107 protein-coding genes and 4 pseudogenes (1 of these 111 running past the window's edge) are annotated in these 115343 nt (G+C 37.5%); 57 read left to right on the forward strand and 54 right to left on the reverse strand.

Annotation, left to right across the window (positions count from 1 at the left end):
- Nucleotides 1-169: 169 nt before the first annotated feature.
- Together MSG95_RS07955 and MSG95_RS07960 are read right to left on the reverse strand one after the other, a co-directional pair.
- Nucleotides 170-1327 (reverse strand): hypothetical protein, encoded by a 1158-nt coding sequence (locus MSG95_RS07955; protein ID WP_077162943.1) that lies wholly within the window; start codon nucleotides 1325-1327, stop codon nucleotides 170-172.
- 245 nt (nucleotides 1328-1572) lie between these two features.
- Nucleotides 1573-2490, reverse strand: coding sequence for a LysR family transcriptional regulator (locus MSG95_RS07960; RefSeq protein ID WP_077165289.1), 918 nt, complete (start codon nucleotides 2488-2490; stop codon nucleotides 1573-1575).
- A 97-nt stretch (nucleotides 2491-2587) separates the two neighbouring features.
- Between MSG95_RS07960 and MSG95_RS07965 the strand changes: the two genes are divergently transcribed.
- From MSG95_RS07965 to MSG95_RS07975, 3 genes are all read left to right on the forward strand, one after another.
- Complete coding sequence (locus tag MSG95_RS07965) at nucleotides 2588-3970, forward strand: aspartate aminotransferase family protein (RefSeq protein WP_151819638.1); 1383 nt, start codon at nucleotides 2588-2590, stop codon at nucleotides 3968-3970.
- A 109-nt stretch (nucleotides 3971-4079) separates the two neighbouring features.
- Nucleotides 4080-5648: a CoA-acylating methylmalonate-semialdehyde dehydrogenase gene (locus MSG95_RS07970; RefSeq protein ID WP_077165291.1), complete on the forward strand. Its 1569-nt coding sequence runs from the start codon at nucleotides 4080-4082 to the stop codon at nucleotides 5646-5648.
- A gap of 102 nt (nucleotides 5649-5750) precedes the next feature.
- Nucleotides 5751-7148 (forward strand): amino acid permease, encoded by a 1398-nt coding sequence (locus MSG95_RS07975; protein WP_077165292.1) that lies wholly within the window; start codon nucleotides 5751-5753, stop codon nucleotides 7146-7148.
- Between the two features lie 100 nt (nucleotides 7149-7248).
- On the opposite strand, the pseudogene MSG95_RS07980 reads toward MSG95_RS07975, so the two are convergent.
- Nucleotides 7249-7341 (reverse strand): annotated as a pseudogene (locus tag MSG95_RS07980) (DUF2171 domain-containing protein); the annotation flags it as partial.
- Here MSG95_RS07980 and MSG95_RS07985 point away from each other — a divergent pair.
- Nucleotides 7336-7470, forward strand: a pseudogene (locus tag MSG95_RS07985) (glycosyltransferase family 2 protein); the annotation flags it as partial. The pseudogenes MSG95_RS07980 and MSG95_RS07985 sit on opposite strands and share 6 nt — an antisense overlap.
- Before the next feature lie 390 nt (nucleotides 7471-7860).
- A complete protein-coding gene (locus MSG95_RS07990; RefSeq protein WP_004700647.1) occupies nucleotides 7861-8331 on the forward strand; it encodes an AnBLUF65 family BLUF photoreceptors in 471 nt (156 codons plus the stop codon).
- Here the strand turns inward: MSG95_RS07990 and MSG95_RS07995 are convergent.
- Nucleotides 8328-8654, reverse strand: coding sequence for a hypothetical protein (locus MSG95_RS07995; protein WP_134261860.1), 327 nt, complete (start codon nucleotides 8652-8654; stop codon nucleotides 8328-8330). The genes MSG95_RS07990 and MSG95_RS07995 overlap by 4 nt on opposite strands.
- A 716-nt stretch (nucleotides 8655-9370) precedes the next feature.
- Complete coding sequence (locus tag MSG95_RS08000; protein ID WP_077165293.1) at nucleotides 9371-10522, reverse strand: alpha/beta fold hydrolase; 1152 nt, start codon at nucleotides 10520-10522, stop codon at nucleotides 9371-9373.
- 360 nt (nucleotides 10523-10882) lie between these two features.
- Here MSG95_RS08000 and gltS point away from each other — a divergent pair, with 360 nt between their 5' ends.
- Nucleotides 10883-12118, forward strand: a complete 1236-nt coding sequence (gltS, locus tag MSG95_RS08005; RefSeq protein ID WP_077165294.1) for a sodium/glutamate symporter — start codon at nucleotides 10883-10885, stop codon at nucleotides 12116-12118.
- A gap of 114 nt (nucleotides 12119-12232) precedes the next feature.
- Complete coding sequence (locus MSG95_RS08010; protein ID WP_049065650.1) at nucleotides 12233-14068, forward strand: monovalent cation:proton antiporter-2 (CPA2) family protein; 1836 nt, start codon at nucleotides 12233-12235, stop codon at nucleotides 14066-14068.
- 144 nt (nucleotides 14069-14212) lie between these two features.
- Here the strand turns inward: MSG95_RS08010 and MSG95_RS08015 are convergent, their stop codons facing one another.
- From MSG95_RS08015 to MSG95_RS08025, 3 genes are all read right to left on the reverse strand, one after another.
- The gene (locus MSG95_RS08015; protein WP_324645017.1) at nucleotides 14213-15046 is read right to left on the reverse strand and encodes an SDR family oxidoreductase; all 834 of its coding nucleotides are present in this window, start codon (nucleotides 15044-15046) and stop codon (nucleotides 14213-14215) included.
- Between the two features lie 35 nt (nucleotides 15047-15081).
- Nucleotides 15082-15483, reverse strand: a complete 402-nt coding sequence (locus MSG95_RS08020) for a DoxX-like family protein (protein WP_077165295.1) — start codon at nucleotides 15481-15483, stop codon at nucleotides 15082-15084.
- 199 nt (nucleotides 15484-15682) lie between these two features.
- Nucleotides 15683-16321 carry a TetR/AcrR family transcriptional regulator gene (locus tag MSG95_RS08025; RefSeq protein ID WP_077165296.1) on the reverse strand — a complete coding sequence of 213 codons (639 nt, stop codon included), beginning with the start codon at nucleotides 16319-16321 and terminating at the stop codon, nucleotides 15683-15685.
- An 831-nt stretch (nucleotides 16322-17152) separates the two neighbouring features.
- On the opposite strand from MSG95_RS08025, the gene MSG95_RS08030 reads away from it, so the two are divergent.
- The gene (locus MSG95_RS08030) at nucleotides 17153-17656 is read left to right on the forward strand and encodes a hypothetical protein (protein ID WP_077165297.1); all 504 of its coding nucleotides are present in this window, start codon (nucleotides 17153-17155) and stop codon (nucleotides 17654-17656) included.
- Between the two features lie 21 nt (nucleotides 17657-17677).
- Here MSG95_RS08030 and MSG95_RS08035 read toward each other — a convergent pair whose 3' ends face one another.
- On the reverse strand, nucleotides 17678-17911 hold the full coding sequence (locus MSG95_RS08035) for a hypothetical protein (protein WP_025469101.1): 234 nt from the start codon (nucleotides 17909-17911) through the stop codon (nucleotides 17678-17680).
- 450 nt (nucleotides 17912-18361) lie between these two features.
- On the opposite strand from MSG95_RS08035, the gene MSG95_RS08040 reads away from it, so the two are divergent.
- A complete protein-coding gene (locus tag MSG95_RS08040) occupies nucleotides 18362-18817 on the forward strand; it encodes a hypothetical protein (RefSeq protein ID WP_151819662.1) in 456 nt (151 codons plus the stop codon).
- Between the two features lie 364 nt (nucleotides 18818-19181).
- On the opposite strand, the gene MSG95_RS08045 is transcribed toward MSG95_RS08040, so the two are convergent.
- A complete protein-coding gene (locus tag MSG95_RS08045) occupies nucleotides 19182-19940 on the reverse strand; it encodes an HD domain-containing protein (protein WP_077164939.1) in 759 nt (252 codons plus the stop codon).
- Nucleotides 19941-20044: 104 nt separating this feature from the next.
- Between MSG95_RS08045 and MSG95_RS08050 the strand changes: the two genes are divergently transcribed.
- Together MSG95_RS08050 and MSG95_RS08055 are read left to right on the forward strand one after the other, a co-directional pair.
- Nucleotides 20045-20287 (forward strand): CPCC family cysteine-rich protein, encoded by a 243-nt coding sequence (locus MSG95_RS08050; RefSeq protein ID WP_019458402.1) that lies wholly within the window; start codon nucleotides 20045-20047, stop codon nucleotides 20285-20287.
- A gap of 788 nt (nucleotides 20288-21075) precedes the next feature.
- Complete coding sequence (locus MSG95_RS08055; RefSeq protein WP_019458401.1) at nucleotides 21076-21630, forward strand: TetR/AcrR family transcriptional regulator; 555 nt, start codon at nucleotides 21076-21078, stop codon at nucleotides 21628-21630.
- A 36-nt stretch (nucleotides 21631-21666) separates the two neighbouring features.
- Here MSG95_RS08055 and MSG95_RS08060 read toward each other — a convergent pair whose 3' ends face one another.
- On the reverse strand, nucleotides 21667-22095 hold the full coding sequence (locus MSG95_RS08060; protein ID WP_039253662.1) for a hypothetical protein: 429 nt from the start codon (nucleotides 22093-22095) through the stop codon (nucleotides 21667-21669).
- 92 nt (nucleotides 22096-22187) lie between these two features.
- Nucleotides 22188-22769, reverse strand: coding sequence for a TetR/AcrR family transcriptional regulator (locus tag MSG95_RS08065; RefSeq protein WP_004700706.1), 582 nt, complete (start codon nucleotides 22767-22769; stop codon nucleotides 22188-22190).
- Between the two features lie 417 nt (nucleotides 22770-23186).
- On the opposite strand from MSG95_RS08065, the gene MSG95_RS08070 reads away from it, so the two are divergent.
- The 3 genes from MSG95_RS08070 to MSG95_RS08080 all read left to right on the forward strand — a co-directional run bounded on the left by MSG95_RS08070 (nucleotide 23187) and on the right by MSG95_RS08080 (nucleotide 26113).
- Complete coding sequence (locus MSG95_RS08070; protein WP_077164938.1) at nucleotides 23187-24080, forward strand: DMT family transporter; 894 nt, start codon at nucleotides 23187-23189, stop codon at nucleotides 24078-24080.
- Between the two features lie 78 nt (nucleotides 24081-24158).
- Nucleotides 24159-25226, forward strand: coding sequence for a bifunctional DNA-binding transcriptional regulator/O6-methylguanine-DNA methyltransferase Ada (gene ada, locus MSG95_RS08075; RefSeq protein ID WP_151819302.1), 1068 nt, complete (start codon nucleotides 24159-24161; stop codon nucleotides 25224-25226).
- A gap of 122 nt (nucleotides 25227-25348) precedes the next feature.
- Nucleotides 25349-26113: an SDR family oxidoreductase gene (locus MSG95_RS08080; protein ID WP_077164936.1), complete on the forward strand. Its 765-nt coding sequence runs from the start codon at nucleotides 25349-25351 to the stop codon at nucleotides 26111-26113.
- Nucleotides 26114-26177: 64 nt separating this feature from the next.
- On the opposite strand, the gene MSG95_RS08085 is transcribed toward MSG95_RS08080, so the two are convergent.
- From MSG95_RS08085 to MSG95_RS08100, 4 genes are all read right to left on the reverse strand, one after another.
- Nucleotides 26178-27776, reverse strand: coding sequence for a bifunctional aspartate transaminase/aspartate 4-decarboxylase (locus tag MSG95_RS08085; RefSeq protein ID WP_324624701.1), 1599 nt, complete (start codon nucleotides 27774-27776; stop codon nucleotides 26178-26180).
- 56 nt (nucleotides 27777-27832) lie between these two features.
- Nucleotides 27833-29518, reverse strand: coding sequence for an aspartate-alanine antiporter (gene aspT, locus MSG95_RS08090; protein WP_004700714.1), 1686 nt, complete (start codon nucleotides 29516-29518; stop codon nucleotides 27833-27835).
- Nucleotides 29519-30117: 599 nt separating this feature from the next.
- Complete coding sequence (locus MSG95_RS08095) at nucleotides 30118-30528, reverse strand: tautomerase family protein (RefSeq protein ID WP_077164935.1); 411 nt, start codon at nucleotides 30526-30528, stop codon at nucleotides 30118-30120.
- A complete protein-coding gene (locus MSG95_RS08100; protein WP_077164934.1) occupies nucleotides 30519-30836 on the reverse strand; it encodes a carboxymuconolactone decarboxylase family protein in 318 nt (105 codons plus the stop codon). The genes MSG95_RS08095 and MSG95_RS08100 overlap by 10 nt, the downstream gene beginning before the upstream one ends.
- Before the next feature lie 92 nt (nucleotides 30837-30928).
- On the opposite strand from MSG95_RS08100, the gene MSG95_RS08105 reads away from it, so the two are divergent.
- The 5 genes from MSG95_RS08105 (at nucleotide 30929) to MSG95_RS08125 (ending at nucleotide 35720) form a co-directional block, all read left to right on the forward strand.
- Entirely contained in the window at nucleotides 30929-31813 is an 885-nt protein-coding gene (locus MSG95_RS08105; RefSeq protein ID WP_077164946.1) for a LysR substrate-binding domain-containing protein, read from the forward strand.
- 120 nt (nucleotides 31814-31933) lie between these two features.
- The gene (locus MSG95_RS08110; RefSeq protein WP_039251555.1) at nucleotides 31934-32542 is read left to right on the forward strand and encodes a paraquat-inducible protein A; all 609 of its coding nucleotides are present in this window, start codon (nucleotides 31934-31936) and stop codon (nucleotides 32540-32542) included.
- On the forward strand, nucleotides 32539-33348 hold the full coding sequence (locus tag MSG95_RS08115) for a paraquat-inducible protein A (RefSeq protein ID WP_077164933.1): 810 nt from the start codon (nucleotides 32539-32541) through the stop codon (nucleotides 33346-33348). The genes MSG95_RS08110 and MSG95_RS08115 overlap by 4 nt, the downstream gene beginning before the upstream one ends.
- A 7-nt stretch (nucleotides 33349-33355) precedes the next feature.
- On the forward strand, nucleotides 33356-35023 hold the full coding sequence (locus MSG95_RS08120) for an intermembrane transport protein PqiB (protein WP_077163069.1): 1668 nt from the start codon (nucleotides 33356-33358) through the stop codon (nucleotides 35021-35023).
- Nucleotides 35013-35720, forward strand: coding sequence for a PqiC family protein (locus tag MSG95_RS08125; RefSeq protein WP_213033543.1), 708 nt, complete (start codon nucleotides 35013-35015; stop codon nucleotides 35718-35720). The genes MSG95_RS08120 and MSG95_RS08125 overlap by 11 nt, the downstream gene beginning before the upstream one ends.
- A 57-nt stretch (nucleotides 35721-35777) precedes the next feature.
- On the opposite strand, the gene uraH is transcribed toward MSG95_RS08125, so the two are convergent.
- Nucleotides 35778-36179: a hydroxyisourate hydrolase gene (uraH, locus tag MSG95_RS08130; protein ID WP_151819303.1), complete on the reverse strand. Its 402-nt coding sequence runs from the start codon at nucleotides 36177-36179 to the stop codon at nucleotides 35778-35780.
- Nucleotides 36180-36193: 14 nt separating this feature from the next.
- Nucleotides 36194-36661, reverse strand: a complete 468-nt coding sequence (locus MSG95_RS08135) for a GlcG/HbpS family heme-binding protein (protein ID WP_077164944.1) — start codon at nucleotides 36659-36661, stop codon at nucleotides 36194-36196.
- A gap of 125 nt (nucleotides 36662-36786) precedes the next feature.
- Here MSG95_RS08135 and MSG95_RS08140 point away from each other — a divergent pair, with 125 nt between their 5' ends.
- The 10 genes from MSG95_RS08140 to MSG95_RS08185 all read left to right on the forward strand — a co-directional run bounded on the left by MSG95_RS08140 (nucleotide 36787) and on the right by MSG95_RS08185 (nucleotide 47107).
- Nucleotides 36787-37458, forward strand: coding sequence for a heavy metal response regulator transcription factor (locus MSG95_RS08140; protein ID WP_077164931.1), 672 nt, complete (start codon nucleotides 36787-36789; stop codon nucleotides 37456-37458).
- Complete coding sequence (locus MSG95_RS08145; RefSeq protein ID WP_077164930.1) at nucleotides 37455-38858, forward strand: heavy metal sensor histidine kinase; 1404 nt, start codon at nucleotides 37455-37457, stop codon at nucleotides 38856-38858. Before MSG95_RS08140 ends, MSG95_RS08145 begins: the two co-directional genes overlap by 4 nt.
- Before the next feature lie 96 nt (nucleotides 38859-38954).
- The gene (locus tag MSG95_RS08150) at nucleotides 38955-39518 is read left to right on the forward strand and encodes a lipocalin family protein (protein WP_077164929.1); all 564 of its coding nucleotides are present in this window, start codon (nucleotides 38955-38957) and stop codon (nucleotides 39516-39518) included.
- A gap of 120 nt (nucleotides 39519-39638) precedes the next feature.
- Nucleotides 39639-40610 (forward strand): acyl-CoA desaturase, encoded by a 972-nt coding sequence (locus MSG95_RS08155; protein WP_077164928.1) that lies wholly within the window; start codon nucleotides 39639-39641, stop codon nucleotides 40608-40610.
- Complete coding sequence (locus MSG95_RS08160; RefSeq protein WP_077164927.1) at nucleotides 40607-41869, forward strand: NAD(P)/FAD-dependent oxidoreductase; 1263 nt, start codon at nucleotides 40607-40609, stop codon at nucleotides 41867-41869. The genes MSG95_RS08155 and MSG95_RS08160 overlap by 4 nt, the downstream gene beginning before the upstream one ends.
- 25 nt (nucleotides 41870-41894) lie before the next feature.
- The gene (locus tag MSG95_RS08165; protein ID WP_077164926.1) at nucleotides 41895-42686 is read left to right on the forward strand and encodes a DUF1365 domain-containing protein; all 792 of its coding nucleotides are present in this window, start codon (nucleotides 41895-41897) and stop codon (nucleotides 42684-42686) included.
- Complete coding sequence (locus MSG95_RS08170; protein ID WP_077162913.1) at nucleotides 42683-43882, forward strand: SAM-dependent methyltransferase; 1200 nt, start codon at nucleotides 42683-42685, stop codon at nucleotides 43880-43882. The genes MSG95_RS08165 and MSG95_RS08170 overlap by 4 nt, the downstream gene beginning before the upstream one ends.
- A gap of 29 nt (nucleotides 43883-43911) precedes the next feature.
- Entirely contained in the window at nucleotides 43912-44691 is a 780-nt protein-coding gene (locus MSG95_RS08175; RefSeq protein WP_077164925.1) for a DUF1295 domain-containing protein, read from the forward strand.
- Nucleotides 44692-44699: 8 nt separating this feature from the next.
- Nucleotides 44700-45749: an SAM-dependent methyltransferase gene (locus MSG95_RS08180; RefSeq protein ID WP_077164924.1), complete on the forward strand. Its 1050-nt coding sequence runs from the start codon at nucleotides 44700-44702 to the stop codon at nucleotides 45747-45749.
- A gap of 29 nt (nucleotides 45750-45778) precedes the next feature.
- Nucleotides 45779-47107 (forward strand): sensor histidine kinase, encoded by a 1329-nt coding sequence (locus MSG95_RS08185; RefSeq protein WP_004700750.1) that lies wholly within the window; start codon nucleotides 45779-45781, stop codon nucleotides 47105-47107.
- Here the strand turns inward: MSG95_RS08185 and MSG95_RS08190 are convergent.
- From MSG95_RS08190 to MSG95_RS08205, 4 genes are all read right to left on the reverse strand, one after another.
- On the reverse strand, nucleotides 47104-47799 hold the full coding sequence (locus MSG95_RS08190; protein ID WP_077162911.1) for a response regulator transcription factor: 696 nt from the start codon (nucleotides 47797-47799) through the stop codon (nucleotides 47104-47106). The genes MSG95_RS08185 and MSG95_RS08190 overlap by 4 nt on opposite strands.
- 17 nt (nucleotides 47800-47816) lie before the next feature.
- Complete coding sequence (locus tag MSG95_RS08195; RefSeq protein ID WP_077164923.1) at nucleotides 47817-48311, reverse strand: chalcone isomerase family protein; 495 nt, start codon at nucleotides 48309-48311, stop codon at nucleotides 47817-47819.
- Entirely contained in the window at nucleotides 48278-48850 is a 573-nt protein-coding gene (locus tag MSG95_RS08200; protein ID WP_004700757.1) for a nuclear transport factor 2 family protein, read from the reverse strand. The genes MSG95_RS08195 and MSG95_RS08200 overlap by 34 nt, the downstream gene beginning before the upstream one ends.
- Nucleotides 48851-48985: 135 nt before the next feature.
- Nucleotides 48986-49501: a GNAT family N-acetyltransferase gene (locus MSG95_RS08205; protein WP_077164942.1), complete on the reverse strand. Its 516-nt coding sequence runs from the start codon at nucleotides 49499-49501 to the stop codon at nucleotides 48986-48988.
- Nucleotides 49502-49637: 136 nt separating this feature from the next.
- Between MSG95_RS08205 and MSG95_RS08210 the strand changes: the two genes are divergently transcribed.
- Nucleotides 49638-50372: an aspartate/glutamate racemase family protein gene (locus MSG95_RS08210; RefSeq protein WP_077164922.1), complete on the forward strand. Its 735-nt coding sequence runs from the start codon at nucleotides 49638-49640 to the stop codon at nucleotides 50370-50372.
- Between the two features lie 9 nt (nucleotides 50373-50381).
- On the opposite strand, the gene yddG is transcribed toward MSG95_RS08210, so the two are convergent.
- Entirely contained in the window at nucleotides 50382-51293 is a 912-nt protein-coding gene (gene yddG / locus MSG95_RS08215) for an aromatic amino acid DMT transporter YddG (protein ID WP_039251533.1), read from the reverse strand.
- Nucleotides 51294-51649: 356 nt separating this feature from the next.
- Between yddG and MSG95_RS08220 the strand changes: the two genes are divergently transcribed.
- Both MSG95_RS08220 and MSG95_RS08225 read left to right on the forward strand, forming a co-directional pair.
- The gene (locus MSG95_RS08220; protein ID WP_077164921.1) at nucleotides 51650-52999 is read left to right on the forward strand and encodes a PQQ-dependent sugar dehydrogenase; all 1350 of its coding nucleotides are present in this window, start codon (nucleotides 51650-51652) and stop codon (nucleotides 52997-52999) included.
- Nucleotides 53000-53194: 195 nt separating this feature from the next.
- On the forward strand, nucleotides 53195-54346 hold the full coding sequence (locus MSG95_RS08225) for a sterol desaturase family protein (RefSeq protein WP_077164920.1): 1152 nt from the start codon (nucleotides 53195-53197) through the stop codon (nucleotides 54344-54346).
- Between the two features lie 40 nt (nucleotides 54347-54386).
- Here MSG95_RS08225 and MSG95_RS08230 read toward each other — a convergent pair whose 3' ends face one another.
- A complete protein-coding gene (locus tag MSG95_RS08230; RefSeq protein ID WP_213033542.1) occupies nucleotides 54387-55589 on the reverse strand; it encodes an MFS transporter in 1203 nt (400 codons plus the stop codon).
- Nucleotides 55590-55724: 135 nt separating this feature from the next.
- Here MSG95_RS08230 and MSG95_RS08235 point away from each other — a divergent pair, with 135 nt between their 5' ends.
- Together MSG95_RS08235 and MSG95_RS08240 are read left to right on the forward strand one after the other, a co-directional pair.
- Nucleotides 55725-56282 carry a TetR/AcrR family transcriptional regulator gene (locus MSG95_RS08235; RefSeq protein ID WP_077164919.1) on the forward strand — a complete coding sequence of 186 codons (558 nt, stop codon included), beginning with the start codon at nucleotides 55725-55727 and terminating at the stop codon, nucleotides 56280-56282.
- Between the two features lie 479 nt (nucleotides 56283-56761).
- Nucleotides 56762-58060 carry a dicarboxylate/amino acid:cation symporter gene (locus MSG95_RS08240; protein ID WP_077164918.1) on the forward strand — a complete coding sequence of 433 codons (1299 nt, stop codon included), beginning with the start codon at nucleotides 56762-56764 and terminating at the stop codon, nucleotides 58058-58060.
- A 231-nt stretch (nucleotides 58061-58291) separates the two neighbouring features.
- Here the strand turns inward: MSG95_RS08240 and MSG95_RS08245 are convergent, their stop codons facing one another.
- From MSG95_RS08245 to MSG95_RS08295, 11 genes are all read right to left on the reverse strand, one after another.
- Nucleotides 58292-58495, reverse strand: a complete 204-nt coding sequence (locus MSG95_RS08245) for a hypothetical protein (RefSeq protein ID WP_000758190.1) — start codon at nucleotides 58493-58495, stop codon at nucleotides 58292-58294.
- 357 nt (nucleotides 58496-58852) lie between these two features.
- Entirely contained in the window at nucleotides 58853-59584 is a 732-nt protein-coding gene (gloB, locus tag MSG95_RS08250; protein ID WP_077164917.1) for a hydroxyacylglutathione hydrolase, read from the reverse strand.
- Nucleotides 59585-59730: 146 nt separating this feature from the next.
- Nucleotides 59731-60426, reverse strand: coding sequence for a methionine ABC transporter permease (locus MSG95_RS08255; protein ID WP_004708028.1), 696 nt, complete (start codon nucleotides 60424-60426; stop codon nucleotides 59731-59733).
- Complete coding sequence (locus MSG95_RS08260) at nucleotides 60423-61448, reverse strand: methionine ABC transporter ATP-binding protein (RefSeq protein WP_004708029.1); 1026 nt, start codon at nucleotides 61446-61448, stop codon at nucleotides 60423-60425. Before MSG95_RS08260 ends, MSG95_RS08255 begins: the two co-directional genes overlap by 4 nt.
- 75 nt (nucleotides 61449-61523) lie before the next feature.
- Nucleotides 61524-62396, reverse strand: coding sequence for a MetQ/NlpA family ABC transporter substrate-binding protein (locus MSG95_RS08265; RefSeq protein ID WP_077164916.1), 873 nt, complete (start codon nucleotides 62394-62396; stop codon nucleotides 61524-61526).
- Between the two features lie 473 nt (nucleotides 62397-62869).
- Entirely contained in the window at nucleotides 62870-64156 is a 1287-nt protein-coding gene (gene purD / locus MSG95_RS08270; protein ID WP_004700803.1) for a phosphoribosylamine--glycine ligase, read from the reverse strand.
- 125 nt (nucleotides 64157-64281) lie between these two features.
- Nucleotides 64282-65856 (reverse strand): bifunctional phosphoribosylaminoimidazolecarboxamide formyltransferase/IMP cyclohydrolase, encoded by a 1575-nt coding sequence (purH, locus tag MSG95_RS08275; RefSeq protein WP_077164915.1) that lies wholly within the window; start codon nucleotides 65854-65856, stop codon nucleotides 64282-64284.
- Between the two features lie 88 nt (nucleotides 65857-65944).
- Complete coding sequence (fis, locus tag MSG95_RS08280) at nucleotides 65945-66214, reverse strand: DNA-binding transcriptional regulator Fis (protein ID WP_001086304.1); 270 nt, start codon at nucleotides 66212-66214, stop codon at nucleotides 65945-65947.
- A 375-nt stretch (nucleotides 66215-66589) separates the two neighbouring features.
- Complete coding sequence (locus tag MSG95_RS08285) at nucleotides 66590-67432, reverse strand: zinc-ribbon and DUF3426 domain-containing protein (RefSeq protein WP_077164914.1); 843 nt, start codon at nucleotides 67430-67432, stop codon at nucleotides 66590-66592.
- A 13-nt stretch (nucleotides 67433-67445) separates the two neighbouring features.
- Complete coding sequence (gene prmA, locus MSG95_RS08290) at nucleotides 67446-68351, reverse strand: 50S ribosomal protein L11 methyltransferase (protein ID WP_077164913.1); 906 nt, start codon at nucleotides 68349-68351, stop codon at nucleotides 67446-67448.
- A 154-nt stretch (nucleotides 68352-68505) separates the two neighbouring features.
- Nucleotides 68506-68799, reverse strand: coding sequence for a hypothetical protein (locus tag MSG95_RS08295; protein ID WP_004700812.1), 294 nt, complete (start codon nucleotides 68797-68799; stop codon nucleotides 68506-68508).
- Between the two features lie 232 nt (nucleotides 68800-69031).
- On the opposite strand from MSG95_RS08295, the gene mnmG reads away from it, so the two are divergent.
- The gene (gene mnmG, locus MSG95_RS08300) at nucleotides 69032-70912 is read left to right on the forward strand and encodes a tRNA uridine-5-carboxymethylaminomethyl(34) synthesis enzyme MnmG (RefSeq protein WP_077164912.1); all 1881 of its coding nucleotides are present in this window, start codon (nucleotides 69032-69034) and stop codon (nucleotides 70910-70912) included.
- Between the two features lie 375 nt (nucleotides 70913-71287).
- On the opposite strand, the gene MSG95_RS08305 is transcribed toward mnmG, so the two are convergent.
- The gene (locus tag MSG95_RS08305) at nucleotides 71288-72295 is read right to left on the reverse strand and encodes a helix-turn-helix transcriptional regulator (RefSeq protein ID WP_004700816.1); all 1008 of its coding nucleotides are present in this window, start codon (nucleotides 72293-72295) and stop codon (nucleotides 71288-71290) included.
- A 225-nt stretch (nucleotides 72296-72520) separates the two neighbouring features.
- Between MSG95_RS08305 and MSG95_RS08310 the strand changes: the two genes are divergently transcribed.
- From MSG95_RS08310 to MSG95_RS08325, 4 genes are read left to right on the forward strand one after another with little or no spacing between them, the layout of a single operon-like run.
- Nucleotides 72521-74077, forward strand: coding sequence for a circularly permuted type 2 ATP-grasp protein (locus tag MSG95_RS08310; RefSeq protein WP_049066017.1), 1557 nt, complete (start codon nucleotides 72521-72523; stop codon nucleotides 74075-74077).
- Nucleotides 74078-74099: 22 nt separating this feature from the next.
- Complete coding sequence (locus MSG95_RS08315) at nucleotides 74100-74696, forward strand: alpha-E domain-containing protein (RefSeq protein WP_077164911.1); 597 nt, start codon at nucleotides 74100-74102, stop codon at nucleotides 74694-74696.
- Nucleotides 74697-74698: 2 nt separating this feature from the next.
- On the forward strand, nucleotides 74699-75478 hold the full coding sequence (locus MSG95_RS08320; RefSeq protein WP_077164910.1) for a transglutaminase family protein: 780 nt from the start codon (nucleotides 74699-74701) through the stop codon (nucleotides 75476-75478).
- A gap of 16 nt (nucleotides 75479-75494) precedes the next feature.
- On the forward strand, nucleotides 75495-76229 hold the full coding sequence (locus tag MSG95_RS08325) for a proteasome-type protease (protein WP_039251509.1): 735 nt from the start codon (nucleotides 75495-75497) through the stop codon (nucleotides 76227-76229).
- A gap of 56 nt (nucleotides 76230-76285) precedes the next feature.
- On the opposite strand, the pseudogene alr reads toward MSG95_RS08325, so the two are convergent.
- The 12 genes and pseudogenes from alr to ppsA all read right to left on the reverse strand — a co-directional run bounded on the left by alr (nucleotide 76286) and on the right by ppsA (nucleotide 88715).
- Nucleotides 76286-77356, reverse strand: a pseudogene (gene alr, locus MSG95_RS08330) (alanine racemase).
- Between the two features lie 32 nt (nucleotides 77357-77388).
- The gene (gene dnaB, locus MSG95_RS08335) at nucleotides 77389-78834 is read right to left on the reverse strand and encodes a replicative DNA helicase (protein WP_004700827.1); all 1446 of its coding nucleotides are present in this window, start codon (nucleotides 78832-78834) and stop codon (nucleotides 77389-77391) included.
- Between the two features lie 201 nt (nucleotides 78835-79035).
- Complete coding sequence (gene rplI, locus MSG95_RS08340) at nucleotides 79036-79482, reverse strand: 50S ribosomal protein L9 (RefSeq protein WP_004700828.1); 447 nt, start codon at nucleotides 79480-79482, stop codon at nucleotides 79036-79038.
- 8 nt (nucleotides 79483-79490) lie between these two features.
- A complete protein-coding gene (gene rpsR / locus MSG95_RS08345) occupies nucleotides 79491-79718 on the reverse strand; it encodes a 30S ribosomal protein S18 (RefSeq protein WP_000090661.1) in 228 nt (75 codons plus the stop codon).
- A gap of 11 nt (nucleotides 79719-79729) precedes the next feature.
- Nucleotides 79730-80113, reverse strand: coding sequence for a 30S ribosomal protein S6 (rpsF, locus tag MSG95_RS08350; RefSeq protein ID WP_004700831.1), 384 nt, complete (start codon nucleotides 80111-80113; stop codon nucleotides 79730-79732).
- 186 nt (nucleotides 80114-80299) lie between these two features.
- Nucleotides 80300-81178 (reverse strand): heme o synthase, encoded by an 879-nt coding sequence (gene cyoE / locus MSG95_RS08355; RefSeq protein ID WP_039251506.1) that lies wholly within the window; start codon nucleotides 81176-81178, stop codon nucleotides 80300-80302.
- A 10-nt stretch (nucleotides 81179-81188) separates the two neighbouring features.
- Complete coding sequence (locus MSG95_RS08360) at nucleotides 81189-81518, reverse strand: cytochrome o ubiquinol oxidase subunit IV (protein ID WP_000094534.1); 330 nt, start codon at nucleotides 81516-81518, stop codon at nucleotides 81189-81191.
- Nucleotides 81518-82138: a cytochrome o ubiquinol oxidase subunit III gene (gene cyoC, locus MSG95_RS08365; protein ID WP_077164908.1), complete on the reverse strand. Its 621-nt coding sequence runs from the start codon at nucleotides 82136-82138 to the stop codon at nucleotides 81518-81520. The genes MSG95_RS08360 and cyoC overlap by 1 nt, the downstream gene beginning before the upstream one ends.
- Nucleotides 82139-82142: 4 nt before the next feature.
- Nucleotides 82143-84134 carry a cytochrome o ubiquinol oxidase subunit I gene (gene cyoB, locus MSG95_RS08370; RefSeq protein WP_077164907.1) on the reverse strand — a complete coding sequence of 664 codons (1992 nt, stop codon included), beginning with the start codon at nucleotides 84132-84134 and terminating at the stop codon, nucleotides 82143-82145.
- Between the two features lie 3 nt (nucleotides 84135-84137).
- Nucleotides 84138-85190 carry a ubiquinol oxidase subunit II gene (cyoA, locus tag MSG95_RS08375; RefSeq protein WP_049066333.1) on the reverse strand — a complete coding sequence of 351 codons (1053 nt, stop codon included), beginning with the start codon at nucleotides 85188-85190 and terminating at the stop codon, nucleotides 84138-84140.
- A gap of 317 nt (nucleotides 85191-85507) precedes the next feature.
- Entirely contained in the window at nucleotides 85508-86263 is a 756-nt protein-coding gene (locus MSG95_RS08380) for an RDD family protein (RefSeq protein WP_077164906.1), read from the reverse strand.
- Nucleotides 86264-86327: 64 nt separating this feature from the next.
- Entirely contained in the window at nucleotides 86328-88715 is a 2388-nt protein-coding gene (ppsA, locus tag MSG95_RS08385; protein ID WP_171262120.1) for a phosphoenolpyruvate synthase, read from the reverse strand.
- Between the two features lie 147 nt (nucleotides 88716-88862).
- On the opposite strand from ppsA, the gene ppsR reads away from it, so the two are divergent.
- From ppsR to pgaD, 5 genes and pseudogenes are all read left to right on the forward strand, one after another.
- Entirely contained in the window at nucleotides 88863-89699 is an 837-nt protein-coding gene (ppsR, locus tag MSG95_RS08390) for a posphoenolpyruvate synthetase regulatory kinase/phosphorylase PpsR (protein ID WP_004700844.1), read from the forward strand.
- Nucleotides 89700-90086: 387 nt separating this feature from the next.
- Complete coding sequence (gene pgaA, locus MSG95_RS08395; RefSeq protein ID WP_077164905.1) at nucleotides 90087-92525, forward strand: poly-beta-1,6 N-acetyl-D-glucosamine export porin PgaA; 2439 nt, start codon at nucleotides 90087-90089, stop codon at nucleotides 92523-92525.
- A pseudogene (gene pgaB, locus MSG95_RS08400) lies at nucleotides 92525-94354 on the forward strand (poly-beta-1,6-N-acetyl-D-glucosamine N-deacetylase PgaB). Before pgaA ends, pgaB begins: the two are co-directional and overlap by 1 nt.
- Nucleotides 94354-95601, forward strand: a complete 1248-nt coding sequence (pgaC, locus tag MSG95_RS08405) for a poly-beta-1,6-N-acetyl-D-glucosamine synthase (RefSeq protein WP_077164903.1) — start codon at nucleotides 94354-94356, stop codon at nucleotides 95599-95601. The pseudogene pgaB and the gene pgaC overlap by 1 nt, the downstream one beginning before the upstream one ends.
- Nucleotides 95598-96062 (forward strand): poly-beta-1,6-N-acetyl-D-glucosamine biosynthesis protein PgaD, encoded by a 465-nt coding sequence (gene pgaD / locus MSG95_RS08410; RefSeq protein WP_077164902.1) that lies wholly within the window; start codon nucleotides 95598-95600, stop codon nucleotides 96060-96062. Before pgaC ends, pgaD begins: the two co-directional genes overlap by 4 nt.
- Nucleotides 96063-96102: 40 nt before the next feature.
- On the opposite strand, the gene MSG95_RS08415 is transcribed toward pgaD, so the two are convergent.
- The 4 genes from MSG95_RS08415 to MSG95_RS08430 form a co-directional block, all read right to left on the reverse strand.
- A complete protein-coding gene (locus MSG95_RS08415) occupies nucleotides 96103-96666 on the reverse strand; it encodes a hypothetical protein (protein ID WP_004700855.1) in 564 nt (187 codons plus the stop codon).
- A gap of 147 nt (nucleotides 96667-96813) precedes the next feature.
- Nucleotides 96814-97818, reverse strand: coding sequence for an LLM class flavin-dependent oxidoreductase (locus MSG95_RS08420; protein ID WP_049065304.1), 1005 nt, complete (start codon nucleotides 97816-97818; stop codon nucleotides 96814-96816).
- Nucleotides 97819-97953: 135 nt separating this feature from the next.
- Entirely contained in the window at nucleotides 97954-98472 is a 519-nt protein-coding gene (locus tag MSG95_RS08425; RefSeq protein ID WP_004700859.1) for a hypothetical protein, read from the reverse strand.
- Nucleotides 98473-98708: 236 nt separating this feature from the next.
- Nucleotides 98709-99128, reverse strand: coding sequence for a glycine zipper domain-containing protein (locus tag MSG95_RS08430; protein ID WP_004700861.1), 420 nt, complete (start codon nucleotides 99126-99128; stop codon nucleotides 98709-98711).
- Nucleotides 99129-99526: 398 nt separating this feature from the next.
- Between MSG95_RS08430 and prfA the strand changes: the two genes are divergently transcribed.
- A complete protein-coding gene (gene prfA, locus MSG95_RS08435) occupies nucleotides 99527-100615 on the forward strand; it encodes a peptide chain release factor 1 (protein ID WP_004700863.1) in 1089 nt (362 codons plus the stop codon).
- Nucleotides 100615-101427, forward strand: coding sequence for a peptide chain release factor N(5)-glutamine methyltransferase (gene prmC, locus MSG95_RS08440; protein WP_077164901.1), 813 nt, complete (start codon nucleotides 100615-100617; stop codon nucleotides 101425-101427). Before prfA ends, prmC begins: the two co-directional genes overlap by 1 nt.
- A 16-nt stretch (nucleotides 101428-101443) precedes the next feature.
- Here prmC and MSG95_RS08445 read toward each other — a convergent pair whose 3' ends face one another.
- Nucleotides 101444-102469 carry an AraC family transcriptional regulator gene (locus MSG95_RS08445; protein WP_077164900.1) on the reverse strand — a complete coding sequence of 342 codons (1026 nt, stop codon included), beginning with the start codon at nucleotides 102467-102469 and terminating at the stop codon, nucleotides 101444-101446.
- Nucleotides 102470-102634: 165 nt separating this feature from the next.
- On the opposite strand from MSG95_RS08445, the gene MSG95_RS08450 reads away from it, so the two are divergent.
- From MSG95_RS08450 to MSG95_RS08460, 3 genes are all read left to right on the forward strand, one after another.
- On the forward strand, nucleotides 102635-103405 hold the full coding sequence (locus MSG95_RS08450) for a 3-hydroxyacyl-CoA dehydrogenase (RefSeq protein WP_077164899.1): 771 nt from the start codon (nucleotides 102635-102637) through the stop codon (nucleotides 103403-103405).
- Nucleotides 103406-103423: 18 nt separating this feature from the next.
- Complete coding sequence (locus tag MSG95_RS08455) at nucleotides 103424-104560, forward strand: acyl-CoA dehydrogenase family protein (protein ID WP_077164898.1); 1137 nt, start codon at nucleotides 103424-103426, stop codon at nucleotides 104558-104560.
- A 220-nt stretch (nucleotides 104561-104780) separates the two neighbouring features.
- Complete coding sequence (locus tag MSG95_RS08460; protein WP_324624703.1) at nucleotides 104781-106415, forward strand: AMP-binding protein; 1635 nt, start codon at nucleotides 104781-104783, stop codon at nucleotides 106413-106415.
- A gap of 53 nt (nucleotides 106416-106468) precedes the next feature.
- On the opposite strand, the gene MSG95_RS08465 is transcribed toward MSG95_RS08460, so the two are convergent.
- On the reverse strand, nucleotides 106469-107047 hold the full coding sequence (locus tag MSG95_RS08465; protein WP_077164896.1) for a flavin reductase family protein: 579 nt from the start codon (nucleotides 107045-107047) through the stop codon (nucleotides 106469-106471).
- 173 nt (nucleotides 107048-107220) lie between these two features.
- Here MSG95_RS08465 and MSG95_RS08470 point away from each other — a divergent pair, with 173 nt between their 5' ends.
- The 8 genes from MSG95_RS08470 to MSG95_RS08505 all read left to right on the forward strand — a co-directional run.
- Nucleotides 107221-107997, forward strand: coding sequence for a HesA/MoeB/ThiF family protein (locus MSG95_RS08470; protein ID WP_151819306.1), 777 nt, complete (start codon nucleotides 107221-107223; stop codon nucleotides 107995-107997).
- A 58-nt stretch (nucleotides 107998-108055) separates the two neighbouring features.
- Nucleotides 108056-109354 carry an ABC1 kinase family protein gene (locus tag MSG95_RS08475; protein WP_077164894.1) on the forward strand — a complete coding sequence of 433 codons (1299 nt, stop codon included), beginning with the start codon at nucleotides 108056-108058 and terminating at the stop codon, nucleotides 109352-109354.
- 15 nt (nucleotides 109355-109369) lie between these two features.
- Entirely contained in the window at nucleotides 109370-109750 is a 381-nt protein-coding gene (gene folB / locus MSG95_RS08480; RefSeq protein WP_004700874.1) for a dihydroneopterin aldolase, read from the forward strand.
- Nucleotides 109707-110144: a 2-amino-4-hydroxy-6-hydroxymethyldihydropteridine diphosphokinase gene (locus MSG95_RS08485; protein ID WP_077164893.1), complete on the forward strand. Its 438-nt coding sequence runs from the start codon at nucleotides 109707-109709 to the stop codon at nucleotides 110142-110144. Before folB ends, MSG95_RS08485 begins: the two co-directional genes overlap by 44 nt.
- Nucleotides 110145-110402: 258 nt before the next feature.
- A complete protein-coding gene (gene kdpA / locus MSG95_RS08490; RefSeq protein WP_077164892.1) occupies nucleotides 110403-112112 on the forward strand; it encodes a potassium-transporting ATPase subunit KdpA in 1710 nt (569 codons plus the stop codon).
- Nucleotides 112113-112120: 8 nt separating this feature from the next.
- Nucleotides 112121-114160 carry a potassium-transporting ATPase subunit KdpB gene (gene kdpB / locus MSG95_RS08495; RefSeq protein ID WP_081410219.1) on the forward strand — a complete coding sequence of 680 codons (2040 nt, stop codon included), beginning with the start codon at nucleotides 112121-112123 and terminating at the stop codon, nucleotides 114158-114160.
- A 13-nt stretch (nucleotides 114161-114173) separates the two neighbouring features.
- Nucleotides 114174-114779 (forward strand): potassium-transporting ATPase subunit KdpC, encoded by a 606-nt coding sequence (gene kdpC / locus MSG95_RS08500; protein WP_077164890.1) that lies wholly within the window; start codon nucleotides 114174-114176, stop codon nucleotides 114777-114779.
- 38 nt (nucleotides 114780-114817) lie between these two features.
- Nucleotides 114818-115343 carry the start of a sensor histidine kinase gene (locus MSG95_RS08505; RefSeq protein ID WP_077164889.1) on the forward strand. Its footprint extends 2129 nt past the window's final position, so 526 of the gene's 2655 nt are visible here — the first part of the coding sequence; its start codon is at nucleotides 114818-114820; its stop codon lies beyond the right edge, outside the window.

A 115343-nucleotide genomic window follows, 5' to 3' on the forward strand; every position in this document is an offset into this window, starting at 1 on the left:
CGAAGAAATGGACGATGCCAATTCAAAATTGGCGTTTAGCAATGAATTGGTTTACGATTCAGTTCGATGATCGATTAAAAGATCATTTATAAAAAATGGAACTTACACAAAATAATTTACAGGCTCAAGTACATGGGCAAGGTACTTTGGGATATACAGGTTTTAAATTTTACTTATAGTAAGTTTGGATTTGGGCAACAAGAAAGTCATAACTCGCTTTATTGTATAAAGCAAATTTTCCTTTTGTTTCATAGTTAGTGGTCGACATAATTGCTGGTTCACCGTATGTTTCAGAAACAACATTACCTTTAACTTGCCATTCACCATCGTAAATTTTGCCATTCATTTCAATAGCAGGGTCTTTACCACCCGAATAAATTTCGTTTCCTGCACTGTCTACAGAGTAAGTCACATTGTAGCCAGCAACAGTATCAAATTTATAGTTGGCCTTTGGATAAAGAGCTTGTTGCCATTCAGCTACGGTTTTGAAACTAGTGAGTGAGCTATCAAAGAAATAAAATTCGGTATTGTTATAAATAACAGACTTCGGTACATAAACAAAAGAACCACTTGGGAAAGTCGCATTACTATTCAATAAGCTCGTAAAAGCTGTTTGATTATTTTTAAGTGTTCCAGCAAAGCGATTACTCATATATAAGTAGTCTATATTTTCTGGTCGACTTGTTAAAATATTTGATGGGAAAATGTCAGATATTTTTTTACCTGAAACATCAATTTTTTCGTAGTCGTAACTCACATTATCTGAATTTAAACTACAACTATCATTAAATTGAGCAGTCGTAATTTGTGAGCCTTGGGATGCAACGACATAACCTAAAGGCCAACCATTATTTTGCTTTTGGTATGTCTTTTTAGTGAAAAGACCGAAAGAGTTAAGGTCATAACTTTGGACGATATCTTCAGCCAAACTACTTTCAATTTCATCAGCAGTTATATTGTAAAGTGCTTTTGGATAAGCATATAACATTTGATCATTTCTTTTAATTTCATATGCATAAAGTTGTGGAATTGAAGTTGGAGGATTTCCTGAAGAAATTTCCTTAAATCTATAATTTAAAGAATATAGCGTTTCATCAAAAATTGTATTGGTTGAAAGCGTAGAATTTAAGAGAATACCTCTATCACACTTTAGACTATTTACATTTTGAGTAGATTGCCCTTGAGCTTGCGATGATACATTTTGAGTAGATTGTTCCTGAGCTTGTGATGATACATTTTCAGTATTATTAGAGCTTGAACTACCTCCACCGCACCCCGTTAACATAATAAATGAAATAGAAACTGCTAAAGTTGAAATTTTTTTCATGAATAAACCTTAAGTATTTATGTTTACTTTGCGGGCGTGATTATATATTTTTTATTTATTAAAAACAGACTGTTAAGTTGTATTTGTTAAATATTAAATATATTTAAATATACTGCATAGTCATTTTTACCTAAAAAGCCCCTATGGAGCTTTAATTTTGTAAATTTTTATTGTGAAGTTTTTATAAATAAAAAGGCTTGTTATTTATAAATAATCTATATTCTTACATCTATATATAAATATTTTTAACTACTGCTGATTCTTTTCTCAAGCATATTTACAAATGTTTTTAAAATATTATTGTGGTTCTTACCCTTATGAGTAATCAAGCATATAGGGGTAGTGTAGTGCATCTTATCTTTTAAAACAGGTTGCATCACACCGTCTTCAACCCATTTTTTTGCATAATGGTCGGGTAAAAAACCTAAAAATTTGCCAGTTAAAATCAGAAAGGCAATACCTTCACGGTCACTTGCTGTCGCTTTACAATCTAAAAGTTGATGTAGCTTTACCGCTTCCGATGTAATCGCATAATTAGGAAGAATGGCTTGCCATCTTTTTAATTCATTTAAATTGATGCTACTACATTGGTTAAATAAAGGATGGTTTTTGCCGCAATATAAAAATGAACTTTCACTATATAAATCGAAATAGTCTAAACCAGACAAAGGCATCACAAGGGGAATAACGCCTGCATGCAAACGGTTATCGAGCACACGGCACTCAATATCTGACAAAGTACTCATACTAATATTAATAATAACTTCGGCATGCTCTTCGGCAAGTTGAGTCAAGGTGTTAGTGATATAGCCTTTAGGCATAGTCACAAGGTTGTTAATAATCCCGATATTAAACTCACCCTTGAGGCGGTTATGCATTTGGTTGACTTTAGAGCGGAAGTCTTCAATCGCTGCTGTGAGTACTTCAATATATTCTAAAATTTCCCGTCCTTCATCGGTGAGGGCAAACCCAGCACGCCCTCGCTGACATAGTCGAATGCCCAAACGATTTTCTAAATCACTCATATGCAAACTAATTGCAGAGCGGCTAATACCTAAAATACTTTCGGCAGATGTAAAGCTGTGACAGTCGCAAACTGTTTTAAATATTTTGAGAAGTTTTATATCAAAATCAGTGACTTGATTTAATTTTTTGGGTTTCATTTAGTTTTGTTTTTTTAAATCTAAACTCAAGATAATTTGAATTTATCAAACTTATCTCGCTATGTACACTCAAACCATAATTTGAAAATAAACAGGAATGGTTATGTTTGATACGGATAAATTTAGCGACTCAGAGCATACTTTGGATGCTGTTCAACCTAATAATAATATGCACATAAATTATCAGGGACACTGGATGCCTTTCTCTGCAAATCGAAACTTTGCTAAAGACCCGCGCATGATTGTCGGTGCAAAAGGGTCATACTTGATTGATGATTCAGGCCGTGAAATTTATGACTCACTTTCGGGCTTATGGACGTGTGGTGCTGGTCATACTTTGCCTGAAATTCAACAAGCGGTAAGTGCTCAGTTAGGTCAGCTAGACTATTCACCAGCTTTTCAGTTCGGTCATCCGTTGTCTTTTAAGCTGGCAGATAAAATTGTTCAGCATATGCCTGAAAAACTACAACACGTTTTCTTTACCAACTCAGGTTCGGAGTCGGCAGATACGTCTATCAAAATGGCGCGTGCTTATTGGCGCATTAAAGGTAAACCAAGCAAGACTAAATTGATTGGTCGTGCCCGTGGCTATCATGGTGTAAACGTTGCTGGAACAAGTTTAGGTGGGATTGGCGGCAACCGTAAAATGTTTGGGCAGCTTATGGATGTAGACCATTTACCGCATACCTTACAACCCAATTTAACTTTTACCAAAGGCTGTGCAGAAACAGGCGGGGTAGAACTTGCCAATGAAATGCTTAAGTTAATTGAGCTACACGATGCTTCAAATATTGCAGCCGTCATTGTGGAGCCTATTTCTGGTTCGGCAGGTTGTATTGTGCCGCCAACGGGTTATTTACAGCGTTTAAGAGAGATCTGTGATCAGCATGACATCTTGTTAATTTTTGATGAGGTGATTACAGGTTTTGGCCGTTTAGGAACATGGACGGGGGCAGAATATTTTGGGGTAACACCAGATATTTTGAACTTTGCGAAACAAGTCACCAACGGTGCCATTCCTTTAGGTGGTGTGGTGGCAAGCCATGAAATTTACTCTGCGTTTATGCAGCAAGACTTACCAGAACATGCCATTGAATTTACTCACGGCTATACCTATTCGGCACATCCGGTTGCTTGTGCGGCCGCTTTAGCTGCGCTTGAAGTTTTAGAAAAGAAAAACTTGTTAGCTCAATCGGCAGCGTTGGCACCAAGTTTTGAAAAAATGCTGCATGGTTTAAAAGGCGCACCGCACATTTTAGATATACGTAACTGTGGCTTAATTGGTGCTTTGCAGTTAGCTCCGCGTGATGGCGATGCTACCATTCGAGGCTTTGAACTCGGTATGAAACTCTGGAAAGAAGGTTTCTATGTTCGCTTTGGAGGCGACACGCTTCAGTTCGGTCCAATGTTTAACAGCACTGAGGCAGATATTGACCGCTTAATGAATGCCGTGGGCGATGCGCTTTATCAAGTGAAGTAAGGCTTAGAGACATTTTATGGGCATCTATAACGGTAATAGATGCTCTTTAAAAAACCAAATGAAAAATACAGTTTGATCTGAAAACTAATTGTAGTAAGGAGTAACAACAATGACAAATGGCCTAGAAGATTTTAGCTATGAAGAAGTTTCAACTGAAAATAGTACGCATAGTGAACAAGCCAAAAAAGTGCTAGGGCATTTCATTCAAGGAAGAATTGTATCTAAAACGGCAAGAAAACAGCCAGTTTACAATCCTGCGACGGGTGAAATTAGTAAAGAAGTCGAAATTGCAGATGCCCAAACGGTAAATGAAGCAGTTCAAGTAGCCGAACAAGCATTTCCTGCATGGCGTGATACACCAGTTATTAAACGTGCGCGTGTCATGTTCAAGTTCAAACAATTATTAGAACAAAATGCCGAAAAGATTTGCGCTTTGATTGGACAAGAGCACGGTAAGATTTCTCATGATGCTCAAGGTGAATTGCAACGTGGTATAGAAAACGTTGAATATGCTTGCGGCGCACCAGAGCTTTTAAAAGGGGAGTTTTCAAAAAATGTCGGCCCAGATATCGACTCATGGAGCGAGTTCCAACCGTTAGGTGTTGTAGCTGGTATTACACCGTTTAACTTCCCAGCTATGGTGGCGTTGTGGATGTTCCCAATGGCACTAGTCTGCGGAAACTGCTTTATTTTAAAGCCGTCTGAAAAAGCGCCTTCTGTGGTTTTATACCTTGCAGAACTATTAAAACAAGCGGGTTTACCTGACGGCGTGTTTAATGTGGTGAATGGTGACAAAGAGGCGGTAGATGCCTTATTGCACCATCCACGTATTCAGGCAGTCAGCTTTGTAGGTTCGACTCCAATTGCTGAATATATTTACCGTACAGCGACTTCAACAGGTAAACGTTGCCAAGCATTAGGCGGTGCAAAAAACCACGCGATTATCATGCCTGACGCCGATATTGATAACGTGGTGACTTCATTACTAGGCGCAGCTTTTGGCTCTTCGGGCGAACGTTGTATGGCACTGTCGGTTGCGGTTGCTATTGGCGATGAAGTTGCCGATGTCGTAATTGATAAGCTGACTCAAGAAATGAAAAAATTGAAGTTCGGTAACTATGCAGATGCAAGCAATGACTTTGGGCCACTGATTACCCAAGCACATAAAGACAAAGTGCAGGCTTATATACAAAGTGCAGAGCAGCAAGGCGCAAAAATTGTGGTAGATGGCCGTGATGCAAAACCGGCAGGCTATGAAAAAGGTTTCTTTGTTGGGCCGACTTTAATTGATCAAGTCACTCCAAACATGACCAGTTACCAGCAAGAGATTTTTGGTCCTGTACTGCAAGTTATGCGTGTGAATAGTATGCAAGAAGCCATGCAGCTCATTAATGACCACGAATATGGCAACGGTACTTGTATCTATACCCGTGATGGGGAAGCCGCGCGCTATTTTAGCAGTCACATTCAAGTGGGTATGGTCGGTATTAATGTGCCTTTACCTGTACCTGTGGCTTACCATAGCTTTGGTGGTTGGAAACGTTCGTTGTTTGGTGACTTACATGCATATGGTCCAGACGGTGTCCGTTTTTACACACGCCGTAAAACCATTACACAGCGCTGGCCATCGGCTCAAGTCCGTGAAGCAAAGCAGTTCTCAATGCCAACTTTAAATTAATTTTTACTATCAGGGAAAACAGCAGTTTTCCCTTTTTTCATGAAAGTAGGGTTTTGACATGTAATAGATTGTTTTGATGGATATATTTTTAAGGAATGAAATATGAATAATGATACAACAAAAAAATTAGGCGAAGGACTTTCAAATCGCCATATCACAATGATTAGTATTGGCGGTGTTATTGGCGCAGGTTTATTTGTCGGTTCATCTTCGGCAATTGCCAAAGCAGGCCCTGCAGTCATTCTTGCATACCTGATTACCAGCATCATGGTATTTCTGGTGATGCGCATGTTAGGTGAAATGGCCGTTTTAGAGCCAGACACTGGTTCATTTTCTACCTATGCCCGTAAAGCAATTGGCCCGTGGGCAGGGTTTACGATTGGTTGGTTATATTGGTGGTTTTGGGTGCTTGCGATTCCGGTAGAAGCCATCGCAGGGGCTGAAATTTTACATTCGTGGTTTCCGGGTGTTTCAGTTTCTATTTATGCATTTTGCTTTATTGTGTTCTTAAGCTTAGCCAACTTTTTTAGTACCAAAAGTTTTGGTGAGTTTGAATTCTGGTTTTCCTTAGTCAAAGTCGTTGCCATTATTGGCTTCATTATTATTGGTATTTTGGCAATTTCAGGTGTTTGGCCTTTAGCTAAAAATGTTAGCGGCGTTGCCAATTTATACAACAACGCTGGTTTTATGCCGCACGGTATGGGAGGCATTTTATCTGCTATCTTAATTACGGCGTTTTCATTTTTTGGGGTAGAAATTGTCTCGATTGCCGCAGCCGAGTCATCCAACCCTAAACAGAAAATTAGACGTGCCACCAATTTGGTGCTGTACCGTATTATTCTTTTCTTTGTGGTCTCAATGTTTATTGCCGTTTCACTTGTCGATTGGCGTTCACCGGACTTACAGAAGTACGGGACATTCCAATACGTTTTAATGAGCTTAAACGTACCGGGTACTAAACTTATTATTGATACGGTTGTGTTTATCGCCGTAGCAAGCTGTATGAATGCTGCAATTTATACATCTTCTCGTATGTTATTCCGCTTAGGAACACGCAATGAAGCACCGCAGGCAGTCACTAAAGTGAATTATGCGGGTGTACCAGCAATTGCGGTGTTTTCCTCAACATTTATTGGTTTAGTGTGCTGTGTTATTAACTATGTATTTCCAGGAAAAGTATTTAGCTTATTGCTCTCAAGTACAGGGTCAATTGCGTTGCTGGTGTACTTAGTTATTGCGTTCTCACAGTTACGTTTAAGACATAAGCTAGAGGCAGTTGGAGCGGAAGTTCCATTTAAAATGTGGTTATTTCCATGGCTGACTTGGTTTGTGATTATCATTATTTTAAGTGTGCTCGCTTATATGTTCTTATCACCTGCATATAGTTATGAAACAACTTTATCTTTAGGTGTGACTTTGGCTGTGGTGGTTTGCGGATTGGTTGTGACCCGAAAGCGTAAAGTAACTAGCTCGGTTGCCATAAATCAGAGTAATTCATAAAAATATTAAATAAAATTTTAATGCTATAAATAAAAAGCTCCTTAATGAAAAAGGAGCTTTTTACCTTACCAATCCAAGAAGTAGAAATAAGATGATGTTAATCATTTTCATCACGAGTAAGTTTTAACTGGTTTTTACTTTCTAGATGATCGACAGTTCCTACTTTGGTGTCACATATGTGATCACAGATAATCTATTTATCGAAAAACTGACCAGACATTGCTGCAATATTACTTGGAGTAATTTAGTGCGTGTAACAATCAGCAGTCGCTTGGAAGGCAGAGCACCTCAAGGTTTATCAAATTTTTTAGAAAATATTTAATTATTGTAATTTTATTAAGTTTATTTTAATAATTGCTTTTTATTCTTAATATATATCCTCTGTTACACCGATTGTTTTAGTGTTCATTGCGTTACATCTTTTGCCACATCACCCGATGTGGTTTTTTTTATTAAAAAATAACTAAACTGCGACCTGTAATGTTCAAACAACTCAACAACCGTACTCTATATTTAGCACGAAAAACAAAAAATCTAGTACTAGGGATTTAATACATTTTTTAGTCTTGGGAGTTTGAACGAAATTTGGGCTTTTTATAAAAATACCTAAAGTTATGATTTTTATAAGAAAGAAATATAAAGTAATTCTAAGAAAGGTGTGTTAATTTGAAAATTCAATTACTAATGAAATTTTATATTTCACGGAAGTCTTATGAACGTTCGACTGTGTTATGCCAGCCAACGAAACGAAAAAAATGAAGATTTGCTACAAGATTTGCGTGATATCCTGACTGAAGCTCGTGATTTCAATGATTTAAACGAGATTTGTGGGGTACTTTATTATGCCGATAATGCATTTTTTCAATGTTTAGAAGGCGAACAAGAGGTGGTAGAGCAATTATTTGAAAAGATCCAAAAAGATGAAAGACACTACAATGTTAAATGGTTATGCACATATTCCATCGACCAAAACGCTTTTCAACGTTGGTCAATGAAATATGTACAACGTAATACAAATATTGAGGCTTTCTTTCTTAAGATGGGAGAAAATACCTTTAACCCAATTTCGCTAGATCAACAAAATCTTAAAAACTTTTTAAATGAATTGTTAGTTGCAGAGCAAACTAAGGTTAATACAGATAAGAAAGTTGGAATGGTCAATCGGGGAGTAAACCCATTTTAACTATTAGATGCGACACCGATATGAATGTTCTTGAGCTTAGGTACTAGTTTCGTCATTACGAGATAAACAATAACCGAAGTCGCGAGCATCCATATCACTTCTAAACTTTGACTAATCACAAACATTGCCCAATAGAAAAAACTAAATAGAGCAATACATAGACCGCTACCTTTGTAATACCACGTAATAAATATTCCAAACAGAGCCGAAGAAATGAGTAGGTTTAAGGTTTCATTCATTCCTAGATAGTTAAAAAGAATAATCATTAAGCATAAAGCCAACATTGATAGTAAATATACAAATATATTTTTTGCGATAAACATTTTCTATATCCTATCTAAAGAATTAAAAGGTATCTTTCCTCTGTTTCCAGAGGAAAGATAGTACATATTAATTTTTGAGATTCTTTTTCTATTGTTGAGAGTTTTTATATTAATAAAGATGACTTTATCATTTTCTCCAGATCTCTTTATTAATATTCAGCTTTCTATTTAATAGTAAAGAGTGCTTATATGTACTGAAATTAATTATAGGAAAAACAATCGGTTGTGTTGTAAGCTTTAGCTTACATGTTTGTGAGACATTGCCTACATTTGTTTAAATAATGATCAAATTTTACAAAGCTTAATTTTTTAAAATACTTTTTTTTCAAATATTTATTTCAAAATTTTATTGATGTAAGCTTTACAAAAATAACAAAAAGTAACATCCCCTTTAAGAAGGTAATCATTCTGAAAGAAAAGCATTAACTTGCTGTGTGGTTTTTTGATTAATTATTTTTTAACGTTTGATAAAATATTTTATTTTTAAAATAAACTTTTTATAAATAAATTTTATGATTTTTGTGTTTGTGATAATTCTTTGACACTAAGTAATATTATCTTGTTGTAGATTTATATATTTAAAATATAAAGGTGGTTTAAAATTTTGGAATAAAATATATTGAAATATAAATGTGATTAAAAAGAATAATTTTGCAAAATTTGATATTCACCAGTGTAGGTTTGATTGGCTACACTGGTGTTGATGTACGGGTAAATTAACTTGAACGTGTAGCTAACCAGCTATTTATTTCTGGCCAAACAGAAGTAGGTGCTTGGCTGCCGGAAACTATACCCATATGACCACCTGAGACAACTTTAAAAGTTTTATCTTGGCTGCTAATTAAATCCATAAGTGGCTTCACAGCATCACTGGTCACAATAATATCGGTACTACCACCCACAGCTAACACAGAGCATTCAATATCTTTAAGATTGGCAGTGAGTTCACCAAATTTAACTACGCCCGTTGAGAGTTCATTATCTATCCAGAAACGAAGAATAATGTCTCGCATAACGCCGCCTGGATAAGCCAGCATGTTATCTATAAATGAACTAGAGGTGGCGTGGTCTACTATAAATTCTCGGTTATCTAAATTTTTAAAAAGTTGCCAATAGGTTTTTAAGTTGCCAATCGGGTCAGTTAATTTAAAACCTAGAGTGTTTTGCCAGCCATGTATATGGAACACTTTACTTGGTACATGTTGGCGAATACGAAAAGGTGTGTGTTTGCGAACCCATTCGGCAGGTTTGGTTAGGCTTCCATAGAGTTTGCCCATATAGCCTGCTTTGTGAGTGTCGATCGGTGAAGCAAGAATAATCAGATTTTTAATATCTTTATCTTTAAATAACGCGGTATAGCAGAGTGAAAGTGCACCGCCCAAACTCCAGCCATGTAATGAAAGCTGCTGTTGTCCACTATGTGCACGGACTTGCTTTAACAGTTCAGGCATAAAAACTTTTACATAAGTACCGAAATTATATTTTGCCTGATGTAGTGTTGGTACGCCCCAGTCTATTAAATAAACATCAAATCCTTGAGCTAAAAAGTAACGTATAAGGCTGCGTGTAGGGAATAAATCGTAAATGAGCATGTTGACTGCCAATGGCGGAACAATCACTAAGGGTACGCGGTGTTTATGCGTAGGAACTTCAGCCTCATTTCTATAGTGACGTAAGCTCATAATTTCATGCTTATAAATCACATCAAAAGGCGTTTTTCCTGACAAGGCAATTTGCTGACCTCTAAAGAACAGATCTGATGCATTGGCTAGCATGTGCGGTAGTTTCTGACCAGCATGTTTTTTAAGAGATGTTTTAAGCGATTGCACCTGCGGCACATTTTGACTAACTTTAAGCAATAAATTCATTGAATATAAAACCTGTAAAGATGTTGCCCAGAGCAATAACGAGCTGGTTTTGAGGCATATTAACGATAAAAATAGGGGAGTTCAGTGACTTAAAAGACAGTATTTTTTGCTTAAGATATCAAGTCACAAATACTATAAAAATATGAATTTTTTAATATAAGTTTTTGATATTAATAAATTAATAATAATTTTTAGATAAATTTTTATAAATTATTAAAAATTTTAAGCTATTTTTAAGAATAGTGAAAAACACATTGCTAGGGTAATTTTGTAAAGTTTATTTGTGTTTTTTTTACATATGAAAAAATAAAATATAATTATTTTACAATCGATTAGAAATGTAATTAGAAAGTAGTATATATGGAATTTGTTTTTAATGGTTTTTATACACTAATTTCGGCGGTCATCGTTCTACTGTTGGGCCGCTTTCTTGTCAATCGGATTGATTTTTTAAAACGTTACAATATCCCCGAACCTGTAGCTGGTGGTTTGGTTGCTGCTGTAGTGTCTTTACTTGTCCACACATTGTGGGGATATAGCGTTGTTTTTAGCAGTGAGTTGCAAACCAGCTTTATGCTCGTGTTCTTTGCTTCAATTGGTTTAAGTGCCAATTTTATGAAGCTTAAAGAGGGCGGTACTGCTTTAGTTATCTTCTTAATATGTGTCGCTTCATTTATTGTTGTGCAAGATGCGGTTGGTATGAGCCTCGCCACCTTGTTGGGTTTAGACCCACTTATTGGTTTGATTGCCGGCTCAATTACTTTAACGGGTGGTCATGGTACAGCAGGTGCATGGGGTGAAATTTTAGAAACTCAGCATGGTATACAGGGTGCATTAGCGCTAGGTATGGCGAGCGCTACTTTTGGTTTGATCATTGGTGGTGTGATTGGTGGTCCATTAGCTAAATTGCTGATTAATCGTTATGGCTTAGCTCAAGCAAAAACCAATGCGGAAATTCAAAATCGTGATACGCATGTTGAACAAAATTCGGATGATCTCGCTCCGTTTGAAAATCCGCATCAAGTTCGTTTAATTACAGCCGATAATGCAATTACTACATTGGGTATGTTTGCAGCCTGTTTAGCGTTTGCTGAATTTATGACAGGCTTTAGTAAGGGAACATGGTTTGAGTTGCCAACCTTCGTTTGGGCGCTCGGTGGCGGTGTAATTTTAAGAAACATTTTAGAAAGCGTGTTGAAAATTGATATTTTCGACCGTGCGATTGATGTTTTTGGTAATGCTTCTTTATCTCTTTATTTAGCAATGGCTTTGCTTTCATTAAAGCTTTGGCAACTTGCCGACTTAGCTGGTCCGCTTGTGGTTATTTTAGGTGCGCAAACACTGACCATGGCTTTATATGCAGCTTTCGTGACTTTCCGAGTAATGGGTAAAAACTATGATGCGGCAGTTTTGGCAGCAGGTCATTGTGGTTTTGGTATGGGTGCAACGCCAACTGCTGTTGCCAACATGCAAGCTATTACTAACATGTATGGTCCTTCGCATAAAGCATTTTTGATTGTTCCACTATGTGGTGCTTTCTTTGTCGACTTAATTAATGCAACAGTGATTCAGCTTATGTTGAAATTTATTGCTTAATTAGAAAAAGCCCGTAAGGGCTTTTTTTATGGGTACGTTTTCTCATCACGAAGCATCGCCCCTCAACCTCTTTTTCACATAGAATGAATTGCAAATAAATAAAATGAGAAATGTATGAGCGAAGAAGCACATTCAATGAGTCTGGTTGCCCCAGTGGTTTTATTGGCAGCGGCTGTAATCGCAGTTCCTATTTTCAAACGTATTGGTTTGGGTTCGGTACTAGGCTATTTAATTGCAGGCCTGATTATTGGTCCATTTGGTTTTGCTTTTTTTCAAGATTCCACTGCAATTTTGCATATTGCCGAATTGGGAATTGTGATGTACCTCTTTGTGATTGGCTTGGAAATGCAGCCATCACATTTATGGAGCTTAAGGCGTGAAATTTTTGGTCTTGGTACGCTACAGATCATCATTTGTGCACTGGCTTTGACTGGGGTAGGACTATTATTTGGTTTTACGTGGCAAGTGGCATTTATTGGTGCAGCAGGGTTTGTATTAACGTCGACTGCCATAGTCATGCAGTTACTCGGCGATCGAGGTGACTTGACGCAACCACGCGGTCAAAAAATTGTAGCCATATTATTATTTGAAGATTTATTGATTGTGCCATTGCTGGCTATTGTTGCTTTTATGGCACCAAATCATGTTGTCGAAAGTACATCGGCACGTTTAGAAAACATTGGAATTGGTTTGTTAGCAATTGCGGGACTTATTGCGGCAGGCTATTGGTTACTTAATCCATTATTTAGACTATTGGCTGCTGCAAAAGCCCGAGAAGTCATGACAGCCGCTGCATTATTGGTTGTGTTGGGTGCCGCATTGCTCATGCAAGTCAGTGGTTTGACAATGGCGATGGGCGCTTTCTTAGCGGGTGTGCTTCTATCTGAATCTACATTTAGACATCAAATTGAAGCCGATATTGAACCATTCCGAGGAATTTTACTGGGTCTGTTTTTCCTTGGGGTTGGTATGTCACTGGACTTATCCGTAGTTGCTCAAAACTGGCAGCTCATTGTGAGTGGTGTAATTGCCCTGATGTTTGCTAAAGCACTCATGATTTATATAGTCGCTCGATTAACGAAAAGCCCTCATACTGAAGCCTTAGATCGCGCTTTACTTATGGCACAAGGTGGCGAGTTTGCTTTTGTACTTTTCTCTGCTGCATTAAGTGCTCAGGTTATTGATAGTACCGTTAAATCTAATCTTACTGCTATTGTTGTACTTTCAATGGTATTGACTCCAATAGTGGGTATTATTTTTAAACGGTTTACTCAAGCTAAAGAAAAAGTTTCATTGGAAAACATTAATATTGCGGATGGACTAAGCGGTAGTGTTTTAATGATTGGTTTCGGGCGCTTTGGGCAGGTAACTAGTCAATTACTTTTGGCAAGAGGCGTAGATGTCACCATTATTGATAATAATACTGACATGATTCGAAACGCCGAAAAGTTTGGTTTTAAAATTTATTATGGCGATGGTTGCCGCCTCGATATTTTACATGCTTCTGGCGCTGCAACTGCACAAGCGATAGTGGTTTGTGTAGATAGTAAGGACACGACCAATAGAATCGTAGAACTCGTGACCCACGAATTTCCTTTGGCGAAATTATTAGTACGCTCATATGACCGTGAGCATTCATTGCATTTAGTCAAACAAAAAGTGGACTTTATGATCCGTGAAACGTTCGAGTCTGCAATTAAGTTTGGTGGCGTTATTTTGCAAGAGCTTGGTGTAGATGAAGATGAAGTAGAAAGAATTACCGAAGAAATTCGAGATTTGGATAATGAGCGTTTTGAAACTGAAATTGCAGCAGATGATGTAAATGCGGGAGTGGGCATGCAATACACCCATACTCATCACCCTAGACCAACTGCACCATTGATTCGACCAAAACGAGAAGGACAGATTTTAAATAAAGATAATGTCTCAGAGAATGAGAGTATTGATTAATGATAAGCCTCAGTAATAAGTCTTCTTAGAAGTACTTTTACTGAGGCTTTTCTAGAGGAAAGAGTAGCTAACTGCTAAATTTTCTGGGTTTACCAATCAAACCGTCATTTAATGAAGTGAGTTGGTTAATCATATTAAACCCACCTATAGATGTTCTAACGCCGTGCCTTTAACCGGGTTTCTGCGCCAGTAATACGGCTGTAAAAATCTAAGGAAAAGCTTCCAAGGCGTCAACCATGCGATGCGTCGGTTGGTTTTTTTGTTTTGAAGAATTTGTTTTGCTAAATACGCACAAACCACCTCAGGTGGGTCAATCACAAAGAAAAATAAGCGTTTCATCTTTTTCCAGTTTTGTACGTTGCCATTTGTCCAAGACGAAACTAACAAGTCGGTTGCCACCATGCCTGGGCTGAGGGTACCAGTTAAAATAGAGGTCGACTTAGTCTCTTTATAAAGTGCTTTACTAAAATAACTTACCGCTCTTTTAGTTGTAGCGTAGACAGTCATACCAGCACTCCATTCGCCGTTGCTTCCCCAACCTTCCATATTGAAGATTTGACCATGACCTTGTTTGAGCATGCCTTTTAAAGCGACTTGAGAACCAAGCATTGTGCCTAAAATATTGGTAGAAATGGCTGCGTTTAATTCATCGGATTGAAGGTCAACAAAGTCCTTGGTAGGGTGGCAGCTTCCTGCATTATTAATCCATACATTTACTTGAGCAAAATGCTGTATGGCAACATCCCATAGGTTTTGTAGGTCTGATATTTGAGTGACATCACAGCATAGGCCAGTGAACTTTTCTTTATTGAAATGAGTTTCTAAATAACTAAGTGCATGGTTAAGAGACTCTAAGTTGCGGCCAGCGATCACAACCGAACATCCAAGCTCTAAAAACGCGTTGGCGAGTGCTAAACCAATACCCTTAGTGCCTCCGGTAATCACCACACATCCTACTTCACGGTTTGATAAACTCATTGAAATCTCTATATAATTTTAAAAAATTTAGGCCGTTATTGAGCAGTTTTATGCAAATAAGTCGTTTGCTCTTTTAATAAAAGCAGATAGATGACTGATAAACTTATCATCGAAATATTCATGACGATAGGGTTGTAAGGTGAGATAAGCGTTGAAGGTATGAGAAAACCAATTAAAAGCAATAGACCCAACAACCCCAAAATACTTAAATAGTGAATATATTTTTGGTTTATAAATACAAACAATAAACCAAAAATAATTTCGCCTAAACCACTTGCACGGCCTGCAAGTTTTGCATATTCAAAAGAAAGACCTATTGATTGCCACACAAAAATTTCATCAACATTAATAAAAATTATTTTAGGGACAAGTCCCTGATATATCCACAGGAAGGCTAACACAAAGTTTATAAATTTTAATGCTTTAGCATTATTCATTAAAGTTCTCTAAAATTTTAAAAAGTTAAATTTTCATTACTGAAGTTATTATCTTTCTATTTAATTTATTGTTCAACTAAAATAATTATAGTCTGTTTTTTAATCATTTTTATTTTTAAAGTAATGCAAGAAGTGATCGAAATGTTATATTCTGATTTTATATTAAAACATAGGAGAAATGACTCCTATGTTTTTAATCTTATGGTTCACTCACTAATCTTGATATATTTTTTAAAACTATATTTCTTAGAAATTCTTTATAACATTCATCTGTATTCTTGTTCGAATGCTGAACTAAATATCCATTGAGCTGTGTAATTATAATAATGGCTCTTTCTTTATATTCTTCTGATGATATTTCATTATGAATAGGTAAAATAATCTTATATATAAGTTCAAGATTATAATTTTGTATAGTTGACAATGATTCATATACATAAGGTAAATGATCTGAAATTGAAAAAAATTCCTTAAATGTATTGGTAATAATCGGTTGTTCTATTTCATATATTATATTGGTAATAATATTCATGAACCGATGTAAAGGTGGTTCATTCGCATTTAAGTTGATTAAAATTTCAATTCTTTGTATGTAGTCACAAGTGAGTTTATTAAGTAAAGCCTGTAATAAAATATCTTTATTGGGAAAATAATGTTGCAAGGTACTTAAACTAATATTTGATTGTGCAGCAACTCCTCTCATACTAAAGCCAGAATAACCTTTGGTTAGAAAAACTATTTCAGCATTTTTTAAGATTTGCTTTATTCTTTCTTGTCCTTTTAGTGTGGTAAAGGACTTCTTAATTTGTATAGTATCAAAGGTATCAATTTTGATCATTATCCAGCCTGTAAGTACTATTTAAAAAAAGTCATTCTAAACCATGAAATTAGAAAAATATAAATAAAATATTTAAACTCTATTAAACTAAAATTAGGTCAAATGACTTAATCAAAAACAATAAAATAGGTCAAGTGACTTATTTATTTTATTTATTTCTGGTTTAAATAGGTCAACTGACCTATTTGTATGAAAGAGGACAATTATGATGGTTGGATAAATTATAAATAATTGTATTTGAATGCATATTGATTAATTTTTATATGATTGTTAATGTTAATTTTCTTTATATTTTTCTTGTTTTTATAAAATGGTTTTTGGAATTTAATCGGATGTTTTGTAGACAATAAGATGTGGTTTAAATAAATTAACATAGTCTTTTTGTAATATGTGCATACAAGTTAAATACCTTTTATTAAATTATGAAAATAATATTACAACAGTAAATAGTAGTTTGTTTTATATATAAAACAAATTGTTCGCATTTTATTTATCGATTTCGATTCACTTTGTTCTACAAATATAATCATAATATATGTAGGTTATGAATATAAAGAACACTCACAAATCACTTCTTACAGCATTAATAGTTGCTGCTTATGTAGTAAATGCTTAAGCGGCTGTTACCAGTACAAGTCGACTTTTAAAAGCTGTTTTGTATAAAAGATAAAAGCTCAGTCCATGGGCTTTTCGTCTTTAAATAATTGAAAAAATTAAATTTTTTATAAATTATAAATAACGTTTTATAAAAATACTGATATGTTGTTAAACTAAAATAACTGAGCAAGAGCAAGTATTGCTGCAATTGGATCTTTTGAATAGAGAATTAAAGTGAATGACTTTGAAACAAATATTGAACGTTGTTATTTGGGGATAATTCCCATAAAAATTTTAAAAGGACGATTAAACTTTAAAGATATTAGTGACTATCTATTTGCAAAAGAATTATTAAAGATCGCCGAAAGTTTGAAGAATAGTGATGCAGTACATTTGGCATTTCTTATATTTGATGATTATGTATTACAAGAAGAAGATTTCGGCTTATTAAATATCTTTTTTTCGGATTGGCATGATGCACATGAAGATATCGTTTTTACAGTGAGTAAAATCAGAAATTGTAATTTGGTGGAGTTTTTTAAAAAAGCTATCAATTTCATCCCAAGTTATATGGCGGAAGATGACTTGCGTACAATTGCTCGCAAAGCATTTTTTGGCTTGGGTACAAATATAAATTGTTCTAAGTCTTTAGAATATTTAAATAACTATGCTAACTCATCCGATATAGTCTTGAAAAAGTTTGCCATAGAACAGCTCGAATTTTTGTCTAGAAAATAAAGCAATTTAGATATCTTAGGCTTACTCAAGCTCTAATTGGTCATCATCTTTGGTAATTTTAATCTTTATCTTTTTATATTTACGTTTATTTGGATCTAGTGCCGAGTTCATTACTTCATCTGCAAAGGGCGGGCACTGCATGAGTTTTGCATATGCTCTATAGCCGATGCGTATTCGCGTAGGGGGGCAATCGGTTCTTTTTGAATAGTATTCAATGAGAGAATTCAGTTCTTGTAATAAAGTTTGCTGTTCCATCATACATATTTAACAATTCGTTAATTCAAGCATAATAGACTTACAGGCTTAGTGGAATATGTACTCAAAATACTAATTTGTTTGAAGTGTGACATAGTTTTCACTTTGAATAAAATATATGAATTTTGACATTTTTTAGATAGAATGTTTGAGTTTCAGTTTTGCTTTAATAAGACCAAAAAACTATTAAAAGTTAGATTTTTTTGAATCATTTAGATTTACATTTAAATGATTAAATTAAAAAAATAAAATCTAAATAATTGATTTTATTGATATTGAATAATTTTAATAAATATAATGTCAGAAATTATAATTTATTTGAAATATATATTAACTTAAAATACACAGTACTTACATGATGTTTCATATAGTTACATGTTATTACATAACTTAAATCATACTTACTTTAGAGGTGGTGCAAATACCACCCAACAAATTAAGGATACTTTGATGCCTCAATATCTAATGATTGCAGAAAGTGTCTATAGAAAAGTTAAAGACAGTGAGCTCTTCACAGAAGATACCATTGAAAATTTTAATCATCTAATGACATTTATTCGTAAAGAAATCGTTGGAACTGTATTTAAACTTAAGTACAACTATATTGATTTTAATGAATTATTTAGCAAACCACTTAACGAGTGTAAAGTAAAAATTGATATAAGTTTAGTACCCCATTACGATCACGAAAATGAGTATGTTTTATGGTTAGCGGGATTTATTGAAAAAATTACTGAAGGCGGACCTAAAACTCCACCTCCAATTAAAAAGTTTATTCCTGAGTTTATTAGTTTAAGACTAGAGTTTGATTCAGTGGCTTTGCCAGTTGAAAAAACTGAAAATCAGGGTGAAGAAATAACCGAGTACTTTAACTCTCAAGCTTTTACAAAAAAATTGGAAAAGTAAAAGTGTTATAAAAGGTACGATTTTTCAGTAATCGCCTTCGGGCGATTTTTTTTTAATCATCTTGTCATAATGAACAGCTAATTTAAGCTTATAAAAAGAAAAGATGAAGATTGTTGCGAACAATAAAATCAAAAAGCAATTTTCAAGTAAAGCTGGTCTGTTGTAATTAAGCTAATTCGAAAGAATTGGCTTTTTTGTTTTAAGCAAGTTTTGCTTTTAAAAGTATAGTGATTTGAATTGTTTAAGTCATGTTTTGATAGCCATTTTTAACATGTAGTTATGGAATGGCATAAATTTAAAATCTATTCGCACTAGAAAGATAAGACAGCCATTAATTGAAGTTTCTCATGACTTAAATTTTTAATTATTCTTTATATAAATTTGACTTAATCATGATTGGTAAGCCCAGTCTAGACAATAAACTAGTCCTTGAATTAGGGATATGTTTTCTTTCTAGATTAATAAGTTCAATAAATTCTTTATTAAATTGCTTTCTAGGGTATTTTTCTAAGATTTCATTTCTAAATGATAAGGGCAGTCTATATTGATTGTCACTGATCACATCACAAGATGCTCCTTGCTGTAATAGAATAACCTCCGCTGGATCAGATTCATCTATATATCCATTCATGTGTAGACATATAGCATCTTTAATCACTACGCTTTTCTTCTCATCAAAGTTATATTCTTTTGCCTTTTTCTCAAATTGTTTAGCACTTTCATACGTAAAACATTGGCAACCTTTATCATGAATATGTTGTTCAGTTAGACCAATATCATGAAAAAGTGAAGCTATTAGGAGTGATTCATGATCAAAGTATCTTTTTTGTAAATTGCCTAGTGCGGCTCCCCAAAAGTATGTTCGCCATGAATGATTGTAGATAGATATACTTGCTTTTGATTCTAGTTCTTCAAGTGCGATTTTAATCATTTGAGTATCTGGTATTACAATTTTTCCGATATCAAAATCATTGCTAGTTTGAAATCTATGATAATTTATTTTTATGGAATTCAGGATGCTAGGCATCATAATTTTTTGAATTAATTTAATTTTTTCTTTGAAATTGAGTTGACCATTTGTAGCTTGCATCCATTGATATGAACCAATTTTTATACTTTTCATTATTAAATCTCATTTTAGAGTAATTGCTCTAAAATATTACCTTAGCTGCTTTTTTGCAAGTTCATCTTTGAATAAGTCTATATAGATAAAGATAGGAGAAAATAGTGTCTTACGCATGCCCTTGCTGTGGTTATCTTACATTTGATGAGTTGCCGTATGGTTCGTTCGATATCTGTGCAGTTTGTTTTTGGGAAGATGACAATGTTCAGAACGAAGATCCTGATTATATGGGAGGAGCAAATGGTATTAGTTTAAATATGGCTAAGCAAAATTTTCAATTATTTGGAGCAATCAAAAAAGAATTTATACCATATACCCGTAAACCACTTGAAAAAGAAATGCCCTGATAAACTTACCTATTTACCTCACCAGTGATGAGCTTTTATTAATTTATTATTTATGAAATTAATACCTATGTAGTTAATTGAATTTATGATTTTTATAAAATTTAAATCAATTTACTTGAAATCTTTAAAGAAGAAATAATAGCTACTTAGCCTTATGTCAGTGTTTTATAAACCCCAATTTAACAATAAATTTTAATTATTTATCTTTACTTTTTAATGATCTATTTTAAAACAAATATCATTTTGTATGCTTGACTGTAATAGGGTAGAGCACTATCCTTTGCCTGCTGGCCTACATTGCCAGCCGGCTTTGACAGGCTGATTTAGACCACATCAGAATTATTCCTTCTGAGGAATAGTCTTGTGTGTAAGCTCCTCGTCTCCTCCCGTAGCGGTAGGACGGGAGAGGGACACCCTAGGGTGTGCTGGCGTCTAACCAGTCTGTCAACCTTCTCTCGTTCTGCCACCATAATCGTTTGACAGTGATTCGGTAGAACTTCTTTAGACATGAGGAGTCCTCCATGCGTACTAATTCTTCTTTATTGGCCTTTGCCAAATTTTCTCTGCCCATACCGCTTAAAAAGTCTATAAAACGGTTTAATCGACTCTAGGTTTTCTACGCCTTAAGAATCGTTACGACCAAAAATCATAGCCACAATAAAACTGAGATAGGCAAGCACACCATTATTGTGCGGCTTTCTTATACCTGTATTTAGCACTCATTTTAAGAGTGAGGGTATTTATATCTCTTTTATATACAACAAAAAATTATTTTAAGCGGTAAAACTATGCGAAATTTAGAAACATCTTCCAAAAAACTACATGTAATTCAAACTACCATTCAACTTATGACGATACATGGGTTCCATAATGTAGGCGTAGACCTGATTGCTAAAGAAACCAAAATTGCAAAAGGTACGCTTTACAACTATTTTCACTCAAAAGCAGGCCTTATTGAAATATGCCTGTTACTGCAAAAAGAAACACTCATGGAAAAAGTAAGAGAGGTACTAGAAACAACCCAATATTCCACTTTGACTAATAAACTCAGACAAATTTATCTTTTACATGCCGACTTAAATAGCGCTTATTACCTACTGTTTAAAGCGGTTTTTGAAACTAAATTACTTTATCCTCATGCTTACCAAAGTGCTGTGCGTTATAGACGTTGGCTAAAAAATGAGATTTTCTGCCTTATAGCAGAAACTAAAAAAATGGCTTCATATACAGAAGCTGAGTTGTTGGTATTTATGATAGACGGAGCAATTTTGAGGCTTTTAATTTCAGATAAAATTGAAGAACAAACTAAGTTGTTAGATTACTATTTGATGAGGGTAATCTAACAACTCATTGCCGCCCAAGCTATTGAGCTTGGGTCGCTAAATACCTATTACGGTAATGCCGTCATATTTTTTTTCGACTCTCTCAAGAAATTTGGTAATTTCTATGATCATGTTGAGAGCTTGTGGTTTAAAAAAATTGAAGTGATTTGCAAACCATTTTGTTTCTTTTTCGAAAATGAGCTTTAACGTCTTATCGTATTTATCTAACTGATTTATAAATGAATGAAGCTTATACAAATCTTTTATAATTTCTTTGATATTTTCAGAGTCTATAAAAGTATTTCCCCAATGAAAAAACTTTTCTTTATCTCGGTTAAATAAATTTTCAACGAGTGAAAAAGCAATTTCATCAACAACTATAGAGTCGATACAATTTTCATTTCTATCGAGGTCCATAGGTATCACTTGAATATTTAATGAACCTACTAAACCAGAAACAAATTTAACGTCAAAATTAATTTTCATATTAAATAGCTGAATAAATTAAATTTTATATTTCTGAGATTAAATTTTCATTTAAATTCAATTCGTTAGAAAATACAGGGTTGGATTTCCGGTTAGGTTGTCTCTAGCTCAATTAATGTATTGATATAGTTCCACGTTTTCTCTGGTTCAATTGGATTTTCTTCGCAAACAGACGCATTAATCAAGCCATCGAGGAGAGAGAGGAATAAATGAGTGAGCGTTATAGGATCCTTTATTTCTAATTCTTTAAAAATAGAACTGGTAGTGTCAAATAACCAATTTCGATATTCATCCAGCACGACATGAATAGTTGGATATAAGCTTCCTACATCCATTCGTGCTTTATGAAATGGGCATCCTCTGGCACCATTTTGATTTACCCAATTGATATACCACATATAGAGTTGTTCTAATTTTTCTAAAGGAACTGATCGTGCAGATATTTGCTCTTCTACCGCAATTTGGATATCAAGTTTTAGTTCCTGTAGGCAAGCGGCCACCAGTTCTTCTTTAGATGGAAAATGTTTATAAAAGGTCGCTTTGGCAATATCAGATTCAGCAATAATTCGGTCTATACCGACAGCAATATAACTTTCCTGAATAAAGAGCTGAGTTGCTGTTCTTAGAATAATTTCTCGTTTTGATGGTTTTTTTAATTTTATTTGTGCATTCATAAGGGCTTATTGCATTTTGTTGAAGAATTAAGCTTGGTATTTTAGTTGATAGAAGGACTGTTAGACTAGTCGATATGGTTGAAATTTAGACAAAAGAAAGACAGAACTGTATGTATTTAATCGCATATCTTGGATTATCATCTAATCTATAAAAATCTAATGTTTAATTTAATGAGATTTATCAAATTTTAGAGATGTTTGCTTCACTTGGCACATCGTTCGGTATGTCTCTATTTTCCAGATAAATTCTTAAATAGTTATTTTTTCTTAAAGTTTAAATGAGCAAGATATATTATTTTTTTATATTAAATAACTAAATAATTTAAGTTTTATATATTTGAAACTAAAAAAATCTACTCAATTAGATAAACATAAATGAGCCGAATAATTAACGATATAAAACTATTGGAGAAAGCTGTGGATGAACACAAGTTAAAAACAAAAGTCGGCACACTTGAAATGGTCGTAGCCATGCTACTTTCAGGGAGTATTGGCCTATTTGTGATTAAATCAGGTCAATCACCAATAAACATCGTATTTTTCCGCTGCCTTATATCAGCCTTATGCTTAATACCCATCTGTTTGTTTTATAGTCATTTTAAAAAAGTATATTTTCGCAAAAAAGAACTATTTCTAATGGTGACTTCGGGCTTACTTATTATTTTTAACTGGGTTCTGCTGTTTGCTGCTTTTCCTAAAACCTCTATCTCTTTAGCCACGATTGTTTATCACGTAAACCCGTTTGTGATTTTATTTTTAGGGGCTTTGGTCTTTCATGAAAAGCTAAATAAAAATGATGTGCTATGGACCCTAGTTGCTTTTGCTGGGCTAATTGTAATTATTGGTTTAGGTAGTGCCTCGGTCAACTCCAGTGAGTTAGCAGGTTTAGGCTTGGTTCTTATAGCTACTACACTGTATTCAATATCGGTTCTAATGACTAAAAAACTAACTAACACGCCGCCTTTATTAATTGTGCTTATACAAACCTTAAGTGGAGCCATTGTTATGATTCCGTTTATTTCGGTTTTTGCAAATCCACCGATAGGCCAACAATGGCTGTTTGTACTTGGGTTAGGGGTTTTACACACAGCATTTCTTTATTATTTGATGTACTCGGCAATTAAGAAAATACCTTTAAATAACATTGCGATCTTATCTTTTATCTATCCTATATCGACCATAGTAATTGATTATTTCTTCTTTGATCATCTGCTGACCCATACTCAAATTTTAGGTGCAGCTTTAATTTTATTGGGTGTGCTTGGAGTAAAGTTGCATTGGAATGTTTTTGCGTTGAAAAGATTAAAATAGCAATACCAAGAGTTTTGCTTATCAACAAAGTTGCGAAAATAAGTCATTAAATATTAAATTGCAATTGAGGTGAGCAAAATGAAAAATCAGTGGATAACAGACGAAGATAGATGGCAAGCAATTGTTGATCGTAATGCAGAAGCTGATGCATATTTTGTTTATGGCGTGAAAACCTCAGGTATGTATTGTCTGCCATCAAGTACAAAAAGACTGCCTAAAAAAGAAAATGTAGTTTTCTTCGAGAGTGCCGTGCAAGCCGAGAAAAATGGTTATCGCGCAAGCCAAAAAATACAAAACAGACTCTCAAATGCACACGATCCAAAGCTTGTAGAGAAAATCGAGAAAGCGTGTAGATACATCGAACTACATGAAGAAAACTTGTCTTTATCAGATGTGGCAGATCATGTAGGAATGAGCGCATATCATTTTCACCGAGTTTTTAAGCAAATTACAGGCCTAACACCTAAAGGCTATGCCGACGCCCATAAAAGTAAAAAGCTAAGAGACAACCTAGACGAAAATATTAGTGTGACTGATGCAATATTTAATGCAGGTTTTAATTCAAATAGTCAGTTCTATGAAAATTCAAATTCGCTATTAGGTATGACAGCGAAAGAATGGAAATCTGGCGGTAAGGGGGTGCGTATTTTTTTCGCCATAGGAGCGTGCTCTTTAGGAGACATTTTAGTTGCCCAAAGCCAGAAAGGAATTTGTGCAATTTTGCTAGGTGATGACCCTGAAAAGCTTTTAAATGATTTACAAGATAAATTTCCGGAAGCCGATTTAATTGGCTGTGATGATGAGTTTGAGCAACTGATTGCGCATATTGTCGGGTTTATTGAAGCGCCACAAATCGGATTAGATTTACCTCTAGATATTCAAGGGACTGCATTTCAACAAAGAGTATGGCAAGCCTTGAAAGAAATTCCTGCGGGGCAGACAGCTAGTTATTCTGATATAGCCCAAAAAATAGGTTCACCTAAAGCGGTTCGGGCTGTTGCAGGGGCATGTGCTGCAAATATGTTAGCTGTTGCTATTCCATGTCATCGTGTTGTTCGAAATGATGGTTTTATTTCGGGGTATCGTTGGGGCGTGGAGCGTAAACGTGCATTATTAGAGAAAGAAGCAGGACTGGCACGAAACTAAAATTGTTTTAGTAGGCTGTTTTTATAGAGTTAATTTTTTCAAAACAGCAAGAATCAGAGAGTCTATTTTCTTCGGGTTACTCAAAATATATCCATCAATTTAATAAAGATGGAATTGTGAGTATGAGCAGATTAAAAGACAAAGTGGCTATTATTACGGGTGCAAGTTCGGGTATAGGTTTAAGTGCCGCGTCGTTATTTGTAGCCGAAGGAGCGAAAGTTATTTTGGTTGCACGCCGTGAGCGTGTTTTAAAGGAGCTTTGCGATAGTTTGAATCAAGACGGAGTCGTTGCGCAATTTATTGCAGGGGATCTTAATGACCCGACAACCATGCAAAAAGCAATTGATATGGCTACGCAATATTATGGCAGGTTAGATATTGCATTTAATAACGCAGGCCTGTTGGGAGAATATCAACTGACTCACGACACAACCGATAACAATTGGAATTATGTTCTTCAGAATAATTTAACCAGTGCGTTTCAGTCTGCCAGAGAGCAGCTTAAAGTCATGTTAAAGCAAGGCTATGGTTCAATACTGTTTACATCATCTTTTGTTGGTCATCATATCGGGTTTCCTCAAATGGCGGCTTATGCTGCAAGCAAAGCAGGACTCATTGGTCTAACCAAAGTGATGGCAGCAGAATATGCAACGTCAGGCATTCGAGTAAATGCACTTTTACCCGGAGGAACAAATACTTCAATGGGTCAAGAAGCCGCTTCTTCGCCAGAAGTTTTAGAGTTTGTAAAAAGCATACATGCCATGAAACGTTTAGCAGAACCCGATGAAATTGCAAAAGTGGCGCTCTTTTTAGTAAGTGATGATGCAAGCTTTATTACAGGCAGTGCTGTACTCGCCGATGGTGGAGTGACTATTTGTAAAACCTAGATAAACAATGAATAAATAGGTTGTAAAAAAGTGAGGCTGCTAGAGCCTCACTTTTTATATGTACTTATTTTCCTTTTTTGGTTTTTAAATATTCGGCATAAGCTTCATCTGCGAAGCGTCTTAAAGAGTCACCAATAGCAGCATATTGGTATTCATTAAGGTTAGCCAATGACGCACGGGCAGAAGGATGCTGCACACCGAAGCCAGAACCCGGCAATAAAACCACACCTGTTTCATCTGCTACTCTAAATAATAGCTCGGTCGGATTTTTATTTTTCATCACCCAGTCGGCAAACTCATCTCCATAGAGAGTGCGTGAGGTGTTTTCAAGGTTAACAAGGGTGTAGTAGTCCACAGCATTTGGATCTGTTGGAACCTCGACGCCAAGTTGTCGATAGAGTGCTGCATCGCGTTCACGAACAACAGATTTAACTGCTTTTTTATAGCTTTGGCGTGAGTCCATCATATTAAATAGTGCAAATAAAACCATCTGCACTTGTTGTGGGGTAGACAAGCCTGCAGTATGGTTTAAAGCAACATTACGGCTGTCTGCAACTAAACGGTCAATAAACTTAATACTTGATGGGTCTGTAGTTAAAGATGAATAGCGCTCTTCAAGCTCTTTCTTTTCTTTTTTCGATAAATTCGCAATTTGTTTATCAAGCACATTGTTATTTGAAAGTGCAATGACCCCAAGTCGCCAACCAGTTGCACCAAAGTATTTAGAGAATGAGTAAACCAAAATGGTGTTATCAGGACAGATCGCAAAAAGTGATTTGAAGTTATCGGCAAAAGTACCATAAACATCATCTGTCAAAATGATCAGATCGGGGCGTTTTTTGACAATATCCGCCAAAATCGCAAGACCTTCATCACTCATTTTTACCGATGGCGGGTTACTTGGGTTGACTAGGAAGAATGCTTTAATAGACGGATCTTCTAACTTTCTAAGCTCTGACTCTGGATATTGCCAACCGAGTTTAGGGGCTGCCTCAATGAGCACTTCTTCAAGTTGGTAGTCATTAAGTTTCGGAATTTCCAGATATGGTGTAAAAATAGGACTACCAATGGCAATGCGGTCGCCGTTTTTAATAATTTTATTTTCTTTTAATGAGTTAAAAATATAGGCCATTGCGGCTGTTCCGCCTTCAACAGCAAACAAATCTAAGTCTCTTTTTTGCATACCTTGTACGCCCATTTCTCGTAAGACGTACTCTTTAATAATCGTTTCACTTACTCGAAGCATACGGTCTGGTACGGGATAGTTACAGCCTAAAATCCCTTCAACCATTTCAAGTAAAAAAAGATCTGGGTCTAAGCCTAATTGGTCGCGTACATAAGATACGGCTTTACCTAAAAAGACAACGCCCGGTTTATCGCGGTTTTCCAAAATGAAGCTGTCAAAACGTGACTGGAGTCCAACAGGACGAGGGAAGCCACCTAGACCTTCTGGCATATAAGAAAACGAAAACTCGGATTCGGTTGCCGAAAACAGACCTAGTTGAAAGAATGCTCGGCGTGGGATAGTCGCAAGAAAGTTCGGATTGCCTCGGCCAGCATTTAACATCATGCGGTCAGTTCGGCTTTGAGCTAATTCTATTAAATTATCTTTCAGTTCAAATGGACTGAGTTTTGCGTATTTAGAATAATCGACTTTCCCCATGGGACGTCTCCTTAATTATAGTGAGATGAATAAAATTTCTAATTCAATGTATAAAATCAGGCTAAGCCTACGATTAGTGGTCCGAGTAAGGTCAAGAACACATTTGCGAGGGCATAGGTGATTGCGAAAGGAACAGTCGGAATTGAGTTGCCTGCTTTGTCTAAGATGGCACCAAAAGCAGGGTTTGCACTGCGTGAACCAGATAGCGCTCCAGCCATTACCGCAACGTTGCTATAACGCAGAACATAACGAGCAAACAGCATGGAAAGCAGCAACGGAACCAGTGTTACAACTACTCCAATCATAAAGAGTGAAAGACCACTTTCTTTAATGGTTTGAATGGCCTGTAAACCTGATTGTAAGCCAACCGCTGCAACAAAGCCTGCCAAACCTAAGTCTTTAAGAAGCTGTGAAGCCGCTAACGGCATATTGCCATGTACCTGATTTCGACTTCGAATCCAACCAAATAGAAGACCCGATAGTAAAGCACCACCGCCAGCGCCAAGCGTTAATGGCACATCGCCTAAACGAATCACAAAAAGACCGATCACTAAACCAACGACAAGACCTGCACCATGAAAAATCCAGTCTGTTTTTAGGCTTTCAGGTAAGGCTTTACCAGCTTCTTTCACTAAACGATCGAGGTCACTTTTTGTACCATAGACAGTAACGACATCACCTTGCTTTAGAACGGTGTCGTCACTTAAAGGTTGAGTTTCATCGTTACGTTTAATCGCAAGTACATAAATACCGTGCTTCAAATAGGCTGGAGTATTGGCCTTAATATCACCTAAGGTACGGTTAATGTATTTGGAATTTCTTAAGATGACATCGCTGGTATCCATAATCATTTCCATACCCTGCGATGATTGCAATTCGGGTCCGATTTGCTCGGCTACGGAAACTACACTGGCACGGCGACCGACCAGCAATACCACATCGTCTGTTTGTAAAGTGAGTTCAGGAGCAACATCAATAAACTGATCTTTACGTTTTAACCGTTCAATCGTAATGCTTGCTTCTTTTGCTTCAAGTTCCGCAATAGTGTGTCCATTGGCTTGTTTAACTTTATAAATACGCCCAACAATTTCCGGCATTGCCAGTTCCTGACCCGGTGCGAGTTCAAAAGCACCTTTAAGTCGTTCACTTTGAGCTTTTAAAGCATCGTCGTGAATTTCTTTACCCATAAATTTAGGCAAGATATTTACACATACAATGATTGCGCCCAATGAACCGAAAATGTAAGTCACCGCATAGCCAATCGCGACATTTGCTTGAAGTCTTTGAATCTCAGCCAGAGGCAGATCGAGTCTAGAAATGGCATCTCCGGCAGTACCAATAATTGCAGATTGAGTCATACCACCAGCCGCGAGTCCAGCCGCCAAGCCTTTATCGAGATGGAAAATTTTAGCCATGACTAAAACGGTGACTAAACCACACACTGCCATAAATACGGCTAAAAGAATTTCTTTTATAGACTGTGGACCGAGTGATTTAAAAAACTGGGGTCCACTTTCAAAGCCTACGGCGTAAATGAAGAGCGCAAATAAAATTGCTTTAACGCCGTTATCAACAGGTACACCGATAAGACTTAGAACGACTGCTACAAGTAGGGAGCCTGCGACTCCACCAAACTGAAATTTTCCAAACTGGAACTGTCCAATCCAGAAGCCAATTGCGAGTGATAAGAACAATAATATTTCGGGGCTATGTTTTAAAACACCTTGTAACCATTCAATCATTTTGATCTCACTTTTATTATTAGATCTATCTTTAATATATAAATTTATTTATTTTTCATTTTTAAAATACTATATGAAAATTACTTAAGCAAACCTTCAAGTCTAATGATTTTCTTAAGTTTAGTTATAGAAAATAAGTCGTTTAAAGTGCTTGTGATGTATGTATGTCACTAATTCTGAGTGATTAAATCAGCTTTGGTTTTGAATGTGAGGTAAAATTTTTTTACAATAATATAAAGAATATTTTATGAAATAAAATTGTCTTTGAATTAATTTTTTTGCATATTTTTTATGTAATTTATTGATATATAGTAATTTAATATTTTTACTGTCGTTTAAGTAATGGTTTTTATTCAAATTAAAAAATAATCTACTTAAAAAATGAGTTTCTGTTAACTAGATAGCATAATTTAAAGTTTAATATATTTGGAATACATTTAAATAAATCTTCATAATAAGACTTATCTTAAAGGAATAATATAAACTCAACTTAAGGGATTTTCATTTTTAAATAAAAAGCTTCGTGTTATGGAAGCTTGATATTTAAAAATGTTTATTACCTTAAAAATAGTGGTTTATAGCGATTTAAAACTTTGAAATTACTGTTTCGAAGCTAACATTTTTAAGTAACTATCTGCTCGTTGCGCATGACCAAAGCACCAATCTTCTGGGCTATTTTGCACAATCACAAACATAATATCTTGCTCTGGAATCTTAAATTTTTGATGGAGCTGTGCTGTTACATGCTGCATTAAATCTAATTTTTGCTGAGCTGTTCTGGCTTTACCAGAAGTGATGTATAGCAGCATAAATTTTTCAGTGCGTGAAGATTTTACCCAGTAATCAGGATCAACATATATATTGCCTTGAGCCAAGTGCTCAAAGAAATGAAAGCAATCATTTGGGGGAGTATCAAAATAACTTTCCATACAAGTCTGCACAATTTTCGATATCTGAGCTTTTTCATGATCTGTATATGCATAACTGGTTGTAAAGCGAATCATGGGCATGACCATATCTCCTCTGGCATATGTTCAAGTGCTGAAATGGCCGTAGGTAAGCCTGCATAAAAAGCAAGATGGGTAATAGCTTCAATAATTTGTTCTTTCGTGATGCCTTTAGTTAAGGCATTTTTTATATGCCATTCGAGCTGTGAATAACGCCCTTGTAAAACAAGCGCAGTGATCGTAATAAAACAACGTGTTTGAGTATCAAGCATCTGTCTTTGCCAGATATCCCCAAATAAATAGTCTTTGCCGAACTCATAAAGTTTGGGCGAAATCATTTCTAAATTATGAATATCAATTTTTCTGAACATTTTAGAACTCAACATTGATGCTGTTGTTGCTAATATGGCAGTTTGGTATAGTTAAAAAAATCAAAACTTTTCTAACTAATAATTCGGTTTTTATGAATGATTATGCTAAACCCCCAACCAATCTTGATTTAGATGCCTTACGTGCATTCGTTAAAGGAATCGAGCTTGGGAGTTATCAGCTAGCAGCACAACACTTATGTCGTTCACCGGCCGCAATTAGTGCGCAATTAAAAAAGCTAGAGCAACAAACAGGTTGCCAGCTTCTTAGAAAACAGGGGCGGCTATTAGAATTAACCCCAAGTGGTGAATTATTGTTGAGCCATGCAAAAAACATGTTGGCTTTGAATGATACAGTGCTTTTAAAGCTGCATCAGACTCAAGCAAGTGGAGTCATTCGTTTTGGTTTACAAGAAGATTTTGCTGAAGGAACCTTACAGCAACTTATCGCTCAGTTTATGTTGCAGCATCCAAACGTACAGTTTCAAATTCGGGTTGACCGCAACCTTAACTTGATTGATAAAGTACAAAAGCAAGAGCTTGATTTAGCACTTATATGGCAGCAAAAACCAGTAATTAAAAACTTTCATGAGCTTAAAAGTGTAGAGACAAAATGGTTATTCTGTCCTCATCCCCATATCTTGCAAATCATTGAAAATAGAGCCTCCATACCACTTGTGGTATTACAACAACCTTGTATTTTAAGACAAATGGCGATTGAGGTACTTGAGCAAAAGGGTATTGCTTGGCATATTGCTTATGAGTGTAACTCAGTCCAAGGGTTATGGCCTGCTATACGGGCGGGGATTGGCATTAGTCTAAGATCATGTTTTCAAATTCCACTAGATATTCAGACCATAGAAACTGATGTACTGCCTGAACTGGAGACTTTAAACTTTGGTCTTTATTTCAATTCCACCACACAATCAGTACATATTATTCAGCAGTTTCAACAATATATTGAACAGCATCTGCGGTAATTTTTTATTCTCAAATTTGTATTGCCCAGTATAGTTTTTAGATTGATTTATATTTTAATTTAACTTAGTAATAAAAGAGTTTGTGTAAAACAGTTAAAGAATAGCCCTTAGAGTATGCCTATGAAGCTTAAAGAATTAGCAGGTTGCGAGGAGTGCGATACCGTCTATCGTAGAGTTCCGCTTGCTTATGGAAAAAGAGCTTATTGTGTTTGCTGTGGTGCAGAGCTTTATCGGCATACTAAACCATTTACGACTTTATTGGCCCTCATTTTAACGGCCTTAATCGTATTTGTTATTGCCAACAGCTTTCCGATTGTAAAGATTGAACTGCAAGGGAATATATCTGAAACCACTTTATTGGGTGCCGTATGGGTCATGTTTCATTATGATCGAGCTTTTGTCGGTATCTTAATTTTAATTACCACGTTTATTGTGCCACTTTCATATTTGTTATTAATGACCTATGTACTGGGTACGGTCAGTATATTTAAAAGACGACCAAAGTTTTTAGTAGTTGCCTTACGAACGCTTTATTTTATGAGAGTATGGGGAATGGTTGAGGTATTCCTGATTGGAATTTTGGTCACCCTTGTAAAGTTAATGGGTATGGTGCTTGTTATTCCAGAAATTGCCTTGTGGGCATTTGCGGTCTTGAGCCTATTGATGGTTTATATTACGTCCATAAAGGTGAGTGATATATGGAACGAAATTGACAGGTCACAATTATGAAAACGATAAAAAAAGTGACTGCACTCAAGGCCGAAAATACCGATATGGTTCTAAAGCAATATCCACGAGCCAAAGATCTATCGCTGATATTGTGTCACTGCTGTGGGTTATTAAACTCATCAAAAGTAGATAAAGTAGTAATTGCTAAAAAGAATAAAGTTTTACGCTGCGTTAGATGTCGTAGTGTACTGCATGAGCGCAAACAGGGAAGTTTAAACCGTACCTTTGCTCTAGTTGTTGCTGCAACTATTTTGTATATACCGGCTAACGTACTGCCGATGACAATAACCGATTCACTTTTAGGCAGCCAGAAAGACACCATCATGAGTGGTGTGATTTATTTTTGGCAAAATGGAGACTATTTAGTGTCGGTGGTCATTTTCATGGCCAGTATTTTTATTCCGATGCTTAAGCTATTTATTTTGTATTTCCTATTATTGGTTGTATATATACAGTCATCGGCAGCTTGGAAATTTTCACCAGAGCAATGTATCAAACTTTACCGAATTGTAGAGTTTGTCGGACGTTGGTCTATGATTGACGTCTTTGTGGTCGCTTTATTAACTGCACTTATTCAGATTCAATCGCTTGCGACTATTTTGGCAGGGCCAGGTTCAATTGCTTTTGGTGCAGTTGTAGTCTTAACCATGTTTGCATCTTTAAGTTTTGACCCACGTATTATTTGGGATAATTTTTACGCATCCCAAAATACCAATAAACCCAATGATTTTTCTTCGGAAAAAACCACAGTTATTCAGGCAGAGCATTCGTCCTTGAATAATGATTCCATTAATCCCAGTCAATAAAAGAAAAATGAGTATGTCTGAAAACAAAACAAACGGCGGTACATCAGATCATCATGAGACTGATGTTGAACTGGAAAACATGAATGATTTACCAGAACCGCAAGAAAAGAAAAATCGGTGGAAACCTCTATTAATTTGGATAGTTCCATTGGTTGCACTTTTAATTGCACTTTCACTTGCAGTGAAAGCGTTGCTCTCTAATGGGCCAACAATTGAAGTATCTTTTCGTACAGCAGAAGGCTTAGTTGCAGGTAAAACAACTGTGCGCTATAAGCAGGTTGATATTGGTGTTGTACGGCAAATTGATCTAGCCGATGACCGCTCGCATATTATTGCGCGAATTGATTTACGTAAAAATGCCAGCAACTTTGCCGCGCAAGATTCACGTTTTTGGGTAGTACGACCACGTATTGGGACAGGTGGCGTTTCAGGCATAGACACCTTATTATCAGGTTCATATATTGAAGTAGATGGCGGTAAGTCACCCGAGAAAAAACTTGAATTTACGGGTTTAGAAATACCACCAGTGATTACTTCCGATGTGCCGGGTAAAGAATTCTTTTTGAAAGCCGATGACTTGGGATCTTTAGATATCGGATCGCCGATTTATTACCGGCGAATTAACGTCGGACAAATTACTGCTTATAAGCTAGCTGATGACGGTAAAAGTGTGCAGCTTCAGACTTTTATTCGTGCACCATACGATAAGTTTGTGACTACAGACACACGCTTTTGGCAGGCAAGTGGTATAGATGTGAGTTTGAATGCTTCAGGCTTTAATTTAGATACTCAGTCGCTTGCAAGTATTGTTGCTGGCGGTATTGCTTTTGGTTTCCCTGAAAACTCAAATGCGACTGTAGCGGCCAATAAGAGCAGCTTTAATCTTTGGGACTCAAAATCCGATGCGCTCAAAGAACCAGATGGTCAGCCGCGTGGCGTGATTATGTACTTCGATCATTCACTTCGCGGTTTAGCTGCTGGTGCGCCAATTGATTTCATGGGTATTGAAATTGGTAATGTTAAATCGATTAATGCGGAGTTCTATAATAACTATAAGCAAATTCGTATGCGCGTTGAGGCGGTCATTTATCCATCACGTGTTGAAAATGGACAGGCACTCAATCCAAATAGCAACATTTTCAAAGATTTTGTTGAGCATGGATGGCGTGCGCAAATGAGAACGGGCAACCTCTTAACAGGCCAAAACTATATTGCCTTAGATAAGTTCCCTAAAGCGAAACCAGCTAGCTTACAAATTTTGAGTGATAACCGTGTGGTGATTCCAACCACTCCAACAGAGTTGAGTGGCTTACAGGCACAGGTTTCTCAAATTGCCGATAAATTAACTAAATTCCCATTAGTTGAAATTGGGCAAGATGTTCGTAAAACGCTTAAGAATATGAATACAGCTATTGAGTCTACCGACAAGCTGGTTAAACAGTTAGATGGTAAAGTTGCACCTGGTTTACAAGCAACTTTGGACGATGTTCGTAAAACTGTAAGATCGTCTGAGTCTATTTTGTCGAGCGATGCGCCGTTACAACAAGACGTACGTAAAGCATTGCAACAAATGACACGTGCAGCAGCTTCATTACAGCTCATGGCAGATTATATTGAGCAACATCCTGAATCAATTATTCGTGGTAAGACACCAGAGGCCGATGATGAAAAATAAAAACACTCTATCTTTTCAACATCCTAAAGCAGCCAAATGGCTGCTTGGGAGCGGTCTGTTTTTTACGGTAGTTGCTATGACGGCCTGTTCGAGTTCACCAACGCCGAACTACTATACGATTAGTCCTAAAATAACTCCGGCAGTGAGCTCAAGTATTCGAGTTATTGAAGTTCTACCAGTTGGTCTTCCAGACCGTTTAGACCGTGCGCCTTTGGTGCTACAAGACAGTAGTGGCAAGTCTACGGTGTTAAACAATGAGCGCTGGACGTCGACTATGAGTACACAATTACGCGATACTCTATCGGCAGGTTTACAGCAAAAATTAGGCGCAATTGACAGTTATAGCAGTGGGCTTGCTGGAAACAATCAGCCTTTATATCGAGTTTCTACAGACTTTTCTCATTTTGATATTGTTGATAAAAGTTATATTAATATTGCGGTGTCTTGGGTCGTGAAGCGTCAAATACCCCCAACTCAATTAGAGTCATCTAATCCAAAAGTCATTACCAATGCAGGATCTCAGCTCAATTGTCGAATTGCGTTTAAACAGCCAATTGATCAGAAAGCTAAGAAAATGGATGCAATTGTAAGTGCTTCAAGTGAGGCGATGGGCCAGATTATTAATTCGGTTTCTTCTTCAATTGTGGCATTAGATTCAAACAAAAAAGTAGTGATCACGAATGGTGTTTGTTCGTAGTAAAATTTTCTAACACAAGCCTTTATCTGTCTAAAAACAGATAAAGGCTTTTTTATTTTAGTTGCCTCTGTAGGTTGAGTAACCGTAAGGGCTGAGCAGTAATGGAATATGGTAGTGGTTTACGCTGCCGTCCACTTTAAAAATCACAGGTACTTCACTAAAGAACGTTTGCTGTTTGTTCTTTTTAAACCAGTCTTCAGTTTTAAAGGTAACTTTATAAACGCCTTGCTCTAGTTTTTTATTTTCTGAATAGAGTGCAGTAATACGACCATTTGAATCGGTCACTTGCTGGTTGAGTTTTACCCACTGATTATTGGTGTTTTTTTCTAAAACGACTTCAACCTGAGAAGAGGGTAAACCCGTTTCTAAATTTAACACATGCACACTCAGCGGATTAGTTTGTGCAAATGTAGCCGAAGCTATAAATAACGAAGATAAAGCAATAAATGATTTTGTCATGTTGAACTAACTCCTTATGAATTAAAAACGGTTTCAATGGCTTTGCTTGCACATTGATTGTCATTTTGTGCACCGCCAGCACCCGCAACGCCAATTGCTCCGATCACTTGGTTCTCAAAACGGACAGGTACACCGCCACCTAACAAAAGTAAATTCGCTACGGTGGTTAAATTTTTTGCATCGGGGTTTTGGTTACTGTTTTGGCTTAAAACTAAGGTCGATGTTTTGGTAGATAACGCGGTATAGGCTTTTTTCTCGGCAGCCATTAAATTATGCGGACCCACTAGCTCATGCCGTTCGGCAGTTAAAAGATTACCGCCGCGATCTACAACAACAACCGCAATGTTTTGATTTAATTTTTTGCATGCCTCTTTAGCACTGTCAGCTAAAAGGTGGGCAGTTTTTAGATCTAACGAATAAACTTGATTCAAAGCAGGGGGCTGTGCAAAAGTACTATTACCGAATAGCACGGCTGTTAACATCAGCCAGTTCAATTTTTTCATGTTGATTGCCTCTATGTCGCTTTGAAAATCTTAAACAAATTGCTTAATTTCAAGCATGACAATCACATTACAAAGTTGTCATCTTTCAAATGAGTCTCTACAAAATGCGTATCCTAATTATTGAAGACGAGATCAAGATCGCCACTTATTTGGTCAAAGGATTAAAAGAATCCGGCTATCAAGCAGAGTGTGTTCACTTAGGGCTTCAAGGTTTGGAAATGCTAAAAAGGGATCAATATGATTTGCTTATTCTTGATGTGATGTTGCCGGACATAGACGGCTGGAGCGTATTACAAGTACTCCGCCAGTTTTCAAAAATTCCGGTGATTTTCTTAACGGCAAAAGATCAGGTGATGGATAGGGTGAAAGGGTTAGAGTTGGGTGCAGATGATTACTTGGCTAAGCCTTTTTCCTATATTGAACTGTTGGCACGCATTAAAAGTTTGTTAAGACGACAGCAATATCTGCAAGAAAATGAGCTGTCTGTTAGCGATTTAAAAATGGATTTGGTTGGTCATAAAGTATGGCGTAGTGGCAACTTAATTGAGCTGAGTAAGACCGAATTTAATTTGTTGCGTTATTTGTTGCTCAACAAAGAGCAAATCGTGACGCGCAGACAAATTGGTTCCGAAGTTTGGAATATTAACTTTGACACCGATACCAACTTTATTGACGTCGCGGTACGCCGTTTACGAAGCAAAATTGATGAAGGCTATGAGTTAAAACTCATTCATACCATACGTGGCTTGGGCTATAAAATTTCGGTTAGCTTATGAACTTTAAATTTCTGCGTTCGCTTGAAGTCCGTATTACATTACTGGTCACGCTTTGTTCTGCCTTAATTTTATGTTCCGTCGGCTTTATGATCTATTTGGGCATTAACCAGATTTTATTGAAGCAGCAAGATAAAGCTTTAGCAGAGCGAATTAACCGTTTGGAAATTTTGCTACAAGACAGCGAAAATGTAGAGCAAATTATTGCGCGGCCTAAGCTGTATCAAAACATGCTTGGCAACCAAGACAACTTGTTTCTGCTCATCCATAAAGATAAAGCTTTAATTAATATCAATCCACTCGATATTCAGTTACCTGAGTTTGCAGAAAAAAACACTCTTCAATTTCAAGATTTAGCAAATAATCCATATCCAACCCGAATTGCTTGGAAAACCATAACGATTAATCAAGAGCCTTATTTGCTCATTGCAGGTAAACAGTGGTCGGAACGCATCAATATCCTTTTACCTTTTCAAGAAAGTCTCTTGATGTATGTGGTCGGGGGCGTGTTTGCGATCTTTGTGCTTTGCATTTTAGCGTGCCATTTAGGTTTACGGTCGCTACAACAGCTTCGCAAGCAAACTCATTCTATTAACGTAAACCAGCTACAGAAACGGTTAAATCTCTCAAATTCTTCTTTAGAAGTTGAGCTGCTTTCAAAAGATATAAACCACATGCTTGAACGTATCGAAAAAGGCTATACGCAGCTCAACCGTTTTTCTGAAGATATCGCTCATGAGTTCCGTACGCCTTTAAATAATTTGATTGGGCAAACCGAGATTGCTTTAACTGGCGAACGTTCGATTGAGCAATATGAAGATTTGCTGGTGTCTCATTTAGACGACTACCACAGATTAAAACGCATGATTGATAGCATGCTTTTCTTAGCAAGAGCCGATCAGAGAATGGTTCTTGTAAACAAACAAGATATAAATGTCCAAGACGTTATAGATAACCTATGCCAAATTTTTGAATATCAAGCCGAGGAACAACACTGCTATTTTAGTTTAAATTTAGAAGCCCAAAAGTTATTTGCAGATCCTGAGCTATTTCAAAGAGCAGTTTATAACTTGATTTTAAATGCACTGGTTCATGGTGGGAATAAGCGAACTATTTTTATTAAAAGTGAATATAAGACACTTGATCACGAGAAAGTGGTGAGTCTAAGTGTGATAACCAGTGGTATTTCAATTGCTGAACATCAACTTGAGCATCTTTTTGAAAGATTCTACCAATGCCACTCAAGTCGAAGTGATGAGAACCAGACAGGTGGATTAGGTTTATCAATTGTCGCTTCAATTATGGATTTACATGAGGGTCTTTACCGTGTTTATAACACGGTTGAAGGTGTGTGCTTTGAGCTTGATTTTCCAGTTCTAGACACTTCAAAAATATTAAATTAAATACTTAATAGCGCTCATTAATTTTTAAAATTCACACTTTTTTCACAGCACTCTGGAGTATGGTTAAGCATATTAAATAAATATAGGAGGATCATTGTGAAATTATCATTTAAATCACTTGTTGTGAGTACTGGTCTTGCTATGGTTAGTGTAGCGCTTCCTTTTAGTACGTATGCAGACAACAACACCAAACCTGTCGCGGTTGAGTCTATTGATATTAATAAATACGCAGGTAAGTGGTATGAAATTGCACATTTACCTATGTTTTTTCAGCGTAATTGTGTAGCCAATACAACAGCAAACTATTCTATTAACGCGGACAAAACCGTAGGTGTATTAAATAGCTGTACCAATAAAAAAGGTGAAATGATTTCATCTGAAGGTGTGGCTTATCCGCAAAATGAAGGTAACAGTAAATTAAAGGTGAGCTTTTTACCTTCTGGCCTCAGATGGATTCCTTTTACCAAGGGTGATTATTGGGTTTTAAGAGTAGATCAGGACTATAAGGTTGCTTTAGTGGGTGGCCCTAGCAATAAATATTTATGGATTCTTTCTCGTAGCCCTCAACTTGATGAAGCGACATACCAGTCTTATCTGCAAACTGCGAAACAGTATGGTTATGATGTTTCTAAACTTGTTAAAACTACACAGTCTAAATAGAAAATAACTGATGAAGAAGATCTTAAATTTTATTCGTAATTTTAAGATCTTCACACAAAATTCATTGCGCATTTTCTAAATTAAAAACAGAAAAGAAATGCTTTAGATCAGGAAGAATCAATGTCTAAATTTTTTCTACGCTGGATCGATAGCTGGTCAGATTCAGAAAATGCGCAAATGGATACGTCTAGCGAATATGTCATTGAGAAGAAAATTCAATGGTTAAGAATTATTCCTTTTATTTTATTACATATCGCTTGCTTGGCTGCATTTTGGGTCGGCGTGTCTTGGTTCGCTGTGATCTTTATGCTCGGTTTTTATTTTATACGTATGTTTGCCATTACCGCTTTTTTTCACCGTTATCTTTCGCATAAAACTTTTCAAACCTCACGTATAGTTCAATTTATATTTGTACTCATTGGAACCATGAGCGCGCAGCGCGGACCATTATGGTGGGCAGCGCATCACCGTTATCACCATCACTTTACCGACACCGATCAGGACCCACATTCAGCGAAAGCAGGCTTTTGGTATTCACATGTTGGTTGGTTTTTAAATGAGCAAAATTTTGCCACTCGAAAAAAAGTCATTAAAGACTGGTTGAAGTATCCAGAACTAATTTTGCTTGATCGATTTTGTCTGCCTATTGTGATTCTGACGGCTTTGGCAATTTATGGTTTAGGTTCATGGTTAGCTGGACATCATCCCGAACTAGGGACAAATGGCTTACAACTTTTAGTGTGGGGATTTGTGATTTCTACTGTTCTTCTAATTCATGCAACTTTATGTATTAACTCGCTTGCTCATCGCTATGGTTCACGTGAGTTTAATACCCCAGATGATAGCCGTAATAACTTTCTACTTTCTCTAATTACGCTAGGCGAAGGCTGGCACAATAACCATCACTTTTACGCGGGCAGTGTACGACAAGGTTTTCATTGGTGGCAGATTGATATCACCTTTTACATTCTCAAAATCATGTCTTTATTTGGTTTGGTATGGGGTTTAAAACCCGTACCGAATAAAGTTTACCAATATAAAAAAATTAAAGATCTACCAATAGAAAAAATTGAAAATGGGGAAGTGTTATGAAGATTGCCATTATTGGTTCAGGTATATCGGGGCTTTATGCCGCTTGGAAATTGTCAAAACAACATCAGGTTACGGTATATGAAAAAAATAACTATTTTGGTGGTCATACTGACACGCATGAGCTGGATATAGATGGTGCTAAAGTCGCGGTAGATAGTGGTTTTATTGTGTTTAATGATTATAACTACCCGTTATTTACCGATATGCTAAAAAAATTAGGTGTAGAAACTCAAAGTAGCGATATGAGTTTTTCGGTAAATAATCTGGTGAGTGGGCTTCAATATAACCCTTCAAAAAAATGGTCGCTCTTTGCCCGTCCGCAGAACTTTTTAAACCGAAAATTTCTGCAAATGTTGTCAGATTTGCTGCGTTTTTATGATGATAATAAAGATATAGATGTGGCAGATATTGAGCCTACTTTAACCATAGAAGAATATTTAGACCAACACAAATATAGTCATGAGTTCCGTTATGAGCATCTTTATCCGATGTGCGGTGCCTTATGGTCGGCTCCGGTTGAGCAAGTAGGTCAAATTCCATATCGATTTGTGGTGAGCTTTTTTCAGCATCATCGCATGTTACAGCTAAAAGAACGGCCGCAATGGCAAACGGTTAAACACGGTTCAGCAAGCTATATTCGCGCGATTCAAAAGAACTGCCCATCTCTTGAATGGAAGTTTGCTGAAGTAAAAGCTGTGAGCCGTTCGCAAGAAAAGGTGTTGATTGAAACCGTTGAAGGACAATCACAATATGATTGGGTCATTTTTGCAAGCCACGCTGACGATAGCCTAAGTTTATTAAAAGATGCGTCATCTCTGGAACAAGAAATATTAAGCCAATTTGGTTATCAAGATAATCGAATGGTAGTTCACCGTGATCTTTCAATTATGCCTAAAAGCCGTTTGCAGTGGGCAAGTTGGCATGTACATGTAACGCCAACATCACAAGTTGAAAATGATACGTCCGCTATACATTACGGGTTTACATATTGGATGAATAATTTGCAGAACTTATCCTGCAAAACTCAAATTTTCTCTACCTTAAATCCAAATATGAAAATTAAACCCGAGGATATTTTGGTGGAACGTCAGTATCGTCATCCGGTATTTGATGCAAAAGCAATTCAAGCCCAGTCACGCTGGCACGAAATTAATGGACAAAATCGTACTTCATTTTGTGGAGCGTATTGGGGATGGGGTTTTCATGAAGATGGGGCCCGTAGTGCAGCTCGTGTTGTAGAGCAAATCTTAGCGTTATAAATATTAAAAGCAGGAGGCTTCTCAAATGTTATTAAATAAACTTGCTATAGCTCCTGCACTTATTCGTCATAGACGTTATAGCCCTAAAGAGCACCAATTCACTTCGACTTTAAATTATTTGTGGTTCAATCCAGATCAATTAAATGAAATTTCAAAAGATTGCTCACTTTGGTCTACCGATCATTGGAATGTACTAAAACTATCTGAAAATGATTTTTTAAATATGCATCGTGGTTCTATAAGGGATAGAGTAGAGAAAGCAATACTTCAAAATAACAACTCACATTTCCGACCAGACTGGCAAATCAGAGTATTGGCTTTACCTCGATGTTTAGGTTTTCGTTTTAACTCGGTCGTATTTTATTTTGTTCTAACTAAAACCGGAAAACCTGTATTTATTGTTAGTGAAATTACCAACACCCCTTGGAATGAACGAAAAGTTTATGTTCATGATTGTACGAACCAATATAGTCACATAAAGGATTATGAAAGTTTCGATTTTAAATTTGAAAAATCATTTCATGTTTCGCCGTTTATGCCTATGCAATTGATTTACCGTTGGCGGTTTAGCTTTTCAGATCAACAAAATGTCATTCATATGCAGCTCTTTGAAAAACAAAATCAAGTCTTTGACGCCACTATGCGCTTTGAACTTATACCCATCACATTTCCTTCACAACAATATCGATATGCTGTTAATAACAGCTTGGCGCCTTTTAAAATGCTGTTTTCAATATATTTAGAGGCATTTAAGTTGTGGCGAAAAAAAGTGCCATTTTATCGTCACCCTAAAAAGATCAAGGTAGATAAGACATGATAAAAACATTTCTGTATGGTGAAGATGACTCACTACCATTACTACTCAAAAGCCTTCTCAAATTACGTCATGGGCAGATTACTTTTCAGGGTGCATGGAATGGTACGGTGGGTGAAGTGTCAGATTTGCATGCTGTGGTTGAAGTACATAATCCTTTGTTGATGGATCTCATTTTAAAAAATGGCGTTTTAGGTGCAGCAGAAGGTTATATCCGTGGAGATTGGAGCAGCCAGCAACTTGTAGAGTTGATTCAGATCTTGGCGCGTAATCGAGATGTATTAGACCAGCTTAATCAAAATATGTTTGCCCAAGCGAGCCAGTTTTTTCTTAAAGCTTGGTATAAAAATAGAAAGAACTCTATAAGTGGTAGCCGTAAAAACATTGCCGAGCACTACGACTTAAGCAATGATTTTTTTAAATTATTTTTAGATCCATCTTTAATGTATTCGAGCGCCGTTTTTGAAAATGAAAATATGACACTCGAAGAAGCATCAGATTTAAAAAAAGAAATTATCTGTAAAAAGTTGGATTTAAAACCATTAGATCACTTGGTGGAAATTGGAAGTGGTTGGGGTGGTTTTGCAATTTATGCGGCTCAGCATTATGGCTGCCGAGTGACTACTATTACTATTTCGCAAGCCCAATACGATGAAGCGATTACCCGCGTAAATGAAGCAGGTTTAGCACATCGTATTGATGTGCAATTAAAAGACTACCGTTTGCTCGAAGGTAAGTTCGATAAGCTGGTTTCAATTGAAATGGTTGAAGCAGTTGGTGCACAGTATCTATCGACATATTTTGATCAATGTAGAGCACTTTTAAAACCTAAAGGTTTGGCTCTTATTCAAGCCATCACCATTGAAGATTTTCGCTATAAAAAAGCACTCAATACTGTTGACTACATTAAACGCTATATTTTTCCCGGTAGTTTCATTCCGAGTGTGAGTGTATTAACTCAAACCGCGTCTGAGAGTGGTTTAAGGCTAAAGTATTTAAATGACATTGGTCTAAGTTATGCGCAAACACTTCATCATTGGCGAGAGCGTTTTTTAGCTGCAAGGGAAGAGGTATTGGCTCTAGGTTTCGATGAAAACTTCATTCGCATGTGGGATTTCTATTTATGTTATTGCGAGGGCGGTTTTAAAGAAGGCGTGATAAGCAATGTTCACTTGTTGTTTGAAAGTACCAGTTACTAGTTCAAACACCTTTAGCAAGGAGACAGCACATGTTATGGAATTTGCTCATTCTAGACTTACTTATCATGTTGATAAGCTGGTTACTTGCAACTCTAAATGGTCGTGCTGGAATAGTAGATGCTGCTTGGAGTTTCTGTCTGGCAATTAATATTATTGTGTCTTCTTTACTCATTTCAGTTCCTCCAGTTGAAGTAAGGCTGTTTATCGGCGTGTTTAGCGGTCTATGGTTTTTAAGACTATTTTGGCACCTGTTAAGACGTTATCAGTCTGAACAAAAAGAAGATGGTCGATATGCAAATATGCGTCAGGCCATGGGTAAGTTCCAGCATTTTGGCTTTTTATTATTCTTTATATTTCAAACATTCTTAGTGTTTCTGTTCTTTTTACCGATGTGGACATTGCTGAACGTAGAAGCAGGCCTATGGAGTAGTGAATATAAAATCGCTTTAGTGATTGCAGCTGTAGTTATGGCGATTGCTTTCATAGGTGAGCAGCTTGCCGATCAGCAATTATACAGATTTAAGTTAAATCCGCAAAACCATGGCAAAACCATGGATCAAGGATTATGGCGTTATTCACGACACCCAAATTACTTTTTTGAATGGTTACATTGGTTTGCCTATCCCATTATTGGTTTAGCTGCAGACGAATATTTATTGTGGATTTATCCTGTGTTGATGTGGCTATTTTTATACTACGTCACGGGTATTCCATTTAGTGAAAAACAAGCAATCAAAAGCCGCGGTCAAAATTATCTTGATTATCAACAAAGAACTTCAATGTTTATTCCGCGAAGACCAAAAAAATAGGTGCTCATATGGATTTTATTGTTCATCAGTCTCTAAAAATTGTTGAAAGTGGTGTGATTCCAGATCATGCAATTAGAGCCGCAATTCGTGCTTTAAGTAAAAAGCGCTTAATTCAAGAAGGCCGTTATGACCCTGAGCAAGGGGCACAGCGCTATATGGACGTTCTTAATTTACTTAAAAAGAGTGAAATTGCTGTAGAAACAGATAAAGCAAATGAACAGCACTATGAGTTACCGACCGAGTTTTTTCAGGCAGTACTTGGGAAAAGGCTTAAATACAGTGCATGTTACTTTCCAACTAAAACAACAACTTTAGATCAGGCAGAAGAGTTGGCACTTCAGCTTTACTGTGAAAGAGCACAACTCAAAAACGGACAACACATTTTAGAGTTAGGTTGCGGCTGGGGTTCTTTAACCTTATGGATGGCGGAAAATTATCCACGCTCACAAATTACGGCTGTTTCAAACTCCGCGACTCAGAAAAAACATATTCTCGGGCAAGCAAAGTTGAGAGGGCTTACCAATGTTGAAGTACTCACTTGTGATGTAAATGTACTCGAATTAGACAAGGGCCAATTTGATCGTGTTGTATCGGTCGAAATGTTTGAACATGTGCGGAACTATCAACGTCTATTTGAAAAAATTCAGGGATGGTTAAAGCCAGATGGGTTACTCTGGTGTCATATTTTTTGTCATCGCTTTTTGCATTATCCTTTTGAAGTAAAATCAGACTATGATTGGATGTCCAAGTATTTCTTTACTGGCGGTTTAATGCCTTCAACTTCCACATTTCTACATTTTCAAGAGCATTTAGAACTGGCTCAACACTGGCAGTGGTCAGGTGAGCATTATATGAGAACAGCGAATGCTTGGCTTGATAATATGGACAATCAAGAGGAAGAACTTAAACCGCTATTTAAAAAAATCTATGGAAAAGATGCCAATATTTGGTGGCAACGCTGGCGTATTTTTTTCATGGCTTGTGCTGAACTTTTTGGGTTTGAGCAAGGACAAGAATGGGTCATTGGTCACTTTTTATTTAAAAAGAGACCTTTGTAATTTCTACAGCCTATCCCGGCGATAACGATATGATAAGAACTCGACGCGATGGTAAATCTAGCCATCCATTAGCCAAAATGTTCAATCGATATTATTGGTTGCAGATTGCTCTAATCGCATTATCGATTGTGGTCGGGTTGGCTTGTAGTGCTTGGGTAATTAAGGGTTCTTTGCTTAAAACCGCTTTAGAACAGGAAATGGAACATTACTGGTTACGTATAGATCGTAACCCGAATGCAGATTTGCCAGATACTAAAAACTTATATGGATATCGGTGGAATACCCAGATAGCACCTCAACCTTTTAAAGATATGCATTTAGAGAGTGGGGTGCATCGAATCTTTATTGATGGTAAAGAACGTATGACCGTATACGGTGAGCGTAATGGACAGCATGTACTTTTGGTATTTGGTGAGAGTAACGTCAATAAGCTGATTTGGTTATTTGGACTTGCTCCACTGATGTTCAGTTTATCTGTTTTATATAGTTTTTTATGGTGGTCAAACCGAAGAGCAAGACGCTATTTTTCCCCAATTACCCGTTTGGCAAATGCATTAGAAAATATTGATTGGGCACATCAAGATACACAAGCTTCACCTTTTAAAGATATAAATACCAATGGCAATATGGAAGCAGAGTATCTGAAACAAGCCTTGGAAAAATATCATCAGGTCTTAAGTGAGTTTATTCGACGCGAGCGAGAGTTCACTGGAGATGTAAGTCACGAACTTCGTACTCCACTTACGATTTTAAAGGGTAATGTTCAGCTTTGTCAGGCTAGATACGGTGATGATAAAGCCTTAGTTCGACTTCATAATACGATTGAAGATATGCAATTATTAGTCGACACTTTACTCGCAATTGCACGTAATACAGTAAAAAGCCTACCATCGGAAAAAAATTTCCTATCACAAATTGTGCGAGACTTAGTCGAAAGCTTGCAAGTCATGAGTGAGAGTAAGGGGATACATATTCATATTCACCCAGACTCAGCAGAACAACCGCGCTGGTTATATCCTTCTATGACCAAAATGGTTTTAGGTAATATTTTGCGCAATGCCCTTAATTACTCTCAAGGCTCACAAATTGATATTATTCAGCAAAAAAACAGTTTGATTATTGCTGATAATGGTATAGGAATTTCTTTACCTAATGATGTGAAGGTGCAAGAGCTTAGCGATTCACAGCTTTCTTTAAAAGTTAAAGGTCATGGCATTGGGTTGCAACTGGTACAGAAGCTTTGCAAACAATTAGGATGGCGAGTCGAACTGTTTGATCGGCAATACTATTTAGCTACACATCCTGAATTAGACTTAGAACAAGCAACAGGTTTAATTGTTGTGGTATATCTAAGTTAATCGGCCGAATTTTCCAAAGCAATCTTTAAACCGACACCTGCTACTGTGTGTAATAGTTTAGGGTCAAATGGTTTATCTACCATTTTTCTTAAGTTATAAATATGACTGCGTAAAGCATCACTTTCAGGTTCTTCGTCTCCCCACAGCTCCATCATAAGCTCTTGCTTGGTAACCACTTTCGGAGACTGGCGCATCAAAATTTTTAATAGTTTAAATTGAATAGGTGGTAATTCAATATTATTTCCAGCGCGAATTACAGTTTGTGTTGCGCTATCAAGAATTAAATCATGAATCTGAATTTTATGATTCGCGACTTCACCCGCAGCTCTCTTAATTAAGGCACGAATACGCATCACTAATTCATTAAAATCAAATGGCTTAACTAAATAATCATCTGTGCCAGCAGTAAATCCTTTAAGTTTGTCGTCTAACGTATCTCTGGCTGTCAGCATCAGCACTGGAATATCAACCCCTTGTTCGGTACGTAGCCAATTACAGAGATCATAACCAGAACCATCGGGTAAATTTATATCAAGAAGTAAAAGATGATAGTGCTGTGATTTTAGAAAAGAACGGGCTGCATCTAAATTACGTGCATGATCGATGACATAACCATGCACTTCAAGAAATTCACAGACTGTTGCCGCCAGTTCAAAATGGTCCTCAACCATGAGGATAAAGTGATTACCCATAAGATTTTATTAAGCCATTAATTTAATAGTTGTTGTTTTAATTTAGCATTAAATGGTTCGCTACCGAACCAGATTTTAAAATATTGATTTGCATTTGGATTATTTATAGAACCTAGTAGTTTTTGATTTAATTTTAACTCCAGTTTTTGATTTTCATGTTGGTAATAAAGACTATATAAATCTCCGCTCTTAATTGGTCTATAAAGCTCATTAATATGATTAAGTGGAGATTTTGCATCAAATCCACTAATATTTTTCTTCAAATAGTGTGCTGCCGCCCGCTTAAATGCCCATTCGGGAATATCTCGGTTATAGCTAAAATCCATTTTTATGCTTTGGTTTTGCCAGCTTTTTAAGCAATCCTCAGCAAAGTAACTGACATTTCCTACTTTTTGACTCGTTACCGTTAAAGGTGCTGAACTACATTTCTTTAGTTCAGCCGCATTTGCGTGAGATACAATTAAAATACCCAGAAGTATTAAGATTCGGCTTTTTTGAACGGCAATATCCATTTATAAACTCCTCCAAATACAGGTAAAGAACGATAAAGACCGTTTGCTGGATCCCAGAAATCTTGTTGGAAAATGATTTTCTGTTGATCATTAATTTTGATTTGGCTAATTCCGTAAGAAGCCATGGTTTTCGAGCGTCCTAGCATTTTAAAGTCATAGGTCATGTACCAATGGATATAAGCGCTATCTTGATGATGAGTTGCACTTATGAGTTTGACTGTGACATTACTGACGCGTGTGTTCATACCCTCAAAGTGTTTAATCAAATCTTTTTTCTGAGAGAACTGTGAGAGTGTATCGTTGATATAGAGCTGATCTGCATAAAGATTACTTGCATTACTTACAAAGGATGGTGTGCCCAAAGTGTTAAACGCAGCAACAAAGTGATTACCAATCTCTAGTGCTTGTTCGTCATTTAATGTAACACCAGTAATTTGTTGTTCGGCTTTGCCATAATCACCTGAATAACTAGGCACACTTTTGCATGCTGTTAGACCTACTAAGGTAATCAGCCCTAAGGCAGTAGTTATAATTTTCATGAATGAATCCTAGCCAACTTTATAAGGTTAAATTAAAGAGGCTGTCGTGAAATTTGCGTGAATTCTTATATTTTTTGATGTGCGTTTAATGGTGGCTTCTTTAAAGCAAATAGATCTTCATTAACTTAAAGTTTTCTATAGGAATAATACTTGTGAAGAAAATAATAGATCTTTTTTGAAGAAGATAACATCCATATAACTAGATGAGTTGGTTTTTTCAAAACCAAGCTTATTTAATAGGTTGTGAGCAGGTAAATTATCTTTTTCTGAAAAAGCGATCACATGCTTAAAATTTCGATTTTTCATGTCATCTAGTAACTTAAGTGAAGCTTCAACAATATAGCCTTTATTTCGTTGAGTTTTAATAAGTCTAAAACCTAGTTCAGCTTCTGTTTTGCCATCAACTTCACAAGTTTCAAACCCACAATAACCAATAATTTGATGAGTATCTTTTAAGACCACAGCCATTTTGCCAAAATTATACTTTTTATAATGCTCTAATATTTCAAAAAAACGAGTCGTTGCAGCTTCAGGTGCTAAGTGACCATAAGGTGAAAAAGCCATAAAATCTTTGTCTTGTAACATCTCAATGACGACATATAAATCTTCTTGAACAAATGGTTTTAAGATTAAGCGGTCTGTTTCTAACATAAAGTTTTTATTAATTAGTTTTAAAAAATATATTTTATAAAACAATTTATAGATTTAATAGAGAGAGCAATTTCCTTCTAGTCATGTTTAGCTTTTATGGCTATAAAGAATAGATCAAATAAAAGGATTGAAACGAATGAAAACGATTGGCTTAATAGGTGGAATGAGCTGGGAGTCTACATCGCTTTATTATCAACAAATTAATAGAACAGTTCAGAACAAATTAGGCAGGTTACATTCAGCTAAAGTCATTTTAAATAGTATCGATTTTGAAGAAATAGCCGCTTTACAATCGAAAGGTTTATGGCAAGAGGCAGGCGAATACTTAGCTCAGCAAGCAATGAATTTAGAGAAAGCTGGGGTAGATTGTATAGTGTTATGTACCAATACTATGCATAAAGTAGCTTCTCAAATTGAAGAGGCGATTGCGGTTCCCTTTATACATATTGCTGATGCCACAGCGAAAGAAATTTTAAGTCAAAATATCCGAAAAGTTGCACTATTGGGAACAGCTTTCACTATGGAACAAGACTTTTATAAAGCCAGATTACAAAACCATGGCATTGATGTGATTATTCCAAATGAAACCAGTCGTAAAACAGTGCATCGCATTATTTATGACGAATTATGCTTGGGCATAATTAAGCCAGAGTCACAACAAAAGTATATGACCGTGGTAGAGGAGCTGATTGCGGAAGGTGCCGAAGGTATTATTTTAGGCTGTACTGAAATTTGTATGTTGATTGGTGATGTTAAATTTTCTGTACCGTTATTTGACACCACCACCATTCATGCAAATGAAGCTGTCAATTTTGCTTTAGAGCAAAAAACTAATGCTAATTCTGTTGCTGATAAATCTGTATCAGTATGATCTAAACTTTTAATCCTTTTTAAAATAAGAACGAATAACTGTCCAATTCGTTGAAAGCCAGCAGATGAGTGAACCTGCTGTAACCATAGCTGTTCCTTGCCAAAAGCTGATTGATAACTCGGTTTGTAAAACCAACATGGCAAGCAGAGAAGAGATGATGGGCGTAAAGTAAGATGCAACTACTAGCATGGTGGTGTTGCCATGAATAATGCCAATATTCCATGCTGCATAACCTAGCCCAATTGCTGTGGACGCAAAGACTAGAGATAAAGTCGTATTTAAATCGAGTGATGGCAAAACAGCTTGGCCACTAAACAATAACTTTAGCCATAAAGTCGCAGCAACGCCAATAAAGAAAATAGAAATAGGATTTTGCCCTTTACCTATTTTCTTAGTCAACACACAGTAAAAAGCCCAAATAATGGCACCTATAAATGCCAAAATATAACTTAGAGGATTGCTATAAAAGTTATCGATAACTCGACTTAGACTAAAATCTCCATTTCCGGTCTGAATAAAAATAATGCCAAAAATTGAAATAATTAAGCCTAAAATAATAAAAACATTGAATTTTAGCTCTTTAAAAATGACAAAAGCTAAAACCGTCAAGCTTGGCCAAAGGTAGTTCACAATGCTTACTTCAATCGCTTGTTGAGCGGTTTTTGAATAGGCAAGTGCAAACGAAAAGCAGAGTTCATAAGCAATGAATAAAATTGCACCTAAAATTAAATATTTTTTAGAAATTAACTTAAAGTTTGGCACTCTAAAAATAATAAGCAGTAGCAACGCACTTAGGGAGTAAATCAGTGTAATGCCAATATCTGGGCCGATGACGGTCGTGATATGTTTTACAAAACCCACCATAGAGGCCCACATCAGGATGGCACTTAAACCAATCAGTGTTGCTAAATTTTTTGACATAAAAATAAATGAACTTAATTAAACGCCTGAGCTAACGTAAAAGTTAAAAATAGTTAAAGTAGGTCAGGGTAAAGGAATTTTTAATTAAAAAATAGGCGAGATCGACAAAATTAGCTAATAAGTTATTATCAGCCAACATAAATACTTTACGTAAAAATCCTAATGCCAAGTTTTAGTCTGAAGCTTTTGAAGTTAATAGTTAAATTGATCTGCGTGTCTAGAAAACACTAGTTATGTATTAAAAGTTTAAAAATATGGACGATATTCCTTAGTATAGTTAAATAAATAAACTATAAGTCTCTCTTCTAAAGCATTACCCTATGCTTATTGCGAAAAATAAGAAATGGAGATAAAGGATGCTTATACGTTTTTTAATGCCACTTTTAGGTACAACAGTTGTCGTTCTTGTTGCAGGATGTGCTTCATCCTCTCAATATCCAATTATAGAGAGTTATGGAACAGATCCAAAATTACCTGAACCAAAAACAAGTTTAATTCCAACCGTAAATATAGCACCTGCACAGGGTTGGCCGAGTGGTGTTATGCCAACACCAGCAGAAGGCTTAAAGGTAAAAGCATTTGCTAAAGGACTTGAACATCCACGTTGGCTCTATGTATTACCGAATGGTGATGTATTGGTCGCTGAAACGGATGCTCCGCCTAAACCAGAAGACAGCAAAGGCATTAAAGGTAAAATCATGACGTTTGTGATGAGACGGGCAGGCTCATCTCATCCAAGTGCTAACCGTATTACTTTACTTCGTGACACCAATGGAGATGGAGTTGCTGATAAAAAAACGGTATTTCTTCAAAACTTAAACTCACCATTTGGTATGGCTTTAGTAGGTAATAACTTATATATAGCCAATACAGATGCACTCATACGTTTCCCTTATCAAGAAGGAGAAACACAGATTACTGCGAGCGGAACTAAAGTATTAGACTTACCGGGCGGTCCTTTAAACCATCATTGGACCAAAAATGCCATTGCTAACCGTGAAGGTACCAAGCTCTTCATTACCGTCGGTTCCAATAGTAATGTTGGCGAAAATGGTTTAGATCAAGAAAAGGGCCGCGCGCAAATTACGGAGTTTGACATCGCAAGTGGTCAGTCACGCCCATTTGCAACAGGACTGCGTAATCCAAATGGTATGGCTTGGCAACCTCAAAGCGGTAAATTATGGACGGTTGTAAATGAGCGCGATGAAATCGGTAGTGACTTAGTACCCGATTATATGACGTCGGTACAAGATGGCGCTTTTTATGGCTGGCCTTATAGTTACTATGGTCAACACGTAGATGTGCGAGTCAAACCACAAAATCCAGCAATGGTCGCTCGTGCAATTAAACCTGACTATGCACTAGGCAACCATACGGCTTCTTTAGGTCTTACATTTTATGCAGCCGAATTGATGCCACAATTTAGAGGTGGGGCGATCATTGGTCAGCATGGTTCTTGGAACCGCAAGCCTCACAGTGGGTATAAAGTCATTTTTGTACCATTTAGAAGTGGTCAACCTTCTGGTCCACCGCAAGATATTTTGACCGGATTTCTCAGTGATAAAGGGAAGGCTTATGGACGTCCAGTGGGGGTGGCAATAGATTTTTCGGGTGCCGTGTTAGTTGCAGATGATGTAGGCAATACAATTTGGCGTGTTTCACCAGTTGCTGAAACAACCTATGAGACCCCATATAAAAATAAATAGCTTTTACTCGGTTGATGACTTCATTATTTTGATATTTTAAAATAACTAACTAATTTATCCTTATTTTAGATTGATTAGTTAGTTTTATTTATCTACCTATCTTTTAGTTTGAGTTAAATAGGGTTCTTTTTACAATTAATAATTAAATTTTGTTAGCATGCGCCGTATAGATAAAAAGAATTGTTGATATGAATTATGACCGATCAATTAAGAGCAAGATTTGAAAATTTAGAGCTTAATGCGGGTTTAGGAAAAATTAGTGCCTTTATATCCATGGCATTAAGCTTACTTTGCTTATTTGGAGCTTTATGTTTTTTGTTTCCCAGTGTGCTGACAACCCCAGAGTTACGTCCACTTTATGCAAAGCACTATAATCTTTTTTATTATGGACTAATCACAGGCATTATTATTAGCGCTGGTTTTGGAGCATTTAGTGCAATCATCCGACAAAATCGATATGGCTTTTATGGTTTATGCTTTGCACTCATAGCAGCAGTATTAGGCTGTGGTGTTATTCATGCTCCAGTCATTCCAAGCGTACCATTTTATGCAGGCATTGATTATTTTGTACTTACCCTAGTCATCTTGGCTTTCATTTTTATACCACTTGAAGGTTTTTTTGCGAAAAATCCTGAACAAAAGATCTTAAGAGTAGGATGGGTGACCGATATGAAATATTTCATGGTCAGCCATATTGGTATTCAACTATTTAGCTTCTTAACGGTTATGCCAATTCAATATTGGATTACGCATTTACCTGATAATCCAATTGTGCCATACGTTCAAGCTCAGCCAATTTGGTTACAGTTTATTGAATTGCTTATTGTGGTCGATTTTACGGTGTATTGGTTACATCGTGCTATGCATGAAGTTAACTTTTTATGGCGTTTTCATGCGATTCATCATTCGACCGAGTATATGGATTGGTTAGCATCTTCCCGTTTACACGTTGTTGAAGTTTTAATGACTCGTTTTATTGCCACCTTACCGATTTTTCTTTTAGGTTTTCATACTTCTGCTGTTTTTGCCTATTTAATCTTTATTTCATTTCACGCTATTTTTATTCATTCCAATGTACGTTTTCGCTTTCCATATCTACGTTGGTTTATCGCAACACCAGAATTTCATCATTGGCATCATTCTTCAGAAAAACCTGCGATTGATAAAAATTACGCTGCTTTTATTCCACTCTATGATGTCTTATTTAAAACTGTATATATGCCGAATCACTTGGCGAGCGTGTATGGTACTGTTGGCTATAAAATTCCAAATAGCTTTGTAAAACAGTTTATGTGGCCATTTAAAAAGTATGTAAAGCGCTTTTTAAAGCGTTGGCGTGATCAGTAAATGTTAAAAAAAAGCCTCAGTTCGAGGCTTTTTTATATAGTTATTTATTTTTAAAATTTTTAAAAATCATGAAAAGGGCAACAAGCGAAAGTAAGACAATAAAACAAATATAACTATTTGCTGTATGCATCAGCCCAACTTTCCCTACAAAATATCCAGCTAAAATTGCAGGAATACTAAAAGCCAAATAACTTTCCACAAAAAATGCAGCCATAAGGCCTGCACGTTCTTCTGGAAGAGCCAGCGGCATTACACTACGAATGGCTCCCATAAACGCCGTACCAAAACCAATTCCAGTAATAATTGAACCTAGAAATAACACAACTGCATTTGTAAGATTAATTGCTAAGAATAAAATGATTGAACCAATAGCAATTGAGAGAGTACCGGTTAATAAAATACGAAAATTTGTCGACTTTCTAAGCGTTAATATACCTACTGCACCAGAAAGGGCGAGCGCCATAAACATAATACCGTTTAGCCATGCCGATGAAGTATGGAAAATTTTTGCCAGTAAAGATGGCATAAGTGACAAGAAGAAACCACTGACCATCCAAAGTGCAATATTAATTGGGCTAATACTTAATAAAGCACTTTTCGTTTGTGGAGGAATAGCCATCGCTGGTTTCAAAGAAGCAAGTGCACCAGTTCTTTTTTGGACTGTCTCTGGAGTAAGAAAACTTAAAATAAGTTCACAAACAAGAAGAAAGCATAGAAACTCAAAAACAAGCTGTAACGGGTGAGTGGAGAGCTGCAAGATAGAACAGGTCAGAAAAATCCCGGCAGCCATACCAACCATTGGTGCAATACTATTAATCAGTGAACCATGAAGCTTACCAAAATCTAAAATTGCTGCACCTATAGCTGAAACAGCAAGCCCAGTTGCGATGCCTTGTAAGCCTCGTGCAATAAATAACATCGAAACATCTGAAGCGAACAAGAAGAAGCTCATTGAAATAATTTGCAGAGAAATGGCTGCAATAATGATTGGTCGACGTCCAATATAGTCAGATAAAGACCCAATAATCAGTAATGATCCCAGCAGGGTAAAAGCATAAGTTGCAAAAATTAGAGTCAATATGACAGGTGAAAATTGCCAGAGTTGCTGATATAGGCGATAGAGCGGTGTTGGTGCACTAGATGCAGCCATAAATGTCATGAGCGTAATAGTATTGAGTGCTAATGCACTTGCAGTATCTAATTTAAAAACAGCTCTTGACCATTTTGAACTTGAATTGTTCATATAAGATGAATAACATAAAAGCGAATATTTAGCTTTTATACATTATTTTGACACTAAAGCAAATCTTTAGCTTTAGTGTATTTTGTATATAGATATAAATATTTATAAATTTTTATCCCTTTACAGAGTTTATAAATGGCAAAAGTTGTTAGTGGATTACGCCCTGGTGGTCGCAGTGAAAGAATACAAACTGCGGTACATAATGCTGTAAAAGAATTACAAAAAGATTTCGAGCAAAGCCAAATTACAATTCCAATGATTGCAGCACAAGCAGGGGTAACGCCTTCAACCATTTACCGTCGCTGGGGTGATATCAACCAACTGTTTTCAGATGTAGCTTTAGATGAACTCAAACCAGACATGGAACCTAAAGATTTAGGTTCATTTGAACGAGATATCACAGCTTGGGTTGAACAATATTTTGAAGAGTATTCTTCCGAAGTCGGTCAAGATTTATTGCGAGATGTGCTGTATACATCAAATTCTGATTCTAATGCCCGTATGTGTGAAAGTTTAATTATTCAACAACTTGATATTATTCAAAATCGTGCAAAGTTAAGAAATGAGTTCACTATACCAAACCAAGAGATTATTGAAACTGTAATTGCACCCATGTTATTTCGGATTCTATTTACCAATCAGGAACTAAATTTGGATTACGTACATAGTCTTTTAAAACGCCTATTTGTTTAAGCATATAAGTCTCTTCATTTTTTTTAGATGAAAATGGCTAATTTAAATAGCGGGATATATAGGTTTTTGTTTTTTATTAAATAATTATATATCAATTTTTCTTATTATTTAAAAATTAAATTCTCATAATTTAAAATAAACATGAAGTTGCTTTAATCATTTATTATTAAAATATGTATTCGGTTAGTTCTAAAATTAGATTTAAAAGTCTTTAGGTAAATCGCTAACAGAATAAATTTAATAATAAACATATTCTTATGAGATTTAATAATAATTTTTATCAAATTTAATTGTTAAATAATGCAGTAAAATATGAACTTTATATACAATAAATTACATGATTTTTGGTTTTAACATTTTTTAAATTTATGACACAGGGTGTTTTTTATTCTTTACAATGGCTTCACTTCCTTTAAAGCAGCTTGTGGTGCCCGCTTTATATTTTATTTTTTTATCCCCATCGAACAGGTATTTAGATAATGGATTTCAATACCCTTGACCAAGAAACGGTACAGAAAAAACAGAAATTTCACCAAATTTTGTATGTACAGGTCATTTTTGCAATTATTTTAGGCGTTTTAATCGGTCATTTTTACCCCGAACTTGGACAAAGCTTAAAACCGCTTGGTGATGCATTCATCAAAATCGTTAAAATGATTATTGCTCCCGTAATCTTTTTGACTGTGGTCACTGGTATTGCCAGCATGACGAACATGAGTCGTGTCGGGCGTGTGACTGGTAAAGCAATGCTGTATTTCATTACTTTCTCAAGTCTTGCACTTGTGGTTGGTATGATTGTGGCAAACATTATTCAACCAGGTAAAGGTCTAAACATTGACCCAGCAACTTTAGTCAGTGATAAGGTAAATACTTACGTTGAGAAGGCTCATGCCACCAATATTACTGACTTCTTCATGAATATTATCCCGCAAACACTGGTAAGTCCGCTTGCTGGTGGTGAAATTTTGCAGGTTCTATTTGTGGCAGTACTGTTTGGTATCTCTTTAGCTGCTTTAGGCGATCGTGCACGTCCAATCACTGATTTCCTAAATAACTTAACGGCACCGGTTTTCTACTTGGTTGGCATGTTAATGAAACTTGCGCCAATTGGTGCTTTTGGAGCTATGGCATTTACTATTGGCGCTTATGGAATCGAATCAATCGGTAATTTATTACTATTGATTATGACTTTCTATATCACGGCTGTACTGTTCGTACTAATCATTTTAGGTGCAGTGGCACGTTACAATGGCTTTTCAATTATTGCTTTAATTCGCTATATCAAAGATGAACTCTGGTTGGTTTTAGGTACAAGTTCATCTGAAGCAGCTTTACCGTCTTTAATGGATAAAATGCAAAAAGCGGGATGTGAAAAATCTGTAGTGGGCTTGGTTATTCCTACAGGTTATTCATTTAACCTTGATGGTACTAACATTTATATGACCATGGCTGCTTTATTTATTGCACAGGCTTGTAATGTAGATTTATCTATTAGTGAACAGCTCGCATTGTTGTTAGTTGCGATGGTGAGTTCTAAAGGTGCAGCAGGGGTAACAGGTGCAGGCTTTATTACACTTGCAGCTACTCTATCTGTTGTCCCATCTGTACCAGTGGCAGGTATGGCACTTATTTTAGGTATTGACCGTTTTATGTCTGAGTGTCGTGCTTTAACGAATTTAGTTGGTAATGCATGTGCAACAATCGTTGTTGCTCGTTGGGACAAAGCGCTGGACAAGGATGTTCTAGATAAAGCATTGAGTAAATCTAAAGCGAATTAATTTTTTAATTCTAAAAAAAACCTGTAGCACTGGCAATTTGGGAGAAGGGCCAAGCTACAGGTTTTTTTATTATTTGCAATTTAAATAAATCTTATAAAAACTCAGGCATAAGTTGTTAATTATGGGAGCGCTACATAAAAATTTCACAAAACTACATCGATCTGTTTTCTGAAAAGCAGAACCTTTAATTCACCAATACTATAAAAAAGTATGAGTAATAGTTACTCATGCTTATGCTTTTAAGTGATCCTCAAATTCTTCACCTAATTGCATTGCTAAAGCATTGCCTGCCAAGTCACAAGTAACCAAGCCATACTCTTTTTTAAAACTGAAAGTAAAACCTTTTCCATCGGCAAGATTTTTAACCGAATACCCTAATTTTTCTAACCAAATACGAAACGCAATTAAATTTTTAGCTTTAACAACCTTTTTCACGTGAGAACTCCTTCTATCCGTGCATTACATCTTTATTTATTAATAGGGATTTACTTGGATTTTTTAAAGGGGGAAAACTTTGTTTTATTTTGCAACTTGTAAAAAAAGTAAAATAGATAATGTAATCTTCTTCATTTTATAAATTTATTCGGTTTTTATGTAATCAGTTTTTGAATCAATAAAACATAAGTATTTAATTTTTATTATTATTTTTAAATAAAAAGATTAGAGTGAAATTTAATCAAATTAAGTTAATTTAAAATCAATAAATGTAAAAAATAATTTCATGAAACATGCCTTATTCAAAAAGATACAGTTCTTAAAATGAAACTGTATCTTTCTATAAATCCCATTAACTTAGAAATTATCTTTTAAACTACGTAAATGAGCGAACTCTTCCACACTTTCAGCACGTAAAAATGGATTAGTTGCCAATTCTAGTTCAATACTACTTGGCAAAGTAATTTTACCTTCTTTGCGAAGTATGCGGACTTGTTCTACACGTTCTTGTAATGCGTGGTTTTCAGGTTCAACACTTAAGGCAAATTCAGCGTTGGAGAGTGTATATTCATGTGTACAATAGACTTTGGTTGTGGTTGGAAGAGCTGCGAGTCGATTTAAAGAGTGATACATCTGTTCTGCTGTACCTTCAAATAATCGGCCACATCCCATTGCAAACAAAGTATCTCCACAAAAGAGCGCATTCAGCTCTTCAATAAAATACACAATATGTCCTAGGGTATGACCTGGTGTGGCAATAATCTCTACTTTTAAATCATTAAATTTTAGATGGTCGTCATGTTGAAGGGGATGAGTAATACCGGGAATTTTACTTAATTCATCTCTTGGACCATATACAGCCAAATTATAGTTAGCCGTTAAATCTGCAACGCCACCGATATGATCTTTATGCCAATGCGTAATCCAAATTTGCTTTAAGGTTAAATGATGGTCATTGCAAAATTGAGTGACTAATCCACCTTCTGTTGGATCCACAGCAACAGCTTCATGAGTTTCAGTATCTTCTAAAATCCAGATATAGTTTTGTAGGGCATTTTGCACATCAATAAAATGAATTCTATAACGCATTGTTTTATCCTGAAACAAAATCCAAAGAGTAACCACCAATTTTGATAATAACAGAAAATGGCATTAAGCCATGCACTCAACTTTTTAATGACAAAAGCTTATAAAAACAAAAAGCCCCCGTTTAGGGAGCTTTCTATATAAATGACTTAACGAATCTTAGAGAGCCAGTTGCCCAAAGTCTGTACAATTTGGACTAAAAGCAAGAGGATAATGACTGTTAAAATCACAACGCTTGTATCAAAACGTTGATAGCCATAAGAAATGGCTAAGTCACCAATACCACCAGCACCAACTGCACCAGCCATAGCGGTCGCACCAATAAGGCTAATCGTGGCAGTTGTTAAGTTCAAAATAAGAGAACTACGAGCTTCAGGTAAAATAAAGCGTGAAATAATCTGCCAAGGAGTTGCGCCCATTGCTTGAGCAGATTCGATAATCCCTTCATTTACTTCAAGTAGGGAAGTTTCAATAAGTCGGCCCATATATGGTCCAACATAAATCGTTAAAGGAACGATCGCCGCCCATGTACCAATCGAAGTACCTACCAAGAACTTGGTGAGAGGAATAACAGCAATAAGTAAAATAATAAATGGCAGAGAACGCAATGCATTTACAATTGGGTTAAGCAAATGATAAATGAATTTGTTTGGTAAGATCCCTTCTGGGCGAGTTACAAGCAGAATAATGCCTTGGATGAAGCCCCAAATACCACCAAAAATAAGCGCAAAGAACACCATATTAAAGGTTTCTTGTAATGCAGTTACAAACTGGTCCATAGAAAGGGAACTTTGCCAGAAAGGCTGAGTAAGTTCAGTTAACCATTGTACGATTAAATCTCTCATACTTGATCTCCTGATTGAACTACGCTCACTTCATTTTTTTCTAAAAACTCAATCGCTTGACTGATCAACTGCGGGTCACCTAAAAGCTGTACAAACATTTGACCAATCACTGTGCCATTAATTTCAGTCATATTGGCAAATAAGATATTTAAACTAATATCATATTGTTTAATAAGTGACTGAATTACAGGTTCTTGAGCCGAACGCCCTAAGAATTGTAGGCAATAGATGCTGTGGTGATGTTGATTTTCTAATTGATTTAGAATGTTAACTGGTAACTGCTGATGTAAGACAGTTTGTATAAAGTTTTTAGTTGTTGGATGCTGAGGATTACTAAAAATATCAATAGTTGAGCCTTGCTCAATCACTTTACCAGCTTCCATAACTGCAACATGGTCACAAATAGATTCAATGACATCCATTTCATGAGTAACCATAACAATTGTGATTTTCTGTTCTTGATTGATTTTCTTTAAAAGCTCTAGAACTGATTGAGTGGTTTGCGGATCTAGTGCAGATGTGGCTTCATCACATAATAAAATTTTAGGATGATTTGCTAATGCACGAGCAATACCAACACGTTGCTTTTGACCACCAGACAGTTCATCTGGATAGGCATCTTTTTTATGCTTAAGATCAATAAACTCTAATAATTCATTTAAACGCTTTTCACGTTCTGCTTTTTTGTAATTTAGCAGGCGCATTGGCATTTCGATATTTTCAGCAACTGTTTTGGTTTGAAGCAAATTGAAATGCTGAAAAATCATACCAATATTTGCACGCTCCTGACGTAATGAACGTGCATCTAAAGCAGTGAAGTCCTTTTGATTAATAATAATCTGACCTTCATTTGGTCGTTCGAGTAAATTAATCAGGCGAATTAAAGTACTTTTACCTGCACCACTATAGCCAATAATGCCGAAAATACTGCCCTCTGGAATCTCTAAATTGATTTGATCGAGTGCGCGTATGGTTTGGCTTTTGAGCTGATAGTGCTTTGAAATGTTTTTAAATTGAATCATATCGTCAGAAACTATGCTTGAAAGAAAAAACAGGCAAAGATAATTTGCCTGTTTCACGTTTGGGCTATTATATTACTATTTAGCTTCTGAGAGATAGCTGATTGGTTTGTCTACGTCAACTTTTGTTCCACCAAAGTGTTCTTCAATGTATTTTTTAACAGCTGCAGTGTGGTAAAGCTTACCAACTTTTTGCAAGACAGGATCATTTTTACGTGATTCAGCAGTTGCTAGAACGTTTACACTAATTTTTGAGATTTGATCAATAGGTTCATAGAACATAGAATCTTTGAGTACGTTTAAACCTCCCTCGAGTGCTATGGTATTATTTAATACAACTGCATCAAATTCATTTTTAAGACGTAATGCAGTTTCCATTTTGATTGGTTTGATGTTGATCTTTTTGGGATTTTCGATAACATCAATTGGACTGCCCTGAACAGGATTATAGTCAGCTTTAAGCTTGATTAAGCCAGCAGTTTGTAACAAGAGTAGCGCACGAGATTCGCTGGCAGCATCATCCGGGATTGAAATAATTGCACCTTCAGGAAGTTCTTCAATTTTTTTGTATTTACTTGAATAAATCCCCATTGGCTCAATATAAGTGGTAGAAACCGCTGCAATCTTATCCGGGTTTGAATTATTAAATACAGTAAGATAAGAATAAGCTTGGAATGCGTTCAAATCTACTTCTTTATTTGCAACTGCTGTATTCATTGAAACGGAGTCTGAGAAGTTTTTTATTTCTAACTTCAGTCCAGCAGCTTGGGTTTCAGGTAAAGATGCGATATAACGCCAAATGTCAGCATCCGAACCTGTAGAGGCAATTACTACCTTTTGTACTTTGGAACTATCATTGTTTTGTTCGGCTTGTTGAGCATTTTCTTGTTTGCTACATGCTGTCAATAATACTACTGACATGCTTAAAAAAAGGCTGATCAGCTTTTTCATTTAAAAAAGTCCTGATTAAGATATAGAACAATAACGATTGATCTATATCAATATGAAAAGAGAGGAGTTGGAATTACAACTAGTCTAAACTCTGTGATCTTTTTCTGGGGTTCCATAATTTGCTTGCATATTTTGGCTATAACAGAGGGTAATTGTTTAATAAACAAAAACTGTTTCCCCAAACAGTTCATCCCCAACAGTAGCCAAACGAGCATTCATAAATTTAGAATATTAAAAAACTCTCTACAGGCATAATTTGTAGAGCAAGTCTTTATGGAAATTATTAAAACAGCAGTGTCTGATGACAGTTACAACTAGGTACTAATGATAGCAATAAAAATGTAGTTGATATAGAGGGCTTTTTTCTATTTGTTGATATCTTAATAAATCTTCTAAAAAATTTATATCATTTTCTTCTATTGGTGCACAAAATAAAAAAAGCTCCCTAAATAGGAAGCTTTTTTTGCTAACTTTTATTCAGCTTTTTCACGAGCAATCGCGCGGTAACCGATGTCACTACGGTATTGCATACCTGTGAAAGTTACTTGCCCGCATACTTCTAAAGCATTAATTTGTGCTTCAAGAACGCTGTCACCTAAAGCAGTTACGCAAAGCACACGTCCACCAGAAGTCACAATGTGACCATCTTCACGAGTTGCAGTACCTGCGTGGAAGATTTTAGTATCTTCAGGTGATTGGCCGATACCAGAAATCACATCGCCTTTACGTACGCTATCTGGGTATCCTTCTGCTGCAAGTACAACACCGATTGACTTACGCTCATCCCACTCAGCTTCTTTTGGTAAATTACCTGCAATACCTGCTTCAACCAAATCAACAAGAGATGACTTTAAGCGCATCATGATTGGTTGAGTTTCAGGGTCACCAAAACGGCAGTTAAATTCAATTACGCGTGGTTGACCTTGTTCATCAATCATTAAACCCGCATATAAGAATCCAGTGTAAACATGTCCGTCAGCAGCCATACCATCAACAGTTGGACGCATGATTTCAGTCATTACACGTTCAAAAACATCTGGAGTTACAACTGGAGCAGGAGAGTAAGCGCCCATACCACCAGTGTTTGGACCTTGATCACCTTCAAAAATACGTTTGTGATCTTGTGAAGTTGCCATTGGTAAAATATTTTTACCATCAATCATACAGATGAAAGAAGCTTCTTCACCAGCAAGGAACTGTTCAATTACAACGCGTGAACCAGCATCACCAAATTTGTTACCTGCAAGCATGTCATCAATCGCTGCAAAAGCTTCTTCGTTGGTCATTGCAACGATTACACCCTTACCAGCAGCAAGGCCGTCAGCTTTAATAACGATTGGTGCACCATTTTTTTCAACGTAAGCTTTCGCTGCATCAACTTCAGTAAATACATCGTAAAAAGCAGTTGGAATGTTATGGCGTTTTAAAAAATGCTTAGCAAATGCTTTTGAGCCTTCAAGTTGTGCTGCATATTGAGTTGGACCCCAAATTTTTACACCAGCTTCACGTGCAGCATCTACTACACCATTTACTAATGGTGCTTCTGGACCAACAACAACGAGTTCAACATTATTTTCTTTAGCAAAAGCAATAATTGCTGGGTTGTCTAAAATATCAAGTTGAACGTTAACGCATTTTTCTTCTGTTGCAGTACCAGCATTACCAGGTGCAACAAAAACTTGAGTAACTTTGGTATCTTGCGCGATTTTCCATGCTAAAGCATGTTCACGGCCACCACTACCTAAAACTAAAATATTCATTTTTAATTTGTTCCTTAACTTTAATCCTTTTTCATCCCCCTCTATTTCTCAAAGTGGAGAGATAGTTCCATTATTGTGGAAAACCCTCCTGAATAAAAGGAGGGTTAGGGAGGACTAAATTTAAATTAGTGGCGGAAATGGCGCATACCAGTGAAAACCATTGCAATTCCAGCTTCATCAGCTGCTGCAATAACTTCTTCATCACGCATAGAACCACCTGGTTGAATAATGCACTTGATGCCAGCTTTAGCTGCATTATCGATACCGTCACGGAACGGGAAGAATGCATCAGAAGCCATAACAGCACCTTCAACAACCAAACCAGCATGTTCTGCTTTAATTGCAGCAATACGAGCTGAGTTAACACGGCTCATTTGACCCGCGCCTACACCAATAGTTTGACGGTTTTTTGCATAAACAATAGCGTTTGATTTTACATATTTCGCAACTTTCCATGCGAAAATAAGGTCATCAATTTCTTGTTCAGTTGGAGCGATTTTAGTAACAACTTTAAGATCATCTTTCGTGATCATGCCCAAGTCTTGGTCTTGAACAAGTAAGCCGCCGTTAACGCGTTTATAGTCAAGTTGTGGAGCACGTGCATCAATTGCAGGTAATTCACCACATACTAAAACACGAACATTTTTCTTCGCACCAGTCACTTCAAGTACGCCATCAGCAATACTTGGAGCAATAATAACTTCAACGAATTGACGGTCAACAATTGCTTGAGCAGTTGCAACATCTAACTCGCGGTTAAATGCAATAATGCCACCAAAAGCAGATTCTGGATCTGTTGCATAAGCTAAATCATAAGCAGCTTTAATGCCGTCTAAAGAAACCGCAACACCACAAGGGTTAGCATGTTTTACAATTACACAAGCTGGTTTAGCAAATGATTTAACACATTCAAGTGCAGCATCTGTGTCAGCAATGTTGTTATAAGACAACTCTTTGCCTTGCAATTGTTTTGCTGTAGAAACAGATGCTTCTTTTGCTGTTGCTTCAACATAGAAAGCAGCAGATTGGTGTGGGTTTTCACCGTAACGTAAATCTTGTGCTTTATTCAATTGAGTGTTGAACGTACGAGGGAATAAATCAGCTTCACCTTCGGTCTTACCAACGCGAGCGCCTAAGTAAGAAGCGATCATGCCGTCATATTGAGCAGTATGTTCAAATGCTTTAACAGCTAAATCGAAGCGTGTTTCATAAGAAAGTGAACCAGCAGCTTTTAATTCGTTAATCACTGTATCGTAATCTGAAGCATTTACAACAATACCCACAGAAGCGTGGTTTTTAGCAGCAGCACGAACCATTGTTGGACCGCCGATGTCGATATTTTCGATAGCGTCAGCAAGTGAGCAGTTAGGTTTAGCAACTGTAGCTGCAAATGGATAAAGGTTGACTACAACTAGATCGATTGGATCAATGTTGTGTTCTTGCATAACTGCTTCGTCTAGACCACGACGAGCTAAAATGCCGCCATGAATTTTTGGATGTAGTGTTTTTACACGGCCATCCATCATTTCTGGGAAACCAGTATGTTCAGATACTTCAATAACAGCAATGTTATTATCTTTAAGCAACTTATATGTGCCACCTGTAGATAATAATTCTACCCCTAAAGCTGCAAGGTTTTGAGCAAATTCGACAATTCCTGTTTTGTCTGATACAGAAATCAAAGCACGTTTAATAGTCATGATGTTCAAGTCAACAATTTCAAGTCTACGGATTAAAACCAATTAGAAGCATAAAAAAATGCCCACGACATCGTGAGCATTTTATCATTTATTCACTCATTAAACCGTGAGCTTTTAACTTTTTGCGTAAAGTGCCGCGGTTTAGTCCAAGAATTTCTGCGGCACGTGTTTGGTTGCCACGAGTATATTCAAGAACTACAGATAAAAGAGGTTTCTCCATTTCTGCTAGCACCATGTCATATACCTGAGATGGTTGCTCACCTTGCAATTGTGCAAAATAATGACGAACTGCGCGATCCACGTGGATGCGAAGAGCAACATCAGATTGTGCAGTAAAAATAGGAGATTTGCTATTCATGCGAGTTAATCCGAAAATCAAATACTAGCTTGGGTAAAGTAGTATATAAATGTGGTCTAAAATACGGAGTCCTGTTTTAGATCCTAAAACAGTGACTCTAAAACATAAGAACAATTAGCTTGCCATAAATCTTCGTATTGAGTAAAAAATAAGCGTAACAATAGTTAAATATTTGTTACAGCCCCCTCAAAAACAAAAAAAGTTAGGCTATGCGCTTAATTTAGAAAAGCACACATGCTTAACAGTATATTTTTTGAATTGAGAGCGAGGAGTATATGAGTCAAAGCTTTCGTGGCGCGTATCATACCATTGTCTAGGAAAAAGTGAGCAAATTAACTGCATTTTTTTTTATTTTTTTTTCACTTTTTTTACAATTTAGGGGTGGACAATTTCTAATCGATAATTTAGTAAGCTCTTTTTGCTTTTATTTAAGACAAATTGGAATCTAAAAGGTGTATTGGTTGGAATACGTTGAATTCCACGTAAATTTTCTACCAAGTACTGATTAGGTGTAAAAATGATTTGTTCTTGATCAGTTTGTGAACCAAAACTGAGTTTTAGGCTTGGTAGCTCAATACTTTTATTATTTTGATTGACCAAAACACCTGAAACTTGAGTATGTTCTGAATCAATTCTACGTAGTTTCACTTTCTCTATATTAAGAAGTTCGTATTGTTCAGCTGACTTACTGCAATGCAAAATTTCGCATACATAATTAAATGCATGACTAATAGCAGGACTTTGTTGCATGAGTTTTGGGTTAAACCAGAGAATCTGAAAAGTGAAAACCAAAATCAGAATCAGATTTGCCGAACTCCAAAGCGTATAATATAACCAACTATGTTTTTTACCATGATCTTGTTCGGGGGAGGTTGCTTGCTCTGCTAAGTTGAGGTTCGGTAGTGCATTGATTGGTTCATTATGAAAATAATTTAAATTATTTAAATATGTCAGAAGATCAATATTAGAGTTTTCAACTTTTTGATCAAAGATATCTAACACATGAGAGTGAGTCATATATCGTGTTTGAATAGAACCATTGGCTAAAACAGATGAGTTTGTTGGTTCTGGCAGTTCAATACTAACCAAGTTGGTAAGAGCATTAAAATTTAAATTACATTTAGGGCAACAAACCATACCCTGAGCAACAGTTAACTGGGTAAGAGAAACTTTATAAACTGTTAAACACTTAGGGCAGCGGGTTTGTTTTTCATTCATGAGTTAAATAGTCTCAGTTTGTTGTTTTGCGTTTTCCTGAAATGCGACACCAATTTTCTTCGCGCTTTTCAATATCTAATATATCAAAAAATTCAGAATAAACACCTGAAACATCAGCAACTTGCTCTTCAATTACACCAGCAAGTGCGAACTCACCATCAGATTTAACTAGTTTTGCAAACTCTGGCGCAAGTGCCATTAATGGTCCTGCTAAAATATTTGCAACTAAAACATCTGCTTGTTGAGATTTGAATTCTTGATCAAACTCTTCAGGGAGGCCAACATATAAACCATCTAGGACGCCATTGAGCTCAGCATTTTGTTTTGTTGCTAAAACAGCTTGCGGGTCAATATCTGTCGCATAGACTTTTTTAGCACCTAATAATAAAGCTGCAACACCTAAAATGCCTGAGCCACAACCATAATCAATTACGATTTTATCTTTAACATCAGTTTTGCCTAACCATTGTAAGCATAAGAATGTACTTGCATGGTTACCTGTGCCGAAAGCTAGACCTGGATCAAGTTTAATATTGGTCGCGTTTGCTTCTGGTGGCTCTAACCATTCAGGTACGATCCAGAATTTTTCCCCAATTTGAATAGGTTCATAATAATCCATCCATGCGCGTTCCCAAACTTGGTCTTCAAGTTCTTCATGACGCATTGGCACATCTGGAAGTTGAGCTTTTAAGAAAGCTTCTAATGTATCGACATCGATTGGGTCTTGTTCGTCTTGTTGATAGATACCTGTAACAATGACTTTATTCCATAAAGGTGTTTCACCTGGTAATGGTTCAAGTAGAGCCTGATCTTCGGCATCATCCAGAGTTACGCTTACCGCACCTAGAGACATTAATAGTGTTTCTGTGAATTCAACTTGTTCTTGATCAACGGTAATGTGTATTTGTAACCACTTCACGAAAAGGACCTAAAATTTTATTTAAAGGTCTATTGTAGCCGACTGGAGTATTTTAAAAAAGAAAACGGCCCATCTTTAATGGACCGCTTTTTGAAAATCATACGGTGTTATAGAAAAACTAAAATGTTCTTCTACATATTAAATTTAAATTACATTAAGGAGCAGGGGCTTTAAACTGTAATTTGCCGTTTTCATTTGGTTGGCAAGTACCGTTAAAAGTTGCGCCATTATGGCTATAAGATACCCATTCACCCTGACGTTTTTTAGCACAAGCTCTTAGCTGTTTTTGCATCTCTGATTTGCTTGAATCGGCAGCATGATGAGTTGCTTTGCTGGATTTAGCCGTATGAGTCGACTTTGCAGTATGATTGGTCGCAGCGTGGGTCAACGTTACGCCTGAAAAACAAAGGAGAGATGCAGTTAAGATTTTTAACATGGTGCTTTTCATTTTGTGTTCCTTCTAGTTACGTTAGTTTTAAAGTCATATAAGTGCTGTACAATTTTTATTCTAAAATGAAATATTTCAAAAAACATTCACTTTGTATTGAATTCATGCAACAAAATGTCAAAACATGTGGTGTAGCGTAAATCATGTGATGACAATTTTGTAATTATGTACATCAATAAGCAGATAATTTTGCTATAATGTTCCGTCTTTTTTTTCTGGTGTTTTTGTACTCATGCACTATCCTAAAGTTTATGATGTTATCGTTATCGGTGGCGGTCACGCAGGTACGGAAGCGGCACTTGCTGCGGCGCGTATGGGACGACAGACTTTGCTTTTGACCCATAACATTGAGACTTTGGGTCAGATGAGCTGTAACCCAGCAATTGGTGGTATTGGTAAATCACATTTAGTACGTGAAATTGATGCACTTGGCGGTGCGATGGCTTTGGCTGCCGATAAAGGTGGTATTCAATTCCGTATTTTAAACTCACGTAAAGGTGCGGCAGTACGTGCAACGCGTGCTCAGGCTGACCGTGTTCGCTATAAAGCTGCAATTCGTGAAACTTTAGAAAACCAAGCAAATCTTGATATTTTCCAACAAGCGGCCGATGACCTAATTGTTGAAGGCGATACCGTTAAGGGTGTTGTTACCCAAATGGGTATTCGCTTTGACACAAAAACTGTTGTGTTGACTACAGGTACATTCTTGGGTGGAGTAATCCACGTTGGTTTAGAAAAATCAAGCGGTGGTCGTGCAGGAGATCCTCCTTCTATTGCTCTTGCTCAGCGTCTTCGTGAATTAAAACTACCAGTAGGTCGTTTAAAAACTGGTACACCACCACGTATTGATGCGCGCTCAGTTGATTTCTCTGTTATGACACCACAACCGGGTGACTTTCCGTCTCCAGTGATGTCATTCATGGGTGATGCTTCGATGCATCCTGAACAAGTGAACTGCTATATTACGCATACGAACGAAAAAACGCATGACATTATTCGTGGTGGTTTAGATCGTTCACCAATGTATACTGGTGTCATTGAAGGTGTAGGTCCGCGTTACTGTCCTTCAATTGAAGACAAGATTCATCGTTTCTCTGATAAAGACTCACATCAGGTATTTTTAGAGCCAGAAGGTCTCGATACTCATGAGCTTTATCCAAATGGTATTTCGACTTCATTACCATTTGATGTTCAGTTTGAACTTGTTCGATCAATTCGTGGTATGGAAAATGCCCATATTTTGCGTCCGGGTTATGCAATCGAATATGATTATTTCAATCCGCAAGCTTTGAAATTCACCCTTGAAACCAAAGCAATTAACGGCTTGTATTTTGCAGGGCAAATTAACGGTACTACCGGTTATGAAGAAGCGGGTGCCCAAGGTTTACTTGCTGGTTTAAATGCTGCACGCCGTGCTTGGGAACAAGAAGAGTGGACACCGAAACGTGACCAAGCTTATATGGGCGTATTGGTTGATGACCTGATTACTTTGGGTACAAAAGAACCATACCGTATGTTCACTTCACGTGCGGAATATCGTTTGATGTTACGTGAAGATAATGCCGATCAACGTTTAACAACAATTGGTCGTGAACTTGGTTTGGTTGATGATGTTCGTTGGGCTGCTTATTGTGAAAAAATGGAAGCAGTTGAGCGCGAAACATCGCGTCTACAACATTTGTGGGCGGCGCCTAACAATCCAATGGGTAAGAAATTTGTCGAAATGACTGGTGCTGACTTGAGTAAAGAATGTAGTGCGATTGATTTACTCAAACGTCCTAATATTAGTTTTGCTCAAATTGCAGAGCTTACAAGTTCGGAAGTTTCTGAACAAGTTGGTGATCAAATTGAAATTGCTGTTAAATACGAAGGTTATATTAACCGTCAGCATGAAGATGTAGCTCAATTAAAGCGTCTTGAAGAAACCAAAATTCCAGCCGATTTCGATTATGATGTTGTTTCTGGTCTATCGCGTGAAATTACTCAGAAATTGAAAACTGTTCTTCCAGAAACGTTAGCTCAAGCGAGTCGTATTCCTGGTGTTACCCCAGCTGCTGTTCAGCTTGTAATGATCACGATTCGTAAAAATAACATGATGAGAAAAACAGCTTAATCATTTAAGTAATTAAAAAAGCCCAGTTAAGACTGGGCTTTTTATTTTCTTATCAAAAAATATATGGAAACTTCCTAAGGAAGAAAAAAGATTTCACTTCCTTTTTTTCTTATTTCACAGGTTTCAAAACGAAAGTTATATTAAATTCACGTTCAAACAAGAGGGCTTTAAATATGACAATGAAATCGATTCGTTACAATAGAGATGAAATGGCATGCCAATGCTCATGCTCAACATAGCGCAAAACAAGAGGCAGATCAGTTTTGGCGGGGGGGCAGATTGATCTGAAACAACTATAAATATAAGAGCCAATATAAAATTAAGAAAATGATAATTCAAAATCTAAAGAGAACCTTATGGTTCTCTTTTTTATATCTATTTATTCTCAGAATCAATTTCTCGTACAGCATTGTTTACTTGAATAGGTTCTATACGTAGTAGTTTTTTCCCAAAACTTCGTAGCCACCACACCAGTTGAGATGTAAATGGAACAGTCGCAGTAACTTCGACAATGTTTTCTTCAATTGGGGTAATTGTTTGATCTTTACTTAACTGGCTTTCATAAAAAGTTTTAGCGGTTTGCTCAGTCATTGTTAATGTGAGTTGAATAGACTCTGTAGGTTGGTTGTAATCTACTCTAAAACCTAAAGCACCTGAGTCAATATAGTGATCAATATCAAAGTTGACGGGGTGAAGCGCACGACTTTCTAAAACTTTTGCTGATCTGAAACGGTGCAAAGCAAATGTTTGCACTTCAGTTTTGTCATGTCGGGTGCAAATTAAATAAATGACAGCACCTTTTTGGACCAAAGCAAGTGGATTTAAAATATAAGTTTTGTCTTCACCTTGGTTTACACGAGCTTGATATACACATTCAATTTGTTTGTCTTGTAGCAAGCCTTCGTATATTGCTTGTTGAGCAGCACGATCGACTACAGGTGGAATAAGCGGTTGACTTGCTGGCACAATGCGTACACGATTAATCCATTGCCTTACATTATTCTGTGTAGATAGACTCCGTTTTGCCAAGTCAAACCAAGGTCCCATTTCATCTAGTAGGCTAGGTGGAAGCAAATGTTTGAGATGTTCTTCAACCATCATAAAGGTCACCGCTTGAGAGCTTGTCATATGCGGTAAGCTTTGAATTGGAGCATCTGATTGCCAACGCCAGCCTTGAGGTACGGCTTTATTGCTTTCAATTGGAAAACGCTGAGCAATTTGATTTAAATCACGCTGAATTGTCCTTAAACTGATTTCAATACCTTCACGCTCAAGCATTTCTTGTAATTCTCGAGTTCCGATCCATTTACCGGTAGGGAGGCGAGATAAAATCTGCCATTGGCGATATAAACTATTTGAAGTTTCTTTTTCTATTACAGACATAAGCGTAATAAATCTATATCCAATTGCTTTGGTGTCACCACAATAAAAAAACTTTACACATTTAGCAAGTTTGTCAGATTCAGTTTGTGGCTACCGTTACAATCAATGCTAAAATTTAGAAGAAAGTTATAACAATGAAAGCCAATAAGTATTATAGATATATAAGTGGCACTGAAATTGCTTATTTAAAAATGAAATATAGATAAATGATAAGACGAGGTTGCTATGTCAGAACAAGAGAAAGATCTACAAGCCGATATTGAATATTTTTTACAAGAGCAGGCGACCAACGCAGCATTACTTAACCAGAGTCCATCGTTTATAGAAAATCTTTCTGTACAGACGAATTTATTTGAACAACTAAAATCGCAGTTTTTCAATGAGATGTTAGATGATGTAACGTTTAATGGAGCAGCTTCTAAAAAAATTGAGCAATGGTTGAGTATTCGTACCTTAGATGAACTTAAGCAATTAAATGCTCAGGCCAAACAACATTTTCTCTATCAAGGGATTACTTTTAATGTATACGGTGATAAAGAGGGTGCGGAACGGACGATTCCTTTTGATTTAATTCCAAGAGTTATTGAAAAAAAACAATGGGAAAAAATTGCAGCAGGCTGTGCGCAGCGAGTTAAAGCTTTAAATTACTTTTTAGATGATATTTATCATGGACAACATATTTTGAAGGAAAAATTAATTCCGGAGAACCAGATTGTTTGTCATGAGGCTTTTCAGCCACATATGCTCAAGCATTCACTAAAAGGTAAAATTTATTCTCAAATTAGTGGAATAGATATTATTCGTGATGGCGATGGGGAGTTCTTTGTACTAGAAGATAACCTACGAACACCTTCAGGGGTGTCATATATGATTGAAAGTAGAAATATTAGTCAACAACTTATGCCTGAGCTTTGTGCTGCCAATAATTTACAAGGAATTGAACATTATCCAAGTTTGTTAAAAGAAATACTTCAAGAAAATTCAGAAGTTGATCAACCCTTTATTGTGGTCTTAACTCCTGGGCGTTTTAACAGTGCTTATTATGAGCATGCTTTTTTAGCGCGTGAAATGGATGTGCCACTGGTTACTAACCGAGATTTATTTGTAGAAAATGATCAAGTTTTTGTTAAAACCATTCGCGGGCGCCAAAAAGTTGATGTGATTTATCGACGTTTAGATGACGATTTCTTAGATCCACTTGCATTTCGACCTGATAGTGCTCTTGGGGTGGCGGGGCTTATGTCTGCTTATTTACAGAAAAATGTAGTGATTGCCAACGCACCAGGTACAGGGGTTGCTGACGATAAATCAATTTATCCATATGTTGATCAGATGATTCAATATTATTTGGGAGAAACACCAATTTTAAAGAATGTACCTACTTATCAATGTCGAGAAAAAGAACATTTGGATTATGTACTCACTCATATTGACCAATTAGTAATTAAAGAGGCTCAAGGTTCTGGTGGTTATGGCATGTTAATTGGACCTAAAGCAAGCTCATGTGAAATTGATGAATTTAGAAAAAAACTGATTGCTACACCGCACGAATATATTGCGCAGCCAACATTAGCTTTATCTGTTGCACCGACTTTAACAACATCAGGGGTGGCTGAACGTCACATTGACCTACGACCGTTTGTATTGAGTTCTCCATATCGTACTGAAATTGTACCCGGAGGCTTAACACGAGTAGCCATGCAGGCAGGATCTTTAGTCGTAAATTCCTCACAAGGAGGAGGTATTAAAGATACATGGGTCGTTGAGACATTACATTCCTAATCGTTGGTTAAAGAGGAAATTTATGGTTTTACTCAATTCGAGTGCGCACCACATTTATTGGTTGGGCCGTTATTTAATGCGGATTAAATTTGCTGTATCACACTTGCCATTTACAAATGATGAAAAAGCAAGTCAATTTGCATCAGCATTTGGGCTGCTTATTGAGCAAGCGGAATTACTGAATTGCTATATGTTAGATACTCAACAAACATATTCATTACTGAACCAGTTCGCTATTGCCAAAGATAATATCCATGAATTAAGAGGAATATTATCTTCTAGTGCGTATGCGGAATTGAATCATGCGATTAAGTCTATTCAAGCTAACCCTGAGTCATTAAATCAGGCTTTGGATAAATGTAATCAAATACTTAGTGCTGAACATGAGGATATTGCCCTCTTTCTGCAATTGGGCCAAAAGATAGAACAATTCGATATACAACTACGTTTTCAACAAGACCTTACAGTGCTTTTACAAGATTTGGAAAAATTACACAAACGACTTAATGACTTAGGGTGGGATAAATTAAATGAAGTGTGGACATTGTTGAAAGATCATCCAAATTGGGAGGGTTACTATAATTTCACACAGCAGTTGGAATATATGTTCGAGGCATAATTATGAAACTGATGATCAATCATCAAACGCATTATCACTATACGGAAACTGCTAAAAACAGTATTCAGTATATTAAAATGATGCCTCAAACATCATTACATCAGCATGTCTTAAATTGGGCAATCAGTGTGCCTGGAGATAAAACTCTCAAAAAGGATATCTTTAATAATATTTGGTTAACGGCTACTCAGCGCTATGAGTATCAGCATTTAACTTTTATGGCGCAAGGGATTGTCGAGCTTCTTAATACAGAAATAGGTGGAGTAGATGTATCTATACCTATGAGCCTATTTCTTCAAAATACGGAAGCTACAAAATATGATTCTGAAATGTTGGATTTTGCTCGGAGAATTGTAACGGTAAAAGATCGAAAACATATTGCTTTACTCAGTGAAAATATTTTGCAGAAGATGCCTTATCAACCAGATAGTACTTCTGTTCATACGATTGCTACAGAGGGTTTTCATGCAGGACAGGGGGTATGCCAAGATCATGCACATGTTTTAATTGCTATGTGTCGTGCGTTACAATTACCAGCACGTTATGTTTCTGGTTATTTATTTGATCAAAATTCCCCGCACCTTGCCAGTCACGCTTGGGCGGAGGTATTTTTAGATAATCAGTGGTATTGTTTTGATGTAAGCAATCAATTGTTTACGCCAATGCATCATATTTATCTTGCGGTTGGTCGAGACTATCTTGATGTTGCGCCGATTAGAGGTGTGAGAGAAAAAGGTGGAGTCGAAAATATGATGTCTGTGGTTCAAGTGTTGGCCTGTTGAATGTGAAGAGAGCGAAATGACCTATTGTTGTGCACTGAGATTAGAGCAGGGTTTGGTATTTATTAGTGATACTCGAACTAATGCAGGGGTCGATCATATTTCTGTGTTTCGTAAACTTCATACTTTTGGTGTGACGGGTGAGCGATTTATTGCTTTGCAAACAGCAGGTAATTTAGCAACAACACAAGCGGTTATCGGGCATTTGCAAAATGCCCTTACTTTGCAGCAAGAGCCTAATCTATATAGTATTAACACAATGTTTGAAGTGGCTGATCTAGTTGGTAAGACTTTAAAAAATGTTTTAGAGGATATTAGCTCGGATACTCAAGAACAAATGAATTACGCCTGTAGTATTTTGGTGGGTGGGCAAATTAGAGGTGGCGATATGCAGCTTTATAATGTTTATCCACAAGGTAATTTTATTTGTGCAACGACAGATACGCCTTACTTTCAAATTGGTGAAAGTAAATATGGTAAGCCTATTTTAGATCGTGCTTTATATTATGCTATGCCGTTGGATGATGCGCTGCGCTGTAGCTTAATCTCGTTTGACTCGACGTTGCGTTCTAATGTTTCGGTAGGTTTACCTTTAGATGCGCTAGTCTACACTAAAGATAGTTTTGTAATCCCTATGGGGAAGCGAATTAGTGAAGATGATCCTTATTTTTCACAAATAAGTCATCAGTGGTCGGATACTTTACGCCGTGGACTGCAAGAAATGCCAAAACCTACCGATGATTATTGGCGTTAAAAATGACTTTAAATAAAAAATCCAAGCAGAGCTTGGATTTTTTATTGATTAAATTATTAAGTGCTTTGGCGGACTGGTCGAGTACTTAAGCGACAAAGTAATTCATAACCAATTGTGCCATTTGCATCAGCAACATCATCAACTAAACGATGTTTACCCCAAAGTTCAACTTGAGTACCAAGTTTTACTTGGGTATTTGTGACATCAATTGCAATCATATCCATACTAACTCGCCCTACAACTGGGCAAAATTTGCCATCAACAGCGACAAAATTTTGCTTTATGTAAGCTCGTGGATAACCATCACCATAACCAATAGAAACTATAGCGATATCCATAGCCTGTTGAGCGCAAAAAGTAGAACCATAACCCACATGTTCACCAGCTTGAATGTGGTTTAGTGCAATAATTTCTGCTTTGAATGTCATGACTGGTTTTAAATCAAGTTCATATACGGTTTTATTTGCGAAAGGAGAAGCTCCATAGAGCATGATACCAGGCCGTACGTAGTCGAAATTTAGTTCTGGCCATTTAAAAATAGCGGCTGAATTACAACAAGAGGCTAAAACTGGATCACAAGCTTGTTTTACGTGCAGAAATTGTTGTTTTTGCTGCTGGTTAAGTGGGTGGTCTACATCTGCATTGGCAAAATGCATCGTAAGTACACAAGTAAATCATTCAGATTTTAAAGTTTTAATAACTTCAATAATTTCAGGATTTTTAAAACCTAAGCGGTTCATACCGCTATTCAGCTTAACCCATACTTTTAGACCTTGAGCGATATAGGCTTGTTTATATTTAATTAACCACTCAAACTGTTGTTGATGATGAATTATACATTCAAATTTTTCTTTAATCGCAATAGGCATTTCATCTTCAGAAAACACCCCTTCAATTAAAGTTACAGGTTGCTTAAATCCGAGTTGTCGAATTTCTAAGCCTTCTTGTAAGCAGGCGACACCAAAGGCATCTGAGGCATTTAAGGCTGCTAAACAGTCTTTGACTCCATGTCCGTAAGCATTGGCTTTGACCATACTTACGATTTTTGAATTTGTTGCGAGTTGTTTGACACGGTTTAAATTATATTGAAGCGCTTGGCGATCAATATAAACTGTTGCTTGACGCACCCTCATTTACTCCTTTGGGCTAGAGATAGAGTTTATTCTTCATCATCATATTGGCTGTAATACTCAGGAGAGAGATTACTAAAACGAGTGTATTGACCTTCAAAGGCAAGACGCACCGTACCAATAGGTCCGTTACGTTGTTTACCAATGATAATTTCTGCGGTGCCTGCTTCTTTAGACTCTTTGTTGTAGACTTCATCACGATAAATAAACATGATTAAGTCGGCATCCTGCTCAATCGCACCCGATTCACGTAAGTCAGACATTACTGGGCGCTTGTTTGGTCGGTTTTCCAGACTTCGGTTAAGCTGAGAAAGTGCGATAACAGGACATTGCATCTCTTTCGCTAATGCTTTTAAGCTACGTGAAATTTCCGAGATCTCGCCAACACGGTTGTCACCCATACCCGGAACTTTCATGAGCTGTAAATAGTCGACCATGATACAGCCGATTTTACCATCGTGCATTTTGGCAACGCGGCGAGCACGAGCACGGAGTTCAGTTGGGGGTAGGGCGGATGAATCATCAATATACAAATGCATTTGCTGAAGTTGCAGGATGGTACCTGTAACTTTAGTCCATTCATCGGCATCTAAGTTACCTGAACGCAAATGCCCTTGATGAACTTTACCCATTGCTGAAATTAGACGCATAGCAATTGAGTCTGCTGGCATCTCCATCGAAAATACCAGAGCGGGGAGTTGGTTATATTGCAAGACGCTTTCAACCAAGTTCATTGCAAAGGTAGTTTTACCCATAGATGGACGTGCAGCGACAATAATTAAATCTCCAGGTTGCATACCAGAAGTTTTATTATCAAGTTCTAAGAAGCCTGTGGTTAAGCCTGTAATATTGCCATCGAGTTTTGAAAGCTCATCAAGTTTGCTAATCACGTCAGCAGTTACAGAGCTAATTGCTTTAGGGCCAGAATCTTTCTTATTGTTATTATGCTGTTCTGCTAAAGAGAAAATACTGGTTTCAGCCAAATCTAAAATTTCACTCACACCTCGACCTTTTGTGTCATACGCATTCTGTAAAATTTCAGTACTGACTTTAATCATACTACGTAAGGTGGAAAATTCTTTAATTTTAGTCGCATAAGTTTCAAGGTTATAGAAACTTGATGGTGAGTCAGCCATAAGCTGCATTAAATATTCTTCGCCACCGATTGCACTAAGTAAATTTTGTTTTAAAAGCCAGTCATTCACTAAGACTGCATCGTACGGTGAATTTTCCTGTGCCAATTTTTCAATCGCGCGATAAATATATTTATGGCGAGTGGCATAAAAATCATTTTCTTTGAGTAGATCGCTGACTTGCTCAAAAGATTCAGCAACGGTCATCAGCGCAGCAAGCACAGCTTGCTCGATGGCTAAATTGTGTGGGGGAGTGCGAAACTCTTTAAGTTGGCCTGATTCACTCGTCTTATTTTCTGTTGGAGATGAAAGCGTTAAAGAAGTGGCATTCGCCTGAGACATAATTAGACCTGATGATAAAATGTGTGCACAAAAAAGGGTTTTAAGCCGAGAACTATCTTAAAACAAAAATAAATAAACTACCTAATTAAAAAACCAATTAAACTGAAGAACTGATCAGGAATTAATATATCTAATTTTATTGCATAAATTTAAGAGATAAAAAAAGAGCATGCGTGAGCATGCTCTTTTTTTGATGAGAAATTACTCAGATACGATAGTAACGAGAACTTCTGCAACAACATCATGATGCAATTGGATTGCGATGTTGAATTCACCAGTGTGACGAAGCGCACCGTTTGGTAAACGAACTTCTGCACGGTCAACTGTAAGACCAGCATTCGTTAACGCGTCAGCGATGTCACGAGTACCGATAGAACCGAAGAGTTTACCTTCGTCACCAGCTTTAGCAGTGATAACGATGTTAACTTCGTTCAATTGTTCAGCACGTGCTTGAGCAGCAGCTAAAATTTCAGCTTCTTGCTTCTCAAGTTCAGCACGACGAGCTTCAAAAGCAGCAGTGTTAGCTTCAGTAGCTGCAACTGCTTTACCTTGAGGGATAAGGAAGTTACGGCCGTAACCAGCTTTAACTGATACTTTATCGCCTAATTTACCAAGGTTCTTAATGCGTTGTAATAAGATAACGTCCACAGATCACCTCACTTATGGTTGTCAGTGTACGGAATCAAAGACAAATAGCGAGCTTGTTTGATAGCAAGTGCTAATTGACGTTGATAACGAGCTTTAGTACCAGTGATACGGCTAGGAACAATCTTGCCGTTTTCAGTGATGTACTGTTTTAAAGTGTCGATATCTTTGTAGTCGATGTACGCAACATTCTCAGCTGTAAAGCGGCAGAACTTGCGACGACGGTAAAAACGTGCCATTGATGTTCTCCTTATTCAGCTTCTTGAGCAACTTGCTGTGCTTCTTCACGTTGAGCTTTACGCGCACGCTTTTCTTCAGCACTCTTAGCAAGCAATGACTCTTCAGTGATTGCGTGTTCACGACGGATGATAAGGTTACGAATGATTGCGTCGTTATAACGGAATAATTCTTCTAACTCATCAAGCGTAGCTTGACCACATTCAACATTCATAAGAATGTAGTGCGCTTTGTGAATTTTGTTAATTGGGTAAGCCAATTGGCGACGGCCCCAATCTTCTAAACGGTGAATTTGACCTTCAGCTTCTTTGATCTGAGAGATATAGCGTTCAACCATACCTACAACTTGATCGCTTTGGTCTGGGTGTACCAAAAGTACGATTTCGTAATGACGCATTGTCAGCTCCTTACGGTTTAAACAGCCCCTAAAAAAATAGAAGCAAGGAGTCATAGCTAAAATATAATATAAATAGCTACGTCGCATAAAATGCGAAGGCTGAATTATAGGTAAAAATTAGACTAAAAACAAATCTTTTGATAAGAAATATGAAAACTTGTTTTAGAGGAGGAAATCCTCCCTTAATTAAAAGAGAGGAAGATTTGGAGCGGGGGATTGATAGGTAAAGCTAAAACTTAAACTTAACAAAGTAATTAAGATTACTGAGTAAAGAAAAAAGCGCTTGGCCCAGAGTTGGTCGTTTTCGGCTTTAAATCCAATAATTGATAAGTAGAACCAATATGCGGTCAACGCATTAAAGGTAATTAAAAAGAATATATTGGTATAGCCAAAACAATATAACCCATTCAAAACAGCTGCAAATAACAGGATATATATTACACATTCAATTTTCGTGCGATAAATTGAACGCGCTACAGGCAAAATTGGAATTCCTGCATTTTTGTAATCATCAAAACGATAAATTGCAATTGCCCAAGAGTGAGGCATTTGCCATAAACCGTATGCTAAAAACAAAAGCAGGGCTGCCACATCAAATTGATGAGTTACTGCTGTATAACCAATAACAGGAGGGCTCGCTCCGGAGATACTACCAATAACGGTTTGATGGATTGAGGTACGTTTAGTCCACAAACTATAAAAACCGACATAGACAACAAAACCAATGACTGCAAATAAAAATGCGTAACCGTTTACACCAAACCATAAAATGCTAAAACCAATTAATCCAAGTACAAAAGCATATACAAGTGCAACAGTAGGAGAGATGGTTTTTTTAACAAGTGCGCGGTTTTGTGTGCGCTGCATCTTTATATCAATATCTTGATCTATAACATTATTAACAACACAGCCAGAAGCAACAACTAACGTTGTTCCAATAAGGGTGAGTAATAATAATAAGATGTCTATAGAGCCTTGGGCGGCTAAGAAGAAGCCGCCCAAGGTGGTAATGAAATTACCGAAGAGAATTCCTGGTTTAGTCAGGAATAGATACTTTCTCAACATGACAATCAGTTTAGATCATCATATTGTAGTGAAGGTAATTCATAATCCACACAGAACCAATTAAAAGTACAGCGATACATAGAATTGTGTAGATAAATGCAATCATATTCCAACGTTGTTCAGATGATGTATTCATGTGTAAGAAGTACACAAGTTGTACAAGAACCTGAGCAACAGCAGTAATAGCAATTACTGTAACTAAAAGACCGCGGCTAAAACCACCTGCCATCACCATTCCGAATGGGATGATGGTAAGAATAACAGATAGAATAAAACCTACAGTGTATTGCTTAAAGTTACCGTGTGACGCACCAGCAGCATTATGCTCATGACTACTCATTAGAGAACTCCCAGTAAGTAAACGACGCTGAATACACAGATCCAAACGATGTCAAGGAAGTGCCAGAACAAGCTTAAACAAGCAAGACGACGTGTATTCGGTAAAGTCAAACCTTTAGTCTTGATTTGATACATCAATACTAACATCCACACTAAACCAGAAGTTACGTGGATACCGTGCGTACCAACCAAGGTAAAGAAAGACGACAAGAATGCACTATGAGTTGGACCATAACCTTCTTCTACAAGTTTATGAAACTCATAAAGCTCCATGCCGATGAAGGTTGCACCAAAAAGAAATGTAATAAATAACCAAGTGATCACTTGATTTACATTCTTTTTATAAGATGCAAGTACAGCAAAACCGAATGTTACCGATGAAATCAATAAGGCAAATGTTTCAGTTAACACGTAGCCTAGTGATTCATGGAATAGTTTATATGCACTTGGAGTACCTTCTGGAACATGACTGCTTAATACAGCGAACGCAATGAAGAGTGATCCGAAAAGAATCAAGTCACTCATCAAGTATGTCCAGAAACCAAAGACCGTTAAGTCAGTGTCATCATGTTCATGATGACCATCGTGGTCGTGGTTGTCGTGATGAAGTACTTCAGCCATTTCTTTAGTCCTTCTTCAAGTGTTTTTCAAGTAAAGCATAGCGTTCGTTTTCAATACGCTCAACTTCAGCAGCTGGAACATAGTAATCAACATTCTTAGTGAATGAGCTTACGATCAAGCTAATAACAGCTGAAGCGAATGAAACAACAACAAGCCACCAAATATGCCAGATGAGTGCAAAGCCAAGGATTGTAATGAACATTGCAATGACAAAACCAGCAGCACGATCAGTCGGCATGTGGATGTCTTCATATTTAGTATTACGTGCGTATGCTACACCATTTTCTTTGTCAGTCCAGAAACGGTCTACACCGCTTGCATCTGGTTCATGCGCAAAGTTATAGAATGGAGCAGGGGAAGAAGTTGCCCACTCAAGCGTACGAGCATCCCATGGATCGCCTGTAAGGTCCATGTTGTCTTTGCGTTGTAAGAAACCAACGATGATTTGCATTAAGAAACATGCAATACCAATAGCAACAAGAACAGCACCAAATAATGCAATCGCAAGGTATGGGTCCCATTCAGGGTTGTCATATGTATTCAAACGACGAGTCATACCCATGAAACCAAGGATATAAAGTGGCATGAATGCAAAATAGAAACCAAAGAACCAGAACCAGAACGCAGCTTTACCCCATGCTTCATTGAGCTTCCAACCAAACATTTTCGGCCAGTAGTAAATGATGCCGGCAAACATACCAAACACCACACCACCGATAATTACGTTATGGAAGTGAGCGATCAAGAATAATGAGTTGTGTACTAAGAAGTCCGCAGGTGGAACAGCCATAAGTACACCAGTTAAACCACCGATACCGAATGTTACAAGGAAGCCAAGCGTCCATAACATTGGAGTAGTAAAGGTGATGCGACCTTTATACATGGTGAATAACCAAGAGAAGATTTTCACACCAGTAGGAATCGCAATAACCATGGTCATGATACCGAAGAACGCGTTAACGTTCGCACCAGCACCCATGGTGAAGAAGTGGTGAAGCCATACAACGAACGCAAGAACAGTAATAGCGATAGTTGCATACACCATAGACTTGTAACCGAACAACGCTTTACGAGAGAAGGTTGCAACGATTTCTGAGTATAGACCAAATGCTGGTAATACTAAGATATATACTTCAGGGTGACCCCATGTCCAGATCAAGTTCACGTAAAGCATTGGGCTACCGCCAAGCTCATTTGTGAAGAAATGGAAGCCGAAGTAACGGTCTAGAGTAAGCATTGCAAGTGTACCTGTTAATACAGGGAATGATGCAATGATTAATACAGCCGTACAAAGTGAAGTCCACGTGAAAATAGGCATGTCCATCAATTTCATGCCAGGTGCACGCATTTTAATGATGGTAACGAAGAAGTTAACACCAGATAAAAGCGTACCTAGACCAGAAACCTGAAGTGCCCAGATATAGTAGTCAACACCAACACCAGGAGAATATTGAATGCCAGATAGAGGAGGGTAAGCCATCCAACCAGTCGCAGCGAATTCACCTAATACAAGTGAAAGCATCATTAAACCAGCAGCACCAGCGAATAACCAGAAGCTTAAAGAGTTTAATAATGGGAAAGCAACGTCACGAGCACCAATCTGTAGTGGTACAGAGATGTTCATCATACCTACAACGAGACCCATTGCTACGAAGAAGATCATGATTACACCGTGTGCGGTGAAGATCTGGTCGTAGTGGTCAGGATGCAAATAACCTTCGCCGCCGCCTTTAGCGAGGAAAAGTTGTAAACGCATCATGATCGCATCGGCGAAACCACGCAAAAGCATGACGACAGATACGATGATATACATGATACCAATTTTTTTATGGTCTACAGTAATAAACCACTCATTCCACAAATATCCCCATTTTTTGAAATAGGTGATACCGCCAAGCACTGCAATTGCACCAATTGCCATAAGGACCATGGTGACAAGTACGATTGGCTCTGTCGGGATAGAGTCCCAACCTAGTTTACCAAAAATCATATCCATGTCTTATTCCCCTTGAGCAGCGTGTTCAGCTGCAGCATGAGTGTCAGCTGTTGCATGTTCAGCAGAGTGGTCAACACCATGATAGTTACTCATATAATGGTTGATTACTGTTTCAAACAGTTTTGGTTCAACTGAAGAGTAATAAGTCACAGGGTGCGGCTTATTCGGGAACGGTTTCATCGCTTCTGCTTTAGCAAGTGCTTCTTGATCACCAGCAGCTTTAGCACGATTTACTAAAAGCTCGATTTGGTGCTTAGAACGGTCGCCATCACGTAAGGTTGCCAATTCAGCTTGGTCAAGCGTAGTTTTCTGAACTGCTTCTGGATTAATAGTTGAACCCTTACCAGCTTTAACAGCTGCTACCCATTCGTTGAACTGTTGCTCTGTAACGCTATGCGCTTTAAAACGCATTTGAGAGAAACCATAGCCTGAGTAGTTAGAAGAGAAACCACGATATACACCAGTTTCATTTGCTAACAAATGAAGGTGAGTTTGCATACCTGCCATTGCGTAAATCTGACCGCCTAACTGTGGAATGAAGAATGAGTTCATTGTGAAGTTAGAAGTGATTTTGAAGCTTAACGGAGTTTTTTCTGGGAAACGTACTTCGTTAACAGTCGCAATGTTTTGTTCAGGATAAATAAAGATCCACTTGAACTGTTCAGCAATAACCTGAATAGTTAAAGGCGCTTTATCTGATTCTAAAGGACGGTATGGGTCATACTTGTGGGAACCCCACCAAGTTAACCAAGCTAAAATACCAATAATAATGACAGGGATACCCCATACTACAACTTCAATTGCAGTTGAGTGTGCCCATGTAGGTTTATAGTCTGCATCTTTATTTGACGCACGATATTTCCAACCAAACCATAATGCCATGATGATTGAAGGAATCACCACAAGTAACATTAAATAGATCGCAGTCATCATAAGGTCACTTTGACCTTGACCAACTGGACCTTTAGAGTTTAGAAGTACCATATCACCACCACACCCAGTCAAAAGTGCGGCAAGCGTTGATAAAGACAATACAGCTAAAATCGTTTGTCTCATTTTACAACCTCGGTGAAGAGTCCCATTCCCTAATTAAATATGGGATAGCGATTAAAGTGTCGCATGATTGAGAATGCTAGTCTTAAAAAATTTAGACTTCTCAATGATGCGACACCGCTACGTTGTAGGGCATTATGCCTCATATCGACAAACTAAGCTACACATAAAGCAGCTTGAAATAATTGTTTTAAAACCTGATTTTTTTTGTAGGGTATCGAATCTTGATAGAGCTTTTATTTAAATATCAATTCTCTATAGAAAAAAGGAGGTGGGGTGCCTCCTTTTTTTTAGACTTTAAATGAATGAGTCATTCACACTCATTTGATCACTTTTGTTCTTGCAATTTTGTCATGTAAAGCCTGTCGTTTTTGGCCTAATGCAAAAGCATAGTCAATAATTGTGCTAATAGGCATAAACAGTAAGTTCAATATAATGAAAACGATACTTCTGAGTAAGAAGACACGCGTTAAATTAACTTTACCATTAGTTTCAGCATCTACAATCTTAATTCCGACAATTTTCTTACCTATACTTTGACCAAATTTGGTTAAAAGAAAAGCTTGGATAGCAAGCATAATGATGACATAAACAAGCATTGTATGCCATGCTTCAATCGGAATAAGCGTAAAAAGCTGTTGTTGAAGTTCCGCTGCTTTAGTTGAGGCAACTTCTGCAGATTGCATCTGTTTTTGTAACTCAAAAAGTTGTTTATATTGAGCTTCGTTAAAGAAGAAAGAAGGAATGGCTGCAATAGGTAACCAAAGTAATAAGTCAATAATTTTTGCAAGAGCACGAGATGAAATTGAAGCAAGTTCATGTGCTTTAGTTTCTACACGGATGTGCTGAATTGTCTCATTATGAGTCGTATTTGTATTTGCTGAAAAAGCAGAATAACCCGTAGGTTGATATACAAGTTTACCTTGGGTTAATTCTCCTAAAGCTTTCCACTCTGTCATGCCTTCATGCCAAGCTAAATCAGTGAGTAAAACCTGTTGGCTTGCCAACATCTGATTTAGTTGTTCTAAGGTATAAGGCCCAGCTTGTTGATTATTACGTGCCAAGTAAATTTGCATAAGTAAAAATTCTCTATTCTAAAGATGAAAAAAGACCCACGGATGGGTCTTTTTCTATAACAAATTAGATTTGCTTGATTTTTTCTTCAGCAAGGAAGAACCATGTATCTAAAACTGAGTCAGGGTTAAGAGACACTGACTCAATACCTTGTTCCATTAACCATTTTGCAAGGTCAGGGTGATCAGATGGTCCTTGACCACAGATACCCACATATTTGCCCGCTTTACGACAAGCATGAATTGCCATAGAAAGAAGTGCTTTAACAGCAGCATCACGTTCGTCAAATAAGTGAGAAACAATACCTGAGTCACGGTCTAGACCAAGTGTTAATTGAGTCAAGTCGTTAGAACCGATAGAGAAACCATCAAAGTGTTCAAGGAATTGTTCAGCTAACAATGCGTTAGTTGGTAATTCACACATCATGATTACTTTTAAGCCGTTCTCACCACGTTTCAAGCCATTTTGAGCAAGTAGCTCAATTACACGTTTTGCTTCTGATACTGTACGCACGAATGGAATCATGATTTGGATATTGGTTAGACCCATTTCATCACGAACTTTTTTAAGTGCACGGCATTCGAGTTCAAAACAGTCACGGAAGTTATCTGAAACATAACGGCTTGCACCACGGAAGCCAAGCATTGGGTTTTCTTCTTCCGGTTCGTATAACTTACCACCAATAAGGTTTGCGTACTCATTTGACTTAAAGTCAGACATACGAACGATTACTGGTTTGTCAGCAAACGCTGCAGCAAGTGTTGCAATACCTTCAACTAGTTTTTCAACATAGAATTCTACAGGTGATGCATAGCCCGCTGTACGTGTCATTACAGCAGCACGAGTTTCACGAGGTAAGCTTTCAATATTAAGAAGCGCTTTAGGGTGAACACCGATCATGCGGTTAATAATGAACTCTAAACGAGCAAGACCAATACCTTCGTTTGGAATTTGAGCAAAGTCAAAAGCACGGTCAGGGTTACCTACGTTCATCATGATTTTGAATGAAAGTTTAGGCATAGACTCAACAGAGTTACGTTGAACTTCAAAATCTAATGCACCTTCGTAGATGAAACCAGTGTCACCCTCAGCGCAAGAAACAGTAACTTCTTGGCCGTCAGTCAATACCTCAGTTGCGTTACCACAACCTACGATTGCCGGTACGCCAAGTTCACGAGCAATAATTGCCGCGTGACACGTACGACCACCACGGTTAGTGATAATCGCGGCAGCACGTTTCATTACTGGTTCCCAATCTGGATCAGTCATGTCAGATACAAGTACGTCACCGTCTTGTACTTTGTCCATTTCTTTAATTGAGCTAACAATACGAACTTTACCAGAACCGATACGTTGACCAATTGAACGACCTTCACAAAGAACAGTACCTCTTTGTTTAAGTAGGTAGCGCTCCATTGTGCCGACATTTTGACGGCTCTTAACGGTTTCAGGACGAGCTTGAACAATATAGATTTGACCATCGTCACCATCTTTTGCCCATTCAATATCCATTGGTGCACCGTAGTGCTGCTCAATAATAAGCGCTTGTTTTGCTAGTTCTTGTAATTCATGATCATTTAATGCGAATTGTTGACGCTCTTGTTTTTCAACATCAACAACAACAACTGATTTGCCAGCTGAACCTTCTTCACCATAAATCATTTTTTGGTGCTTAGAGCCTAAGTTACGGCGTAATACCGCATGTTTGCCAGCATTTAATAATGGTTTAGATAGATAGAATTCGTCAGGGTTAACTGCACCTTGTACAACCATTTCACCTAAGCCATAAGATGCAGTAATGAATACAACATCACGGAAACCAGACTCAGTATCGAGTGTAAACATTACACCCGCAGCGCCAGTTTCAGAACGAACCATACGCTGAACGCCCGCAGATAATGCGACAACATCATGATCGAAGCCTTGGTGTACACGGTAAGAAATAGCACGGTCATTATATAAAGAAGCAAATACTTCTTTGATGGCGATAAGTACGTTATCAATACCACGAATATTCAAGAAAGTTTCTTGTTGACCTGCGAAAGATGCATCTGGTAAATCTTCAGCAGTTGCAGATGAACGAACGGCAACCGCGATATCAGGGTTGCCGTTAGAGAGTTCTGTAAAAGCGGCGCGAATTTCTTCTTCTAAGGTTGCAGTGAGTGGAGTCTCTACAATCCATTGACGAATTTTAGCGCCTGTTTCTGCAAGTGCATTTACATCATCGACGTTAAGTTGAGCAAGTTCTGCTTGAATTCGAGCGTTAAGACCGCTTTGGTCTAAGAACTCACGATAGGCCTCAGCAGTTGTTGCAAAACCACCAGGTACCGATACACCAGCATTTGATAAATGGCTGATCATTTCACCCAAAGATGAGTTTTTCCCACCTACGAGTTCGACATCGTGTTTCCCTAATTTTTCTAGACCGATTACGCGCGCTTCCAAAGTTTTCACTCCACTTTTGCAGTATTAATGTCTATCTTGGCATGAAATTAAAAAAATAAAGTGCTTAGTTGAGAATTTTACTAAGCGACAGTCATGTAAGATCAGTTTACTATAAAGATTATATAGCACTAAGACAAATGTTTAAGGAGAATTTTAATGTCAGAAAGTAAACAGTATAAGCGGAGTGTTTTTTTTATTTCTGATGGAACTGCAATTACTGCCGAGACTCTTGGACATTCGTTATTAGCACAATTCCCTAATGTAGATTTTGACATTCACATCATGCCTTATATCACAACTGAAGAGGCAGCAATGGCTATTGTGGTTGAGATTAATAAATGTCAAACCCGTGATGGATGCTTACCATTAGTATTTGATACTTTAGTTGATCCGCATGTCCGTGAAATTATTAATACTGCAAAAGCGGTTAATTTAGATGTATTTGAAGGACTAATCAGTAAACTTGAGCAGGAGCTTGGAACGCCGCCAACAACATTAGTTGGGCAAACACATGCAGTTACTGATTCTGAGTATTATAAAGCACGTATTGATGCAGTGCATTTCGCACTTGATAACGACGATGGGGCGCGTACCCGTCATTACGATAAAGCAGATTTGATTTTAATTGGTGTGTCTCGCTCAGGTAAGACCCCAACTTCTATTTATCTTTCACTACAGTTTGGTATTCGGGTAGCTAACTATCCTTTGACAGAAGAAGATTTGGACGATAACCGTCTACCAGCAGTATTAAGAGAGCATCGTAGCAAACTGTTTGGTTTAATGATTGATGCAGAACGGTTGGTTGCTATTCGAAGCGAACGCAAAGCAAATAGTCGATATGCAAGTTTTAGTCAGTGTCAAATGGAATTAAGAGCGATTGAAGGTATTTATATTTCAGAAGGTATTAAATATTTAAATGTCACTGAAATGTCAATTGAAGAAATCTCTACTCGTATTTTACAAATGACTGGTTTAAAACGACGTATCGGTTAGTTAAATCAACTGCTTATTTTAGCCATTCAATTTAAATAATTTAAAGTTAATTAGATTGAATGGTTTTAAATTTATATACATATTAAAAATAAAAGTTTTAAATATAAAACGCCAAGTTAATGAATCGTTTCTGATTAGTTATCAGCGAGTAAACTCTTACACTACAGTTTGTGAGTTAAAATAAGCTTTTTGAAAAGAAATGTATATAAACTAATAATCTATGTTTTTATAAATATTTGTTTTTAGTTGTTTTTTAAAAATACAAACACTTTTTTTATTCATAATTTACATTTGTCGTAAATATCATGCGCATTTTGATTATTGTGATGAAGTTCACATTTTTAACTATAATTTCCCATCTCAATATGGGACTATCCGATTATCAAAATGCTAAAAAAATGTGTTTTTTCATTGGTATATCTCTTGCCAATTCAATTGTACGCCGCTCCAGTGGATGTCTTGCGTGAGCAGGCTATTCAAGATTATAGAGCAGGGCAAACTCAACACGCTGTTTATCAGCTAGATCAATTGTTAAAACAGTACCCACATGATCAAAAATTGTTGGCTGATTATTTAATTGTTATGTCTAATGAAAAAAAGGATCTAACTGAATTTACAGATTTATTGGTAAATATTAATTATGTGAATTTTCCGGAATATGCAAAGCTACCTTTAATTCAAAATTTTCGAGATTTTAAACATTTTAAAATAGCGCTTGAATGGGCAAATAAGCTTAATATTCAAAAAACGATTGATGGGCGCATTTTATTATCTGTTTTATATGTTGAATCGCAAGACACAGTGAATGCTAAGACTCTGTTATCTAAAATCAATATTAAAAATTTAAATGCTGATCAATTGGTACGTATTGCATATGCTTACCGTCTAATTAATTTGCCTGTAGATGCTTTAGCTACAATTGAGCATGCTTATCAGCAACAACCTAAGTCTTCATCTGTTTTACAAGAGTATGTCTACGACTTGATTGCTATAGGTGCATATAAAAAAGCTCAGCAATTACTCCAAACAAGCGAAAAAAATCAGCAAACTGTGCAATTACAGCAAACTTTACAAGTCAGTGAATTTTCTCAGCAGGTCAATAATGCAATTACCCGTTATAAATATTTAAATCGCCAAGGCTTATCAGATGCAGAAAGTTTTGCTGAATTAGATAGCGTGTTAGAAAAGGGGAAAAAGCTACAACGGCAAATAAAGCCAGAAGATCCTAACTATTTAAGGTTTCACTACGATTATTTATATGCATTAGATTTCAGAGGCCGAGCAAAAGCGGTTTTAGATAATTTTACTCAATTAAATATTCCGCTTGAAAAATTACCTGCATATGTACGTCATGCAATTGCTGATAGTTATTTAGCTGAGCAAAAGCCGAAGCAAGCTGAACTTGTTTATAAGACACTTTTAACCGAAAAAAATTATCCGGATATGATCGTCTATAGCGGGTTGTATTATTCTTATATTGAACAAGAAAAATATAAGGAAGCGGAACAGCTTTTGGCAAAAGTTGATCATCTTATTCCGACCTATAAATATAGTCAGGCAAAGGGTGTAGATAAAACGAGCCATCCTGACCGAGACGATTATATTGCTTTAAAAGGAATGCATTTAGCTTATGCAAATCATTTAGATCAAGCTGAAAAACACTTTCAAAAAACAGTAGAGCAGGCACCTGCAAATGAGAGTTTGATTAATAACCTTGCCCGCGTAGAGCGCTGGAGAGAAAAGCCTTTAGAAGCAAAAAAAACAATTTCTCGTTTAAATGGTATAGATCCGATTGCTAAAGATACTCGCATTAATGAAATGCAAAATACTCAGGCTTTAGGGGATATCCAGACATGGCGTAAAACAACGCAAAACTTAGTGCAGTTTTATCCCGAGGATAGTGGCGTTATTAAAAGCCGCAAAGAGTTGGATGATCGTAATAGAGCTACGATTTCACATTCAACGACTTGGGGCCAAAGTAAAACTAATAATAGCGATTCTGTAAGTGGACAAAACGGTTTAAAAGACCGTGAGATGGAAACTCGCCTTAATAGTCCGTGGATAAAAGATAATTATCGTTTATTCGCTTGGCATCAAGATCGTTATGGCGAGTACAATTTTGGTGATGTCCATAACCAGCGCTATGGTGTTGGGGCCGAATGGCAAGCCAATCGTAAGGCGTTATCTGCGATCTTGTCGCAAAGTACAGATGGCGGACAAGCTGGTGTTCGTCTTGATTGGTCACAGTGGTTAAATGATCACTGGCAGTATCAATTGCAATATAACAGTCAGGCTGACATTCCTCTACAAGCGATTGACGCAGGAGAAGATGGTCAATCTTATAGAGCTGCGTTGACATGGCAAAAGGATGAATCTCGTCAAATTGGCGCAAGTTACGGTTTGACTGATATTAGTGATGGCAATAAACAACAAGAATTTTCAACTTTTTGGCGCGAAAGACTATTTGCAGCGCCGCATCACATTACTTATGGCACTGTCCGTGGTTTTTTCGGCAGTAATAGCCAAGATCAAACTGCTTATTTTAGCCCAAGTTCGCATTACAGCGCAGAGTTGAACTTAAGTCATGACTGGGTGACTTGGCGTGAATATGAGCGTTCATTTAAACAGCATTTCGAGGCTGGGGTGGGCTTTTATAAACAAGCCGATTATTCCACTAAACCAACCTATTCTTTGCAGTATCAACATCAATGGCAGCTATCACGGACATGGCAACTCAATTATGGAATTGGCTGGCAATACCATCCTTACGATGGACATGCTGAACAGCATGCCTATGGTATTTTCGGATTTGAAGGGCGTTTTTAATGAATAATTTATTTTCAAAAGTGTTGGGCTTTGCTTTGGCCTCGACATTGTTACCTCTGCAATTTGCATATGCCCAAATAGAAAAAGATTTACCAAAAAATCATCTGGTTTCTTTAACTTTTCATGACGTCAGAGATGATGTTTTAAAAGAGGGAGATCGGGATATTTATGCAATTCAAACTAAAAATTTAGCGCAGTTTTTTGACTGGCTCAGTCAATCTGACTGGAAGCCAATACGATTAAAAGATATTGAAGAGGCTCGTAAGCAAGGCAAAGAGCTACCTCATAATGCTATTTTGTTAACCTTTGATGATGGTGCTTTAAGTAGCTACAGTCGTATATTTCCACTGCTTAAGCAATATCAGATTCCGGCAGTTTTTGCACTCCCAACCAGTTGGCTAAATGGTAATACAAAAGCTGGCTATGAAGCCTATGGACAAGGGAACTTGGTCAATTGGAAGCAAGTACGAGAGATGCAGGCCTCTGGTTTGGCAGAGTTTGCAAGCCATAGTGATGATTTGCATCATGGTGTGCTTGCTAACCCTCAAGGGAATGAACAACCCGCAGCAACTTCTTATATGTATTTAAAATCGCAGGCGCGTTATGAAACCGACACGGAATATCAACAACGTATTTTGAATGATTTAAAAAAATCTCATGATGTCTTAAAAAAAGAATTGAGTGTAGAGCCGAAAGCGATTGTATGGCCGTATGGTGCGGTAAATCAGCAGTTAGAAAAAATAGCTCAACAAGCAGGGTTTACTTTTTCCTTTAGTTTAGGGCGTGATGGGGTGAACCAAATTAATGACGTTACCTTCAAACGTAGTCTTATGGTTGATAACTCTACAGCTGAGCAGCTATCGGAGACGTTGCTTAATATTTTGAACTCTGCAGAGAAGGATTTATATAAGCAGCCAAAACATTTTGTGAATATGGATTTAAAGCAATTAGCTGCCTCGACCAATAGTCAGTCAGATGAAAAATTAGGGGTATTGTTATCAAAACTTTATAGTTTAAAAAACAATACGCTGATATTGAAGCCTTTAGATGACCAAGATGGAGATGGACAATATGACGTTGCTTATTTCCCAACAGCTCAAATACCAGTTAAGCAAGATATTTTGAACCGTAGTTTATGGCAGGCACAAACTCGTGCAGGTCAGTCGGTTATTTTAGAACTACCTATTTATCCTCAAAAAAATAAACCATTTTTGGTGGCAGATTTAGCTAAAGATATTGCGCGTTTTAATAGCAATTTAAGTGGTATTCAGCTTAATGCTGGAACTGCTTTAAATTGTGCAATGCAAAACACAACGCTGAACGAAAGCAACTGTGTTGAACAAGTAAAGCAATTATCACAACTGAGTCAACTGACTCAAAAAGCTGCAAAACCTTATTTGAATATGAGTAATCAGGCCCAGTTTAGTTTGTTGTTGACACCAGACTTAGAGCATATTGAGCAGTTACCGGCGCTTTTAAAATCACTCTTAACCCAGAATGATTTAGTGAACCTAAAATTTAATATGGTGGACAAGTAAAAACAATTTAAACAAGCCTTAAAGCTTTTAAACACGCTTGATGCGAAATACAAGCAACGAATTATGCTGACATTAACATTGCCAGAAAATGATCAGAAAAATGCTTGGCAAGAAGTGAAACAAGGTCTTTTTGATATTCAACGTATAGGTATTCAGAAATTTGGTGTTGATGGCTATAGCCCTAAGAACTCAAAAAGTGTTCACGAATATTTATATAACCCAATGAGCTTAAATTCCAGTTCTGTGATGTATCAGCCCTTTGTAGGTCTAGCGAATGAGGGGAAAAAGTAATGAGAGTATTACTCGATATTCTATTTGCTTTTGCCTTTTTATATCCGCTACTTATGGCGTGGACATGGATGGTAGGTGGTCTCTGGTTTTTCTTTAAACGGGAATACCATGAACAGCAATTACCAGAGCCTTCAAATGAAGGTTGCAGCATTATTATTCCTTGTTTTAATGAAGAAGCTCAAGTGCGGCAAACCATTCGTTATGCCTTGCAAACAAAATATCCAAATTTTGAAGTGATTGCTGTAAATGATGGTAGTAGTGACAGAACAGCAAAGATTCTTGATGAGTTAGCAACACAAGATACTCGTCTGAGAGTCGTGCACTTAGCAGAAAACCAAGGTAAGGCAGTTGCTTTAAGATCCGGAGTGTTAGTAAGCAAATACGAATATTTAGTTTGTATTGATGGAGATGCTTTATTACATCCTCATGCTGTACTTTGGCTCATGCAGCCGTTTTTAAAATTTCCACGTATTGGGGCTGTCACTGGTAACCCAAGAATTTTAAATCGCTCAAGTATTTTAGGGAAATTACAGGTTGGGGAGTTCTCTTCAATTATTGGATTAATTAAGCGAGCACAGCGCACGTATGGACGTATTTTTACAGTATCAGGAGTAATTGTAGCGTTTAGAAAAACAGCCCTAGCTCGTGTCGGTTTTTGGTCTGACGACAAAATTACCGAAGATATTGATATCTCTTGGAAGCTTCAAATGGACCATTGGGATATTCAATATATTCCTCAAGCGCTTTGTTATATCTACATGCCTGAAACTTTTAAAGGTCTTTGGAAACAGCGTTTGCGCTGGGCACAAGGTGGGGTAGAAGTCTTATTGGAATATATTCCAAAAATGTTCAAAGTTCGCTTGCGCCGTATGTGGCCAGTCATGCTTGAAGCTTTAGTCAGTATTGTTTGGTCATATGTAATGATCTTTATTTTCTTACTTTTCTTGATTGGTCTATTTATTGAATTGCCTCAGCAGTGGCAGATCAATTCTCTAATGCCACAGTGGTATGGTGTGATATTGGGTGGAACATGTCTCATCCAATTTTTAGTCAGTTTATGGATCGATCACCGTTATGACCGTGGACGTCTTTTTAGAAATTATTTTTGGGTAATTTGGTATCCATTATTTTTCTGGCTACTAACGCTATTTACCAGCGTGGTTGCGGTACCTAAAACTATATTTAACACAAAAAAACGTGCCCGCTGGGTTAGTCCTGACCGAGGCTTTCGAGGAGATAACTCATGAAAAATAAAGAAAATAATGATATAGAGGTTTTAGATATACCTGAATATATTGATCAGCCTGAATATGTAAAAAATAAGACCGCGAACTATACTTTGCAAACAATAGGTTGGTTTTGTTTAATGTGGCTGCTTTTTCCACTGGTTTCTTTATTTTTGTGGTTTTTTGAAGGACATCTTATTTATGACTATGTGTGGGTAGATCATATTTCGGAAGTCAAAACTTTACTGCATTTACTTCTTTTAATTTGCTTAAGTGCTTTGGTTCTAATTTTATGGGCAAGTTATAACTGGCTTAGATTTCATGGTGATGATCGACGTAGTAAAGCGCCAAATAGTTCTGATGATTTATTGGCTTTTAAATTTACAGTAAGTACAGCGTCATTATCAGAATTGCAAAAAGCTCAACGTGTCATTCTGCATTATGATGAGCATGGGCATTTGCAAAAATATGATTTGAACTGAATGAAAAAAGCATGGTATTTCAACCATGCTTTTTTCATTTTCAAGAAGTTGTTCTAATAATGACATCAATGGTTTGCTGAGTGCCATCCATACTGTATATAGCCGTTTGAGTAACTTTCACAATTGGCCAAGTCTGTAATTTACAATTTGGTCTCTGTAGAGCTGCATAATAGTTATCAGATTTAAAAAATGTTTTATGGGCTTTTGCAGTATTAGGAGTCAAAAGACGCTTCAGCCATGTTTCATTTACTTGGGTTTCCAAAAAACGTAGAGCTAAGATACTTTTTACACGGTTGTTAAATAGCCTCCTGTTTTTAGCAATAAGTGGATGGGTAATGAGACGATGTATACCAATTTGACTATGGGGCAAAATAAAGTGTGGTGTGATTTGAAATACAGTTACAAACTTTGCTTGTTGGCAGATTTTGTCTAAGTGTGTGACAGTTTCCTGATCCGTTCCAATAATCGCTACATTTAAATTAGAAAAATCATATGCTTTGATTGTATTTGATAAAAGAACTTGACCATTAAAAGCGTCAAAATCCTGAACTGAATTTTGAAAAGTAGCTGATTTTGCAACACTATTTTTAAGTTCAATACTCATTTTCCAAAAGTCCTTTTGGTTTTCATTTATGATGATTTTTTATCGTTTTAATATAAATAACCAAGCAAGGTAGCTGGGTAAAGTATTTTCAGATGGGTGGTTATCTCAGGCTTGGAACTGAGCCAAGCATAAGACTTTGTTTAGATATTAATGACTTGATTTTAATTGCATTAATTGAGTAAAGCTGTCTAAACGTTTATTTGTATCATAGACGTCACAAGTAAAAATAAACTCATCGACTTCATATGTAGCCAAAAGCTTTTCTAAACCTGAACGTACTGTTTCAGCAGAACCGATTTGTGCCATCTGATAGAAATTTTCAACTGAAAGTTGTTCTGCTGTGTTCCATAGTCCTTGCATTGAATTAACTGGTGGCTTGAGTTTTAAGCTTTCACCACGAATTAATCCTAAGACACGTTGGTATGCGCTTGTTGCTAGGAACTGAGCTTCTTCATCTGTATTGGCAACTACAACAGGTACGCCCATTGAAACATAAGGCTTGTCCAAATATTCAGAAGGTTCGAAATTTTCACGATAAAGTTCAATCGCTTGACCAAGCATGCGTGGCGCAAAATGCGATGCAAATGAATAGGGTAATCCTAGCTTCGCAGCCAATTGTGCGCTAAATAAGCTTGAACCCAATAACCAGACAGGCACATGAGTATTTTGTCCAGGAGTGGCAATAATTCTTTGGCCGGGTTGAGGTGCTTTAAAATATTGCAAAATCTCAACAACGTCTCTAGGAAACTGATCTTCCGTTTCCTGATGCCCACGACGTAAGGCACGCATAGTGAGCTGATCTGTACCCGGAGCACGACCTAAACCTAGCTCAATACGATTTGGATATAAGGTTGCTAATGTACCGAATTGTTCTGCAACCACTAATGGTGCATGGTTTGGTAGCATGATACCACCTGAACCTAAACGAATGCGCTGGGTATGAGCCGCGATAAAGCCAAGTAAAACAGCAGTTGCTGAACTCGCAATTCCATCCATATTATGATGTTCTGCAAGCCAAAAACGGTCATAACCTAATTTTTCTGCATGTTGGGCGAGCTCTAATGCATGACGTAATGAAAACTCGATTGTTTTATCATCACGTATTGGAGCTAGCTCCAAAATTGAAAATTTGGTGTCTTGAAGTGATCGCATGCGATATTCTCAAAAAACGTTATATCGAAATAATACGATATAAATGAGGTGATGTATATCGATTTTTTTCGATATAAATTTCACTCCCAAATAAAAAAAGCACCGCTAGGGTGCTTTTTAATATCTGTATACCAATTAGTGATGTTTATACCATCCACGGTGTAATCCATTATCATGACGATAATAAGCGCGATCATTGTAATAACGACGGTCTTCACGATCATAGCGACGATCGTAACGGCGGTCATCTCGATCATAACGACGGTCATAACGGTCATCATAGTTACGGTCTTGACCAACTTTACGACCTAAAGCAGAACCACCAGCGGCCCCTACTGCTGCACCGATATACCCACCGTTTGTACCACCCATGTTTTTACCAACGGTATAACCAGCACCACCACCTAAAGCGCCACCAATAGCCGCTTCTGTACGGTTACGACGGTCACTTGCTGCGGCTGCACCACCAGCACCACCTAAAGCAGCACCAATTGTTGCGCCAGATGTACCACCAATACTTCTACCAATTGCTGTACCGACTACACTACCTAGAGCCGAAGTTGCTGCTACACGGGTACCATTATCTGCATGTGCAACTGACACCATAGAGGTTGTTGCGATTAATGCACTTGCTAACCAAATATTCATTTTCATTTTGGAACTCCATGCTCATTTTGCTGAAGAGCAATCTTTAATATCTTGAGCTAAATGTAATTAAAAATTTCGTGAAAATTATGGAGAAGGGCAATGTCGATACAATAGTTTTGTGTCTGCTTTGTATTGGTTGTATTAAGATGTGAATAAATCATGAACGATATATTTTAAGACCACAAAATTTTAACTATAAAAAAACACCCGAAGGTGTTTTTAAGTCTATGTCTTCACTGTGATTAGTGGCGATGACGGTGTTTTTTCTTCCAGTGTTTTGAAGATCGATCATAATCACGGTCTTTAGAAATTTTATTACCTAAAGCACCACCACCTGCCGCACCTAAAGCAGCACCGATGTATCCACCGTTTGTACCACCCATGCTTTTACCAACAGTATAGCCAGCACCACCACCTAAACCACCGCCAATTGCAGATTCTGTACGGTGACGACGATCACTAGCAACTGCTGCACCACCAGCACCACCTAAAGCAGCACCAATTGTTGCGCCAGATGTACCACCCATGCTTTTACCAATTGCAGTACCAGCAACACTACCTAAAGCTGAAGCAGCTGCTACGTGAGTTGTATTATCAGCATGTGCTACAGTCATCATAGAAGTAGCTAAAACCGCACTACATAATAAAGTATTTAATTTCATTACTTACTCCATGTCCCAAGTTGCAGGACCATATATCTTTCGTTACGGCAAATGTAACAAAACACTTCTCTTTAAATGTGGAGAACCCTCATTTGATTATTGGAGTTTAGTGTCTCGTTTGTATGCTTTCTATTAAAAACGTATGTAAAACCATCAATCTGACCGAAAAATTGACCAATACAAATGTTTGAAAATAAGTAGTGAGCGTTTGATAGGGAAAATATCTAATTTAATGTACTTAGGAATGTTGAGAAGCCTATTCTAAAGTTCATGAATTGAAGGATTACATATGTCATTTAATCAGCATAATCTGTAAACTATGCGCTATTTTTATGATTTGGCTTATCTTCTTATATTTATCTAGATAAGTTTTTTGGACTTTTGAGATATTTCCTCTTATGAAAGCGTCACTCCGTTTACGACTTGATCAACTCTGTGATCGTCATGAAGAACTTACCGCATTGCTTGCAGATGCAGAAGTGATTTCCGATAACAAACGTTTCCGTAAACTGTCTCGTGAACATAGTGATTTAAGTGAAATTACCGAAGTTTGGGGCAAATACCGTCAAGCAGAAGAAGACATTGAAACTGCTGAAATGATGAAGTCGGACCCTGACTTTAAAGATATGGCAGAAGAAGAAATTCAGGCGAATAAAGCATTGCTTGAAGAACTAGAAAGCCAGCTCAATATTTTGATGATTCCAAAAGATCCAAATGACTCTAATGCTGCTTATTTAGAAATTCGTGCTGGAACAGGTGGTGACGAAGCTGCAATTTTCTCAGGCGATTTGTTCCGTATGTACAGCAAATATGCCGAGACACAAGGCTGGCGTATTGAAGTCCTTTCTGAAAATGAAGGTGAGCATGGTGGTTTTAAAGAAGTCATTTGCCGTGTAGATGGTGATGGCGTTTATGGCCGTTTGAAGTTTGAAAGTGGCGCGCACCGAGTACAACGTGTGCCAGCGACTGAATCACAAGGCCGTGTGCATACATCGGCTTGTACGGTTGCAATCTTGCCTGAAATTGATGTTGATACTAACGTTGAAATTAATCCGGCAGATTTACGTATTGATACTTACCGTGCGTCAGGTGCGGGTGGTCAGCACATTAACAAAACCGATTCGGCAGTACGTATTACTCATATTCCAACGGGTACAGTCGTTGAGTGCCAAGAAGAACGTTCGCAGCATAAAAACAAAGCTAAAGCGATGGCTTTATTAGTATCACGGTTAGAAAACGCAAAACGTGCAGCAGCCGATGCAGCGACTTCTGAAATGCGCCGTGATTTAGTTGGTTCTGGTGACCGTTCTGAACGTATTCGTACTTATAACTACCCACAAGGTCGTATGACGGACCATCGTATTAACCTAACTTTATATAAGTTAGACGCGATTATGGAAGGTGATTTAACTGAATTGCTCGATAGCTTACATCGTGAATATCAGGCAGATCAGCTTGCGATGCTTGCACAGGAAAATGGCGGCTAATGAATATTGCTCAAGCGCTTGCAATTCGTGGTGAGCCTGACAGTTATGAACGACAAGAAAATGCTTGGTTACTTGAGCATTTTCTAAAAATTAATTCGCTTGAATTAAAGTTTAGACTTGAGCAAGAGTTAACAGCCCAACAAGAGCAAGACTATATAGCTGGTCTTGAACGTATTCAAAAAGGTGAACCTTTAGCTTATGTAACGGGTTCACAGCCATTTTGGACGCTCGATTTAAAAGTAACGTCTGATACTTTAGTGCCACGTCCAGATACTGAGATTTTAGTTGAAACCGTTTTAAATCTATATTTGCCAAATACTGCAAATATTGTTGATTTGGGAACGGGAACAGGTGCAATTGCGCTTGCATTAGCAAGTGAACGTCCAGATTGGCAAGTCACGGCAACTGATATTTATGCGCCTACTTTAGAAGTCGCAAAAGAAAATGCACTAGCTCATGATTTACAACGTGTAAAATTCGCTTGCGGTGCTTGGTTTGAAGCACTCGAACTACAAAAGTTTGATTTAATTGTTTCTAATCCGCCGTACATTGACCCTGAAGATGAACACATGCAAGCTTTGGCAACAGAACCACGCCGTGCATTGGTTGCAGACCATCAAGGATTGGCTGATATTGAAATTATTATTTCTCAAGGGAAAAACTGGTTAAAACCACAAGGCTGGATTGCACTAGAGCATGGTTATGATCAGGGGCAGGCAGTTCGAAATATATTTGCTGAACAAGGTTTTAGTCAGATTAAAACTATTCAAGATTATGGCCAAAATGATCGCGTCACTTTGGCATCATTATAAGTAAAATTGAAACTATTTAAGCGGAGCTAAGAGTAGCTTCTCGGTATGCACCTGGGCTAATACCTGTCCATTTTTTAAAAGCACGGTGAAAAGCACTTGGGTCGTGGAAATTTAAGTCCTCACTAATGTCTTGTATTGAATCATTACTTTTGCTTAAGCGTTCAATCGCAATATCACAACGAATTTCATTTTTAATTTGTTGATAACTTACCCCTTCATGTTTGAGGCGACGTTGAACAGTAGCTTCCGAAATATTGAGTTGCTGTGCTACATCTTTAAGTTCGGGCCATTGAGCAGGGTGAAGCTTTAATAAATGACGACGAATAAGAACGCTCAAGGCATTTTCATTTTTAAAGCGAACTAAAAGATTTTGTGGAGTTTGTTCTAAAAAATCATAAAGCGCTTTTTTATCTTTTTTAATTTTAATATCTAAGTAGTGGGCATCAAACTCAACCTGATTTATCTCGGCATTAAATTGTATATCTTCACAAAAACGGACTAGATAATCTTGAATATCGTTCGGTTTTGAACAGCGTACAGTAATACTGTTTAAGCCAATTCGTTGATCTACTAACCAGCACATAAGCCCATGTACCAACATTAAAAAAGTTGCGTAGGTAAACATACGTTTGGGGTGTCCACGATCACGAATGACCAAATAAGCTTTTTCTTGTTCTCGAATTAACTCTCCACGCATATCATCTAAAACGAAGTTAAAAAACTTCAAAATATCATAGAGAGCCTTTTCTAAAGTTTCAGCCGTACTGACGAGTTTTGTAAGTAATTTATAGCTACCACGACGCATCGGGTGGCTATCCATACCAAAAAATTCATCATTCATGGCATTGGCAAGTTCAATCCATAATTTTGCATATGTTGCTACCGGAACTCGAGCTTTGGGTGTCATGAGCAATTCAGCAGGAATACCTGCTTTATTCAAAATAATTTGAGTATTTAGCCCTTTGGCATAAGCTGCACTTAATGCTTCATGTACCAGTGCAATCGAAATTGTTCCTTTACTTAAAGAAGATTGGACAACCATGTCAAAGACTCATTTTTTACGTATTTCAAGTGAAATATTTCATATTCAAAATTTGGATTGATCAAAAGCTGCAAGCATTTTGAGGTTTTTTGAAATTGTATCGGAAAAAAACAACTTTTACTCTCACTACTAAGGTTAAAGAACATTTCTATAGGACGTTACATAATGAAAATTCAAGGAAAACATTTCGTGATTACAGGTGGTGGCTCTGGTTTAGGGGCTGCAACGGCTGAATATTTAGTGCAACAAGGCGCCTCAGTCACGTTGGTTGACATGAATGTAGAAGCAGGTGAGCAGCAGGCGAAACAACTAGGACCAAAAGCTGACTTTGTAAAACTTGATGTAACCGATGAAGTTGCTGCTGAGCAGTTCTTTAAAGATGTCTTAGTCAAACATAGTCATTTACATGGTTTGGTGAATTGTGCTGGTATTGGCCCTTCTGCGAAAGTAGTTGGCCGTGAGGGTGTTCATGACTTGGGGTTATTTGCAAAGACTTTAAATATTAATGTCACAGGTACATTTAACATGCTGCGTTTTGCAGCAGATGCAATGAGTAAAAATACAGTTGAAGCAGGCGAAGAGGACCGTGGTGTCATTGTTAACACTGCTTCTGTTGCAGCATTTGACGGTCAAATTGGTCAGGCAGCGTATTCTGCATCAAAAGGCGCTATTGTTGCGATGACTTTACCGATTGCTCGTGAGTTAGCGAGACATGCTATTCGTATTATGACCATAGCACCGGGAATTATGGAAACTCCAATGCTTAAGGGTATGCCGCAAAATGTACAAGATGCTTTGGGGCAAATGGTTCCGTACCCATCTCGTTTAGGAAAACCAGAAGAGTTTGCTCGTTTGGTTGCGCATATTGCTGAAAATTCCTATTTAAATGGTGAAGTTATCCGTCTAGATGGTGCAATTCGCATGGCAGCAAAATAATAAAATAAGGATGTTGAAATGATTCTAAATGCTGAACAAAGCATGGTTCAGGAGATGATGCGTAACTATGCGCAAAATCAGTTAAAACCAACAGCTGCACATCGCGATAAGACCCATGAATTTCCGGCTCAGGAGTTAAAAGATTTAGGTGCACTAGGCGCTATGGGGATGACCGTGCCCGATGAATGGGGCGGTGCCGGAATGGACTATGTTTCTTTAGTCCTTGCTATTGAAGAAATTGCCGCAGGCGATGGTGCTATTTCGACAATCGTAAGTGTTCAAAACTCTTTGATTTGCGGTATTACACTGGCATACGGTTCAGAGCAGCAAAAACAAACCTATTTGCCAAAATTTGCCTCTGGCGAATGGCTAGGGTGCTTTTGTTTAACTGAACCACATGTTGGTTCCGATGCGAGTGCGATTTTATGTAAAGCCGAGCGAGATGGCGACTATTGGGTGCTCAATGGTGTAAAGCAATTTATTACCAGTGGTAAAAATGCTCAAGTGGCTTTGGTGTTTGCGGTTACAGATAAACAGGCTGGGAAAAAAGGCATTTCGTGCTTTCTTGTACCGACCAATACACAAGGTTACTTGGTGACTCGAATTGAAGACAAAATGGGTCAACATGCTTCGGACACCGCGACCATAACGTTAGAGGACTGCCGGATTCCTTTAGAAAATTTGGTGGGACAAGAAGGTGAAGGTTATAAAATTGCGCTATCTAATTTAGCGGCTGGTCGTATTGGTATTGCGGCTCAATCTGTTGGTATGGCAAGAGCTGCTTTTGATGCAGCCGTGCAATATGCAAACGAGCGTAAGGCCTTTGGTGTAGAACTGGTTCAGCATCAGGCGGTTGGTTTTCGCTTAGCCGATATGGCAACTCAGATTGAAGCAGCACATCAGCTAGTTTTACACGCGGCAACTTTAAAAGATGCGGAGCTACCTTGTTTAAAAGAAGCCTCAATGGCGAAACTCTTTGCATCAACTATGGCTGAGCGAGTGTGTTCGGATGCAATCCAGATTCATGGTGGTTATGGATACGTCAGTGATTTCCCTGTTGAGAGAATTTATCGGGATGTCCGTGTAAGCCAGATTTATGAAGGTGCTTCAGATATTCAACGTTTGGTGATTGCTCGTGAGGTGGCTCAAGTTTAGTTCATAAGATATTGAGTTTTTAAACTTAAAACTGCAAGAAGCCGCACATCATGTGCGGTTTCTTGCAATTGAAATGGAACATTTTTGCTATTAGTTTTGTTTGAAATAGATGGAAAAGTTGAAGAAATATTCTTCGAGCTTTAGCTAAAACAATAACAGTCAGGACAGATTTTGTGGCCTAACACAAAATTAATTATCAAACGGAATGAAGGTGAGCATCATGAAAACTTTAGCAGAAGCTTATCAGCAATTTGATCTTGCAAAACTTATTGAAGGGCAACTTGTTGGGCATCCCCAAGCGATAAATGCTTATGTTGAGTGCTGTGAGCGTTATGTAGGAAAAAATAAAATAGCGCTCATTTGGGAAGGAAAAAACGGACAGGCAGAGCACTATACTTTCGAACAACTTGCTGAGCTTTCTGGAAAACTTGCTAACTTCTTTAAAGCGCAAGGAATTCAATCTGGAGATTGTATTGCAGGACTTCTACCGAGAACGCCTGAGTTATTAATTACAATTCTGGCAACGTGGCGTATAGGCGCTATTTATCAGCCTTTATTTACTGCCTTTGAAGCAAAATCGATTGATCACCGTATTACGACTGCTCAAACTAAATTGATTGTGACCAATGATGAACAGCGCCCTAAACTGAATACCTTGAATGTTCCGGTTATTGTCACTGTTCATCAGACTGGTCCTTTGTCTGAGCATGACTTCGATTTTTGGCATTCCTTACAACGCTATTCTGAGCAATGTGAGCCAGTAAATCGTAGCTTTGAAGATGACTTTTTAATGATGTTTACCTCTGGCACAACTGGACTTGCGAAGTCTGTACCCGTTCCACTAAAAGCAATTTTGGCATTTAAAGGTTATATGACTCATGCTGTCGATTTGCGTGAAGAGGATATGTTCTGGAATTTGGCAGATCCGGGCTGGGCGTATGGTTTGTATTATGGCATTACCGGCCCTTTAAGCTTGGGGCATAGCATTATTATGGATGAGCGTTCATTTAATGTAGATCAGGCAATTGAGCTAATTAAAAAGTATAAAGTAAGTAATTTAACAGGATCGCCAACAGCATTTCGAATGTTCTTTGGGTTTAAGGAAAAATTTGACCCTTCAATTAAACAACATTTACGAGTAGTGAGTAGTGCCGGTGAGCCATTAACTCCTGAGGTTGTGAACTGGTTTAAACAGGATTTAGAGGTCAATATTTTTGATCAGTATGGCCAAACTGAACTCGGCATGGTAATTGCGAACCACCATGCGCTTGAGCACCCATTAAAAGTAGGTTCAGCTGGTTTTGCAATTCCTGGGCATCGTTTTGCGGTATTAGACCAAAATTATCAAGAATTACCAACTGGTGGTGTTGGTATTTTGGCGATGGACTCGGAGCAATCGCCATTGATGTGGTTTAAAGGCTATGGTGGCAATAATCGAAAATCGTTTGTTGGTAAGTATTATTTAACAGGTGACACGGTCACTTTAAACGAACATGGCGGCATTGATTTTGTTGGTCGTGCTGACGATGTCATTACAACATCGGGCTACCGAGTTGGACCATTCGATGTTGAAAGTACTTTGTTAGAGTGTGAGGCGGTATTAGAGTCAGCTGTAATAGGTAAACCTGATCCGGAACGAACCGAAATAGTCAAAGCTTTTGTGGTACTTAAGCCTGCTTATCAAGCGTGTGAAACATTAAAAGATAAGTTACAGCAATATGTTCGTAACCGTTTATCTCGTCATGCGTATCCAAAAGAAATTGAGTTTGTGGACAGTCTACCAAAAACCACGAGCGGTAAAATTCAAAGAGGACTGTTGAAGCAGCAAGAAATTGCAAAAATGCAGCAAGCCTAAGCAAACTAAATTGAATAAAGGGAAATTATAAATATTTCCCTTTATTTTTTATATTAGATGTCGGCTTTCACTTCTTCACCAATTAAGTAAAACGTTCCACCTGCAATATAGTGCAGGCTTCGAAGTTCTTTTGGTGCATCTTGAAAATGCCAGTGCCCATCTCTAAAAACGCGGCTATCTGCCCAGGCGCCCACAACAGAACCAATAAATAGGTCATGAGCTGACTGATTATGTGGTTCAGGAATAAGTTTACATACCAGCCATGCGATACAACCTGATACAAGCGGACTGGTCAGATCTTTTTGATAAAACAGCTCAACCCCGCAGTGTTCAAGTTTTTGTGGGTCATGTAATTTGCTAATGGTACCAAGTTGCTTGGTCATATTGAGCTGTGCATAGCAAGGAACTTGTAGTGTGAAATAACCACTTTGCTCAACCAGCTGTCGGGTTTTAGTACTTTTATCTAAAACGACCGTCACTTTGGCAGGTTTAAACTCTAAGGCACATGCCCATGCGGCAGCCATCACGTTACGGTCATCACCATGCTGAGCAGAGACTAGTACAGTTGGACCATGATTTAACAAACGATAAGCTTTTTCTAACTCTACAGGTGCAATATATGATTGCGTCATATTTAGCCTAAGTAATAAAGAAAATAGATATTTCTATTGTTGCAGAAAGCTTGATAGATGCAATGTTGGTAAATAAGGTTTATTAGAATAAAAAAGTTGTTTCTATTTTATAGCTTTCATAATGATTGACTTAGTCATAAAATCATTTGGCTTCTAAGTGAAAGGATTAACGTGTGACCGAGCTTCAAGATATCGATTTTGTAGAGTTAAGTGATGAAGAAATGCATCTCTATAGCCGTCAGATTTTACTTGATGGATGGGATATTGAAGCTCAGGAAAAACTCAAACTTGCCAATGTGCTGATTGTGGGTGCTGGTGGCATAGGCTGTAGCAGTGCAGAACTACTTGCACGAGCAGGAGTTGGGAAAATTACCCTCATTGATGCAGATACCATTGAGATAAGTAATTTACAGCGCCAAATCGCATTTGGTCATGAAGATATTGGTCGTTATAAAGCTGAAGTTCTAGCAAAACGGTTACAGAAAATTAACCCTTATATCTGCGTTGAATACTTTAATGAACGTTTAGACGAACATAACATTGATAGACTTGTTGAACACCAAGACGTCGTTTTAGATGGTTGTGATAACTTTACAACTCGCTATTTAGTGAATAGTGCTTGTAAGAAACATCAGGTCGCATTAATTAGTGCTTCTGCAATTGGCTTTCAGGCGCAAATGTTTATGGTAGAAGGTGATTCAGCTTGTTATGAATGTTTATTCCCAAAAGAACAGCATGACAATGAAGGCCTGCGCTGTGCAGAGTCAGGAGTGCTTGCAACAACTCCTGTAATGATAGCGTCATTACAAGCGCATCACACTTTGTTATATTTAGGGCTTAATCGCAGTCCTTTGAAACAAAAACTATTACTTTGGAATGGGTTAAATATGACACAACGTATTGTTAATTTTGATAAAGATATAAATTGTCCACTTTGTCAGGCAAGCTAATCAGCAAATAAAGCAAAATTTGCTACACTTGATACGAATATTCTGGTTCTAAAGAAATATGAAAAAAAATATTTTATTTGATGGATTGCGCTCAGTTGCGCGTATCGGTGAAACCGCAGTGGTTGCGGCTAAAGCTGGTATTAAGTACGCAACTGATAAGCCAAGTAATGCCAAACTCATGCGTGAGACTTTTGAGTCGCTTGGCTCAACATATATTAAGCTTGGTCAGTTTATCGCGAGTACACCATCGCTATTTCCGCGTGAATATGTAGAAGAATTCCAAGGTTGTTTAGATCAGACACCAACTCTGCCATTTAGTTATATTCAAGGCGTGCTTGCCTCTGAATTTGAAGGGCGTGATTTAAACCAGATTTTTAGTTATATCGATGAGAAACCTTTAGCTTCTGCTTCAATTGCTCAGGTTCATGCGGCTAAACTGACGACCGGTGAAGATGTCGTTATTAAAGTACAAAAACCTGGTGTAGAAACTATTTTATACACTGACTTAAATGTGGTGCATTGGGCAGCTAAACTACTTGAACGTGCAGTCCCTAAAATCAAGTTTGCTGCTCTTTCTGACATTGTCGATGAAATTAAAACCCGTATGGTGCGTGAAGTCGACTTTATTGAAGAAGCCCAAAACTTAGATGACTTTATAGAATATTTAAATATTTCTCAAAACCACGCTGCGACAGCACCTAAGGTTTATCATCAGTTTTCTACACGCCGTGTGTTGACCATGCAGCGTTTATATGGTGTGTCTTTGACAGATTTTAGTGTCGTGAAACAATATGCTAAAGATCCGTCACAAGTACTCATTACTGCCATGAATACATGGTTTGGTAGTCTTATGCTCTGTAAGAGTTTCCATGCTGACTTACATGCTGGAAATCTAATGTTGCTTGAAGATGGCCGAATTGGTTTTATCGATTTCGGTATTGTGGGTCAGTTAAAGCCAGAAGTCTGGACAGCGTGTATTGCGTTTATGGATGCCTTACAAAAAACTGATTATCAGGCAATGGCTGAAAATATGCTGAAAATGGGCATGACCCATAATAAGGTTGATGTTCAGGTTTTAGCTCAAGATTTAGAGCGTTTGTTTAATGGCGTATTAATGGCCGATCCACAGCAAATTCTGTCTACCAATCCAGCCGATTTAAACGACATTATGATGGATATGGTAGGTGTTGGTGAGCGCCACGGTATTAAATTCCCACGAGATTTTGCCTTGTTATTTAAGCAAATGCTTTATTTCGATCGTTTTATGCGCGTACTCGCACCATATACTGATATTTATGCAGACCAACGTTTGAAAATGGTTCAAAATATGGAACCTGCTTCGTTGTTAAAGCACTAAGGTCAGTTTAAATTTATGGATGCCATTATTATTGAAGGCTTGAAGGTTGAGACAGTGATTGGCTGTTTCAACTGGGAAAGACAAATCATTCAACCTTTAATGTTGGATTTGACCATCCATAATGATTTGAGCCGAGCTGCAGCGTCTGACAAGCTAGAGGATACACTCAACTATGCGCAGATTTGTGAGTTATCGGCTCAAACCATTCAACAAGCCAAACCTGAGTTAATCGAGCACGCAGCTCATTTGGTTTTACAATGTTTGTTTGAAACCTTTCCAACAATTGAAAAAATTACCATAACCATCCGTAAGCCAGCCATCATTGCAGAAGCTAATGCTGTAGGAATTCGTCTTGAACGCACCAGAAACAATTTTTGCACTCGCCCTAGCGAGTAATTTAGACGCAGATCAGCACTTTACTTTTGCTTATATGCAATTAGCTACTTTGGGGAAAGTGCAGTTTTCATCTGTTTATCAAATTCCATGCCGAGATGGTATTGGAGATGATTATTGGAATTCAGCATGTCTATTAAAAAGCACTTTATCATCTGAACAAATTGAATCTTTTTTAAAGAAACTTGAGTCAGATTCGGGGCGTGTTCGACCATCGCATCATATTTCTTTAGATGTAGATTTGATTGCATGGGGAAGTGATTTGGACCATATGCAATTTAATTCTAAAAAATTACCTTTGGCACTCGATGTAGAAATTCCTTTATATGAACTTTGGCATTGTGAAAGACTAAAGGCTGATAGTAAGCTTTACCCAGTTGTTAATTTTAAATTTTAAGGTCTTTCAAACTAAAATTTACGCAAAATTTACGCGGCCTTTGAGTTCCTCAATAGAGAATTTACGAGCATTTTATCCATACTGAAATCCACTAAATTAGTGTTACTTCAGGACAATAAAGATGCTTATAAATTCTCAAATGCGCATCTTGCATCAGTCTGGCATAGTCTTATGCGGACTAAAAACAAATGATATTTCCCCATCTCTCCTTATTTCCATTTTGGCAAATCAAGCCAATGGATCTAGAGGAGAATAGCCATGTTAGAACTTATCCTTGTTTTATTTATTGCTATTTTTTTAGCATGGTGTCTCAGCAAATATCTATCCAAAGTGATGACAAATCAGCCGATGGTTGGCGATGGATTATTTCGTTGGATTGAAAATCCTGTATATCGCTTGTTAGGTATATCTCCACAACAACAAATGAACTGGAAACAATATTCTTTAGCATTTGTTGTTAGCTGTGTTTTTCTAGCTGTGGCCGTTTTTGCTATTTTTATGACGCAAGCATGGCTGCCATTAAACCCAAATCATGCACCAAATATGAGTTGGGATTTAGCGTTACACACGGTTATTTCATTTTTAACCAACACAAACCAACAGCATTATTCTGGTCAAGCTCAATTGTCTTATTTGTCGCAAATGACAGGTATCGTGGGATTGCAAGTCATTACTCCAATGATGGGGCTGGCTTTAGTTGTAGCGACCTTAAGAGCTTTCTTTTATCAGCGCCCAAGCCATATTGCAGCCGATGTTGCCGAGCAGCCAGACCAAATTTTAATTGGTAATTATTGGGCAGATGTAATTCGCCCTACAGTCCGTTTCTTGCTTCCTCTCTGTTTTGTTTGGTCATTGTTGCTTAACAGCCAAGGCGTACCAGCAACTTTTCAGGGGGGGCCAGAAGTACAGCTTATTGATAAAGCAAATACCGTACAAACCCAAAAAATTCCATTAGGTCCAGTTGCACCCATGGTTGCTGTTAAGCAATTGGGTAGTAACGGTGGTGGCTGGTATGGTCCAAATAGTTCTGTACCTTTAGAAAATCCAACGCCGCTATCTAATTTATTAGAAATGATTGCGATTTTACTCATTCCAATTACAGTCGTTTTTATGGTGGGACATTTTACTCGACGTAAAAAATTTGCCTACTTTGTGTTTGGTAGCATGCTTTTAATGTCAGTTATTTCAGGTGCAGCAGCTGTCTGGTCTGAAAGTATGTCATCGACTGCATCGCAAATTGCTGTAATGGAAGGTAAAGAACAACGATTTGGTGCTGCATCATCGGCAGTTTGGGCTGCGCTGACCACACAAGTGAATAATGGTTCGGTCAATATGATGCATGATTCTTCGGCACCACTTACTGGGCTGGTTGAACTCATTAATATGTTGATTAATGCCATTTGGGGTGGTGTGGGCTGTGGTCTGCAACAGTTTATGGTTTATCTGTTACTTGCGGTATTTATTGCAGGCTTAATGACAGGCCGTACGCCTGAGTTGTTTGGGCGCAAAATTGAAGCAGCAGAGATCAAGTTACTTGCGATTATTATCTTAATTCAGCCTCTTATTATTCTGGCTTTTACAGCCTTGAGTCTTAGTATTCCGGGATTATCAGGTATCACAAACCCTGGACCACACGGTATTAGCCAAGTGTTTTATGAATATGTTTCCGCTTTTGCAAACAATGGTTCAGGTTTTGAAGGCCTTGGAGACAATACGGTATGGTGGAATGTCACTTGTAGCATTGCACTTCTTCTAGGACGTTTCCCGACATTAATTTTGCCATTAATGATTGCGACACGTTTAGCAGCAAAAAGAAAAGCACCCGAAACAACAGGTAGTCTTCAGGTTGAAACTCCAACCTTTGCCTTAACGCTGATTACGATTGTTGTATTGCTTACCTTATTACAATTTATGCCAGTTCTTGTCCTTGGGCCAATTGCCGATCAACTTTTGTTGGTTAAAGGCTAAGGAGGCGAGTGAAAATGAATACACAAACTCATGTAAATAGCCATAAAACGACTGTGGCAGTACCAAGTTTTGAAGTTTGGAAAAATGCTTTTGTAAAATTGCTACCACAGCATGCAATTAAAAACCCTGTCATGGCAATTGTATGGCTTGGAACAGTGGTTACTGCGCTAAGTACCGTAATGGGATATGCCACACTGTTGTTTGGTTTGGTCGTCACAGCAATTTTATTTATTACAATTTTATTTGCTAACTATGCTGAAGCGGTTGCAGAGGCTAGAGGTCGTGGACAGGCATCTTCATTACGTGCGGCAAGAGAAAACTTGACTGCTCGAAGACTTAATTCTTTAACAGACCGCCAAGCAACTCAAGTTGCAGCCACTGAACTTCATTTAAATGATTATATTGAAGTTCATGCAGGTGAGCTTGTTCCAGCCGATGGTGAGATTGTAGAAGGTTTTGCCACCATTAATGAATCGGCGGTTACAGGTGAGTCAGCACCCGTGCTACGTGAAGCTGGAACTGACCGTTCTGGTGTTATTGGCGGTACTAAAGTTCTTACAGATCGTATTGTTGTGCAAGTGACTGCGGAATCTGGCCAAAGTTTCTTAGACCGTATGATTGCTTTGGTTGAAGGCTCAAATCGTCAAAAAACACCGAATGAGATTGCACTTGGCTTCTTGTTAATGGTGATGACACTTACATTTTTAATTGTGGTGATTAGCCTACCATTTATTGCTCATTATTTGCATATTGAACTTGATCCAGTTGTACTCGTAGCATTGTTAGTCTGCTTAATTCCAACAACCATTGGTGGCTTGTTACCTGCGATTGGTATTGCGGGGATGAACCGTGCACTCAAAGCCAATGTTTTGGCGAAATCAGGTAAGGCTGTCGAAGTTGCGGGTGACATTGATGTACTTTTACTGGATAAAACAGGAACCATTACATATGGTGACCGTCAAGCGACTTCTTTTTATCCTTTAACCTCGGTAACCGAGTCTGAGTTGAGAGCTGCTGCTTGGGTAAGTTCACTTGCCGACCCAACACCAGAAGGGAAATCGATTGTTAAGTTAGCAAAAGAACAGGGTTTAAAACAGCAAGAACCTGAGCAAGCCGAATTTATCTCTTTTAGTGCTTCGACTCGAATTTCTGGTGTGAATTTACCGAATGGTGAGCAAATTCGTAAAGGTGCTTTAGATGCAATCTTGAAATTTGTAGATGAAGATTATTCTCAAGATCTAGAGTTAAAAGCACGTGTTGAACAAGTTGCCAAAAAAGGTGCAACACCATTGGTTGTCGCAAATCAACATCATGTATTGGGTGTGATTGAACTTTCAGATGTGATTAAACATGGCATTAAAGAACGTTTTGCACGCTTAAGAGAAATGGGTATTAAAACTGTCATGGTCACAGGTGATAACCCATTAACTGCTGCCGCGATTGCTGCGGAAGCAGGTGTAGATGACTATATTGCCGAAGCAAAACCAGAAGATAAATTGGCTTGTATTCGTACTGAACAACAGCAAGGCCGTTTAGTTGCAATGGTTGGTGACGGAACCAACGATGCGCCAGCATTGGCACAAGCCGATATTGGTTTGGCTATGAACTCAGGTACACAAGCTGCTAAAGAAGCCGGCAATATGGTTGATTTAGACTCTGATCCGACCAAACTGCTTGCTGTAGTTGAGATTGGGAAACAGCAGCTAATTACCCGTGGTGCGTTAACAACCTTTTCGTTAGCAAACGACGTCTCTAAATACTTTGCCATCTTGCCTGCATTGTTCGCTGCTGCGATTCCACAAATGCAAGTATTGAATGTGATGCACTTAGCAAGTCCAAACAGCGCAATTTTATCTGCATTAATTTTTAACGCGATTATTATTCCGCTATTAATTCCAATTGCACTTCGAGGTGTGAAATTTAAACCTTCAACTGCAACTCAGTTACTACGTCGAAATATGTTGATTTATGGGGGGGGCGGTGTGGTTCTACCATTCATTGCCATCAAAGCGATTGATGTTGTGATTGTTCAATTATTTGGTTTGTAATCTGGAGTTTGAAATGAAAACTTATGCACAAAATTCAGAAGCAAATTTGGGTCAGACCTTAAGAGCATCTTTCGGACTTCTAATTTTTACCCTTGTCGGTTGTGGTGCTGTTTATAGTGCGATCGCTACAGGTGCAGGACAAGTGTTATTCAATAATCAAGCAAATGGTAGTTTGATTGAAATAGACCATAAAGTTCTAGGGTCAAAATTAGTCGCTCAGCCATTTGTTGGAGAGGCTTATTTTCATCCACGTCCTTCAGCAGTTGCTTATGACCCAATGTCTATGGGGGCCACAAACTTAGCTCTTACCAATCCAGAGCTTCAAAAACAAATTGATGCTCAGATTCTTGCGGTTAAACAACAAGACCACACAGGTAATACCCCTATTCCAAGTGATTTAGTGACGAAATCAGGTAGTGGTATCGATCCGCATATTAGCCCAGAGGCAGCCCAGTTACAGGTTGCCAGAGTGGCTCAAGCGCGTCATTTAGACCCGAAAGTTGTAGAAGAGTTACTTCAAAAGCATATTGAACCAGTTCAGTTTGGTGTACTAGGGCAAGCTCGTGTTAATGTATTAGAACTCAATATCGCTTTAGATCAATTACAATCTACACATTAACTTGAAAATAAAATTGTTAGTTTACCGGATGATATCAAGTGCAAAGCAATCGCGAAAATCAGGCTGAAGCCTTATTAAATCATGTCAACAGATATCAAGCCGGTCGACTAACGGTCTTTCTCGGTGCGGCACCTGGTGTTGGAAAAACCTATGCCATGCTTGCCCGGGCCAAAGAACTATTTCAACAGGGCACAGATGTTGTTGTGGGTATTGTTGAAACCCATGGAAGAATAGAAACTCTAAAAATTTTGGAAGGGTTGCCTCAAATTGCTAGAAAGGAAATGCAATATCAGGGGCATACTTTAGAAGAAATGGACTTGGATGCTATTTTACTCAGGCATCCAGAAATTGTTTTAGTTGATGAGTTGGCTCATCGCAATATACCAAATAGTCGCCATGAACGACGGTGGCAAGATGTCAATGAATTGCTAGATGCAGGTATTGATGTATTTACCACCATGAATATTCAGCATTTAGAAAGCTTAAACGATGTGGTACATCAGATTACGGGCATTCGAGTAAATGAAACTGTGCCAGATCGTGTATTTGATCGTATTCGAGACA

Origin of the sequence: Acinetobacter sp. IK23, assembly GCF_035615275.1 — a bacterium.
Taxonomy (GTDB): domain Bacteria; phylum Pseudomonadota; class Gammaproteobacteria; order Pseudomonadales; family Moraxellaceae; genus Acinetobacter; species Acinetobacter seifertii.

Excerpts from the sequence above, each read along its gene's own strand:
- MSG95_RS07955 (WP_077162943.1), bottom strand. The coding sequence starts at position 1,327 with ATGAAAAAAATTTCAACTTTAGCAGTTTCTATTTCATTTATTATGTTA.
- MSG95_RS07960 (WP_077165289.1), bottom strand. The coding sequence starts at position 2,490 with ATGAAACCCAAAAAATTAAATCAAGTCACTGATTTTGATATAAAACTT.
- MSG95_RS07965 (WP_151819638.1), top strand. The coding sequence starts at position 2,588 with ATGGTTATGTTTGATACGGATAAATTTAGCGACTCAGAGCATACTTTG.
- MSG95_RS07970 (WP_077165291.1), top strand. The coding sequence starts at position 4,080 with ATGACAAATGGCCTAGAAGATTTTAGCTATGAAGAAGTTTCAACTGAA.
- MSG95_RS07975 (WP_077165292.1), top strand. The coding sequence starts at position 5,751 with ATGAATAATGATACAACAAAAAAATTAGGCGAAGGACTTTCAAATCGC.
- MSG95_RS07990 (WP_004700647.1), top strand. The coding sequence starts at position 7,861 with ATGAACGTTCGACTGTGTTATGCCAGCCAACGAAACGAAAAAAATGAA.
- MSG95_RS07995 (WP_134261860.1), bottom strand. The coding sequence starts at position 8,654 with ATGTTTATCGCAAAAAATATATTTGTATATTTACTATCAATGTTGGCT.
- MSG95_RS08000 (WP_077165293.1), bottom strand. The coding sequence starts at position 10,522 with ATGAATTTATTGCTTAAAGTTAGTCAAAATGTGCCGCAGGTGCAATCG.
- gltS (WP_077165294.1), top strand. The coding sequence starts at position 10,883 with ATGGAATTTGTTTTTAATGGTTTTTATACACTAATTTCGGCGGTCATC.
- MSG95_RS08010 (WP_049065650.1), top strand. The coding sequence starts at position 12,233 with ATGAGCGAAGAAGCACATTCAATGAGTCTGGTTGCCCCAGTGGTTTTA.
- MSG95_RS08015 (WP_324645017.1), bottom strand. The coding sequence starts at position 15,046 with ATGAGTTTATCAAACCGTGAAGTAGGATGTGTGGTGATTACCGGAGGC.
- MSG95_RS08020 (WP_077165295.1), bottom strand. The coding sequence starts at position 15,483 with ATGAATAATGCTAAAGCATTAAAATTTATAAACTTTGTGTTAGCCTTC.
- MSG95_RS08025 (WP_077165296.1), bottom strand. The coding sequence starts at position 16,321 with ATGATCAAAATTGATACCTTTGATACTATACAAATTAAGAAGTCCTTT.
- MSG95_RS08035 (WP_025469101.1), bottom strand. The coding sequence starts at position 17,911 with ATGGAACAGCAAACTTTATTACAAGAACTGAATTCTCTCATTGAATAC.
- MSG95_RS08040 (WP_151819662.1), top strand. The coding sequence starts at position 18,362 with ATGCCTCAATATCTAATGATTGCAGAAAGTGTCTATAGAAAAGTTAAA.
- MSG95_RS08045 (WP_077164939.1), bottom strand. The coding sequence starts at position 19,940 with ATGAAAAGTATAAAAATTGGTTCATATCAATGGATGCAAGCTACAAAT.
- MSG95_RS08055 (WP_019458401.1), top strand. The coding sequence starts at position 21,076 with ATGCGAAATTTAGAAACATCTTCCAAAAAACTACATGTAATTCAAACT.
- MSG95_RS08060 (WP_039253662.1), bottom strand. The coding sequence starts at position 22,095 with ATGAAAATTAATTTTGACGTTAAATTTGTTTCTGGTTTAGTAGGTTCA.
- MSG95_RS08065 (WP_004700706.1), bottom strand. The coding sequence starts at position 22,769 with ATGAATGCACAAATAAAATTAAAAAAACCATCAAAACGAGAAATTATT.
- ada (WP_151819302.1), top strand. The coding sequence starts at position 24,159 with ATGAAAAATCAGTGGATAACAGACGAAGATAGATGGCAAGCAATTGTT.
- MSG95_RS08080 (WP_077164936.1), top strand. The coding sequence starts at position 25,349 with ATGAGCAGATTAAAAGACAAAGTGGCTATTATTACGGGTGCAAGTTCG.
- MSG95_RS08085 (WP_324624701.1), bottom strand. The coding sequence starts at position 27,776 with ATGGGGAAAGTCGATTATTCTAAATACGCAAAACTCAGTCCATTTGAA.
- aspT (WP_004700714.1), bottom strand. The coding sequence starts at position 29,518 with ATGATTGAATGGTTACAAGGTGTTTTAAAACATAGCCCCGAAATATTA.
- MSG95_RS08095 (WP_077164935.1), bottom strand. The coding sequence starts at position 30,528 with ATGCCCATGATTCGCTTTACAACCAGTTATGCATATACAGATCATGAA.
- MSG95_RS08100 (WP_077164934.1), bottom strand. The coding sequence starts at position 30,836 with ATGTTCAGAAAAATTGATATTCATAATTTAGAAATGATTTCGCCCAAA.
- MSG95_RS08105 (WP_077164946.1), top strand. The coding sequence starts at position 30,929 with ATGAATGATTATGCTAAACCCCCAACCAATCTTGATTTAGATGCCTTA.
- MSG95_RS08110 (WP_039251555.1), top strand. The coding sequence starts at position 31,934 with ATGAAGCTTAAAGAATTAGCAGGTTGCGAGGAGTGCGATACCGTCTAT.
- MSG95_RS08115 (WP_077164933.1), top strand. The coding sequence starts at position 32,539 with ATGAAAACGATAAAAAAAGTGACTGCACTCAAGGCCGAAAATACCGAT.
- MSG95_RS08120 (WP_077163069.1), top strand. The coding sequence starts at position 33,356 with ATGAGTATGTCTGAAAACAAAACAAACGGCGGTACATCAGATCATCAT.
- MSG95_RS08125 (WP_213033543.1), top strand. The coding sequence starts at position 35,013 with ATGAAAAATAAAAACACTCTATCTTTTCAACATCCTAAAGCAGCCAAA.
- uraH (WP_151819303.1), bottom strand. The coding sequence starts at position 36,179 with ATGACAAAATCATTTATTGCTTTATCTTCGTTATTTATAGCTTCGGCT.
- MSG95_RS08135 (WP_077164944.1), bottom strand. The coding sequence starts at position 36,661 with ATGTTAACAGCCGTGCTATTCGGTAATAGTACTTTTGCACAGCCCCCT.
- MSG95_RS08140 (WP_077164931.1), top strand. The coding sequence starts at position 36,787 with ATGCGTATCCTAATTATTGAAGACGAGATCAAGATCGCCACTTATTTG.
- MSG95_RS08145 (WP_077164930.1), top strand. The coding sequence starts at position 37,455 with ATGAACTTTAAATTTCTGCGTTCGCTTGAAGTCCGTATTACATTACTG.
- MSG95_RS08155 (WP_077164928.1), top strand. The coding sequence starts at position 39,639 with ATGTCTAAATTTTTTCTACGCTGGATCGATAGCTGGTCAGATTCAGAA.
- MSG95_RS08160 (WP_077164927.1), top strand. The coding sequence starts at position 40,607 with ATGAAGATTGCCATTATTGGTTCAGGTATATCGGGGCTTTATGCCGCT.
- MSG95_RS08165 (WP_077164926.1), top strand. The coding sequence starts at position 41,895 with ATGTTATTAAATAAACTTGCTATAGCTCCTGCACTTATTCGTCATAGA.
- MSG95_RS08170 (WP_077162913.1), top strand. The coding sequence starts at position 42,683 with ATGATAAAAACATTTCTGTATGGTGAAGATGACTCACTACCATTACTA.
- MSG95_RS08175 (WP_077164925.1), top strand. The coding sequence starts at position 43,912 with ATGTTATGGAATTTGCTCATTCTAGACTTACTTATCATGTTGATAAGC.
- MSG95_RS08180 (WP_077164924.1), top strand. The coding sequence starts at position 44,700 with ATGGATTTTATTGTTCATCAGTCTCTAAAAATTGTTGAAAGTGGTGTG.
- MSG95_RS08185 (WP_004700750.1), top strand. The coding sequence starts at position 45,779 with ATGATAAGAACTCGACGCGATGGTAAATCTAGCCATCCATTAGCCAAA.
- MSG95_RS08190 (WP_077162911.1), bottom strand. The coding sequence starts at position 47,799 with ATGGGTAATCACTTTATCCTCATGGTTGAGGACCATTTTGAACTGGCG.
- MSG95_RS08195 (WP_077164923.1), bottom strand. The coding sequence starts at position 48,311 with ATGGATATTGCCGTTCAAAAAAGCCGAATCTTAATACTTCTGGGTATT.
- MSG95_RS08200 (WP_004700757.1), bottom strand. The coding sequence starts at position 48,850 with ATGAAAATTATAACTACTGCCTTAGGGCTGATTACCTTAGTAGGTCTA.
- MSG95_RS08205 (WP_077164942.1), bottom strand. The coding sequence starts at position 49,501 with ATGTTAGAAACAGACCGCTTAATCTTAAAACCATTTGTTCAAGAAGAT.
- MSG95_RS08210 (WP_077164922.1), top strand. The coding sequence starts at position 49,638 with ATGAAAACGATTGGCTTAATAGGTGGAATGAGCTGGGAGTCTACATCG.
- yddG (WP_039251533.1), bottom strand. The coding sequence starts at position 51,293 with ATGTCAAAAAATTTAGCAACACTGATTGGTTTAAGTGCCATCCTGATG.
- MSG95_RS08220 (WP_077164921.1), top strand. The coding sequence starts at position 51,650 with ATGCTTATACGTTTTTTAATGCCACTTTTAGGTACAACAGTTGTCGTT.
- MSG95_RS08225 (WP_077164920.1), top strand. The coding sequence starts at position 53,195 with ATGACCGATCAATTAAGAGCAAGATTTGAAAATTTAGAGCTTAATGCG.
- MSG95_RS08230 (WP_213033542.1), bottom strand. The coding sequence starts at position 55,589 with ATGAACAATTCAAGTTCAAAATGGTCAAGAGCTGTTTTTAAATTAGAT.
- MSG95_RS08235 (WP_077164919.1), top strand. The coding sequence starts at position 55,725 with ATGGCAAAAGTTGTTAGTGGATTACGCCCTGGTGGTCGCAGTGAAAGA.
- MSG95_RS08240 (WP_077164918.1), top strand. The coding sequence starts at position 56,762 with ATGGATTTCAATACCCTTGACCAAGAAACGGTACAGAAAAAACAGAAA.
- gloB (WP_077164917.1), bottom strand. The coding sequence starts at position 59,584 with ATGCGTTATAGAATTCATTTTATTGATGTGCAAAATGCCCTACAAAAC.
- MSG95_RS08255 (WP_004708028.1), bottom strand. The coding sequence starts at position 60,426 with ATGAGAGATTTAATCGTACAATGGTTAACTGAACTTACTCAGCCTTTC.
- MSG95_RS08260 (WP_004708029.1), bottom strand. The coding sequence starts at position 61,448 with ATGATTCAATTTAAAAACATTTCAAAGCACTATCAGCTCAAAAGCCAA.
- MSG95_RS08265 (WP_077164916.1), bottom strand. The coding sequence starts at position 62,396 with ATGAAAAAGCTGATCAGCCTTTTTTTAAGCATGTCAGTAGTATTATTG.
- purD (WP_004700803.1), bottom strand. The coding sequence starts at position 64,156 with ATGAATATTTTAGTTTTAGGTAGTGGTGGCCGTGAACATGCTTTAGCA.
- purH (WP_077164915.1), bottom strand. The coding sequence starts at position 65,856 with ATGACTATTAAACGTGCTTTGATTTCTGTATCAGACAAAACAGGAATT.
- fis (WP_001086304.1), bottom strand. The coding sequence starts at position 66,214 with ATGAATAGCAAATCTCCTATTTTTACTGCACAATCTGATGTTGCTCTT.
- MSG95_RS08285 (WP_077164914.1), bottom strand. The coding sequence starts at position 67,432 with ATGAATGAAAAACAAACCCGCTGCCCTAAGTGTTTAACAGTTTATAAA.
- MSG95_RS08295 (WP_004700812.1), bottom strand. The coding sequence starts at position 68,799 with ATGAAAAGCACCATGTTAAAAATCTTAACTGCATCTCTCCTTTGTTTT.
- mnmG (WP_077164912.1), top strand. The coding sequence starts at position 69,032 with ATGCACTATCCTAAAGTTTATGATGTTATCGTTATCGGTGGCGGTCAC.
- MSG95_RS08305 (WP_004700816.1), bottom strand. The coding sequence starts at position 72,295 with ATGTCTGTAATAGAAAAAGAAACTTCAAATAGTTTATATCGCCAATGG.
- MSG95_RS08310 (WP_049066017.1), top strand. The coding sequence starts at position 72,521 with ATGTCAGAACAAGAGAAAGATCTACAAGCCGATATTGAATATTTTTTA.
- MSG95_RS08315 (WP_077164911.1), top strand. The coding sequence starts at position 74,100 with ATGGTTTTACTCAATTCGAGTGCGCACCACATTTATTGGTTGGGCCGT.
- MSG95_RS08320 (WP_077164910.1), top strand. The coding sequence starts at position 74,699 with ATGAAACTGATGATCAATCATCAAACGCATTATCACTATACGGAAACT.
- MSG95_RS08325 (WP_039251509.1), top strand. The coding sequence starts at position 75,495 with ATGACCTATTGTTGTGCACTGAGATTAGAGCAGGGTTTGGTATTTATT.
- dnaB (WP_004700827.1), bottom strand. The coding sequence starts at position 78,834 with ATGTCTCAGGCGAATGCCACTTCTTTAACGCTTTCATCTCCAACAGAA.
- rpsR (WP_000090661.1), bottom strand. The coding sequence starts at position 79,718 with ATGGCACGTTTTTACCGTCGTCGCAAGTTCTGCCGCTTTACAGCTGAG.
- rpsF (WP_004700831.1), bottom strand. The coding sequence starts at position 80,113 with ATGCGTCATTACGAAATCGTACTTTTGGTACACCCAGACCAAAGCGAT.
- cyoE (WP_039251506.1), bottom strand. The coding sequence starts at position 81,178 with ATGTTGAGAAAGTATCTATTCCTGACTAAACCAGGAATTCTCTTCGGT.
- MSG95_RS08360 (WP_000094534.1), bottom strand. The coding sequence starts at position 81,518 with ATGAGTAGTCATGAGCATAATGCTGCTGGTGCGTCACACGGTAACTTT.
- cyoC (WP_077164908.1), bottom strand. The coding sequence starts at position 82,138 with ATGGCTGAAGTACTTCATCACGACAACCACGACCACGATGGTCATCAT.
- cyoB (WP_077164907.1), bottom strand. The coding sequence starts at position 84,134 with ATGGATATGATTTTTGGTAAACTAGGTTGGGACTCTATCCCGACAGAG.
- cyoA (WP_049066333.1), bottom strand. The coding sequence starts at position 85,190 with ATGAGACAAACGATTTTAGCTGTATTGTCTTTATCAACGCTTGCCGCA.
- MSG95_RS08380 (WP_077164906.1), bottom strand. The coding sequence starts at position 86,263 with ATGCAAATTTACTTGGCACGTAATAATCAACAAGCTGGGCCTTATACC.
- ppsR (WP_004700844.1), top strand. The coding sequence starts at position 88,863 with ATGTCAGAAAGTAAACAGTATAAGCGGAGTGTTTTTTTTATTTCTGAT.
- pgaA (WP_077164905.1), top strand. The coding sequence starts at position 90,087 with ATGCTAAAAAAATGTGTTTTTTCATTGGTATATCTCTTGCCAATTCAA.
- pgaC (WP_077164903.1), top strand. The coding sequence starts at position 94,354 with ATGAGAGTATTACTCGATATTCTATTTGCTTTTGCCTTTTTATATCCG.
- pgaD (WP_077164902.1), top strand. The coding sequence starts at position 95,598 with ATGAAAAATAAAGAAAATAATGATATAGAGGTTTTAGATATACCTGAA.
- MSG95_RS08415 (WP_004700855.1), bottom strand. The coding sequence starts at position 96,666 with ATGAGTATTGAACTTAAAAATAGTGTTGCAAAATCAGCTACTTTTCAA.
- MSG95_RS08420 (WP_049065304.1), bottom strand. The coding sequence starts at position 97,818 with ATGCGATCACTTCAAGACACCAAATTTTCAATTTTGGAGCTAGCTCCA.
- MSG95_RS08425 (WP_004700859.1), bottom strand. The coding sequence starts at position 98,472 with ATGAAAATGAATATTTGGTTAGCAAGTGCATTAATCGCAACAACCTCT.
- MSG95_RS08430 (WP_004700861.1), bottom strand. The coding sequence starts at position 99,128 with ATGAAATTAAATACTTTATTATGTAGTGCGGTTTTAGCTACTTCTATG.
- prfA (WP_004700863.1), top strand. The coding sequence starts at position 99,527 with ATGAAAGCGTCACTCCGTTTACGACTTGATCAACTCTGTGATCGTCAT.
- prmC (WP_077164901.1), top strand. The coding sequence starts at position 100,615 with ATGAATATTGCTCAAGCGCTTGCAATTCGTGGTGAGCCTGACAGTTAT.
- MSG95_RS08445 (WP_077164900.1), bottom strand. The coding sequence starts at position 102,469 with ATGGTTGTCCAATCTTCTTTAAGTAAAGGAACAATTTCGATTGCACTG.
- MSG95_RS08450 (WP_077164899.1), top strand. The coding sequence starts at position 102,635 with ATGAAAATTCAAGGAAAACATTTCGTGATTACAGGTGGTGGCTCTGGT.
- MSG95_RS08455 (WP_077164898.1), top strand. The coding sequence starts at position 103,424 with ATGATTCTAAATGCTGAACAAAGCATGGTTCAGGAGATGATGCGTAAC.
- MSG95_RS08460 (WP_324624703.1), top strand. The coding sequence starts at position 104,781 with ATGAAAACTTTAGCAGAAGCTTATCAGCAATTTGATCTTGCAAAACTT.
- MSG95_RS08465 (WP_077164896.1), bottom strand. The coding sequence starts at position 107,047 with ATGACGCAATCATATATTGCACCTGTAGAGTTAGAAAAAGCTTATCGT.
- MSG95_RS08475 (WP_077164894.1), top strand. The coding sequence starts at position 108,056 with ATGAAAAAAAATATTTTATTTGATGGATTGCGCTCAGTTGCGCGTATC.
- folB (WP_004700874.1), top strand. The coding sequence starts at position 109,370 with ATGGATGCCATTATTATTGAAGGCTTGAAGGTTGAGACAGTGATTGGC.
- kdpA (WP_077164892.1), top strand. The coding sequence starts at position 110,403 with ATGTTAGAACTTATCCTTGTTTTATTTATTGCTATTTTTTTAGCATGG.
- kdpC (WP_077164890.1), top strand. The coding sequence starts at position 114,174 with ATGAAAACTTATGCACAAAATTCAGAAGCAAATTTGGGTCAGACCTTA.